Below are 112,587 nucleotides of genomic sequence, written 5' to 3' on the forward strand. Positions count from 1 at the left end.
AAATGGATCACGCGCCGGGCGGCGCAGTCGGAAAAACAGTCAGCGAGAAAGGGTGTCGCGCACCTTCATTAGCGTGACGCCAAGCAGGTTCGTGCCACGCCAGTTCGCCTTGTCGAGAATCAGCGGGTCCCGCTCACCTAGCCTAGCCCTACGCCCCAGACACGGTCGTAAGGACTGGCCTCGACAAGCTCGGTTGGCGCGGTCGCCAGAAGCAGCGAGCGCAATCCCGGATTCTGGGCAAACTTCTCCCGGCACCCGACATAGACAATCGCCTCGCGCTTGCCTTCCCACGTCGCAAGGTCGAAACCTTTCACGCCCCGTCCGATCGCCTTCTGATCTTTCGGATAACGCGCCGCGAGAATCTCCGCCGCCGAATTCTCATCACCAAACAGCTTGGCCTTTGAGAAGTCGGGTAAGGGAAAGCCATTGCTGGCTGCCCCTCCCCTAAGAACCGGACTTGAAAGTTTCCCTTCATCCGGCTCAAGCCTTTCTAAACCCCAGTCAAGGAGCCGGCTTACGAACTGCGATATCTCGGCTATGAACCTGCCTGTGACAATTGGGGTGCAGGAAAGCGAGATTGGAGATACTGCTGCTCCCGCCCCGCGATCTCCAACGAATATGATGAACGTGCCATCCACTCTGCTTGGTGATCTTTTCCCCGCAGTGAGCGCACTTGCCGCCTTGAGAAATCCAAAGCGACAGGAGCACCCTCCGACCGGTCAATGATCTCGCCATCCGAAGGTTAAGACGTTCTTCGAAGTAGCTTTCCCACCTTGGGTCATATGGATTCGTCTCGCCTTTGACAGCGACGTGCCGAACGATCGTTATTTTGCTCAAGTGTTGAAGCTTGAACAGTTTTACATCGCCCGACCCGGGTTCTCGCTCATCTGCCGCGAAAACCCAGTCCCGAGGACCGACACGGTGAAAATACCGGTTCTTGATCCACGGGAGACGTTTCCTTGGGTGCCTGCGTTTTGCCCACCGCCACAAACATTGCCAAATCAGGAAGTCCACTTTGTGAAATGTGTCTTTCGCGACTACGTGCCGGTGATAGTTGCCCCAGCCCTTGACGATTGGATTCAACAAACGGATCAGCGTTGACTGCTTAACCTGCTTGTTGTTTCTGACTACATCGCGAATCTTGTCCATCAGCGAACGCACGCTTTTATCCGACGGCCGGATCAGTAGCTTCCCGCCGTACTTCCGGATGTTCTGACCGAGAAAGTCGAAACCGTGGTCAATATGCGTGGTGAGGGTTTTTTCCTGTGAAAGCTCAAGCCCTCGTTCCCGGAGGAACGCTACGACTGCCGGGAGTACTTCGTGTTCCAGGAATTCTTTCGAACGCCCCGTGATCACAAAGTCATCCGCGTACCGGACAAGATTGACACACCCCCTAAGCTTGTTTTTCGAAACCCATGTAAATCGGTCTCGAAGCATGGCCTGTAGCCCATCCAATGCGAGATTGGCGAGTACGGGGGAGATGATTCCGCCCTGAGGGGTACCTTCCTCAGTGGGCGATAAGACACCATCGCTCACAAATCCCGCCTTCAGCCACTTCCGGAGTATCGCTCGATCCATATGAACGTTCGCGAGTAGCCAGTCATGACTGATTTCGTCGAAGCAGGCTCTAATGTCACCTTCCAACACCCACTGCGGAGAGGCCTTCTTTCCCAGCACACCGAAGCACCGCTCTATGGCGTCAGCCGCAGATCGATGTGTACGAAAACCGTAGGAATAACCATCGGCAATCGTTTCAGCCACCGGATCGAGAGATAGCAGGTGCAGCGCTTGCATCGCTCGGTCTCGGATTGTCGGAATACCCAGGGGTCTGAGCTTTCCGTTGCTTTTCGGAATATAGATTCTCCGCAGAGGTGACGGTCGGTAACCTTGTCGCCCCATCGAAAAAATGGCAGCAGACTTTGATTCCGGCGTAGACCAGGTTTCCCCGTCCACGCCCGGCGTGTTCTTACCTCGATTCTCAGTTACCCGCTTCACGGCTAGAGCTTTGCCATGAAACGAATGCGTTAGCAGCCATTGCAAGGCTTTCACCTTGCCCCAGCGGCCTTCGCTCGTTGCCTTCACGATTCGCGCTTGCAGCCTTCTCACTTCTCGATGACAGCGGGACCAATCAATCTGGCGCCACTCAACCGAGTTATGGGAAGGCGCACCTGCGTCTACCAACGATGCAGTCATCTGCTTTCCTTCCTTAAAAGGTTTCTCAATACATCTCGTGATGAAAGACCACGTGGAAGTGGGCTCCCTTTCGGGCCAGACAAAAACAGCTGCCTGTATCTCGGTCATTACAACCGAGCCTTCGCTTTTTCCACGATCCCATACCCGCAATCCATCGTTGCATCTTGCGATGCTCCTACCCTTGCGGGAGATATACGGGCTTACCGCGTTCCACGTAAGTAACACGACCGGGTTAGGGCCTGTCTTTTCGCCGGTGACTGTTGCGTCCGTGTGACCCGAATGATGAGCGGGTCAACCAGTCACGTACCGTTTTGGTTCAAGCCTGTCAGCACGTTTGGCTTGTTGCAATTAACGACGTTTATCGACAGTTCACATGTGTTACCCATACCGATCAGCCTAGCGACCGAACCCCAGTTGTGCTCGGAGTTCTCGGCTACCCTCGCGGGATCACCTAGCCCGAAGGCGATCTACATTGTCCTCAAGGCTTCTCACGGTGCCGTTACCAACACCGCGAGCTTGAGTAGGCTACTGCACACGGAAATGCAGGTTTCTTCGCTAAGCATCTAGCTGAAACAATTACTTACGCGACTTCGCGTCGCACCATCATGAACTGCTCGACCGAGGTAAAGTCCACGCCGTGATAGCTGAAGCGGCACGGATGCCAGTTACTCAGCGCGTCCTCAGCGCCAAAAAACAGCGTGAAGTTTGCGATCTTGCGCATTGTTGAATGCTCCTAGAAGACTGTGATGCAGCCGTCGCCTTCTCCCCAGTTGATCTGCAGCTTCGCAGGCTCGGGTTCGATCCACGACGTGCTCATGCACTGCTGGCATTGGACAACGATCCGCTGCGTTCGATCCGCGGTGAAGTCCTTGAACAGGTCACCACCACAACCACCGCAACGCATCTGCTGCAGACCCGTGAGGGCGCCCAGATCGTTCGACATAAAGTTGATACTCCATCAAGACAGGGAAATGATCCGCCGTCATGGCGGAAGAATTCGATGCGCAGGGATGCGCGGTCGAAAACGCTTGAGCAAGTGCCGCTTGCTGAAGGGTTCTCGTTACGCGAAGAAGAAAGAGGAACGACCAGCCCCGAAGGGGCCGGTCTAAGGTCAGACGTAGGTCACTGCCTGCATGATTTCGTCGTCAAACGCAGCGCGATCATCGAGCGCCGCCGTGAGGCGTTCGTTCATCTGATCGACGTCTGCCGGCCTTTCCGCCCAGCCGCGCCCGAATCTGACGTGCGCGAACTTGCGAAAATCCTGCTGACGATCCGGCTGGCTGAGTCCCAACCGGCTAAGCAGATCAGACATGCGGTGACGCTTGTCCGCAAGCGTCTCACCCTCTTCGGGCTCACCGCCGTCGGTAACTGAACCGCTCGCACCGACAGTTTCGCCATGCGTCTGCCCAACGGTCTCAGAGGCTGCATCTGTCATTACCTGCGACAGGACCTCGACATTGCCACCGGCTTCGATCAAAGCAACTGCCCGGCTCGCCGCTTCCAGCGCTGGCTGCGGCTCATCGCCCGCATCGAGCAATGCCCCGAGATCGATATCCGCATCGAGCACCGTCAGCATCTGCTTCTGACGCACCGCCTGCCCGTTGTCGTCAATCCGCGTGATGTCGAACTCCTTCTTCGACAGCCAGAAGCGCGTGCCGGTCAGCCGACCCCGCGCGAGCGAGACGGTCTGCATGGCGGAATACGCTTTCTGCAGGACGTAAATCGAATTCGTTGGAAGTTCGATCAGGCCACGCCCTTTCACGTCGGGAATCGCAAACACGAAGTTCGCGCTCAGGTTGCACTTGCGTTCCTGATACTGCGGACACACGTGCGGGTCGCAGATGCCATCGGGAATGTCGTCGTCCTGACGCTGGATGACAAGACGTCCACCGAAAGACCGCCGCACCCGCTTCGCACGCTCATCGCGCTCGACCGGTGCGTACGTCTTGCAATAGCGCTTGCCGTCACGGCCATACTCCGAGAAGTACTGCCGTCCCGTCGTCGTGTAGGCGGCCATCTGGTTAGGCACATTGCGCAGCCAGTCGTCGAAGGCGAACATCACCGGGAAGCGGTGAAGCTTGAGGCCGTCGCCACGATCCTCGCCGTAGAGCTTCAGAATTTCGTCAGCCGTGTCGGGATTTGAGAAGTCAGACCGTCTGCAGGTGAAATGCGCGACGTTTCTCGGAATCAGCGCATTGCGCAGATTCAGCTTCGTCTCGATCACCTTTCCGATCGTCTCGTACGAGTCGCCGGCGGCCACCATCTCGTTGTATATCCTGACCGCAGCCGGATTACCCTGGGCGTTGCGAGTGAGCACCTTGATACCGGGCCGGATCTTGCCAATGACCGGCGGGCGGATTGCGCGCTCTTCGACCAGACTGCGAGGCGCGTTGTCGAACATCTGGACGACTGCATTCATGAGGGTTTCCTTGAGAGAAAAAAGATGGCGTTCGTGCGTAGCGTGCCGGCCTGGGATTCAATCTCCCGGGCTGCGGCGCTACCGCGACGTTCGCTGACATGGTGGATAAAGACGGAGCGCTGGTCGTCGCTGTACATCGCGACTTGCGCAACTTCGCAGCGACTGCGCCAGGCGTCGGACGACGTGTCCGAAGCGGCACGCTCGTTGTCGATCTGGTGCTTGATAGCCTCGGCGATACGCTCGTTGAGGCGGTCGGGCAACAACATAAGCACCTCCAGTTGAGAAAGGCCCATCCGGGATGGATGGACGAAAAAAAAGCCCGCTCCGGTAAGGGAGCGAGCTTCGTGAAATCGAGGATAGTTGTGACCTACGCGCCACGTCCCTTCTGGGGACGTGGCGTGCAGGGAGCGGCACCGGCAAACCGGAGCGCTCTGTCAGAGGACGTAAAGTCGTCCTCGCGCAGCATGGTCACGCTGCGCAACAGCCCTTTTCGGAAATACATTCCGCCGCAGGAGTCACGGATCAGCCAACTTCGATCGTTCTACCCAGATCAGGCTCTGGAGAGAGAACACCCGAAAACCTGGGTTCGAACGATGTACCGGCGCAAATGAATGCAGGCCAGAGGTACGAGTATCACAGCTGAAATAGGGGAATCTGTAGCGGGCAGATTCAGCACAAGAAGATATCCACACCGGTAGCTATCCGGTCGGAGCATGCTCAGAGGCACGACTTGGAGAAAGAAGATGGACTCCGGGCTTGGAGTCAAGGTCGATGCGTCAGAGACGCGGGGAATGGATTGAAGTATCCGGGCAAATCACAGGTGCTGGCATCCGAAAGCTCGCGAAATTGATATAGCTTTTGCCCGCTTGACTGAGCGGTGTTCAGTGAGAATTTATGTGAGAGAGAACACATACACCGAGAACACGTTATGTCTGGCTTCGATACGGAACAGCCCGAGGCGGCTGACCCAGAACGGCTGATTTCCCCTGCCACTGCGACCGAACCGGTTCAGGGCGGATTGCGTCCCATCAAGCGCCTTACCAGCGATGACCGCCTTGCGCGGATCCATCCCGAGACGCTGGCAAAAACCGAGTTGCTGTACTACTCGGACTTTGCGCGAACCTTCGTCCGCTCCGACTACAACTTCTGTGCGGCGAAGATGACGGTTGCCCGCGGCGGCAAGCTCCTCGCGCTGGAAGCGGAATTTCATACGGCCGAAGCGTTTCTCCGCAAGGCGTTCGCCTGGGCGAACCGCCTGCACGGTCGCAGCGCTCCTTTCACGCCGGAGCGTGTGACGCTGGAAATCAAGCACCCGATGTCCGGACGCCTCGTGCGTCTGCTCACGATATACGACCAGCTTTTCCGTAAGACCATGGAAGCTCTCGTTGCCCGCTCGGTCATGGCTCACGACCGGCAGGCGGCGCTGGATGCTGCTGCGGCGCGCATCAAGCAGATTCCTCAAGTGTGCATGCCCGACAACGACCGGTACGCCCCCGAAGGCGTCCTGCTTCCCGACTCCAACGACACCCACTGAACCGCGCTGGCTTCGAGCCCGCTGATCGGCGTCGCCCTTGACATTGCGCGACCTCGGGCAGGCTGGATTCCAGACAACGACAAAAGGCATCTTCATGGACATTCGCGAGATCCAGCGACTACACGCGCAGTTCGCCCCGGATTCTATGGTCATCGACCTTCCCCGCCAGATCGCCGCATTGCCCGGCCCCGGCGACCTCTCCGCTCCGGAGCCGTCCCGCGCCTTCAGCGGGCGCCTTGCGGGCGTAGCTCCGACAGCGCGTCAGGCCACGATCGCCCTAGCTGTGGCGGCTATGGTTGCCATGGCCGGCATGGGCGCAGCGTCGCTGTACACGAACGTGAAGGCGCGTCATTACACGGTATCGACGGCGGAAACCGTCGCCAGCAAGAAAGGCGACGCTGTGATCGCGGCGGCAGCAAAACCGGAAGTCGCGGCTTACCGGGAGGTCGACGCGACACCCGCTCACCCTGTTAGCGCCGCGCCCGCACTGAGCGCGAGCGACTTTGCTTCTGCACGCTCGCTTGGCCTCACAGTGGACCAGTTCCGTGATTCGCTGAAAGCACCGGCGCGCAGCGCACAGGGCGCAACACCAGGCACCAGCCCCGCGCTGACAGGTGAAGCGCAGCTCGCAGCCGTTTCGCCAATCCACCGGGCTGGACCGAGCCGCGAAGCAGCCGCGCAACAACCGGCCATGCCGGTGCAGGTCGCGCCAGCCCAGCCCGTGTCCGTCACGAAGCGGGTCGCGCCCGTGCAGAGCGCACCGCAGCCCGCACCAGCAGCGCAGACACCGGTCACAGCCGCACAAGTGCCCGCGCCTGTTACACAGGCGGCGCAGCAGGCGCCGGCGGCCACCGCGCAGCAACCCGCCGAAGCGGGCAAACCGGCACACGCCGCTCGCCATCACATCTCGCGTCCTCGCGCGCAGCAGAACGCTGAGTCCAATTCAGACGCCAGGCCGTCAGCCGAAAGCCGCGCCGGGTCTGCCGAAGTGAAGATGTTCTAGGAAGCCCTGACATGAAAAGCGAACTTTCGATCACCCTCGTATCCGCCGGCTGCACGATCAGCGGCGACATGATCGTTGATCACGGCATCAGCTATTTCGGCCTGCTCGACGGCGGCCTCATCTCGACGCAAGGCCTGCTGCACGTCGGCGACGGCGGCCTTATCAAGGGCAACGTCCAGGGCGACCACGTGCGCATCGACGGTCGCGTCGACGGCAACGTCCATGCGCGCGGCACGCTCGAAATCAACGGACACGTCTCGGGCGACATCATGTACTGCGGCACGATCCGCCTCGGTCCGCGCGCCGCTCTCAACGGCACACTCAAGCGTGTGGCGCGCATGCTGACGGTCGAACCGGAAGCCAGCGAGAGCGCGAACCCAGTGCTTTCTGCCACATCCCCGGCTGCGGCCGCGCCAGAGCGCCCCGAATCAAACGTGACCGAATTCTCGCGCGCGAAGGCCTAAAACCGATAAACGCTTGCGCCGATGATTTCAGCAGCACAAGCGAATTCTTCATGTACCACGGTCAGGAGATGACCATCTCGCATGACGGACTTCTGCTGACGATCAAGGCAAAGGTCGTTTGATGCCTGCAGTCTGAACTGCCAGTACCGTCACCAGAATCGACATGTTCCAGGCTATCGGCATAAAGGTCAAAACCAATGAAGTTGCGCGATTTAATAAAGTGGGCTGCGGTAGCCGTTTCGATGGCTATGCCCCTAACGGTGGTAAGTATGGTTTCGGCCTATGTCGATAACGGCTCGGCCATGGTTAGAGCCTCGCTCATCGAAATTGATGTCGTGCGGCTCGCCCAGCTCGCTGGCGATATCCGCATCCTTCCACCAGCGGATGCATCGACTTTGCTGGCGAGACACGGCCTGAGTTCGTCCGAAGCTTTGCAGCAGAGGATAACGCTCGCGCAAACCACCTTCGCGCAGACTCACGCGGACCTCGCAAGCACAGCGCGCCGCGTTTGGCGCAACACAGCAATTGGTTTCTGCTGCGTAGCGATCAGCAGCTGGCTCGCAGTGACGCTGGCTATCGTGTTGCCACGCAAACGCGCGGGCGGTTCCGCCGCTGCGGCGTGACGCTCATTCAAAAACCAGCGTGAGTTACCACACCCGCGACTGGGAAGCCGCAGCACAGGAAGCCGCCTTCGACGGGCTCTGCTTCTGCATGCTCAGCGACGGCCGGTTTATCAACCGGCAGGCAATGCCGGATGAGACACCGCACCAGAGCCGCTTTGCCCTAGCCGCTGATTTTTTTGAACAGCACATTGCCCTGAACGCCCATGTGCCGCATCCCTCGCGGATATGACGGCCAAACGACTACACATCACATTGAAACGGAGAACCAATATGCAATTCGTACGCAAAACGTTGTTCGCGACGGCAGTCGCAGCAAGCCTCATCGCGAGCGCCCACGGGGCGACGACAGTCCAGACGCTGGACATTACCTGGTACAAGGACGGTCAGGTGATCGACACCGGACGACACATCATTAACGACGATACCGGTCCGGCACCGTACCTGCATCGCAGCGGGAAGGAAGTCGGATACGCGAGTTGCTCCGGCACCGCGGGCGCGATGCGCCTGAGCGCGGAAAAGAAGTTCGTCGGGCGCTCGCTGCTGATCGAACCTGTGTCAGTCAATTCCGGGAAGGTACGGCTGTCGGTCTCTGCAATCGACACCGTGCTCGACGGCATCCGTAAGGTTGGAACCGCGGACTGCACTTCCGAGGTGGTCGATGTCCACGGCTACACCGCATCGGATCTCCCGGTTGAACTCGCCGACGGCCAGACCGTTGAGGTGCCGATGAAGAACCCGCAATACCGGCTCGTGCTCAATCTTCACCGCGACGCTCTTTGAGCAACGGTTAGCAAACTGGAAGCGAAACGGGAGCCAAAGGCTCCCGTTTTCTTTTCGGCTGTATCGCCGCTTTTCCGACTTCTCCATCCCCGTAGCTGCCGCATCCTCGCACCCGGGACCGTTGACGCTCCGTGCGTTAAGCAACGTTTCAGCCTTGCTGTTCGGGCGACCCATGCAGGAAGACGGCTTGGGGTTTATACTTACCCCGTCTCCTCCATGTTCTCCATGCATGGATTCAAGCCCGCCAAAGCGCGGGCTTTTTTCTTTCCCGGGACGACGTCGTTGCGCCTGCAATGCCTGCCCCGCGCCGCTCGCACGCGAATGCGTGGGACTCAATGAGCCGAAAATGCCGACGAATTTATAAGTGTCGACCAGTATTCCTTGATCCGGCATCAGCCTTTTGGGGGCGCTATGGGAGCATTTCGCCTAGTTGTGGGCATGTGGATTGCCCCGGATCTCGCTGCCGCCAGGCGCGTACCGGGCGATTCGCCAGGTTTCGACCATGGCAACTTCGATGCGGCCGCAATCGGGCGGGCACTGGACGAATTCAATCCGTGCGGAGAACGGATTCGAATCCGGTTCGCTGACGACACTGTCGATCTGGCGACTGCCCGCGCAAGGATAGATGGAACGCTGCTGGGGCCTCCGGACTGCCGCGACTTCGCGCAAGCGGTCCTGACCGCAGGCGGCAGGTCCAGGGGGCCGGTTATCAAGGTACGGGAACAGTGGTCGACGCTTCCCTCCCGGAAAGTGCAACAAGCCACTGCAGCGCCGCCGAGTCTCTTGCTGTTCGCGCTTTACGGAACGTTCTACAGCACGATGATATGGCTGCAGCAATTCCAGATGAGACTGCGTATCAGGGCGGCCGAACCGATGAACTTCATGCTAGACGGCCCCGGCAAGGCAGACTTGCAGGGGATTCTGCCAAGGGAACTGTCAGATCTCTTCGAAGCCCACTTCGGCTTCGCCTATCGCCCAGACTGCCTGGTCGCGAGGCTGGCGCACTCGCGGCTGCCCGACTGGATGCAGTAATGGAGGACAGGCTCGACGGAGCGGAGCCAAAGGTGGTTCTCGCGCTAAGCCGGCTGCGCTGCGGTTTCGATCTGCGCTTCGGTGACAAACCGCGACGCGAAATTCTTCGACGTCCCTGAAATCATCAGCGTCTCGCGCGCGCGGGTCATCGCGACGTAGAACAGCCGCCGCTCTTCGGGTTCGGTTGATTTGGCGTCGGGGACGATGGTGTCTTCGGACCGCGCGATCCAGACGTGATCCCACTCAAGCCCCTTCGAACTGTGCATCGTCGTGAGGACCAGCGCGTCCGGTGCGGGCTCGTTGTTGTCCTGCCGCAGGAACAGCAACCGGTCGGCGAAGGTGCCGTTCAGTCGTGAGAGCACGTCATAGGTCGCCTGAATGGTGCGGATGCCGTTTTCCTTTTTCGTGTACTTGAGCAGCCACTCGTTCACGCCTGACAGCACCAACGAATAGAACTTCCGCTCGCAGAGCCCGCGCCACTCGGCAAGCCGCTTCATGAATTCGCGGTAGTTCGTCGCTACGTCTTCTGGCATGCCGAGTTCAACGAGCTCCGCCCGCGGCTTCTGGACGAGTTCCGCGCCCATGCTTGCGTGCAGCGCACGAAGATGGTCCGCATGCAGGCCCGAATGCGCCAGCACGGCGTCAAGCCCCGTCGCCTTCACGCCTTCGATGATCTCCAGCAGATTGCAGAGCAACGCCCCTTCAGGACGATTGAGGACCGATGCGCCTGACGCGCGGTGATACTTGACGCCATACGAGCGGCAGACGGCCTCGAGGGGGTCAAGGATACGGTTGGTGCGCGCGAGCACCGCGCAGGTTTTCCCATTGCGCAGTAGCGGCGCCAGCGCCTCGATGGCGGCTTCGGCTTCCACGTATTCGTCGGCATGGCGGGAAGCCTCGACCCGGCCGCCGATGCCTTTTTCCGCCCGCAGCACCTTCGGGATGCGGTCGGGATTGTTGCGAATCACCCTGTCAGCCGCCGCGAGAATCTCGGCGCGGCACCGATAGTTGCTCCCGAGCACGACCGGTCTGGCCTCAAATTCCTTGATGAATGATTCCATGCCCCGGTAGCCGAGTGCCTCGCGGAACGCGTAGATGCTCTGATCGTCGTCGCCCACGACCGTCACGACCGAACCGGCTTTCGCGTGAAGTTCAATCCACCGGTACTGCAACGGGTCGGTGTCCTGAAACTCGTCGACCAGCAGGTAGCTGAAGGGATACGGCAGGATTGTTCCGTTCTGCATGCCCTCGACCGCGAGCCGCAGCATGTCCTGAAAATCGATCTTGCCGTTGCGCGCCAGCGCTTCCTGATAGGCGCTGTACAACTGGCCGTCGGGCGCTGTTGACATCGCACCGGCCGAAATTCGTCTTGATCTTCTCGATCGTCGGGATGACGTCCTCGGCCTTTCCTTCAAGACCAAGGTCCTGCATGACGCGGATCAGCAGTCCCAATCTGTCGCCATCGCTCGCAATGTCGGGCGAGCGGCCGCTGGGACGCTGAAGCTGCTTGTACGCGAGTGAATGGAAAGTGCCTGCGATCAGGCGCTTTTTCACCGCCTTGCCTGCCACCGTCAGAATCCGTTCACGCAGCTCGACCGCTGCATCCTTCGAGAACGTCACCGCGCCAACGACCGCCGCCCCTTCCTGCAGGAGTAGCGCGGCCTTGGTGGCGATCGTCTTTGTCTTGCCCGCGCCGGGGCATGCAATCGCCACGCAGTTCTGGCGCAACTGGGCGACTTCCCGCTGCTGCGGATTGAGTTCGTCCAGCATGACGCCCCCTTACAGGCCGCGGACCGTGGTCATCAGGCGCAGGTGCGTCATGTAACCGCGAACGCCCAGGGGGTTCACCTTCTTCAGGAAGTGCACCGTTTCGTCATCGACGTCAGACTGGTCACGAATGCCGTTCCAGACCATGAAATCAAACTGATCCATCACCTTGTCGAACTTCATGATGGCCGACAGAACGCGCATCGAGAAACGCGAATACACTTCGACGGTCATGTCCAGCGCCGGCATCGGGATCGACGGCTCGAACACGAACTCGCCGCCCTCGCGAAGCTCGGCCTCCTTCTTCTCGCGAAAGCCCACGGCCACGCGCAACGACTCGTCCACGTATTCTTCGATCGACTTGATCTGCTTTTCAAAGAAGCTGTTGACCGCGTTCTTGTCACCCTCGCCGAATGTCGAGTCGCCGAAACGCTGCATGTTCACGCTCATGCGGTTAAGGTACGGCCACCATTGCTCAAACAGCGGCTTCAGGCGTGTGTGATTCAGGCGCACCTGCGCGGGCACTACTGCCGCGCCGGAAAGCTGACGCTCCATCAACTGTCGGCCTAGCTCACGGCGGCGCTTGATGATGGAGATCCGCTCAGTGGCCGGCAGATCGCGGAACAGCTTGCGGGTCTTTTCAACCTCGGCGCGCTTCATGTTCGCGTCGTCGGGCGAAATGACCCCTTCCTTCTGCAGACGGTCCGCGTCCGCTGCCATCTGCGTCAGCTCGCTCTCGATCTCGCGCTCACCCTCGTCGGCGCCGTCGTGTCCCGCGTCGCCGCCGGCGTGCGAGGCCGGAGTCAGTGCATTCAGATTGGCCGCAGCGTCAGCGGCAGTTGCAGCCGACGCCTGCGCATCTGCCGTCACAGCGTGTTCCAGTTCGGTATCTGCCACAGTGGTGGTGCTCATGCCCGTTTCTCCTTGGTGGACCTGTGTCGTTTCATCGTTGGTAATCGGGCACGCGCAACGCGTACCCACAGTGCAATTGTTGCGGCGTCACAGGCTGCAGAACGCCAGAAACACGCGTTATTTCGGAAGCCTTTAAAGACGGGCGGTCGCTTCTAGCCACAGAAAAACGACGAAAAGAGGCCACCGCCTGACAGCCGATCGGACAGTCAGGCAGCACAATTGGCGAAAAACGAGATTGATGAATCAGATCGGGAAGCGGGGGAAGCAGGCCGGAAGGGCCGTCCTGCTTTTCGAGCAGCTATCGCGCCGACTGGAACGACTCCGCCGCCTTCCAGAGCAGTGCACCAAGCAGTGCGGCAACCACAAGCCAGTAGCCAGCAAGAACCGGTACCGGCACGAGCAGCACGCCGAAGACCGTGCCCGTGACGATCAGCAGTCCGTGGCCTGCGAGGTGGAAAGAAAGCGGGCTAACGAACCCGGCCGCGGCTGCCTTGATCTTCCTGCGCGCGGTACCGTCGATGAACATACCAAGCGCGAAGCAAAGTGTGCCCACGATCCACATCTTCATTACCATCGCACGGAAAATCGCCCTGTACGCAAGCAGCCAGAAGTTTTCGGTCCACGTGTGGGCGAACGTTGACATGCCGCCGTCGTTAAGGCCGCCGACGTTGCCCGACGCCGCGAGTGTGCGGTGGAGGAGGCCGTTGTCTACGAACGACCGCCTGAACAGTTCGTTAGCCGAGCGCACTGCCACGTCGGCCCTGTCCTGCCCGACCGACGCGACAAGCGACTCGGTCTCGACGTCCGGCACTTCGAACAGCTTCCTGTCCGGTATCGCCGGCATCACCGCGATCGACAGGACGGGCACCAGCAGGAACCAGACTTTCAGGTGCGACCCGAACCGGCTAGCCATGGATCAACCTCACGACGGCAAGAAGCGGGATCGCGGTAATCGCCAGCAATCCACCCCAGAACAGATGCGGACGGTTCACGGCGATTGACGCAAGTGCATAGCAGCGGGCTCCCGCGCCCCAGGTGAATTCTTCCGGCGGCGTCGCGTCGGGCTCATCGAAAGCGCCGGCCGTGTCGAGCGCGCGCCGCGCCGTGTCGGAATCAACCCGCGACAACTTCGCTATTATCGTAACGGTGAGCGACATCGTATTCCTCAAAGTAGCGACGGAACGCCTCGCCTTGCAGCACGCGCGAGGCCAGTTGGAAAGCTGCGGTGCGCTCGGTAATGTGTTCCGGGCAGCGCTCGTCGACCATTTCCAGATCGCTGTTCTGATGCCGCTCCTCAAATGTCGGAATCGGCTCGAGCATCGGCGACCAGACGCTGACCTTGTCGCCCCGGCGAGCCACGTAGCGGCGCGCATAAAGCGATTTGGCCGGTTCAAACAGTCCCTGCATGAAAGCCACATGCTGATCGCCCGTACGCTTTGCCCGCTTGAACGAGGCGAGTGCAGACTCGATCATTTCTGCCGCGAGCGGCCCTTTGTCTCCAACGAAGCGCTCCCCCACGAAATCGGCAACCCGCGAGCACGCAAGCTCCAGATCCGGCGCGACGTTGAACACGGGAATCAGCTTGTGCGAGAGCTTGTGATCGCGAATGATGTTTTTGAAAACAGCGGACATATTGTGTAGTTCAGCCTTCGATAATAGGAATTCGGCCCTGGTAGACGGCACCGCCCGAGATGCGCATGAAATACTGCAGGTTCGGCAAACGATGAATGAGCGGCATCGGAATCAGTGGCACCTTCTCAAGCTGAAGCGTGCGTGACTGCGATCCACTGAATTCCATCGCATGAGACTCGGTCGTGGTGTTCGTGCTGTTCGAGATGTTCACCACCCGAATCGCTGTCTCCCCCACCTTGTCCGAGAACCACTTGGCGGTATCGCTATCTTCAAGTCTAAGGATGACCTGGTTGTTCAGGTTGCCCAAAACCTGCAGCATTTTGGCGGCGTTTCCGAGTTTGGCTTCCAGGTCGGCACGCGCCTGGAACGCGACAAACGCCTTGAACCCCGCGCCCCGCCCCTTGTTCAGGATCTGGATCACCTGTTCGTTGATCGCTTCGGCAATCTCGTCAATGATCAGAACGACATCAGGCTTCTCTGCGTAGAAGTTGTAGATTGAGCCGCAGACCGCCGCGACGTCGGAGAGAGCCATCGAGGCAATCGCTTTCTGGACGATGTTGTTCGACAGCGAGTCGAGGCCCATGTACAGCACGGCCTTCTGTTTGATGATCTTGTCGATGTCCCAGATCTCGCGCTCGTCGTCGAAGTCGTCGGCCTTCGGCGCGAGCATCAGCCCCGTCTCGCCGGTGGCAAGCATCTGCAGCAGCGGGAGCGCGGACGCGATGATTCGCATGTAGTGCTCGCGGTCGTGGGTGTGCGTCGCGATCAGCCCGTCGATGGTTTCGTGCCCGCGGTCGTGCGCAGCGAACCGGTCCATGTAGAGCTTGGCCATTCCGTCGACGAGCGAAACGTCGTTCTTTCGAACCGAGTCCTTGACCGTCTGCGCGACCGTCAACTCCTCCCAGTTCGGCAGTCCGTTTTCGAGGAAGAAGCGCCGCAGCGAGCGATCCAGCAGAGTGCCGATGCCAGACTGCGCGTATTTCAGGATCGAGCGCAGATTGGGCTTGTCACCCACGTACAGCTCCCCCTTCACGGCACGGTCGATGAAAAGGAACGCGAAGTCGCGGAACGGCCCCTCTTCCATCAACTGCGCGATGCGCGACGGGATTTCTGACGGCTGTGACCAGTTCTCAAGCGGATTGAGACGGATAGACTCGTGCGGCTTGGCCTGATTGAAGTACAGGAACTTGCGACCAGCGCGTGCGCACTCTTTCTCAACGCGCTTTTTCCAGTCGTCGTCGTTTTTAGGGTCGACGATGATCAGAACGTCTTTCGGGTTGTGGATGACCTGCGTTGAGATCACCTCATACGTGCGGGTCTTGCCCGCGCCGGTCGTGCCGCCAACGAGCGTGTGACCGCCCATCGCCTTATAGTGGAACGGCACGCGGACCTTCTTCGGCTCCATGCCGTGAATCCACGACGAGCCTTGCGGCATGCGATCACGGATGCTGTCGCGCGGCGCGAAAAGCCGCTCAATCCGCGCTTCGGTCTTCCGTCCGAGTTCCGTCTTGTTCAGCCACTTCGGCAACGACGGAATGTCCGTCACGGGCATACGAAGGATGTCATGCGCGATCTGTGTGTGCTTCTGGGTCCATTCGAAGCCCGTCCCCAGATACATCGAGTCCTCACGCTCGCGCATCTTGCGCTGCAACTCGAGCAGCTTGCCAATGTGAATCTTGCTAAGCCACTTCGTTGAGATCGCCATGCGAAAACTGAGCGCCCGCCACACCTGAACCGCACGAACAGCCATCATCGCAAGACACGCCAGCGCGAACGCCCATCCATAGGGCATGCCCGATACGAAAATGCCCACGATTGCGACCGGCCAGACGATCAGCGGCCGGAATTCGTAGATTGGCCGGAAATGGTTGATGTAGGTCATGCCGCGGGCCGCTCCATGATCAGGCGGCCAGCACGTTCAACGATGCAGATGTCGTTGCCGGCCGCGCGCAGAAGAAGCGTGCGCTTCCTCAGCTGCTCAACGAGGGTGTCACTCGTTATTCCGTAGCCGCCGATCAGACGCTTTTGCACGGCCAGCCCCTTTTCTTCCCACGTCACCTTGGCTCGTCCTGCTGCAACGTCGCCGGCGAGCGCGCGGAAGAACTCCCGCAGCATCGCGGAGCCCGGACCCAGAATTTCCGTTAGCTCCTCCTCCGTTGGTCCGGTACGCGCTTGCCGCGAGGCTGACGGGCTTCCCCCGGTAATCTGCGAGGGGTCAACCGCAGCCGCGGGTGTTACCGCATGTTCAACGGGTCCAGTCGCGGCCGCGCTGGCGGTCTGGGCTTCGCTGCGCTCCAACGCATCCAGCAACGACTGGGAAAGCTGCGGACCGCCCGGTACCGCGCCAGGCGCCATAACGGCGGGTGCTGGCGGTGGTGCTGGCGGTGGTGCTGGCGGTGGTGCTGTCGGCGGGGCGTCGGTCAAACTGGCTGACGTCGCCGCCGCCGCGGACGTTGCGACCGTTGCGCCCGCGTGATCCGGTGGCGCCGCAACAGGTGCGACCTGCGGCTGAAGTTCCAGCGCTACGTGCACTGCGGACGGCACATCAAACTTCACAGGGGCGAAGACCCCGCGCTGCGCCTTTCGCTCGAACTCGACCGAGACATCCATCGCCTGGCGCACCACCTTGTGCACCAATGCTTCGAAGCCCTGCGGACTCTTTTCCGGATTGATGGCACCGAAGAGATCGGCCAGCACGGCGTTATCAAGCCCCGACAGCAGTTCGGGCGTGATAACGGTCTGCGCGAACATTGCCGTACGCATGCGTTCGCCTTTCAGCGGAGCGGGTCGACGGTGGACGACGTAGTCGCCGTCGCCGATCCAGTTCCCGAAGGCGCCATGTGCCGCCGGGCTCCATGGCGTGCGGTCGGCAACACGCACAAACTCGAAGTGCCTGCATGGCTCGTCGAGCGACGAACAGGCTGCAGCAAGGAACACGGCGTAGATGTATTGCGGCGCCAGCCTGCGGCGTTTGTCCGACGTCATGTCGGCGGCGAACTTTTGCCCGCCCGCGAGGCGCATCGCGTAGAAGGTCGATTCGATGGTCGCGCGGAAAGCGCCACCCGGCTCCGCGTGCAGCTCTGGCGTAAGCGGCATGGACGAAAACCACGCGGCGCACCGGCGAAGGACCGAAAGCCATTTCCGCTCGAACTCGGCCTCCGTGCTCTCGTTGGCGCACTGCCGTACGAGCTCGATGCGCTTCGCGTGGGTATTCAGCAAGTCGTTCACCACAGCCGGGCGATGGGAGGCTGTCATGGGATAAAGCTCCGGGCGAGCTTGAGGGCTCCGGTACCCGTCGCGCCAGCGCCGCTACCAAACATACCAGCAAGCTTCGGAATTTCAAACGACAGCAGCAGAATGAAAACTGCAAGATCGAATGCGTACGCGCCGGTCGCCGTCGCGCCGCTGACATTCGTCGCCTTCTGGACCGCGGTCGCAATATTGGAGCCGAGCAGCTTGATCAGGACCGCGACCATGACAACGTACATGCCAGAATGGATCATCCAGTCAAGCCATTTCATGAAATAGTTTCGCGTATAGCTCGAAAATCCAAGCGCGATCGCGATCGGTCCCAGAACGATCCCCACTGCCGCCTGAATCTGGCCAACAGCGCTGTAGTAGGCAAAGACGATCGAGGCGATCAGTACGACGACGAACGCCAGGAAGAGTCCGATAGCATCGACCACGGTCCCAGTCAGATCCGTAAGGAGTTTGATGCTGACGAAGCGGGTCTTCACGGCATCGAACATCGTGCCCGCCAGGGTCGCCATCTGCGTCGGAATGCTGTTACTGGACCCGCCCGATATGTGCGTCGCAAGCTGCTCGAACCAGGTCCAGAAGCCCGCCGCTGACGTGGAATAGCCCAGGTACAGCGCGACGAAGATGCCCAGCACCGCCACCTCCTCGAACAGGTTGACCCACGCCGAAATCGGATGATGCGTTCCAGAAAAACGGACGCCTACGAGGACAAGCGAGATGACGCCCAGCCCCCACGCAAACTTGTTCGCTTCGTCCATCACGCTTGCGCTAGCCGTCACGGCAGCGGGAATGATGCCTCCAAGAAGGCCCTGAATCTGGCTGACAGCGTCGGTCGATCCTTTGCCAAAATCCCCGTTGGCGCTTGTCAGGGGCTTCGCGTCTGTCGACGACCCCGATGTAGCTGAAGAACCGGTCGTCATCGTCGATCCGTCCGGAAGGGTCATGTTGTCGTCTGCGAAGGCAGCGGGCGCGGCGAGTGCCATGACCAGCAGGCAGACATTCAAGATCAGGCCGCGCAGGCGCTCAAGAAAAGGTTTGCCCACGGTTCACTGCCCCAGCACTTTCGAAGAGCCGATCGTCGCATCGTAGGCCGCACGCTGTTGATCCAACTGTGCCTGCAGTGCCGCCTTGGCCGTGTTGTTCGCCTGGTCGCTCGACGCTGTTTGCGCCTTAGTCACACTATCTGCCTGCTGCTTGGAGGCCATCATCTGGAGCATGTCGCTGTTCTGGCTCGCGACGATATCCAGCAGGTGCGTCGTGAGTTGCGCTGTCGCTTCCGCAGTCGGCGACATGTTCAGCTGGTCCTGGATTTCCTGACGGCGCTTGGCAAGGGTGCTCACGTGCGAAATGACGTCGTTGCCCATCTGGAACATCTGCTTGGCCGTCTGGTCGTTGTTGCTGATGAGCGTGCTCTGATCAGAAAACCACTGCGCGGGCGTCTTGCCGGACTGCGTGATCAGCGCCTGCACCTTCGTCGCATACTCAGCGTTGGATTGCAGACCACCATACAGGGACTTCAGCGTGTCGGTGTACCTGGTCAGGCTGGTGATGTCATTGGTGATCGAGGTCGCCTGCGCGAGCATCGCGGAGGGGTTCAGGTTGGTCGCCTGCTTCAACTGGTTCAGCATCATCTGATACTGATAGACCAGGTTGGTGTCCTGGTACACCTCGCCCTTGACCGCGCCGATCGCAGTCATCGTGTTCTGGATCAGGTTGGTCGGATCGATGACGGCAAGCTGTGCGTGGGCCTGTGACATAAGACCGAGGGTCAGCGCGGCCGTCGCCGTCGCGGTGCGGAGCAGTGTTTTGATCATGGTGAGAATTTCCAGGAGTATGACTGACGTTATGCGTTTGCGAGGACGTCGCGCACATACGCGTCCTGCCAGTTGTCGACGCCCGACTTCACGTGCTTGTCGAGAATGGCCTGTGCGCGACCATCTGAGCGCAGATAGGCAAGCGATTCCTTCGGGAAGCTCGCCTGCAGCATGCGCGTCTGCGTCGACGTCACCCACAGGTAGTCGCGATTGGGCACCGCGTTCGAGATCATCCTGATCTGGTGCTCGGTCAGCCCGAAAATGTCCCGATACAGCGTCTGGTTGTTGATCGCGTCGCTGTTGGGCAGGTAGATGATGTTCGGGATGTTCTCCTTCATGATCTCGAAGTTGGCCACGCGCGCTAGCTGACCGAGCGACTGCGTCGCCATTAGCAACGCGGCGTTCAGCTTACGGATGGTCACCGCCCAGATTTCGAGCCGAGCATAGAACTTCGGGTAAGTGAAGAAGAACCCGGCCTCCTCGATTTCGATCACGGTGTAGCGCTTGCCGTCGAGAATCTGCGCGATCCGGTAGAACGCGTAATCCATGAACAGAGCCGCGGCCACCGGGAAGTTCTGGAACAGATCGCCCATCTCGATCGAGAGGTCGTCGGACAACGCGAAGCCGTCGTCGACATGGTCGAAGAACCTGCCGTTTTTCTGCCCTTCGGTCCAGACGGCCAGCCGCTCGCGGAGATCGTCTGGCAGCAGGGTAATCAGGCCAGTCAGCCGCCACTTCTCGCGCCCATAGGCTTTCGCAAGGGTACGGATGCGCTCGAAGATAATTGTTTCCTGCTGGGGCGTGCAGGTGTAATCCTCGCCCTCGATCACGAGCTTGACCCACTCGGCGACGTACGACCAGTGTTTCTCCTCACCGATCAGGGAGAGCGGATTGACTGACGTTGCCGCCTCGAAGCGGCCCGTCGCGTCGATGAACCGTCCGCCACCGAGCAGCGTCGGGATGCGCGTCGAGCGGTCCTTGTCGAACCGGATGCGGCGCGCGCCATGTCGCCCAGTCTGCGACATCAGGTAGTTCAGCAGCACGGATTTACCCGCGCCAATCGGGCCAACTACGAACAAATGAGCCTTGCCGCCCGGGTGATGCAGGTCAACGTTTTGCAACGTGCGATGACGAGTGGGCAGACACGTGAGCGGCCCCGTCTTTCGGCCGGACTGTTGTGTCAGCCACTCATTGATGGTTGAGCCCTCGCCTACGCTGCACAACGGGGCAATATCCGAGACGGCGGGCGTTTCAACGAATTGCAGGCGCTTCTGCTGGTCCCAGCGCCCTGGCAACGTCGAACTCCAGGCCGCGAAAAGGTTATCTTTCTCGGCAATGACGCCGAAGCCGGCATTGCCAATGACACCGACGACCTGGCGCGTCGCGTCTTCACATTCTTCGGGGGTGCTGCCGTAGACGATGATCGAGATATTTGCGAAACCGTACTGCTGGCCTTCTGCCTCCAGCTTGGCGAGCGCCTCGCTCGCCTCCTTCGCCAGTTGCTCACGGCCTTCGTCGTTTTTCTGCTCTTCCTTCGTGGCCCACTGCTTGATGATCGCGACCGGGTTGAAGGCGGCAGCCTTGTAGAAACCGCGGATCTTGCGGATGTACGCGCTCGCGCGCGAGGTGTCGAGGAAGCGGAACATCACACAAACGTCGAGTTCCGCATCGACCTGCGACAGCACATCGAGCGCCGCCTCCTGGAAACCCATCCATTCCTTCACACCGATGATTCGCGCATACACCTTGCCGTGAGCCGACTCAAACATCAGCTGCTCGGCGCCGATGGTGACCTGCGTTTCCGTCAGGTGTGTGTCCAGCATCGTGACCGGGTAGCGCATGCGACGCTTCGGCGTGCTCGGATTTGCACGCTGATGCAGGAACGAAAGGGCGTTCTGCAGTTGTAGCCGCTTCATTTTCAGGCGGGTCACACCGCCCGTGAAGCCGTCGATGACCGCTTCGAAGCGCTTGATCTCGTTTTGCAGCTTGGTGAGGTCAAACACAAAGGCGCTCCGGGCAAGCACCATGTCCTTGGCGGCCTCAAACATCGCGACGGCTACATTCTTGCCGCCAACGGTCATGTGGTAACCGATCTTGTCGAAAACACGCGAGAGGCCTGTTTCTGGCGTGAACGCGAGTGCGAGCGAATGCGAGTTGCGGAAGTACTTCCCGCTACCGATGTTCGCCTGGTTCACCGCATCGACTCTCGCATCCGCCTCGTTGCCGAACTCACCGTCGATGCCGCCCCGGATGCGCCGGTGCGATACCCGCCACCACGCGGTGACACGGTGGTCGAAATTGCGGCACGCGTGATCGAGGTTGTCGCGCGCGGCCGTGATGTCGCCCGGATTCGGAGTGTCTGCGTCGATGCCATCGAACTCGAACACGGTGACGAGCGAGCCGTCTTTGTCGAGCACTAGTTCGGGCGTGACGAGTGTCATCCACGGCGCAATCTCCTGCACCGCGCGCTTGGTGAACGGCATTTTCAGCATGAAAGGTCCTGATCGAAACCGTAGGGGCGTCTGAAGCGCGCACTGAACTTGCCGTGAGGCTCAGGCGCATACACGTCGGGGTAGCGGTTATAGATGAGCATCACCATTCGCCACCACGGATCTTTCGAGCTACGCCAGCGAAGGTAAAAGTGGACGGTGACGCCGAGCGCAAGGAACGATGGCGTCCAGCTCGTGTAGGTGAGCAATGCCGTCAGGGTGCCGTTCAGAATTGCCAGCATCCGGTCCGCCCCGCCCATCTGGCGGGGCAGCGAGAGCCCGCGGCTGACCTTGTGCTGGCGCATATCAGCAGGCGACGCTCATATGGAAGTGATCGCGCATGATCGGCACGGCGACCGATGCGATACCGAGCCCGATCAGCACCACCGAAAACGTCTTCGCGATATTGCTTTCCGAGTTCGCCACCGCAACGCCACCGAGCGTGATCAGCACGATGCCGATGCCGTACAGATAGGGGCCGCTGATCAGGTTGCTGATCGTGCAGATGATGTCCGTCAGGCCGGTGAGCGACGAGTAGTCGCCAGCGGCCATTGCTGCGGCGGACGCCACGCTCAGCAGCGCGCCGACGATGAGTGGCTTGCCCGGTCGCAGCTTCTTCGCGACCGTTACGGCTGTGCTGAAAAACTTTCCTTGCTTCATTTCCTGCTCCCGTTAAAAAACCCGTCGTAGGTCATAGTTGTTGTTGCGAAAGCCCCGGATTTCGAGGATTTCGGAGACATGGCGCATCTCGCCCGCGCGTTTGAAATGCACCACATAGTTGAAACAGTCGGCGATGTTTTTGCGCATGTCGTCCAGTTCCCAGCGGGAACCGGGCGGGATACCTAGCATCGCAAGGCTTTCGAGGCGGCTGAGTGCCGTGCGCCCGTTATTCGAGTGAAGGGAGGCAAGACCACCGTCGTGGCCAGTGTTGAGCGCCTGGAGCAGGTCGTAGCCTTCGCCACCACGGACTTCACCAACGATGATGCGGTCGGGACGAAAACGCAGGCACAGCGCAACGAGAAGTTGTGTCGTGACGTTCGTATCGGAGTTGGACAACAGGCGGACGCGGTTTGGAACCTGGACCTTCAGCTCCATCGTGTCCTCGATCGTAATCACCCGCTGATCTTCGGGGATCACGCCAACCAGCGCGTTGAGAAACGTCGTCTTGCCCGCCGAGGTGCCGCCGGCGACGAGAACGTTTTTACGCGACTGCACCAGCGCCTTGAGTGCGCGCATCAGCGCCTCGTCCTGGATGCCTTCCTCGAAGCTGATTGCTTCCGCCTCTTCGGGGCGCGCATTTGCCGCAGAGAACGCGCCCATGCTCACGTAGTCCTCGAGCGTCATCTTCGTCTCGCGGTGCTTGCGGATGCTCAGCGCGTGCCCGTCGATGGCGGTGGGGTTCATCACGGCCGCGATACGCAGATTCTTGTGGCCCGCGTTGATGATTCCCTTGTCGCTGCCGGCGTGCGCCGACTTGTCTACCGACGACGCCAGCGAATGGATTGCCCCTTCCAGATGCTCGGGCCGCAGATCCACGTTCACGCGCGACATCACACCCCGGTGCTCGATCCATACGTTGCGGTGATCATTGACCATAATTTCCGCGAGGTCGGGCGCATCGAGCAGTTCTTTGAGCGGGTTCAGCGCCTCGAAAAACATCGCGACGGCCTCCGCCTTCAGCGGTTGAAGCTTCAGTAACGGGTTGTCGTCAAGGTCGTGCATGCGCGGCTTTGTGGGCGGTCTAACATGCGACTATTGTTCGTCGCGCGCCTTCCGCCCGGGATGCAAAAGCGGGGCTAATTTGCGCGGCTTTCGCCTCACCAGAAAATGCGCCGCGACAAGCGGCGAAAGGACGAGCAAACGTTGGTCGCGCTTTATTGCCCATGGGCACGCTGCTCCCGAGGAAAGACCCCCAAAAACGTATAGCTTTCCGCCGCACCTTCCCGTTATCTGGTGTTTTGGGGAGCGCGTCGGACGAAAAAAAACCCGGCACAAGGCCGGGTTGGGTTAAGGGAAGCTTAGGAACCGTTCAGCAGATGACCTCGACGGTTTCGCCGAATGGCGCCCGCCGAGCCCGCGTGAGCGGCGTGGTCGACGCCCACAGAACCGGGTAATGCGGCGAGGTCGCCGGAAACGAACCATCCATGTCCGTCAGATAGACGAGAAATGCCGGGTTCAGACCATCGGCCGTCACGCGGTTAAACGGATCGGTGAATGCCGTTCCCCCTCCACCGCGCACAGGCTTGATCTCCGGCGAGTCGCCCCGCTCGAACAACTGCACCTGTGTGACCCGCGTATCGCAGTCCATCACGATCAACCGGGCGGGCTTGAGCGTGTGAAACACCGACAGGATCTCTGCATCGAACTGTGCCTGCGTCTCGTCAAACACCGAGCCGCTGGAGTCCCGCACGAAAACCGCGTCGCCAACTGCCGGCGTATGCAGCGAGGGCAGGTAGAACCCAAGATGCAGATACCGGCGGTTCGGCGTGGCGAAGCTGTAGTCGGTTGGCGATGACTGCTGCGCGAAGCGGTGAAGCACCGCGCGCCAGTCAACGACCGGCCGTACTGCCTCGCCTGCCATTGCCTGAAGGTCACCGGGCAGCTTGCCGCGCATCTGCGCAGCCTTGGCGGCCTGCACGACGGCGACTTTCCACTCGGCCTCCTTCACCGGCTTGTCCGCACCCTGATACTGACGGACTTCACCACACGACGAGCCTGGCCCTGTTACCGGATCGCCAGACCGGTCAGATGGCGACGGTGGCTGCGAGCCGCCACGTTTGCCGTCCGGCCCTTGGCCCGGCTTCGCGCCCGACTTGCTACCGTGCTTGTCACCCTGCCCCTTCCCTGCTGGCCCCGACGACTGGCCATCAGGTTGCGGCTTCGGTGACGGCTGCGGTTGTGACTGCGGATCAGGCTTCGGCTGCTTTTGCTTCGCCTCCTGGGTCAGCACGCCGTAGATCTCCTCGGCGGACTTCCCGGCGAAGCGCGCAGCGTTGAGCACGTCTTTTGGCAGGACGAAGCCGGACGCCAGCACGATCGGGTTGATCGCGTAGTCGCAGGCTCCATTCCATCGACGATCCTCACGTGGCCCGCGACGCCAGCAGTGACCGTTGGCCACGTGCATAACCTCATGCGCTAGCACGCCTCGCAGCTCAAGGTCAGTCAAGGAGTCGATGTAGTCGGGGTTGTAGCCAAACGACTCCCCGTCCACCCAGCACGTCTTCGCAGAGCGGTCTTCGACCATCCTGAGACGAAGCGCCAGCGCACCAAAAAATGGCTGCGACAGGACAAGCTCCGTCCGCTGTCTGGAAATGCGCGGATGGACCGCGCCATTGCTCTGTAACGTCACAGTGCGATTCATACAGCCTCCTTAGGCGACGAGCCGCAACTGGTTGCCCGTTTCGGCCCGCTCGATCTCCGTTTCCGGCGTGACGCCCATGAAAGCGGCCATGAGCCCTTCGATCTCCTGTGCCTTGCTGGCCACCTGGGAACGCAGGACGCGCGACTCTTTCAGGTCCGCACCCGTGTGAACGGCAAGATGCGTCCTTGCCTGCTCGAGGATGTGGGTAAGCTTCGGATCGTTGGCGAAGTTCAGCTTCGGCAGCAACGCGCACAGATCGCGCACGTTGTTGGCCACGTCGAGGCGCACGTTGCCGGTCGCATACAGGCGCGAAGCCATTTGCGATACCGCCTCGTACAGGCGCTGCACCAGATCCTCGTTCGCCGTGGTGATCGAGGCGAGCACATGCTGGTCGAGTTCGCTTTTCAGCGTCGTCAGCACGTTTTCCGGCAGATCCACGCCAAACTGGCTCGCGTCCGGGAACGGCAGCACCGCCATCTTCACGCCAAACTTCGTGTACAGTTCTGCGAGGGTCGGGTAATCCGCCTCGTTGAACAACCCATTGAGTTCCGCGCGCGCAAGTTCCTTGAGGTTCAGGTAGTCGGTGAGGAACACGGACACCGCCAGATCGAACTCGTCTTTCAACGAGCGCATCTTGTCGGCGAACTCCATGTACACCATCGTCGGCAGCAGGCGAACGCCAAGCTGGTCGTACTTCAGCGAGTGAACGTAGAAGTAGCCACGGATGCGGCTGGCGATCGTCAGCACTTCCTTGTAGCTTGGCGCATGCTCGGGCAACAGGCGCTTGTTGAATCTGCCGATGCCTTTCGCGTGGTGACGGTTCTCGACCTCTTCGGTGGCCTTGCCGTCGAATCGACGGGCAACCCACGTGGAGATCGTGACCGAGCACAGCATGACTTTCGACTGGATGTTAGAGATGTTCATGAGAAAACTCCGTAGAGAAATGGAATGGATGAGGCAAAGAAAAAGGCCCTGGGCGTCGGAAGACGCTTCAGGGCCAAGGGGTTGAACTGCGTGAGGAAAAAGTGGGTGGCTTAATCGCCTTTGATGATCTTGCCGATCTCACCGCCCTGCGCCCGGATAAAGGCGTAGGAGTTGGCGACATCGGGCGAGCGTTGCAGCGAATCGCGCACGAGCAGCGCGGCGAACTCGCGGTGCCCCGCTTCGATCAGCCGCTCGGTGTACGTCACCACGCGCTCGAAATTCGCCTCGGTCGCGCGGCCCGCAAGTGCGGCGGTCACGGCATAGAGCGCTGACGTCTTCTCAGGAATCGGCGCCGTGTCCGGCGTCGCCAGAATCGCGTCCGGATTGGGCAGTTCGCGAAAGATCTGCAGAAAGCTGACAAGCTCCGTTGCAGCGCCCTCGCCGACCGATCCCGCGTAAGAGATGTGTTCCAGATGCTTCGGCACCACGCCCATCGTCTTCGCAACGAACCCCCAGCTTCGGGGACTCGGCACGTTCTCGATGTCACGCGACGTCTTCTGCACCGACAGCAGGTCCTGACGGAAACGCAGGAACGCGATCAGCTCGGGCGGCACACCCGAGCGAGCGGCCCAGGCCGTCCAACCGTCGATCGTCGGCTCGAGTTCCACCACCGTGGCAAAGCGGGAAATGACAGGGTCAAGAATCCCTGTCACGCCGGCATTGTCGGTGCGGCGGTTCGTGGCCGCGAGAAACGTCACATGCGATGGCAGCACGTGCTCCCCGACGCGACGCGCCAGCAGCAGTTGCATCTTCGCTGCCTGAACCGCGGGCGAGGCCTGCCCCAGATCGTCAAGGAACCAGATGAGCGGCCGTCTAGCCGTCATCGCGCGCTCCAGATCCCCGAACGGCAGGAACTTTGCAGTCGTGCCGTCGGCGGAAGGAAACGGCAACCCTTTCGAGTCGGTCGGATCTTCAACGACGGGATGGCTGATGAGCAGGTCGTGATCGGTGTCGCGAGCCGTCTGTTCGACGATGTCGCTCTTGCCGATACCCGGTCGACCGGTGATGAGGACCGGCAGACGCTTCGGGACGTACAGCGAGAGCAGCTCGGTCAGTTGTGCGGGCGTAACTTTCATGATGGCTTTCCAGAAAAGAGAAAGCCCCGAAAGGACTACGCCCGTAGGGACGTGGTCCCTGTGGGGCGATAAAAGAATGCCGATGTGTCGGCAAGGTCGATGCGTCAATGACGCGGTAGATGACACCAAGTGTAGGGAGCGCTGCGCGCACGCAATGCCCGAATCGTCGCTTTTTCATATGGCCTTACGTTTTGCGGCCGCACGGGCTGGACGAAAAAAAACCCGGCGCGAGGCCGGGTTGTCGAGAAGGACTGGATGAAGATGATCAGGCGTGGTGAGCCACCTGCGTCCGTGCGAATACGGCCGGATGGACGCTGACGGCAGCACGCACCGCTTGATGCACCTCAATAACACGCTGGCGAGCCTGCGAAGATCCGGCCGCTTCCCACTCAGCCAGACAGGCCTCGTCGTATCCGGCCAGCGCAAAGATGCCGCGACGACGCGTAGCAGCGCGCACACCGAGCAGCTTGATGCCGAAGATCTCGCACACTGTCTGCTTCGCAACGCGATTACGCTCGTCGGGGCAGTCCATGATCTTCAGCAGGTAGTGCACGTCGCCGCTGTCGATCGCTTCCGAGATCTCGTTTCCGAGAGCGAAAGTCTCCCGCCCGTGCTCCAGCAGCGCGATCTGCATCTGGAGGTCGAACGTCCGTTGAGAGATCTGCCCGGCCGAACGATCCTTGCGCAGCCGTGCCACCGCTGTATCGCGCCGCTTGTCCGCCATGTTCTGCCGGTAAACATCGGCAAACTTCGACACTGGCGTCCCAAGCGGCTCGGGGGTCGAGTAGCGATCAGGCAGGTTATGCGCCTGCACCAGCCCGTGACGGAACAGGAGATCGTCGACCTGCTCGAACGTCGGAGAATTCGACGCGAGCCTCATCGCCATCGCGAGCAGCGCTGCATTGCCCGAACTGATTCCGCCCTGTTCGCGCTGCATCACACTCGTCAGCACACGAACCTTGTCCGGCGGCATCGCCCCGCGCAGCTCCCGCACGTCGACCAGCACCCTGCCCCAGCTCATATCCATCGCGAACCTGTCGGGCAACTGGCGATACTCTTCCAGCACCGCTTCGGGAACATCCCAGCCTTCCGCGAGTGCGTACGCGACGTGAACTTCGTGTCGCCCGTTCCGATGCCGCGTGCGACCGTACTCCGGCCCCGCATAGCGAAACGCGAACCGCCGCTCGCTTTCCGACTGCAGCAGTTCGAACAGGTCCAGACGGCCTCGTGCATCAGCTGCCGCCTCGATCTGGTCGGACGAAAAAATCAGGCGGGGGTTAGATGTCAGGTCGAACGCATCGTAGAGCAGCTTCCAGTGTGAGCGCCGGATCTGCCATGCAGCCTGCAGGACGCCGTTCGGTCGGAAATATGCGCCGTCGATCTCATCAATCAACGATAGGAAAACGTCTCGGGCAGTGCCCGGCCGACGCACTGTGAGCGCGCCGTTGTGGCGGATGACCTGAACGGGCTGGCCGCCGTGCTCCAGTACGATTTCAGACGATTCAAGCGCAAGCAGGGGAGTATCGGTTCTGAACACTGCGAGTACTTCGAGCAGCGTGCCGATAGAGAGAGAAAGACCTGCGAAGGAAAGTTGATACACGATTCCTCCAGAAAAGAAAAAGCGGGCAATCGTTCCCTTGTCGGGCCGAGTGCCCGCAGAGGGTTGAATTGATGGTTGCGCCTTGCGACGCGAGGAAACTGGGTTAAGCGACGTCGATCGCGTTGGCGATAAAGCGCGCCAGTTGCCACGCCTGGTCCGCGACGAACACCTTTGCACGCAGAAGCGGCATCACGGCATATCCGCGGCCGACGGCGTCCGGTATTTCCGTGCGCGTGATCCAGTCGACGTGGACAATCCAGCCTTCGGATCTGCCAATGTCAACGGAGACAGCCACGCGGTTCCAGACGCTGTCCGCGGGCCAGACCCGGTCCATGCGCGCACCGCTGGTCGCTTCGTTGGGATCATCCAGCATGTTGGCTGCGACAAGCCACTCCGGCTCAAGCTCCGTACTGCGCAACACCTTGCAGAGCATCGAACAGACCTCTTCAACAGTCTTGCCTTCAACGTCCAGACGGTCACCGCACGGCAACGCATCAGCGCGTGCGCCGGCGATCGCGGCCACGACGCTTCCGTTTCCGACCGCCGAGGCGACGGCAACGGGCTGCTGATACTCCACGGGTTTTACAAATGCATGGTTCATTTCTGGTCTCACAAAAAGAAAAACGCGCCCGAAGGCGCGTTCAATGGTCGAAAAAGACGAAAAAAAAGCCGCTCCCCCGAAGGGTGCAGCCCTATACCTGTAGTGCGGCGCTAGGCCACTTTCTCAGTCGCGTTTGCCCCACTCGCGTTCGCGATCGGCGCGTCGACCGTTCTCGGCCGTCCACATGAAGAACGCAGCGATCGAAACGCCGACCACCAGGGTGATGATACTTGCGGTCATTTCAATCTCCTTTCATATTTAAAAAGCCTGCGTACCACAATAGTACCCCAACAACGGCGAGACTTACCGCGCCTACCACTGTTGGCAAATCAAAGGCTGTCGAAGCATGCACGAATCCGACAAAACCGCCGATGGAGGCCGCCGACAACGTGTGCATGAATCTGGCATTTTGCTGCCGCTGGTCTTTCGTTGGCTTCAATACCTGCCGAAAACCTGATTGCTGTCCAGGTATGGCGATCTTCCGCGATCCACTCGAATCGACCGTGACCGCCAGCGTGAAACCGTTGTACTCGAGCACGAAAGACGGTGAACACTCGGTTTCGTCCATCACTTCCAACAGAGCATGAAGACGCGGAGGCAGATGTACCAGCCCCGTTTCCGGGTCAAGCATAACTCTCTCCGTAATCGTAGTGCCGCCCGTGTACTCGACTTTGACCTTCGCCAGTTTCATCGCCGCCCTCCGGACGAGGTGTCGATGCCACTTGCCAGCCGGAGGCCATCGAGGAACGACTGATAGCCACGCGTCGTCTCGATCTGCTCGAGCGGCACGTAGTTTTCGCCCCCACCCGTAAGGTCCGAGCGGCCGCGGCGCGTGCGGAAGCTGAGGGCTACAGCCTTTTGACAAGGCCGGTCCAGCACGTCGACAAACAGCGTCTCGGTGCGAAGCGAAACACGCCCCGGAGAATTGCAGCGCGACGGCTCGACGACAATTTCATGGGACCGAAGACGCAGGTCTTGCGCGACACGTCGAAGAACGCGCGAGGCCTGCTGCTGGAGAGCAGCGGTAGCGCCGGCGCCAGCGGATCGACGATCCGCGTAGAACAGCTTGGGAAATTTCATAACGAACCTCGAATAGACGAGGCGACTCCCTTGCGGGGAGTTGCCGCGCAAGGGAAGCGCGTCCAGTTCGGACGCGCACATAACTAATAGACCGCTGTCTAGCCGGCTAACCCAATTTGCTGAGGAAACGCGACCTGTATGCGTCAAGCTCCGGTCGAAGGCGCGCGAATCTCGCGTCGCCGTAGCCATCACTCAAACGCCCCACTTCCGCAAAGAACAGCGGCCGGGCACCGATCGGGTCAAAGTCAGGGTGCGCGACGATAGCCGCAAACTCCCGAACATCCCCAGCCTGCGCAGCAACTTCCACCGGACGCATTCCGTAGAAGTTCACTGCGTTAACCGCGTCGATCTCCGGCTTCCATCCCGAAGTGCGACCGTGCGTAACAAGCTCGTAGCCATTCATAACAACCTCCTGGATCGTCGAAGAAAAGTGGTTCGTGCTGACGGATGCGACCTTCAGTGCGTAATCCGGAAACCGGACCCGCTGGAAACGAGATAGACGTGTTCGCCGGGAGCGAACTGCTGATCGTCGACCTGCGTCACAACAACTGTCTGCCCGTTGGCGCGACGCAAAAAGACTTCAACGCCGCTGTGACGCGACATCGCAGCGCTGACGTGTTGGGAAATGAACCCGGCAGCAGCGCCCGACAGAGCGCCGGAGATGTAACGGCCGCGCCCGTTCCCGATGATCTGGGAGCCGAGGAAAGCGCTGGCCGCGGAACTCACAATCGAGGTCAGCCCTGACGAATCCGAACTGGACTCGATCGTGATCTGGCGGACGCGGACGATGGTCGCCTCCTCCATCTGGCCGATGTGCTGCACGTCGTAACGCTGGTACGTATTCGGCGAGCCGAAATCCGCACTCGCGCAAGCGGTCAGAAGTGAGAGAAGAACGACGCTGATAATGAGCTTGAACATGATTGCCTCAACGAGATGAAGGGCAACCATCCCGTCAGGGAGGTTGCCCCGACGGGGAAAGAAAACGTGGATCAGTTATGACGCAAGACGGGTGAGGTAATGCAGATCAACCCGACCATTGCTGACGAGCTCGCGCTCAGCGTCGAACGCGAAGTCGTAGTCAAACTTCACTGTTGCCGTCCCGTCGCTCGAGAGATAGAGAATGGAGCCACTGAACGTCCTGATAGGCAAAGTCGCGACAGCTTGCGCGAGAACACGCTGGTTTTCGCGAAAGCCCCACTTTTCCGAGACCCTGACAGGGCCTGCGGAAACTGCCAGAACTCGTGCGAGCGCTTCGGAAATGATGACTTGCTGTGTCATGGTGCGGCTCCTGAAAACAGGGAGCCGTTCCCATTAGGGAGGAGGCTCCCAGATGGGTACATGAAATAAGACGGGCGAGAGATCCGCCGTCAGCTACGGCTTGCAACGAACGATGGGAAAGCCCATCGCGAAAGGAAAAAGGCCGACGCGAACGTCAGCCTTTTCGATAGACCGTTCAGGTGAACGGCGTGGAGAGAAAAATGAACGGTCCTGGAGAGGATCGTGTCGAGGTCGATGCGCAGTAGCGCAGGGAATGAAGCCAGTCTATCGGCACAAGGCACGGGCCACGCCCGCAATGCTCCAGATTTCCACCCGTCTCTCGCTGGCCGCGTCACACAACGGGCGAAAAAAAGGCCAGCCCAAAGGCTGGCCTGAAGAGTTCGTCTTTCCGAGGGTGGTCGTTACGAACAAGAGAGAGACTTCATTGTATCGACGTGCCCGAGCGCCAATCCTCCGAAAAGACGCCTCATTCGGGGCCGATTCGCTTTCGCCGGAATCGGCACTGGCGACGCCTTGACTTTGCGCTGCAACTGCGAAGATGAACCACGATCACTTCCACTGCGCGCCATGTCCCTCCAGATCATCGACCTCTCGTCGCTCCGCGAACGCCTCACCAGCCCGGCCACGCGTGTCCAGCGAACCGTCGCCAGCACCGCAGAAGTGAACGCGCTTCGGCGCGCTTGTTGGCATCGACGTCGAACACACTTCAGCGGAGACGGTTCTTCTGCGCTACGACGCGCTGCTTGCCGAGAGCGCCGCTCGCGGCGCGACGCAAGGTGCGCGTGAGTTGCCGCTCCAGGCGGCTTTTGCTTTCTGACGACCGTGGGCGGTTATCGCCGCCCCACTCATTTTCCAACCAACCGAAAAGGGGTAATCCTCCATGCGCAACGACGCAACCACGTCACTCATCGCTCTCTGCATTCTGGGCGTCCTCGCATTTTTACTCTGGCTCTCGCGCAGTCTTGGCGCCAGTTTTTCGTCCGTATGCACTGCGGCCATGCCGATCCTCTTCTGCGCCGTCATAGCGCTTCTCGCGTGGCGCTTCCTCGACGATTTCGGCTTCCCACTGCTTGCGGGTTTTCTCGTGGTCAGTTGGCCCGCGGTCTGGCCGGTGCTCGATAGCATCGCGAGCGGGGGGCGTGACGCCGATACGTTCTTCCATCCAATGAGCGAACCGCTCGTCAGCAGTGACTGGCTGAAATGGGGAGTCGAGGCCCTGTTTGTTGGGCTACTCGCCCTGGCGATCTACCTGCGTCGTCGTCGACGTTACTGGTAAGAAAAAAAAGCGCCGCCCCTTTCGGGTGCGGCGCTTGTCGTCAGAGATTAGGCAAGTTCGAGAATCAGCTGGGCGAGATCCGTGCATGGCGTCGTATGGACCGCCTGCGTCGACGCTGCGTCTTCCGGTACGGTCCACGTCACCTGCTGGCTGCGCAGATTGCACAGTTTGTACATCGCGGAGCCGCGCGGCTCGACCGGGATTTCGCCAAACCGGGAACTGAACTGCGCAGGCGCCCGGCCCTGAACGTCTGCCAGGCCGAGATACACAGCAAGTTCATCAGCAACCCGCGCGCAATACTCTTCAATGCCTTCCGGCGACCGGGTGACGTTAATGACTGTGTCCCCCGGCAGCGGGTCGGCGTTCGTCAGTAGCTGCCGATAAGCCGGAATCGCACCCTTCGCGAAACCGGGCGCTTCCATCTCCAGCGGATACGCAACCTCGGTAATGAAGGTTCCGATCGCCGAATACTGCCAGCCAGCGTTGTCCCACGGTTGTCCGCCGAACGATACCAGCCGGTTCTCATCATCGATCTTGTAGCATCGAACCTTGGGCATGCGATCCAGCGCCGTTGGCCTGCGAGGCGGCAGATTCAGGTCCGCGTCCACGAGGACACCTGAGCAGTCATCCTCGCGTAGCACCCGCCACGCGCTGAGCGCGCCCCTTTCGCCGTAAATAGCTTCGAGAAGCGCAGCATCGCGGACAAGCGGGAGTTCCGCTTTTCCACTCACGACCTCCTCTACGCGGTCAGCAAACCCTGCGGCGACCAGACTGCTACGGACGTCATCAAGCGCCGCTTCGGGAAGCGCCGCCCGGAAGGACGTCGAGACATCCAGCCGGATCGCCAGGTCAGGAAGCCGGAACGGCTTGGCCAGCAAGGATCGCCACGTCGCAATGTAGTTTTCCGGTTTGATGTACCCGGAACGGCTTTGCAACATGCCGCCCTCGCACGACGAAGCGTGCCGGAACACCCTTCTCATCACGTCGGCATATCGCCCGAAGGCGATGGCTGACCACTGGTCAATGTGTGGATAACAGTTCTTCTCGTACGTCCGTTCAAACAGCGCGAACATCCATTCGCCATCGACCGTCTGAAATGCGCCGGCCTTCTTTCCGGTCAATACAGTTGCACCCATTTTGAAGCTCCGATATGTGATCGCGGAGCAGCCCCCACCGGGCTGCGCCCGCTGAGGGAAATAGGAAAAACGCCGCCCACAAGGGGCGGCATCAAACAGGTCTCGTTACGACCGGGGACGCGCAGGCATCTCGGCAGAGACAACCAGTGCTCGCACGCATGCAAAAATCCCGGCGTACATAACAAGCGTCAGCAGGCCCGCGAGCCAGCCCTTGCCGCCGAATCCGGCGAGCGCGCCGCAAAGAAAACAGACCTTTGTGGTGGCACCTGTAATCAGCCAGCCTGCCAGGCGCCGGCCGCGCGAAGCAATGGCATCGAGAAATGCATTCCGACGCCTTTCTGTCGCAACTGACGCCGCGAGCAGCAACGCAATGACCGCGGGCACTGCGAGCAGCCGTTCCCCGACTTGGGGACTGGCGAACTCACGGTGTTGCAGAATCGTCTGCGCGAGCGGTGCCAGCACCGGCACGGCAGAATGGTTTGCCGCAAACGAAACGGCCGCTCCCGCGACCGCAGACGCGGCGTAGCGGATGAACATTTTGCCGACCGAAGTCGACGGTTTGGGTTGGGTCATTGAGACCTCCGGTTGGATATGGGTAGGAGACGCCCGCCGAAGCGGGGACATCCTGGTATAGACACGCCACGCCCTCACTTTCGAGGAATGTGGCGTCAGGCAGCGACCTTGGCCCTTGCAGGCTTTCTGGTCTTTTTCACAGGTGGCTTTGGCGCGTCATAGCCAAAGCGCGCCCATGCCGCCGGATCAATGGGTATCGGGTTCGTTCTCCCCGTTGCGAGGTTCACAAACACGCCCGAGAAATTGAGGCCGCCGTTGCGAAACAGTGACCACAACAGATTGAACGCCTGCACCGAGATTGCCTGGTTGATGACGAGCGACTGCTTGCGCAGTGCGTCCGCCATCGAGCACGACGGCGTATCGTCGGCCTTGTCATTCTTCGGATTCAGCAGGTCGGGAAACAGGTCACCCACGTGAGGTAGCCTGTCATGCCGCGCCTTACCGAACTCCCCAAGAATCACCTGGCCACGATCCGTCTCGTTGCCGCAGTCGAGGTAATAGCGAACCTTGCCCCGCTTCGCAGCCTGCGCGATCGCATGACGCGCACGCCTCGAATCGACGCAGCCAATCACCATGTCCGCATACAGATTCAGCTTCGAATCGACGCGGCGCGGCTCGGCCGTCCAGTTCGTTCCCATCAGCAGGTTCAGGCGGTTCACCAGCAGCGTCGCCTTGTACTGGCCGACGTCGTTTGGATAGAAGCCCTGCCTGCCAACGTTGAACTCGCTGACCGTGTCATCGTCGTAGACCACACATTCGATCCCGCCCGGATGCCCGAGCTCGACCATCGCGTGATGCAGCCGTGCAAGTGAAGGAAGCAAGGCGCTGCCAGTCCCGCCAGCGCCCACGACCACCACCTTCCACGGCCCGCTCAGCATGTGCGCAGGTGTCGTATGGAGTAGCGTCATACGACCTCCCGGGCCAACGCAGCCTGCCAGCGCTCTGGTATAGCGCGCTGGACCTCAAACCGGCCCTTTGCGCACAACCGCAGCGCAACGGACGGCGTCTGATGGCAGTGGCCAAGCACAAGCGCCAGCTTCACATCGTGCTGATCGTCACGATCATCGGTCGATGAAAAGAACGCCTTGCCGTGGCCATGCGAATGGCAGTCAACCACCAGCCATTCGCCAGCTTCCAGTTGCGGACGCTCGTAATGGAGGTGATCCGGGCTGTGCGACAACGAAGGAAGCGGCACCAACCGGAACGCGCCAGTCGACGCGCTCCAGGTGATCCACGCCCCAACCTCGTTGGGCAAAGCCGCATGCGCCATCCGTGCGAACCCGGCAACCATCTCTCCGGGGACAGCACCGCAGCGGACTTCCGTCGCATTGGCCGCCTCGCCATACGGCACCGGCGTGCGCCAGCCATACGAGCCCAGCAGCCGGACAAGCCGTATCCAAGGCCGGTTGATTTCAAGGAACACGCCATTGGACGCGATGAGCAGCCGCTCGCCAGCCGCGGACATCGGGACAACCGGTTCGCGCGCCGGCACCATGACGGACGGGAACGAACCCTGAAGCACCTGATCGACCTGATTCATTGCTGACCTCCGATCTTTCCGGCGACGAGCTTGCCCGCCGTTGCGTCTTTCATCGGCACCAGCGCATCGAGTGGAAACGCCTCGAAGCTGCCGTCGAGCATGTCTTTCCAGAACGCGTAGAAGCCGTTCTTGTACTCGACACGCTTGCCGCCGTGGTTCGGGTGAGTGAAGGCCGAAGTAAAAAAGCCCTCTTCCCATCCAGCGATCGCCGCGACCTCAATGCGACGCGGGACGTTGGCCGAACCGATGCAAATCTTGCCCCTGTCCCACGTGTTGAAGTACGGAGGCTCAAAAAGCGGTGTGGATGGTTCGGGTCTGCTGTCGCCTTTCAGCGCGAAGACACTGAAGCCACTGATGCTGGCCTGAAAGACCAGTCCCGGATGAGGCACGATCGCACTGCGCTCACCCAGCTCCTCACACCTGAAAAACACGCGTCGGGGAGCCGGCGGGCACCACCACGTCACTGCCGCCGACGTCACCCCAAGCACAGTCGCGGGGAGAAAATCGGCTTTAGGCGCGGCATTGCGATCCAGCTGCATCAGCGCATCGATCAGGGCGTTCCGATCAAGCGGCCGACCGGCACCGATAATCGGGCGCCCGGTTTTGCGTTCCGCAGCGACAGGATGCACCGTTGCATAGTGCGAACCATTCTGAGCGGTATAAAGCAGCAGGGCTGACGACAACGCAACGTCGTGACCCGTCTGGCCAATCGAAACATGTTTCATTGGAAAACTCCTAGTTAGGGTCCACCACCAGCGCCAGAAGACGGTCCAGGTGGTGAAGCATGCGCAAGCCAAGGCTCCATTGGGCGTACTGCTCGCGGATGCCCTGTCGTGTGTTGGAAAAAGTGATGAAGCGGCTGTACTCGGTCGCTTCGCCCGCCTGGAATGCGTTCTCCATGTGGTCGTCAAGCAACTCACCTGTTCGCTCGTTGTGCGCGAGGAGCAGCGTGCAGCCCGAATAGATCGGTTGCGCGTCATAGCCATCAGAAAGGCACCCGGACTTGCCTGCCTTGCGTAACAGGTGCTTCAGGGCGAGCAGTTCCACGCACACCCTTGCCACCATTGCAGGAGACGCCTTGCGCAGCTCCCGCAACTCGTTATCCGAAAGCGTTGAAGACCGTGAACGGCGTCCTTCGACTTTTGCCGGAACGCGGATTTCGTCAGGACAGAGTAGCGGCCGAAGTACGGATGGCAGATAGCGATCGATTGCATCGCCGTCGCCATACATCTCCTGCAGCCACTCACGCACGTCCTCATCGGTCGCGCTTTCGTCGCCCTCCCAGTGCATGCAGGACGCCTCGCACACGAACCAGCCGGGCGTACGAATCAAGACTGTCTTGGCGGACACGCGATCTACCGTGTTGAAGATCGTGTGCAGCAGCAGTGGATGGGCGCGTCGGAGCGGCTCTACCAGAGCGCCGACCTCGTGCACCCATTCATCAGAGCACTTCACGCCGAGATGCAATGGCGTGCGGGGCTTGAACTCATCGTGGTCGTACTGATGCTGGATCGCATCATTGACTGCGTTGGTGTCACACAGATCCAGTCCGAACGACAAGAAGCGAAGCGGCGCCGGCAACTGCCGACGCGCCCACGCAAAGAAAGCCTGCTGGAACGCGTCCACCGGACTGACAGGCGCCTCTACGTCAGCCGCGAGAAGCGGCCCGTGCCTGAACTGCTCAAGCACGACCGCATCAACCGAGGTGTCCTCGCGCCATTTCAGCGATGCGCGCACAGGAACGTCTTCAGCGATATCCGGCAGCGTCAGAACACAATCGGCAGATCGATCTCGGGCAATGGCAGCGACTGGCGGTTGCCAGGACGCACCGGCGCCCGCATCGACCGGTCTATCAGTGAATGAAGGATCGAACAGCATTGGCGAACCTCGTCGTCATATAAAAAAACCGCCCCGGGCGGTTCCTGGTTGAACCCGTTGGCCGGGTCGGCGAGAGCCTTGAGAAGCGTCTGCTTACGCATACGAACCCTTGGCGCCTGCCGCACGGACAAACTCGTAGGTTGCGACATCGCCCGTGAATTCGGGGCCGTCGACGGACGCGGTCGTCAGCTCGGGATACTGCGCCGAGTAGAGATCGCGAACATCTTCGGGCGAGAACGCCGGGCCGGGGTCGGCAAAGGCAACGCCGTTATAGGAGAACTGGCGAACAAGAGCGGTGATCGAAATCGACATGACCGTGCCTCCTTAAAAGAGCGAAGCGAGATCGGTGCCGTTCGAAGCCGGAGCAGCAGGCGCCGAAGCGGCTGCCGCACCGCCGTTCTCTGCGGTACCGGCTTGGGCGGCCGACGAATCGGTGTCACCCTCATCGTCCGACTCGTCCGCTCCTGGTGACGCCTGGGCAGAGACTGGCGAACTTCTGCCGCCCTTGCCGGAGAGGGCCTTGGTCGCTTTCGTGACCTGGGCCTTCTGCGCTTCACCGAGGATTGCGGTGGTAGCCGCCACCTGTTCCGCCAGCGACGCATGAGCGCCGGTGTAGGTCGCGACGTGCTCCGCAAAGCCAGCATCGAGTTCGGCGGCCGTAGCCGTCATTACGAGCGGTTGACGCAGCGCCGTGTCTTTCGCCTCGCCTTCCGGCATGACGAACACGACCATTGCATCTCCCTTCATCTTGATGACCAGCTTCAGCGCGCCGCACGACTTCAACAGCGGTTCAATTTCAACGAACATAAAAACTCCTGAAAGAAAAAAGGACCGCCCGTCGGCAGTCCATAAGAGAAGAGAAGCGGACACAGAATGCCCGCTTCGGTCGATGCGCCGGAGGGCGCGTTAATACTTCAGAACCTTCGGAAACTTGCCGGTGTAGTCGAAGCCCTTGACGTTGAGCAGCGCCTCGATGACTTCCGCCTTCGATTTGGCAAACACCTTTTTGAACTCGTCGCCGAGCGCGGCACGGATGCCAAGCTCGTCAGCCACCACCATCATTTCCGACTTCGTGATCAGTTCCAGAAACTCCTTGCAGAGCTTCCAGTGCTGATTGAGGTCGAGTTGATGATGACGGCACAGACTCGTCAGATGGTGAACGTCCAGACCCTGGATCGCGGCGACCGTCACGCCGGTGACAGCAAGCGCGAGCTTGTCGTCATCGACCGCGGCCACGGATATTGCCGTTTTCGCAACATCCGACACGGCGATCTTTTCTTCGGTCAGTTTTTCCCAGATGCCCTTCATCGTCGAGTCATCGACACAGCGGGCCTGTCCGGCGAGGGCGATCGAGACAAGGTATCGCTGGGCCAGCGCGGCATTCGCGCCGACCTCGCGACGCAGGGCTTTACGCCACAACGCCACGCGATACGTCTTGATGCGGTCCGATTCGGCTACAACCGTCGCCGGCGGATTACTCGTCGTCGACGGTGCCGCGCCGGTGGCTTTGGCCGCAGCCTTTGCCGCACCTGTTCCGTCCGCTTTCGTCTCAGACTTCGGCTGCGCGGCAGCTTTCTCAGCCTGCAGGCGTTTCGCGACCATCTTCATGTTGCAGACGGTGTCGAAGCACTGGCCCTTGTAGACCTTGCCGACCGAATCCGGCAGACCGCTGACAGCGGCGCCGTAGTTCTGGCATGCGTGACACGCCTTCGCCTGTTCCTCGCCGACTCCTTTTGCCCCTTCAACAGCAAGCTGGATCCGGGTATGGTTGTCGCCCGCGCGCACAATGCGCACGACGGGAAAATCATCGCGAAGGCCCGTGGCCACCGCCTCAAGCTGTTTCTCCGTTTTCTCGTTGAAACAGGTTCGGTTCGTACAGTTGCCCGTGGCAATGGACTCGCCGAACATCTCGCCCTGAGTGGACGAGTTGTGAGGACAGTTGGCACAGTCGGCCTTGTCGAATATCGCGGCCGATAACGAACAGGCGACCTGCTCGATCGTTTTCTTCAACTCGGCGACGGGCTTGCCCTCCGAAATGATGAAGGGCAGCAGCTTGTCCTGCGTTTCTTTCGGAAGCGCGGCCAGCAGTTCTGCATGGCCCAGGAGGATCTGCCGCGTGTTGAGCGCTTCGAGAACGGAAGCGCTACAGTTCATCAGCGCGAGGCGCTTGTCGAGCGTGGCGCGCGACCATCCGAAGATGCGCGCGACCTCGTCCCGATCGCCCTTGCACAGCCCTACCTGCTCGGCTGCTGCAATGGCTTCCTCGGCAGGCGACATATCCGCACGCTGGATGTTCTCGATGATCGCAAGCTGTTTCGCCTCGACCTCATCGATTTCCTTCACGACGACGGGTATCTCGTAATCCTCGCCATGCGCCGTGAGGGCCGCCTTGTATCTTCGGCCACCAGCAACGAGAGCGAAGCCGCCATCGGCAAGCGTACGGACAATGACAGGCTGGATAACGCCCTTTTCGCGGATCGAAGCCGTCAACTCTTCCATTTCCGCCGGATCGAAGTACGTGCGGGGGTTGGTAGCGATGGTGATCTGTTTAAGGGCAAGAGTAGGTTGTTGTTGCATTGCGGGTCTCCAGAGAGGGAACCCAGCCCCGTCGGGAGTGAGTTCCCGAAGGGTTGAACAACAATGGGCCGGTCAAAACCGGCAAGTCGATGCGTCAAGGACGCGGGTGATAGCGCAAAGATACCGCCGCGCCTACGGCCATTCGACGCGCAAAGCTCGCGTAAACGCAGTGCCTTTCCGGTAAACGAAACAGGCCAGCGCATTTCGCGGACGAAAAAAAACCCGGCACGAAGCCGTAATGCCGTTCAGTTAAGGTCTCTCTTCAGGAATCGAACGGTGTAACGGAAAGGTCTGGATTTGACGGCCCGGGCGCAAGTGCGCCCGGGCCGTTTTTCGTTGGGAAGCTGCTTGAGCCGCTCGCGCAAGCGAGTCAGCAGCATGGGAAGTTTGCCGTACGAGCGCGTCACGGCCGCCCATGTCATTTCATACTGGATGATATGGAAGGCCCGAATAAAGCTCAGATCCTCAGGCGCGTGCCCAGCATCAAGCGCGGCTTTGGCTATTTCCAGACGGATCAGGTTGTAGGCGACCAGGGCGCCCCAAAGCTCCTGGTAGACCCCTTGCACAGTCTGACTGCGAAGCGTCAGCTCCATGCCCAGCATCGACTGCTTCAATTCATGGTAGCTGGTCTCGATCTGCCAGCGACGCTCGTAGCACGCCACGATGTCGGCCGCCTTGAAACGCCGTCGATCGGTCAGGGACGTCAGCAAGATCCGTTGCCTGCCGCGGACATCGACGGCAAGCACCGCGCGGGCCTCCCAGAATTCGGGTAGTTGCGGGCATTTCGTTCGTGCCTGCGGCGAAACGCGCATGCGCACGATCTGGTCCCCTTCGTGCCCCCTCACCACCTCCCAACGCGTATTGGACTTGGCCGGGATGATGAAATGCCGGTTCTCGCCACCCGAGACCAGGTTGCATAGCAACTGGGCCGACAGGAACCCCTTGTCGAACACGGTAATGGAGTTATCTGGCACGCGCGGGATAAGCTCACGCGCCCAGATCATCTCATTGATGTCGTAAGGACCGAAGCTGGCATCGCGCACCAGACGCGTCGCAATGGTGGTGAGCGTGACTGCGCGCAATTGAGGATAGCTGCCCACCCGGTCATGAGTGGCGGCTGAGGCGCCAAAGTGCTTGCGGTTGGCGGCACTGTCGGCGGTTTGCAGCGTGGTGCCATCCATCGCGAACAGCGCGAAGCCCTTGAAGAGATACTTCGCCTGATCCTGCGCGACCCAGTTCCTGGCCGATTCGTGAAACAGCCACGCCAGAGGAGCGGCGCCGGTGCGCTGCCGCGCCTGGGCGATGGCGCTTTTACTGACAAATGACGCTTGCGGTGTGGGTAAGGCAAGGTCCAGTTCGTCAACGACCTCACTGATCGACTGGTGCCGGTACAACGCCAGCGCAATCACCAGCCATACGACCTGCTGCGCGGGTAGCCGGCGCCGACGAATGCTCGCACTGGCACTGGCCTGTACCGCACATTCGATCCACTCGTACGGAAGATGCTGCCCCAGCCGGTCCCATTCGAACGGCCGCTGTGATTCGACCAATGGGCGTAGATCATCGACCAGCATGGCGATGAAAGTTAACACCCCTGCGTCACGTTTACAACCACTTTGCGCCACAAACAAAAAATGCCGTTCAGTCGCTTAACTGAACGGCATTAGGCACGAAGCCGGGTTTGATCAGGGTACGAGCGCGACGCCTTATCGGCGCCGCTCTCATCTCATTGCAGCGCAACCGCCTCCAGCTTCAGCGGTCGCGACAGCAGGGTCGTTACCGCGCCGGCCAGCGTCCATTCGCCGAACTGCTGCTCATGGCTTGCATGCACCAGGCGGTCCAGACACAACACCTGGACGCCGTCGGCTTCGACGGTGCCAAGAATGTTCGCCTGCAGCGCGCGGTTCGAGCCCTCGCGCTTGACCGTCAGGACACCGTCGCCCACCAGCACCGACACCTTTGATTCCTTCATGCAGCCTCCTTCAACAGTTTGCGCATGTCGCCGCTCTCGCGATCGGCGTTCAATGCGAGGTCATGAACAAAACGGTCCAGCAGCGAATCCATGTGCAGGAACGTTTCGTCTTCAAGCTCGGGCGTCGCCCAGTCCAGTCCTGCCTGTGTTGCATCACGCTTGTGCGCAACCATCTGGTCCTGGTACTCGTCGATGCTGCCGGGCAAGTGGAAATACAGCACCTTCAAGGTTCCCTTCCGATTCCAGCGCAGCGCGCGCCGCATCGCCTGATACTCGATGCGCCACGTCCACGACCGGTCGTAGAAAAGGATGTAGTCGGCATTCGGCAGGTTGTAGCCCGCACGCCCCGACGCCTTCGTAGCCAGAAGCCCAGTAGCCAGCCCCGTCAGGAACCGCCTGTCCTTGTCGGACACGCGGCGCTTGATCGGTATCTCGCCATGAAACGGCACCGACTGCACACCATGCGACTCGAGCTCGCGTGCGAGAAGATCAAGCACGCCCGGGTTCTCTGCGAACACGATCGCCTGCTTGCCCTCGGCCGCAATTTCCCGCATACGCGAGATCACCGCGCGCTGCTTGCTCGTCAGCCCGCCGACGAATTCGACGCCCTCCATCCCGTACTGCGGATAGTTGGCGGCAAAATGCACCGCACGAATACGCGCCAGGATCGTAATGAGGTTGCATGCCTTGCGGTCATCGCGTGATGAGCGATACCAGTCAGCAAACTCGTCGGCCGCTCTCAGGTAGGTGGCCAGATGCCCACGGTCCCAGTCCACGGTTTCGACCTCGAACTCCGGCGGCTCGATCTGGATGTACTTCGCGACTTCCGGCTCTGCCACCAGCCGCCGTTTGATATGCGGCCCAAGCATCGCGCGGTAGCCGTGCAGGTTCCCGATCTTTGGCACCTCGCGCTTTGCCCCTTCCTGCAGGCTCTCCGCGAACTGCCAGGTGACCCATTCCAGAACCACGAAGTCATCCCGGAACCGGTCAACACCACGCATTGCATACTCGACGGTGTTGATCCAGTTTTCCTCCAGATAACCGAGCCGGTAACCGTAAGGCTGAGCCGCGGTTCCATCACCACCAGAAAACGCGATCAGCCCGAAGGCATCGCGCGGATAATTCGGGATCGGCGAGCCGGTGAGCACATAACGACGTCGCGCCGAAAGCTGCCAGAGCGCGCGGCTCTGATCGCTCGTCGGATTGGCCAGCCGCTCGCCTTCGTCGGCTACCAGCAGACCAATGCGTCGTCGCAAGCGGTGTGCATAGGTCACCCGCCTCGACGCCTCCCTATCGACCGGCATACGCAACCGCTCATAGGAGATCAGGTTGATCCGTCGCAAATCGGTCAGGTCCGACGCGCTGCCGATGACTTTCACATCATCCGCAGCGACCGGCAGCATCGCGATTTCCTTCATCATCTCGTCAATCAGACGCGACTCAACGACGATGAGTCCATGCCTGACCTTCGATACGAGAATGAGCGCGATCGCGAGGCGCGACTTGCCGCAACCCTGCTCCCACGCAATCACGCAACCGGACGGCTTCATGAGCGTTTCGACAAGATCCTCCGTCTGAAACTCCCAGTTCAGCCAGCGATCGACGCCTAACGCCTTGACTCTGGCGTGAAGCGCCGCGGCCTGCTGTGGAAATCTCACGGTCAGCCCTTCGTGCACCACCTCCCAGCCTTCGGCAACGTTATCGACCGCAAACCGCGCGTTCAATTCATCGACCGACAGATGATAGGTAGCACCCTTCACGGCATAGCGGTATCGGCCATCGTCCTCGCGTGCGAAGCTGACAGACTCTCCCGCCATCACGAGGGGACTGGCCCAGCGCGTTAAATCGACCTTGTGGGTCTCCCGCGCCTTGCCGGTGACAACATCCGAAGATCCAGCGCCTGTGGTCCACGCGACATGCCTGAGCGGTGTCGCCTGACGGACGCTCCGTCTCGCCCGACGCTCCAGGTGCTCAAGGAAGCCGGGCGCGAACTGCGGCTCGCCACCGACGCTGCGGATGCGGTCGAGCAGCTTGCCAAGCGCCGCGCGCGGATCGTCCTGCATCAGGTACGTCTCGAGATCGAGCAGCCCCTGACCGGCATAACGGAAGCCGCGCGGCAGTCTGTGGCCGTCGCGCGAATAGATGCGCTCAACAAAGACGCTGTTGAGCACCATCGCCTCGTTGAAGCCGCAGGCGAAGCCCAGGCGGATTCGCCGGCCGTCATGCGAGATGACGACAGACTTGTTGCCCGTCACAGCCCGCGTGATGGCGGGGACGCTGTCATCGAGCTTCTGGAAGCGCAGTCGCGGTTCGCCAAAACTTCTATCCTCGTAGTGCAAACCGAGGTCTGGGCCCGGCAACGCGAGGTTTTCGATTTTCGTTTTCACGAGGTCCGATGGCCTGGATCGGTATCGGTCGAATACGACGACGGCAGTGCGTACATTCGCGCCCTCCGAACTGAACGCGTCGGGCGGCAGCTCGAAGAGGCCCGCAGCGCGACGTCGCGCCGAATCACCGAGCCCACCGGCCAACACGGCTTCCGCCGTAGTGATCGGGAGTAAGGCGACGACGATATTGGCCGCTTCCAACGCCTGATGCACCGCGTACTCGTGACTGAGCGCACTGGTGTTAGCACCGTATCTGCCCCAGGTGGTGCAGGAAAACGGCTTCAGGTGCGGCGACTCCAGGTGCACCGAGAACGGCGGGTTGATGATCGCAATGTCGAAGTTCGTCGGCTGGATGTCCTCCATGCCCGCGTGTCTGAATTCGCAGTCGAAACCCGCTTCTTCAAACACCTTCTGACACTGCGTTATGACGTCCGCATGCACGTCCACGCCATAAACCGCGTACCGCTCGGGGTCGGCATACTGAAACAGCCTGCCCGAACCCACTGAGTTGTCGAGCAGACGTATCCGGCGATCCGGCCGCCAGCCGCTGATGAAGCTCCACATGAACGCGGCGATCGCGTCCGGCGTGAAAAACTGTCCGAGGTGCTGACGACGCGCCGCGGCCAGTTCGCCCTGATGAGCGACCGGAACCGCTTGCGACCCGAGGCTCAGCAGCGAGCGCAAAGGCTCGTACCAGTCCGGCGCAAAAGAAAACAGATCTCTCTGCATGATTGTGTCCATAAAAAAAATGGCCCGCGTAAAAGCGGGCCAAAGAAAGAACGCCGAGGTACTGCGCGGCGGAAAGAGAACTACAGTTGATAAAAACTGCGCACCGCTCGCCGGCGTGCGGCGAACGGCTGCCCGCCCGTTACCTGCAGCGGAGCCTGCATCACGATGTGACGCAACGCCGCGGCGCGAAACATAGGTGAATAGCAATCACGCGCGCGCACGATGGCGATGAGATTTTCGAGAGGCAAGACGTACGTCCGGGCGACGTAGCGGGAGAACAGATAGATGCGTTGACGAGACATGATGACCCCCCGCGTTAGTAACGGTCACGGGAGGCAAGGTAGTCGGCGCCAAACTCGCTGATGAACAGCGGGAGCGCGTCTCCGACCTCATGCGAGAACTTGAACTGCCATTTCTCGTTGTACATCACGACATCCAGACCACGGAAACTGACCTTCTCGCGAGTGTCGAATTCGTAGTCGGGCAGTCGGGCATGCTTGAGGTCAAAGGATAGAACGTCGAAGCCAGCATGCGCCGCGAACGCACTCAGGCCACGCGTAAGACTGGCCACGTTCTGGCCCGACTGATAGGTCGGCTTGCGGGCGCTGGAGCGGTAACAGGTCTCGCTCCAGATGCGAGCTTCGAGCACAATCGCGCTGGACGTCCGCTTGATCTCGGAATTCGGGCGAATGTAGAACCCGTCGATGATCAGCTTTGCGGCCTGGATCAGGCCGATCCGTTTCCCGGCGTCGCCGCTGAACGTGCGTTCAAGATGAGCCCAGAACGCGTCGAAGTCAGGACACTTGCCGGCCTGCAGCGCGCCGGAAATGTCGATTGACGCGTTGTCGAGTTCCTTGCGGTCATCTATCTCCAGCCGTCCGCCCTCGGGCGAGAACCGTCGAACTGCTTCTCTGACGAGGACATGCGAGAGCCGATTGCAGAAGTCGCTGAGTTCACGTTCGGTCTTGTAATCGGACCGGGATTCCGCGGCGCGATAGCAGTATTCGCCGTCGCCTGGAAACAGCGCGGTCTCTGCTGCGCTTACTTCGAGATAGGCAGCCGCCGCTTTCGCCTGTGCGTCCTTGAACTGCTGAACAAGTGCTGTGTACATGGTGTTTCCCTCGATGAATTGGACGGGACACACCACGCCAGAGCGGGATGGTTCCCGTCTGGGTTGAATGAGCGACCGTGAAGCGGCCGTCAGATGGATTGCGCAGGTGCGCGGTCAGTCGATGCGCATATGCGCGGGTGATGTGTAAACAATACGGCGCGCGAAGCCGTCGGCAGGGCCGAATGACGGCGTTTTCACATCGCCTCTTGCGTGCGTGCCCCTCGGGTTATCAACATATTCTGGGGACAAGCATGTGGATAACGTGACTCTCCAAAAACTGCGGGCTCTTATTTTTCACGTCTGCGCGACGCGGCTCCGCCAGGCTGCTGCGATATCGAACATCGGCCAGATCTTTACCCATGGGCAGACTACTAACGAAGAATGACGCTGTTTTCCTGCTTCTTTCCAAGGGTCGCATTACATTGGTCTTTCGAATTACCAGTCGTTTCAACAGTCCGGTGCCGAAAGAACTGCGATTTGCGGTGTCTTTGCAAGCCGCGCGACAACGTAGTAGTCGGAAAATAAGTCCGTGCCCGCCCTTGATGGGTGAACTTTCTATCGACTCGCATGAAATTTAGTCAACGCGCCACGCTGTCCATCCTCATCATCGCCGTGCTCACGTCGACGGCGACGATCGGCCTCGCTGGATTCCAGTTGCAACCCCAGCGCGCAGCGGTGGGCGTCGTAATTGATACGGCAATCGTCTCTGAACTCACAGGCGTGTCGGATGCGATGCGGGATATGCCGCCCGCACTTCGTTCTGGTGTGCTCGCCCGTCACGACGTTGGCTCCGAACAGGCACTAGCCCAGTCACTTGCCGCACAGCGCGCGAACCTTGCTGCGGCGGAAAGAGAACGCGCCGAAGAGATTGCCGTGCGCGACAAGCGGGCAATCTGGCTCATTGGCCTGGCCGTGTTCAACACATTCGTCATGGCAGTCGGCGCGATCTCGCTTTTCGACGCGTACGGAACAAAGCGCGGGCACGCGCGACCGTGACCCGCATGCAACACGCGACAGACCAGCTACGCCCTGCCACGGGCTATTGCATCGAGACCCGCGCGTTGGCGCTGTCCAACGGCTATTTCCCCGGCCTCGTGCTCGAACGCACCTTCATCCAGGAGCACGTCGTTGATGGCGTGACTTTCCTCGAATTTCAGAACGCGACAGGCGTCCGCCACGTTATCGACGTCTCGACCATCGAGCGGATCATCCCGCTCGGGCGGATGGCCAGACACGGCGACGCTCTCCGTACCGCGGATGTCCAACCATGATCACGATCGTCTTTGAATTTGTCGATACAACGCGTGGACAAGGGGTCGGCGGCGCCACGGCGCTAGGACTCCCGGACTGCTGGATGGACGACTCATCGGCGATGGGTATGTCGAGCAGCGCGACTACATTGCACCCGGCATACTGCGACGCATCGTTGCCCGCTTTCCGACCCAGCACCACCTCGACCAGTTTGCCAGCAGCGTTCGTCAGGTGAGCAAGCTGCTTGGGACACACGCCTTTCGCGGCAACGTAGGCTACACGTGGCCGGGTTTTCTACAGAACTGACAGATGACAAACGTCCGATTCGACGGCCTGGTGACATCCCTCGAAGAGGTGCAGGACAATCCCGCACGCTTCGCGACACGACTCGAACGCGCGAAGCGGACGTCTGGCTACGCCGAGTGCCTTTGCCAGAGCGCGGGCGGGGGCAAGCCGCTTCGACTGGTCGTTCGCCGCTACGGCGCGCTCTTCCATCTCGCGCGCTGGCCAGACGAAGGTGTCTATCACAAGCGGGACGTCTGTTCGTTCTTCGCCGAACCCACCGCATTGAGTGGCGCTTCTGGCATCGAGCAGGAAGCTATCCGCACGACGCATGCGGGACTCGATGCGAGACTAGACGTGTCCCTGACGGTGCGCACTGTCGGTACTGTTAGAAGCGAAAGCTCACCGGACGATAATTCGCGCGCTGCGTCGCGCCGATCCGCACCGCTACTCGGTTTTTTGCAGCGCGTGTGGCAAGACGCTGGCCTGAACCATTGGTCAGGCGGAGCGCAGCGCAACTGGGGTACCTGCAGTGCACAGATCCTCGCAGTGCTCGGCGAAGGGAAGATGAACGGCAAGCCGGTTCAGGACGTCGTTCACGTCATGCGGCGCTACGAAGAAAGTGAACTGCCGACCATCAAGGCCGAGTTCGACGCCTTCCTGAGCCGGATCAGGACCACGCCGACAGAATCGCACCGCGGCGTCGTGATCGCGGAAATCAAGGCCATCGATCCTTCAAAGTATGGCTTCATCGTCCGCCTGCGTCAGACATTCGAGACGTTCTATGCATCGAAAGCGCTTGTTGAAAGCGCTGCACGTTCTTACCGGCACGCGTGGCCGATGATCGGCCAGCCGGAAGCCCGGGTCGTCGCCGTGCTCGTCGTTGAACGCACGAAGGACGGCAATCTGCGCGCGGTCGATCTCGCCCTGCAGCTTTGCAACCGCGCGTTCATACCGTGTGACTCGAGCTACGAGGTCGATATGGCGAACCGTCTTGTGGATGAGCGGCGGCGGTTCGAAAAGCCGCTACGGCGGGACGAGGGCGACGACATGCTGCCCGACTTCCGTCTGACAGACACAGCGCGGCCAACCGCAATCGAGATCTATGGCATGGAAGCTAACGACGCATACCGCGCCCGCAAGTTGCAGAAGCAGGCGATGTACGCTTCGCGCAGTGAGCCATGCGTCGAATGGGTTCCACCATCGCCGCTCGCCTCGGTCGTGCTACCGTCGCCGACTTGACTTGCTGCCGATGCATATAGGGTGAGGCAGACATAGCCCGAACAGGATCGACAAAATGGAATCCAACTCTTTCTTTCTTCAGCGCGCTCTGGCCCGCGGTGCTGACTGGCACGTCAGCTATCCGGCGCTCTGCATGGCAAGCTCGACCGATCCGGTCGACGAACGGCGCAAGCAGATCGTCGTCGCCGCTGCGGACGACACAACTGTGCGGATGGCCTTCTTCAGCTCTCTCGGCGCGATTCTCGACTTTCAGGCATCGTGGAACGAAATGGACGCCGCCGCGCGCGGCTGGCTGAAGTTCACGACGCGCTGGAATCGCTGGTGGCTTCCGGACGTGGCTGCGCTCACGAGCATCGAGCGGCACGCCAACGCTCCAACCGATGTGCGCTTTGCGGCCGGCAGCGATCGCGTTCCCCCTTCTGACACGGACGCGTTCCGTGGTTACCTTGACACGATCGAGCGGCACTACCGGCGCGACGAAGTGATCTCCCGGAATCTCTTTGCGCTTGACGCCGCCTCCGGCATACCCGACATACATTCCCCCGCCCTCGCCCCATAAACCCGTACCCTTACCGCCCGGAAGCGCATGAGCAGTGTCCTCCCGTTCGCGCGCCTGCGCGTCACCACAGACGATCGCACGCACCGCCCCGGCGAGTGCGCCCATCGCAATATCCGCCTCGACCCGCGCGGCGGAATCGTTACCTGCCGGGATTGCTCTGCCACGCTCACGCCCTTCTGGGCCCTCACGATGCTCGCTGACCAGTACGCCGTTGCACTCGCTCACATAGAGCGCCTGGAAACGAGGCTCGCGCGAGCGGACTCGCGCATCCTCGAACTGTCGGCCGAACTGGATTCCCGGCAGCCCACGAAAGACCCGTCCAATCCTTCCTCAACCTGACCTTGACTGAGCGCTGCTCCATGGTCGAATGGTGAACCATCTAACTGAAGGGCATCACCATGAAGCGAGACTTCCCTTGCGGGCACTCGGGCAAAGGTAAGTACTGCCATACCTGCGTCGCCATCACCAAAGCCAAGGAAGCCGAGGCGCTCGCGCGAAAGCATAAGCGCCTCGCTAAGCAAGAACTGGCCGCAGCCGACCCGGTCGACCTGTCCTGCGTGGCTCACCTGCCATCCCTTCAGAGAGAGGCTCGATCGATCCTCGCGAAAGTGCGGGACGGCACTCACCCGTGCGCGCTCAAGGGAAAACCGATCCGCTCGTCGAACCGGCAGCTCCTCTCGGTGCCCGTTGGATACGCCTACCGCCTGGTGTTCGACTGTGAGTCATTGCGCCCTCTACGCCTCCTCTCGCACGAAGCGTACAACCACGCAGCTGACGCCCTGAGCGGCTGACTTGCCGCAATTTGTGTTTATTCCTGTCGTTTTGCCCAGAAGCGCTGGTCGGCAGACATTACAATTCGACTATAAATACACTGTCCCCAGGAAGCGCCATGACTGATGAACTTTTCCCCTGCGCACACTGTGGCGGCAACTGGGCGTTCGGCTGGTCCCAACGAGTGATCGGGGGCCGCATCAGGCCTTCGACGGATTTCCTGCAGATCAATTCCAGCACCGCCCCCGTGATGAACGATATGGAGGCGCGGTCGCTGTCGGAGCCGCCGACCGAGAAGCTTTGCTGCATCCTGTGCGACGACTGCGGGATGCAGACGCCGTGGATACCCGTCGGCGACGACAGGCACGCCGCACTCGATGAGGCCGGAAAGATATGGAATCAGCGATTGAACCGCCCGGCCGCGGCCGAGGGCGAATTGCTCGATCTCGTACGCAAAGAGATCTCGCCGATCGACGCGCCGTACATCCTCGATTTACTTAGTCGCACAACGGAGGACTGGGAGAAGCGCGGCCCGATTTTCTCAATGCTCGCGCAGAAGATTGTCGACGGGAAAATCACTACGCGCGATTTCTGGCCGATCGACCCGGTGCTCGAGGATGCCGCCCGTTATCGCACGCTGCAGCAGATGGCGCGCTTCGTCTACATCGATGGTGTGGCGTCCGTTCAGTTCCCACGCATTCCGGCGACCAGTGGTGACGAGGATTGCTCCTTTGAGACCCGGGTCTCAGCCGCCGTTGACGACCTGCCGGATCGCAACCGCTGGTGACTTGACTTCGCAGGAGCGGCGCCATACTGGACTCAACTCTCGCCACATCGGTGAGCGAACAACCACCTGTCGGAGAAGACCATGTCCCCAGTCGAATACATTCGTGCCGCGTACCGCCATCGCGAAAAGCTCGTTCCGCAGCTGCTTACCGTGCTGGCACTCGGAGTGATTTTCACGTATCACGCACTGACCAGCCCGGTCCTTGAGTGGCTGCGTTAGCCAAAACATTCCAAAAAATTAACCATGGTTATTTTTTTACGAAAACGGACGTCACCAAGTGCCTGATTAGTCAGCGTTTTTTCCGACCCTCTCCGTTCCAAAAACGGATATTTGGATAGATTTTTGGAACAACGACCGGCTGCCGTTACCACATCAGCCGAGCATTCCCCGCTTTGTCGTGTCGGGCCATTTCGACAATGCGCGCCATAGCCGCCTTCTGCACCTCGCGATCTACCGGCTGCGTGGGTTGCTTCATCGGTGCCTAAACGGCGTAATCCGCTCATATCTTTGCTGCATGTGCCGGTAGCGGAGACCGTGGCTCATTAGCCTTGGACGGTGCGAGGCAGGCAACCGGACAAAGCGGCCCGCCATTCACTTCTCTAACAGCCTGTACAGCGCTTGACGCGAGATTCCCATCGCGGCTGCGGCGCGCGACTTCACCCCGCCTGCCGTAGCGACGGCCTCCAGTGCCATCTCTCTGGTCAGCGAACTCGTCTTCTTGACGGCCAACGCAGCATGCGTTGAGAGATAAGCGTTTGCCTTCGTTGCCCGACTGTGCCCCGCTGCCTCGACGACGCGCTGCATTGCCGCCTTATGCGCTTCGCGATCTACCCGTTCTGCAGGCGATTTGATTGGCGCTCCGACACCAGTAATCCGTTCGTACATTTGCTGCAGGAACTGGTGACGCAGGCCGTGACTGGTCACTCCGATCCCCGCCTGCGTGACGCCATGTTTTTTTAGCACGTGGTAGTAGTGTTCCCGCCACTGCTGCTTCGTGTATCCATGCGGGATCGTTGACCCGGTATATGGGTTCGAAAGCGTCGCGGCCTCCTCAAGCACGGCAAACTTGAGCTCAATCGGCACGACTCGCTCACGGCCGCCCTTTGTGCCGCGGGTGACGTCAAGCAAATCGTGGTTACGCACAGCCTCCAGCGGGCGTAGCAGGAAACTCTCTTCAACGCGCAGACCAAACGCCGCCTGCAGTTTCAGTTGCACCGCGACGTTCGGGTGAGTGACAGCGATCTCGTTGATCTTGGCTTCCGCGTCGATGCCATTTCCTTCCCACGACTTGTCCCGCTGCGCTACGTACGAGCGCACGAGATCGTGCTGCTCGCGGTCGACATAGTCGGCCAGCGTGCCGATGAGATTCGGCTTCTTAATCCATTCGCAGAGAGCCCGGAGATAGGTCAGCTTGTTCTCGATTGTCCCGCCAGTCTGTTTCGCATCGACCCAGAACTTGACGAGGAACTCGACATGTTTCTGCTTCAGTGCGTAAGGGGATTGCAACGCGAAGCCGTTCTGGCGCAACTCTTCGAATGACTTGCAGATCGCCGACGTCCGGCGCTCCTGCGTTTTGATCGAAAGCGGCTTCGCGCTGATTCTCGTCCGACTATGAACGCGATTCACGTTGCTCAGAAGCAGCTCTTCCAATACGTCCTTGAAATCGGCGCGCAACCAGTAGTCGCGCAACACCGCGCGCACGTTCAAAATCGCTGACACCCTGATGCCCCCATGTATGTAGCGCCGCGCAATCCGTTGCACAGCAACCTGTCCGGACGCCGCTGCGGCACCGGACACCGTGTTCAACATGACCGCTTGTCACGGTCATCGTCGGTAGCGCTGCGCGCGGGACGCCGGGAGCCTATCCCCTGCATCAACCTGACCGCGCTGCGCGTTGCGTTCCCCGCTGGGTACTGCCTTCCTGTCCTTTAGCGATTCCATTCGATCAGCCCCGCACGTGGAAGAGACGTGCATCGACTGTCCAGCTGCTGCCTGCTCCGAGACGCCGCGCTTACGCGCGATGCCTGCCTGCGATATCTGCTTTCCCTGCGATCACCGAACCGGATGTGCCTTTGCAGAGTCCATCGTCGTTGATCGGGTCCGCGGTCTCGCAGGTCGGGCCGCAGCGCTTTTCGCTCCGCGATCCCGACTACGCCGACTGCTCTGGCTGCCGTGCCGGCCTGTGACACGCTTCGCGTGCCCGTGTGCGCCTGTCTCTCGACTCGCACGACTTCGGCCAACTGCCCGGCAATACCTTTTGCGCGCTTCTTTGTCCGGCTGCGCCTGCCGTCGTCTTCCGTACAGGGATGTGTTCGCTGATAGGCGAGCACAAGCCCCCACCCCCAAGTCCGTTCAATCGGCCGCAGTGTGTCGGGCTTCATGTAACGGTCTCAGCTTCGTGTGCTGAAAGGGTGTGTCCATGCGTGTCTGAGTCGTCGTGCGCAGTGCCGGAATTGTCCGACTGTCCGCCTTACACGTCGCCTCATCGCGCAGATCAGGGCAAAACCGCCCGCAAACTCAATGGATATCGCGTGTCCGGGGTCCTCAGTGTGGACCATGGTGCACTTGATTTGATTCAGAAAAAGGCCGCGTCAGAATGCGGCCTGTGACAGGAAGGGTTTTCGCCAGGCAAAGCGATCCCTTCAATGGTGAAACTCGAGGTCGATGCGCTCGTCGCGCGGTGGGTAACGTGAGAATATCTCCGCGCGTTACTTGCCGGCGCAGTGAAAGCTACGTAAATGTAGTGGGCTTAAGTTGCCTTGACTTTGCAGAACGCGGGATAGACTGAAATCAGGCAGAACTGACACAAAAGTATCAGTTAAGTGGCACTTCCGGGCTTGCTCATCTTTTCGCCCCGGCTGTCTGACACTTAAGTGTTAGATAAGTGTCACTTTGCCATTGAGCCAAAACTAACCTCGCATGGAGTCACATTGAAAACTTCCGTCTTTGCCGTCGACGTCGGCTATGGCAATACCAAATACGCGTACCGCGCGGCAAGCGGCACGATCGCTTCCGCCATGTTCCCATCGCTTGCACCGCTCGCGGCTACTCGCGCTCTCTCCGCTTCCGGCGAGGCCGTGCTTACCTCCCGTAACGTTGCTACGATGATGATCGACGAAGTCGAGTATGAGGTTGGGCCGGATGTACCGTTGACCGCCGCCTATGGCAATACTGGCCGCGCGCTCTCCAACGATTTCGCTCTCTCGGATAACTACGCCGCGCTGCTTGCAGGTGCAATTCACTTTTCCGAAGTGACACACATAGAGAGGCTTGTTCTCGGGCTGCCTGTCCACACGATGCATAAGCTCGCGGAGAAGCTGAAGGAACGCTTCACTGGCAAGTGGGACTTCGGCGCCGGTCGCGTGACAGTCGACAAGGTCGTCGTCATTCCCCAGCCGCTCGGGTCACTCGTATCGGCGTCGGGCAACCGGCAGAAAGAGTTCGGCCGCGATAGCGCCCATCTGGTCGTTGACGTCGGATATTTCACAACCGACTGGGTCTATGCAAACGGCTTCACCATGGACGACAGGCGAAGCGGCGGCATGCCTGGAGGCGCCTCGCAGATCTACCAGCGTATTGCAGGCCTGCTCGCCCGCGATCAGGACGAAGAGGTCGAGGATCTGGAGCTCATCGACAAGGCTCTGCGGGAGCGGACGCCGTTCCGGTTTAATGGCAACGAGATCGACCTCGACCCGTATCTGGAAAAATCGCAGCCGTTGATCACTGGCGTCGTCAAGGAAATGCAGAACAATGTCGGACAGCTCACCAACGCGCGGTCGATCATCCTGTCAGGCGGCGGTGCGGCGCTTTATGCACCGGCGATCCGGCGTGCGTATCCGCGTGTAACGATGGAAATAATCGACGCCCCCTGCCTCGCCAACGTCAGGGGCTTTCTCGTCGTCGGCGAGGCAGGGCTTGCGCGTGAACGCACTCGCGAGCCTGCGAAAGCATGAGCGACAAGCTCCAGATGAAGGTGGTCATCGACGAGGTGACCACGCCGCTCCTGTACGCGAGACTCTCGGCGGCCAGTTCACCTCGCGAGCGGGCCGCGCTACTGCGATCAATCGCGGAAGCTGGGCTAAGAGACGCAGTCAACGCCGAATCCAGCCGTGCCGCGCGCGTCTCCCCCGGCGCTCCCGTGGTCGGTGGGCGGCAGTCCGAATCACATCCGGTTGCGCTCGGTGAACGGCAGTCGCGGACTGAAGAGTCACCACTCAATGTCGCTTCCACAGACAGTTTTGACCATGCACACGACACCGGCGCGCTGGCCGACGAGTTCGCATCGTTCTTCTGAGCGCAGGCGTCGCCACTTGACTTCTCCCTGCGGCTGCGAAGATAGGTCATCGGCTGCGTGACGGGCCTTACCAATGGAGTAGAAACAATGGACCTCTTGGACGTACTAACTAACGCGGACTGGACTCGGGCCGCGCGCTTCTGGCTCCTGGTGGCTGTGGGCGTTGCAGCCTTAGAGTCTTCCTCTCATCTGCGCGGTGCGGTGCTGTCGTGGCTTCGCAAGGACAGCGATCATGCTTAACAAATTCTGGAGTCTGGATCCCCTCGCGCGCCGTGCGATCGTTGCCGCCGCGCTTTTCGGCTTCATTGCCATCGACGTTTTATTGCCCAAATGCGATCTCACCGTTTCGATCTTTATGATTTGCGGCATCGCATTTCTGTGGGCGATTGGCATACTGCGCCCGTTCCTGTTCATGATGTTTCTGCTGTTGAAGATCGTCTTCCGAATCAAGACCTCTCCGTGGTGAACCAATTCATCGACTCAGGGCGAAAAAAAACCCGGCCAATGGCCTAATGCCGTTCAGTTAAGCGACTGAACGGCATTTTTTGTTTGTGGCGCAAAGTGGTTGTAAACGTGACGCAGGGGTGTTAACTTTCATCGCCATGCTGGTCGATGATCTACGCCCATTGGTCGAATCACAGCGGCCGTTCGAATGGGACCGGCTGGGGCAGCATCTTCCGTACGAGTGGATCGAATGTGCGGTACAGGCCAGTGCCAGTGCGAGCATTCGTCGGCGCCGGCTACCCGCGCAGCAGGTCGTATGGCTGGTGATTGCGCTGGCGTTGTACCGGCACCAGTCGATCAGTGAGGTCGTTGACGAACTGGACCTTGCCTTACCCACACCGCAAGCGTCATTTGTCAGTAAAAGCGCCATCGCCCAGGCGCGGCAGCGCACCGGCGCCGCTCCTCTGGCGTGGCTGTTTCACGAATCGGCCAGGAACTGGGTCGCGCAGGATCAGGCGAAGTATCTCTTCAAGGGCTTCGCGCTGTTCGCGATGGATGGCACCACGCTGCAAACCGCCGACAGTGCCGCCAACCGCAAGCACTTTGGCGCCTCAGCCGCCACTCATGACCGGGTGGGCAGCTATCCTCAATTGCGCGCAGTCACGCTCACCACCATTGCGACGCGTCTGGTGCGCGATGCCAGCTTCGGTCCTTACGACATCAATGAGATGATCTGGGCGCGTGAGCTTATCCCGCGCGTGCCAGATAACTCCATTACCGTGTTCGACAAGGGGTTCCTGTCGGCCCAGTTGCTATGCAACCTGGTCTCGGGTGGCGAGAACCGGCATTTCATCATCCCGGCCAAGTCCAATACGCGTTGGGAGGTGGTGAGGGGGCACGAAGGGGACCAGATCGTGCGCATGCGCGTTTCGCCGCAGGCACGAACGAAATGCCCGCAACTACCCGAATTCTGGGAGGCCCGCGCGGTGCTTGCCGTCGATGTCCGCGGCAGGCAACGGATCTTGCTGACGTCCCTGACCGATCGACGGCGTTTCAAGGCGGCCGACATCGTGGCGTGCTACGAGCGTCGCTGGCAGATCGAGACCAGCTACCATGAATTGAAGCAGTCGATGCTGGGCATGGAGCTGACGCTTCGCAGTCAGACTGTGCAAGGGGTCTACCAGGAGCTTTGGGGCGCCCTGGTCGCCTACAACCTGATCCGTCTGGAAATAGCCAAAGCCGCGCTTGATGCTGGGCACGCGCCTGAGGATCTGAGCTTTATTCGGGCCTTCCATATCATCCAGTATGAAATGACATGGGCGGCCGTGACGCGCTCGTACGGCAAACTTCCCATGCTGCTGACTCGCTTGCGCGAGCGGCTCAAGCAGCTTCCCAACGAAAAACGGCCCGGGCGCACTTGCGCCCGGGCCGTCAAATCCAGACCTTTCCGTTACACCGTTCGATTCCTGAAGAGAGACCTTAACTGAACGGCATTACGGCCAATGGCCGGGTTTGTCGTTATGGGGATGAGTCAATGCAATAAGGCGATACCGCGAGCTCGACCCTGATGGCGAACGCAATAAGTCCACGCGTCGTCCAACTCAACGCCGCGTTTCTCGGGCGTAACAATGCCGGTTTTACGCCGGTCGATCACATCGTAGGCCTGCGCTTCCGACTTGCCGACCCGTGCCGAACCGTTTTTAATGCCCGACGTAGCAACAATCTCAAACCGGCCAACAATCATCTTGAACATGCTTCTCTCCATGAGGAAGGCCCAGACGGATTGCGGCCCCGGCGGGGACGAATCCCCACCGGGCGGTTAGAACAACTACTGAGCGGACAAAGCCGCAGTCAATCAGATATGCAGCGCCTCGGGCTTCCCGCCGAGCCGCGCAGGGACGGCTAGACCGCGAGGCTTGTTACATGACGTCATCCATTCGTCCGCGAAGTCAGTGCCGCGAACCTTTGGGCGGTGAACAATCGCGGTGTAGCCGTCAGCACGAAGACGTTTTGCAAGCGCCAGCGCATCAGCCATCCCAGGCGACTTTCGCGTCTTCGGATCGACAGCATCAAAATCCGCGAAGATGTGCACTAGGCGGATTCCAAGGCCTTCAGGAACAACGAAGTCTGCAAGCAGCACGCGGTTAAGGCAGTACCACACCGGCACGCCGAAAAGCATATGCGCGCCGAGCACCGATTCGAGCCCCTCGCCTACACCGATCTCGCCGTTGACCGGCTCCATCAGCCGGACTGCGCCGCCGTTCAGTCTGTGCAACGTCACGTCATTCATCTTTGAAGGCAGAACTTCGCCATCGTTAGTGATGATCGTTGCCTTCGCGGGCTTCGACCGATCAAGGAAGGTCCGATGAAGAGTGCCGAGGCGTCCGTCGGGCAACGTGAATCTGGCGAGAACGCCAGGCCACTTACCGATCACCTTCTTTTCATGACGGTACTCGAGCATTGCCAGCCGGAGTGCCGGCGACGACGAAACCTCGAGGCCGGGCACACGCGCCCGCAGATACCTCGATATGAGATCGTCGCGCCCGTGCGCCACAGCGCTGTCCCACATCGACTCGAGCCTCTTTCGCGCCCACGCCGGATCGGCCTTACGACCGGGCGAAGGCGCTATGCCAGAGAATCTGGGTGTGTCACGCGCCGGCAGCGGAATGCCGCCGTCGAGTTCCAGCATCAGCTCGCGAAAGGTCATCCCGGCTGTTTTGCAGATAAGCTCGAAGCCGTCTCCGGCTCTCATGCTTCCCTCATTGCATTTGCGGCACACCCAGTCGCCGCGGCCGCGCTTGTTGTCATAAGTAAAGCGGTCGTTGCCGCCGCAGATGGGACAAGGCGCGCCTTTCCCGGTCAATGAGGTTGCGGGCACTCCGTACTTCTGGAGCAACGCTACCCACTGTTCCGGGGACAGCTTCAGGTCCTTAACATTCATATGTCACTCCAGTAGCGGTGTGGTTGAGGTCGATGCCTTTACAGGCGGTGAAACCGTTGCTCAGAAAAGCCGTCTGTCACGCGTGAGGCACGCGAAACGGCTTTTCTCAGCAAGGACGGCGCTGCCGGTTGGGATTACGGAAAGTGCGAGGAGGGAAAACTCACCCTTCGCGCCCTGCCGCCCCGTAAGGGACGGTCAAGGCAGCGAAAAGGTGAGCCGTTACAGGAACAAAGGTGAGGAGGTTCGGGATCACACGTGCTGAACGGCGATCAAGACTTCTTCTTGATAGACCACAGCCACTTGTCCCACAGGACTTGAGCGCCTGTCGGATCAAGAATAGGCTCCCCGCGCGTATTTACTGCGGGCACCTTCGTCTTGCCAAGTCGCCGGACTTCGACGCGATCTCCAATGCGGCAGTGCGTCTCCGCGATCGCGTCACGCAGGCCTTCGCCCTGCAACACGCGGGTCTGTCCACGGTGCTCCAGGGTCAGGCAGAACGACTCATAGGTCTTGCCGGGTCGCTTGCCATCCGGGAACTCGCGCTCACCCCACTCGGTTACGACGCCGTAATGCGAACGTTCCGTGCGATGCGTGCCTGGCGCTTTCGTTGGCGATGCCAACGCCGGTGCCGCATTCTCGATCACGACCGGTGCGGTAGCTGGCTTGACCTGCGCGCGTGCACGGGGACGCTCTGTGTCCGCGACCTCACGCTCCCGGGTAACTGGCGGAGCGGCTGCCATGATCGCCGCAGCGATCGCGTCCCTTAGCGGGCCGGGATGTTCGCTAACGACGGCCCAGTGAGGTTCGAGTGACGGGACCAGCTTCATGCCGACCGGCGTGTCACGCAATTCGTAATCGAAGGCCGGGCGAAACTGCACCACCACGTCGCCCTCATCGCGAAAAAGCCGGGCTTCACCAGCGATCACCAGCTGACGCTCGTTGCGCCCCCCTTGCCCTACTACTACTGGCGCGGGAGTTGCCGGCGGTGATACCGGCTCGCCAATGCCGAAGATGCCGCCCAGGACTTTGCTGAATGTCGTTGTTGTCATTTTCGGCTCTCCTACAGCAAGGAGCCGAAGCAGCTGCGACGAACGTCTTCCATGTCGCGCTTCAGCAGCGGGTTACTGACGATGACGTCCTGCAGGATCTCGGGGTCGACGCCGTTGATGAGGCAAACGTATCGGTACGGCAGAGCGCCGTCCCAGAACTCCATCACCCAGCCGAGCGTTGCCCGGTAGTCGTCGAGTTCAAGCTTTTTGCGGTTGCGAAGCCTGTCGCTCAGGAGCGTGCAGCAATCCATCAGCGACTCAGGCATGTTGTCGCCGCGACGACTGTCAGTGGCGAGGCCGACAAGCGCGTCGACCATTTTTTCGCGCACCGCTTCGCTCCAGAACTTCGGATCGGGAAGCGGCTCAGGCTTGAGAGGTGGACTGGCAAGGATTGGCAATTCCCCGCCAAACATATCGAGTTGCCATGCCGTGATTTCGGTTTCCATGGGTTATCTCCGGTGAACGGGAACCCATGCCCGCAACGGGTCGGTTCCCGTTGGGGTGAAGTTGCAAAGACGCCCCAGAGGGCGTCTTTGCGGTCAGTGGCGAGCCGACTATTCGTCGGTGCCGGTTTTAAGCGGAACAACGACAGGCGACTTGGCGTACTGTCGTTTGATAGGGGTTACAGATGCCGTCGGGACTGCTTCAGCCTGAGGCTGGGCAGTCGCCGGCGTTGCTGAACTTTTGTCGCTCGATTCTTTTTCGTCTTTCATCGTCTTGCGAATGGATGCTTTGACCCACTGGTAAGCAACGAAACCGACGAAAAGAGCGGCGAAAAACGAGTGCATCGCAAACCAAAGGCCGAAGCACGCAGCAAAGAACCACATTGGCGAACTCGTCGCCTTCATCAAGAACAGCTTCGGCATTTTTCCCTCCAGAAAAATTAACGCACTAGGGGATGTCCAGGCTGGAAGGCACTGGACCGTTTCGATGCTCATTCGAGCAGGGAAATCGGGCGCGCGGAGAGACGCTTTCCTCACGGCTCTGTTGAGTCGTGACAAAAGCAGCTATCGGCGGAAGTGAACAGATGGATAGAGGTCGGCCGCAGGTACAGAAAGGGCCAAAAACTCAGTTCGATGCGTCGAAGACGCGGGGATAGGAATCACTTTACGCATCGCCTCGCGACTCAGCGGGGGTAAAGCTCCAAAAAACATGTGCGCTTTCGCGTTGCACCGCGAATTCGACGTCTTTCGCTTCCTTGACTTCGCTGAGGACGTGTCAAGCTGGTCCCATCAACAACGCATTGGGGCAGCAATGTTTTTCGAGATCCTTCTGGGCGTCGCCGCATGGAAACTACTCACACGCAAGAAACGTCCGTCGATTGGCGACCTGTTCCGGCATAAGCCCAAGGACCGCAGCGCGGCGCTCGGCGAGGCAGGCGAAGCCAAAGCGCAGGCCAAGTTGCGCGACGGCCTGACAGCTCTCTGCGGCGCCGACTATTCTCTCTTCAACGGTCCGATCATCATCGAGCACGCGCCTGGCACCGACTTCCCCACCGCGGAGATTGATCACCTCGCCGTCACCCCGTTCGGCATTTTTGTGTTCGAGACGAAAAACTGGTCGGGCTATATCAGTCCCGCGTCGGTCCCCGGATTTCTGACGAGGACAGATAGCGACGGGAACGCCCAGGACCGTCGATCGCCGCTCGAACAGAACCGGACAAAGGTTGCGTTTTTCCGCAGCCGCCTTCCCTCACTGTGGCCCGTCGCCGGCGCAGGGCTGCTTGTCTCTGAGGATGCACACCTCAGCCCGGCGCTGCATTCGGACCTTCTTTCTCTCGGCGACCTTTCGCACTGGCTGCGCGCGAGACGCGACAGCTACGGCGGCATGCCACCCGTGGACGTGAGGAAGGCGACCGCCGCGTTGGCCCTTCTGGTCGATACATCAGCCGCCGCGATGGAGGCGCACCGAATCCGCGTAGCGCGGTAATTTTTACATGGTGCACAAGCAATAGTGTAAGTACTCCAACTTGTCACTAAATGTTTCAGAAATGGAACCGATAACTCTTCTTAAGGCTTTCTTACGAGCCACAGAATCGCGGCGCTTTGGCGAAAGACGGTATGAAATGAGCGCCTTTCGGGGGTTGAAGCTCGATCTAGAGCGTTACTCTCTCTTACAAATTTGACGGTTTAAACGGGGGTCATCGCATGGCTACGGATGAAAAGGAAAACGACGATCTGTTCGAGAACCTTGCTGGGGCATCTGAACGCAGCGCCGCAGAACCGCCCCCGCCCCTGACCCGCGCCCAGGAATTATTGCGCCTTGGCAAAGCGCTCCACGACATGATGGCGATCGCCATCAATCGTTACACCAAGAATTGTGGTGACACGACGGCCAGCCGACGCGAAGGGACGGCTGTCTTTTTCCGCTTTGCTCAGCGTTCGTTGGGGATATCGCAAGGATCTGCGCGCTATTACATCCGCTGCTATCAAAGGTTCGGCGACAACCCAGAAGCGATGAGCGTTTTCACCTTCTCGGAACTCAGGATTCTTTTGGCCAAACATGTCACCGCGGAGCATATCGCCGCTATGGTGCGCGCCAAATCCGGAAACGCAACGATGACGCGGGAAGCATTCAGGGGCGCTTGAAATCGCTATTGGAGCAGACCAGCGACGGCTCTTCGGCGTTCCGGCAACTGCCAAGAGGCGGCAACAGCGACAACCGTCCAAGCGCAAACCATTAAGTGACAGCGCGACATTTGCGCCGTCCAGTCTCACGAGCAATCTGCTCAATCTGACGACGACAACCAGGGTGGTCGTTCCTATTAACTTCTGGAGAGAAGAATGCAAAATGGCAAGACGTCCAGTCCCGATCGCCGGCCCAATGGGCGCGGGCTGGTGCCGGGGTTCGTAACCAAGGGCTCACTGCCTCCGACAGACGCTAACGCTGGGCAAATGGTGCCCTTCGACCCGCTGGACGAATTAGTTTTCAGCATGCAGGACCCGAAAGCTGCTACCCGCGACAAGATCGCGACTGCGGCACGTGACGTATTCGGCGGCGGCGCAGAGACCACCGAACTGGTGGCCAACCTCGTCGAACACATGATGGCCGTCTCCGAGTCGCGCGAGAAGGTCGTCTCAGAACTGATCATTCTGGGCGGACACCTCCAGCAAATGATGACGATGGCGATCAACCATCACACCGGCCTGGTAGGTGACACCCCAAAGAGCCAGAGACGAGGCGCGCAACTGTGCTTTGCTTTCTTCGAACGGGCCATGAAGCTGACGCGGGCTTCTGCTTACAACTACATGCGCTGCCATATGAAGTTCGCGGACAAAGCCGAAGCTGTGCAGATGTTCAGCTTTGGTGAGCTACGGATACTGGCCGCAGATGACGTAACCGATGAGCAGATCGAAGCTGTCGTTAAGCAGAAGCAGGCGACGCCAGATATGTCCCGCGAGGACGTCGCGAAGCTCGTAAAAGCGCTCCGGCTGAAAGAAGAAGAGATTGCGGATAAAGAAACTCACGTGGCCAACATCGAAGGTTTGCTCGCTGACAGCAAGCTGGCCCTCGATCAGAGCGCGCGGGAAAACGGCCATCTGAAGCACACGATTGCCGACCACGAACGGGCGATCCTCGAACAGGAGAAGAGCATAGCCACTCTCTCCGAGATGCTCGCCAAGAACTCAGCCGGATATCCGGCCCTTGAGAAGGCGTTGGCCGACAAGAACAAAGAGTACAAGGAGCTGGCTGACAAGTTTATGGCGCTGGAAAGCGCTCCCCCAAAGGTAGAGCGAGTCGAAGTTCCGGTTGAAACGCTGCCCCCATCGTACACGTCGCTCAAAGAAGCGCTGGACGGTCTCTCGAGCCAGTTGGACGAAAAATTGAGGGAAAAACAGTTGCTGGACGCGCGGAAGGCGGAACTCGAGGCCAGCCTGCGTGAAAGCCAGGCCGCGCTCGATGCTCGTATTGCGGTCAAAAACGCTGTAGCAGACCTCACCACGTCGTGGGCATCGATTGCAGCAAAGATGGCAACCGTGCAACTGGCGGTCCAGGCGTCGGCTGACCCAACCGAATTCAATTCGACACTTGAAGCGATCGCCGCGACGATGCGCAAGTACGTGTCGGAAATCGAGGCAGCTCTGCAGCGCACGCAAGGCTAAGACGCTGTTAACGGGGTTGAGCGGCTCATGCCGCTCGCATAGAGTACGAAAAGAAAAAATGCTTAAAGTTAGTCTCTACGGCCATAGTGAGCCGCAAAACCTTCTTCTCTCCGATTGGTTGACGGAGAAAGTGCAGCGCGGCAATTTCGCTCTGACGGACTTCATGCGCCGTTCGATCGGCGCGAACGGCCGGATGCAATCCGTGTTTTCGCTTTCGCTCGAAAACGTCGCGACATTCGATGAACACATCGGGGCAAAGGCCACCCTGATGAACATGCCGTTCCTCGCGCTCTCACCGGTCCTCGACGATCCGCGAGACTGGGAAAGCTTTGTCGACGGAGTAATGTACTCGCCCAAAGTAGAAAGCCTCATCGCGGCGATGCCCAAGCTAGACCAGGTCACCAGCCGTGACGTCTACCACTACAACCTGTCGTACGTGCAGCTGCTGAAAGACGTGCTGCACATGAGCATCGTCGCCGTGCCGCTGCTAGGCATCTCGACCGAAATGGCTGCTTACCTGAAGCAGGTGCCAATGGCACGGCTCGAAAAAGCGGTTGGCTCCATCAGCTTTCCGCTTTTCCAATGGCGATTCCACGATCAGAACTTCTGGCTCGAATACAGCGCTGGTTGGCTGACCGAGGAAACCGTTGCTCATTACATCATGGCCACCTCGCCAGTAAGGGCAGGATCGCTCCCGTACAAGCATTTGTGGACCGACCTTCGGCTTGAGCGAAGCCAGCGTGAAGATTTCGCCCGGCTGATGATGGCTCAAGGTTGCCGCTCAGCGACGGCGATCGACCTGTTTGGCCTTAACCAGAACAAGGCGCGCGCTTTGTACCGCGAGATCCACGGCATTAGTTCACCTTGCGGGTGTCGGGCGAGTTCCCTGACGTGGTTCATCGAGACAGCCGTTCATCGACTCCAGGCTTCGGTCTATGTCTGGCTCTACCGCAACGGCCTCGAAAACAAGGCGAACATTCCGCAGGCGCTGATAGCTGCAAATGACGTCATGGCGAAGATGTTCGGCAGGAACCTTGTGATTACCGCAGACCGCGCCAACTACCTGACGCGTTCGATGGCCATGGACTCTCGCCTCACGATGGCGCCGTGCCGGGCCTGTGGCACCGACTACGTCCTGTCCAACGGCGAAGGCAAGATCGAGCTCGCGAAGGACTTTAGCTGCCCCGGTTGCAATTACCTTCTCGCGCCAAAGAGTCAGGTGGGCAAGCGCAAGCAATCACAATAACGGAGGTCGGGCCATGCATCAGGATTTCGCTGTTCAAATCGGATTGGTGGTCTTTTCTCACGATGGCCGGGTCCAGTTCGGCTGGCGCGACATTGAGACTGGCGAGTTCCACGCCGAAGCCGACGGCCAATGCATCTCGGGCGTGATTGGCGCGGTGGAGTTCTGCTCGGACGTGATGCACTGATATGCAGGACTTCGCTTATCTCTTTGGCGACAGCGTCGCGGCCTGGCTCAGAGGCCGCGGCGACGCACGCTTCAATCAGTACGAGCGGCATTACAGAGCGGACCGGCAGGCGACGCCTGAGACGTTCGACCTCGAAAAATCCAACGAGCAGTATGCGAAGCAGTGCGCGCGATCGGGCGGTCGGATTCTGCGCGTGCTGGACAGCAAGGCATTCAAGCACCTTGTGTTCTTTCTCGCGCTGTCCTGGGGAGGCTCATTGATGCTCGCGACGGTTGGAAAACAGCAGCCAGCGGTCGCCGGCACTCTGCTCGCCGCGCTTTTTATTGCAATACGCATAAACCGGCGAAGGAACCGCTCCGGACGGCGGTAGCAAACGGTTGCGCCTACGCAACGACACTCTCGCCGCAATGGCTTACCGCTCTTTACAATGCCTGCGCACGCGAAATTTGCGGTAAGCATTCACGCTTTCCGACGGTTGCGGCCGACGCTGCCTTGACTTTGGATTGCGCTCGATAAGATGAAAGTAAGCAGATCGCGGGGGCGACTGCACTAACGACTAGGGCCAGAAAAATGACCATCAAAAGCACTCTTACACTGACTTCCGCCGCAGTTGCGGCTGCTATCCTCGTCGCTGCATGCGGTGGCGGCGGTGGTGGAAGTAGCTCGCCGGCTGCGGGCACACCCGCGAGCGCTCCGGGTTCGGCCAGCGCTCCGAGTTCGGCCAGCTCTCCGGTAACGGGCACTCAACCCACCCCGCAATACGCAGCGGACAGCGTCACGCTTGCGATGTTTAATCAGGTGAACGCCTACCGTCAGCAATGCGGTTTCCCGGCAGTACAGCAAAACACGGTTCTCGATCAAGCTGCGCAAGCGCATGCGATGTGGGAAGGATTGAACAACACGGTGGCCGACAACGAAACGGCTGGTCAGCAAGGCTTTACCGGCGTGAGCTACCTTGATCGTGCCGTGCATTTCGGATTTCCGTCTACCGGCGTCGTGGGCGCAGGCGTGAGCGCGGCCTACTACACCACGTCGAATCTTTCCGAGGCGGAATACGGCCAGACGTTGGTGAACGAATGGATTTCGACCGTGTATCACTCGCAGGCCATCTTGACGCCGGTTAAGACGATTGGCATCGGTGAGTATGAGACCGCGTTCAACGGTTCGCCGGAAGTGTGGGGCTCGATGAGCCTGCTGAACACTGAAATGCAGCAACTCACCACGAGCGGACCCATTACGTTCCCGTGCCAAGGCACGACCGGCGTTCCGTACAAGGCTGTTTCGGAATCCCCGACGCCGCCCAATACTTCGGGTCCGTGGGGCACGCCGGTTATTGTCATGGGCAACGCGACCGATACGCTTTTACTGACTTCGGGCACGATGACGGACCCGTCCGGCAATATCATCAACCTGCAATTGATCGATTCGGCCAACGATCCGAACAAGCTGACGCAGCCGTATGCAGCGGTCGCTTATCCGGCAACGCCTTTGGCTCCGAACACCACGTACACGGTGAACGTGTCGGGCACGGTGAACGGCACTGCTTTCACGAGGCCGTTCACGTTCACCACCGGGAATATCGTCGGCTAACGCCATCGCAAAGGGCTCACGCGGCCCTTGATCGAAAACCGCCAGCATCACACTGGCGGTTTTTTATTTCCGAAGATCGTTTTTGACACGCTCCAAAAAAGAAGGGGTGCAACCCGCAAAGGCTGCACCCCTTTTCTCCTACAGCCTATCTAGGTCAGGTTTAATTTGGCCCGCCACAAGCCGCAGGCCCCGGCGACGTTGTATTTCCCGTGAGTTGTCCCATCGCGCTTCCGTCCGTTGGACTGACAGGACAGTACAGAATGTATGTGTTGCCAGACGTGCCGCAAGTGTCGGTCCAGACGGGCCCCGTGGCACCATACTGTTGCTGGTAGTAGGTGCCATGACCATACGAGCCATCGAAATTTGTATAGTATCCGGTGAAGGGGCCCTGTCTGCCATAACCATTCGTTAACGTATATCCCTGCGCCTGCGCTTCACTTGCACACGTTACCGTAGGCGCGGGCGGTGCGTTACAGGTGTATATCCATCCACTCCCGTTCCACGTTGGGCCGCTCAGAAGTCCGTACTGACAAGTACCCTGCGTCGGTGGCGGCGGTTGGCATGAGAGACCGCCCCACGAACTACCGTTCCACGCCGGACCAGACAACACCGCCCAACCGGCAGGGCAACTCGGCGGTGCCTGGTAATTGCATTGCGGCGACGAGTAATGAGAACCTTGCCAGCGCGCTCCTGCAATCGTCGTCCATCCTGGCCCAGTAGAACACGCGGGAGGCGATTGCGCCGCAGTCGCGATCTTGGTGCCGCAAGATGAGTCCTGAAAGCCGTACGCGCAGTGCGTACGTTGCGCCTGTGCCCATGCGTGACTACCGATGCAGAGACCCATACACAGGATTAGTAACTTCAAAAACTCTTTCATCGCGATGAATCTCCAAATTTTCGAAACTTATTAGAAAAAGCGCCTCTCCGGGCGCTTTTTTACTGCCGACGCTGCAACCTCAGTTACCGGAATACCCTTGGCAAAAGGACCGAACCAAGATTAGAAAAAGCGCCTCTCCGGGCGCTTTTTTCTATTGCCGACGCTGCAACCTCAGTTACCGGAATACCCTTGGCAGAAGGACCACACCATCGTCCGATCGGCCATGTACTGATTGCCAGTTGCATTGTCGAAGAAGCACGCATACTCGTACTGAGTGCCCCCGCTAGGTCCACCGCCCGCATAGTAAGGACCGTTGACGTAGCACATCGCGACCTGCGTGTAGCTGCCAATCTTCGTCAACGTCGCAGTCAAACCGGCAGGGACACTGTATCCAGCCGCGGCAGCGTTAGCTTTGCAGTGGGCCTTGGGATCGGAAGAAACCGGAGGCGGAGGCGCGTTGCAGCTATAAATCCACGTACTGCCATTCCACGTTGGACCGCTCAGAAATCCGTACTGACAAGTACCCTGCGTCGGTGGCGGCGGTTGGCATGACAGACCGACCCACGATGAGCCAGTCCATGACGGGCCAGACATTTCCTGCCATCCGCTCGGACACTGCGGAGGCGCTTGGTAATTACACTGCGGCGACGAGAAGTGCGAGCCCTGCCAAAGCGCCGCCGCACCAGTCGTCCAACCTGGGCCAGTAGAGCACTGCGGAGGCGTCTGCGCCGAAGTCGAGATTGTTGGCCCGCAAGATGAGTCCTGAAAACCATACGAGCAATGCTCGCGCTGTGCCCATGCGTGAGTTCCAGCAAGGAGACCCACACAGAGGATCAAAAAATTAAATATTTTTCTCACCGTTCAACCGATATTTAGTACGAGCAGTAGGTTTCAACTTCCCCCGTACCGATAGCGCCTCCATCCACATTTGACGTACCTGAACCCGAACCGTTTGTGATCGAAATCGTCCACGGTCCCGAACCAGGGCCAGCGAAATTCACCGCCGCAGTCGTATCGACCCGGAAAGTCTGCGGCACCAATCGCATTTGCGGATAGCCCCCGGCGAAGCATGACGGGGACGGCACCACCGAACCATTCCAAACCTGATAAAAGTTATAGGTTTGCGTAGGACCGCCGACCGGCATCCAGATCGGACCCGCGCCGTCATTCAAGTTCTGGCAGGAAAGCGCCTGCCCGCGCCCGTCGCTATTCGATGCTTGCGCACCCAATGGACTACAGGACGCACGCGGCGCACCTATGGCCCCGGCCTGGATCGTACGCGCAACTGTGAGCGTTCCGCCGACCGTGGTATTTCCCGTAGTGTTAAGCGTGGTGGCCGTCGCCGTGCCGAGACTCGATGAGCCAGAAACGGTTAAACCGCCTGTGCTGATCGTGCCCGTGGCGTCCAGATTCTGGACGTTGTGCAGCGATACACCGTTCACGTTCTGATCGCCGCTCCAGGTCAGGCTACCGTCGCGCCGGATGTAGACCGAGTTCCCGTCCGTCGCAGGTCCGTTGGTCGCCATGATCGACGCAGCTTTCGATCCGAGCGGGTTGCTTGCCGTGAATGACCCGTTGATGCCCGTGATCTGCGCTGGGCTCTGTGCGTTCGAATAGCCAAACTGGCTCGTGCCCGCCAGCTTCGAACCGGCCAGGGCGATCTGCGCAGCACCAGCGACGTCCGGCTTCCCGCCCTTGAGCAGTTGCGTGGTCGGATACATCGTGAAGGCGACGTGGCAGTTCCCCGCTGTCTGCGTGCAGCCTGATGGCACCATGGTCATCGTTGTGACGTACGCACCACCCCAAGACGGCCCGTTTTTGTGTGCCTGTTTGAGACTGCCCGCCGCTACGAGCTGAGCGATCGTCGGAGGCGTGATGGTCGCGTTATTACCTGACGCGGTGTACTGCGTCAGGATCGTCCCAAAGTTGTCAGTGATGTACCCCTGAAACGCGGTCACCAACGTCGCTTCATTCTGGCCTTCCAGCGCCAGCATCGTCGCGCGCTGATGCTCAATGTCCAGCTTGATGCCCTGCACTGTCAGGATTGCTGAGCCCAAAAGGACGAACATCATTTCGAGCAGGCTGCCCATGGTCCTATCGTCCCGTTACGTGCGCGACGTGTAAAGCTGAAGCGTCGCGTACGCCCCCGCAGAGGCGCACGCAGTGCCCGCCGTTGTGCTGCTGAAAGTTGTGGTCGGCCCCGAGAGCGTCGTGCTGTTCGCACCGACCTGCGAGAACGTGTTGGTCAACGCGGCAACGCTCATTGCACATACGGCGGCAGGCACCTGATAGCTAAGAATAAGAGAGTCGTTCGCGGTGCTGAGTGTTCCGACACTGACAGTGACGGCCTGATTGAAGATCCCTTTCAGCGACGACTTGTCGCTAGCCAGACGCGTTCCGGCCGAGTCGAACGCCCTGTTCGTCGCCAACGTAGTTAGGGTCTCAGCAGAAAAGTCAGCATCGTTCTGCGTCGCATTGAGGATGCCGGTGCGAAACATCTGCGCTTCGCTGGTGAACTCAGAGGACTTGATCAGCGTGTAGACATAGGTGCTGCCTTTAATGACCGCTATGGCCAGCAGCGCAGCGCCCGCCATGTATGCCCCCGCCTCGATCAGCGACAGTTCACCTGACTGCTTTTTTCGTCGGCCCATCCGAAGAAGACTCAAACGACGGACAGCGTTGGTGTTTTTTTGTTGCATCAGATTTCTCCCGAAGATCACGCCTTATCAGCGTGCCTAGATATGACTGCTGGTTGAGCGCTTACTGCGCGCCTGCTACCGGAATGCCACCACTCATGTTTACCGCTCCCGTGACGACGTACGAGCCCACTCCGATCGTCAGGAAAACGACTACAGCAAATCCAAGAAGCACGTAGTGAGTCATTCGCGCATTGCGCTTCACCGCTTCGACGACTCTGCCAAGCGAATCGCGTCCGAGCGATTTGATCGCCGCTTCAAACTGATCCCGACCGGCGGCATCGGTGATCGTGTCTACGATCATTTCCGAGAAGATGCCCGTGTCAAGGGCACGCATTGGCTGATCGGGTCGCTGCGTGAGGCGCTTGTTCATCGTCGTCAGATGCCACCGCATCCATGGATCGGCCGTATGGGCGACTCGGTTGATCGCCGCGCGCAACGTCAGGTTTGAATCGAACAGGCCAGCGAGCGACACAATCAACAGCGCTGCGCGCATGTCGCGCCGGTTGCGCCACATCAATGGGAAGCCGTCGAACCGGATGCGCAGCGGCCCGACCCAGCGCTTCAGGCTGTAGAAGTAGGCTGCTATGGTTCCGACGACGACCGACGTGGATAACCACCAGTAGTCGTAGGCGAATGTGTCGATGTGGTACAGCAGCCGCCCGGCATCAGGCCACTGCTCGAGCGGCTTGATCTCCACGACCTGCGGATAGATCATGCCGCCGAACATCATGCAAAAGCCGTACAGGTAGACAAGCAGAAACGTCGGGTAAGCAACCTGTAGCGCGGTCTGTGACGACAGAGTGCGCTTGGCGAACGCCGCCATCTCGGCAAGCTCGAATCCCCGCACCACTGCGTCCTTCTGCGTCGACTCGTCAGCAATATCGAAGAGCGTGTACTCGTCACCAGGTATGAACGGCTTGATTGCGGCCGAGAATGAGTCGCCCTTCACCAGCCGCTCCCGCACCTTCGCAAAGACTTTCCACACGATGCGGTTGCGCTTCCGGTTGCGGTTTTCATACGTCTCGAGCCGCTCGCGCAGCGTTTCGACGTCGCGCAGGCCCTTCTTCTCGATATCGAGGCGCGTTTCCTTGTAGAACGTCTCGCGCACGCTCTGGAAGCGCCAGCGCGCGAAACGCATCTGTGTCGCTTCGGGGAGCAGCGCTATCAACGAACTAAACATGACCCGTCAGCCTCTTAAAGTTTTTCGTCCGCGCCTGGAAACACGCGGTATTGCCCGAACGACTGCATCGAACGGTTGATAAATTGTGGGTCTATTTCGCCACGGGAAGCCTTGAAAAGAGCGTGTTCATATACCGTCTTTCCGGTCATGTCCTCGTTATCGAAGGCGGTCTTGCGCTCCCGACGCCATACCTCGCGTGCTCCCGCCCAGTCGCGAACCGCAATTCGCTGACGGAATTCATCGGTCGGCCTATACAGTTCTGCAACCAGCGTGGGCCGCTTTGTTCCGCCGGCCACTTTGCCGTCACGCGAAAAGAGACCGTCGAGGCGGCAATGCTGGCAACCGGCATGGTTGCGGCAAGCCATTCGCGACGTGTCGAGTCCGAACTTCGAGCGCAGCAGTTCGAGATCGGCTTCCTGCATCACATCTTCAGCAGGGAGCTTGCAGTGCGGGCATAGCGTAGGTATGAGCTTCTGGTTGCCGACGGCATTAACGAACCCTTCGGCGGCCAGCTCATCTATGGGCAGCATGAGACGGCCGCCGGCCATCCGCATGAACGCAGAAATGATGTCGCCCGCGTGCAGCGAGAAGCGCACAGGATGTCCGGTGAGCGCAAGCTCCGACACAAGCCCCATCACCACGCGGTCGCGCACTTCTGAAATCGTCACATCGTCCGGGTCCATCCGCATGAGGGTGCGGATCACTTCCGCGTATTTGCGGTTCGCCTCGTCGTCGGTTTCGTCCGGGCGGCGAATAATCGAGATTTCCGAAAGCCACGGCAACGGGTATTCGGACGGCTCGCTAACGGCGAACTGCTTCTTTAGCTCGCGGTCGGGCAACATGTACGACAGTGCGCGGAGCAACGTTGTCTTTCCCGAACCCGTCTCGCCCGTCAGAACAGTAATGCCGCCGCTCACATAGTTGAGCGTGTCGATCAGGGCCAACTGGCTCGGCGCGAGGCCCATCTGCTCGGGCATCAACACCGAGTAATTCTTGAAGTTCCCATCGAGCAAACGCAGGGCGACGTCGTAGCCGCCCACTGTCGGCGCGGACTGCCAGCGCAGATTGATGGTGTCGCGCCCCGCCACCAGCGGGATCATTGCGGACTGCGTCGCGCTGGGCTGAAACGAGTTGCCCGAGTTAGTGTTCTTCTGAACCAGGTCGGAATACGCGGCAGACAGCGCGCGGCGGACGATGGTTTTTGGCAGACGCCGATAGGTATACACATCGCCGTTTACCCGGAAGCGAACTTCCACTTCTCCGCGAAAGTCCCGTGGCTCAAACGCGATGTCGCTTGCGCCGTACGCGTGCGCGGCTTCGATGATGTCCCGGAAATTGCCAATGGCACGCGACGCCTCGCGTTCCACGGTCCCGGTTACTTCGCGCCGTTTCCCTTCGTAAATTGCCGCGATCACTTCCTCTGTCGCGATCATTTCTTCCTGCACGAGCAGATCGCGTGCGGCAAGGTCTTTGACGAACGTTGTGAACTGCGCACGCTCACTGAACCGCGCGGTCGCCGCAACGATAGCGATACCGGGCTGGATCTCGACTGCCACGAATTCCTTTCGTGCGGCGGTCGACAGCTTCAGGATTGCATCGCCGTCCGTGCCAGTGACGATCCGTTTGAAGTCGGGCAGCGCATCGGCCGACACCAGAACCGGCCTCCCGTTTAATGCGTTGGTCGGTTCTTCATTGTCATCCTCTTCGTCGTCGGCGTTGTGCTCAACGGGCGCTGTAGCGCCGTGCGCTCCCGGCGTAGGATAGGGCGGGTCCGATGACACGGGCACGGACACGACTGCCGGTAGGGACTCGTTCCGAGGCGTTGCGCCAGTGGCGAATTGCTGTTCCGGGTGTGGTTGCGATCGAGGCTGCACAGAGGCCACCGGCTCGGCACCGAAGGCGGCGACGCTCGCTGTCTCAGTGGCTGAAGAATGACCGGCGGCGGTCTGACTCGGCGATCCCCGTTGCGCGGCTATCAGCTCGTCCAGCTCACGCAGCGCCTTCTCGCCTTCTACATATCCGTCGCCCAGGCGGCCGGCTACGTCTGCGCCTGATTCAGCGACCACTTCCCCCGAAGGGGCATGGACATTTACGCCTACGTGCTCGGGCTGTTGCACGCAAGGCGCGTAGACTGCCGCGGGCGGGCGGGCCGGCGCTGCGACCGGCTTGTCTGATTCTACGTACGACTCGACGTCCTCTACATCTTCGCCGGAAAGCCGGCGGCCAAGAAACGAGACTGTCGGATTGATCGCGCGCGTCGGCTCCCTGAAGGTCGGCTCCTGCCCGGGTTGGCCAGCTGACTGCGGCGCCGCCTGCCCTGCCTCAACGAATGCCGATGGCCTGACACCGCGGAACCGTTTCAGAAAGCCGCCGCTCGCTTGAGCGTCGTCCGTCTCAACGCCTGAAAAAATACCCATGCTTACCGTCCTCCGCCAAATGCGCCAATGTTCGTTGCCATCGGAAGAGGTCCGCCGAGATCAGTGATCGCCTGGATGGCGGGCCCATCTCCCGTCGAACCGGCGCCGGCGGGCTGCGAGATGACCTCCGACCACGTACGCTTTCCTTCTGCTACGGTTACGCGATACCCATCGACGTGCGTCACGACCCAACCGTTGAGCAGCTTCTCTCCCCGGCCGGCTGCATAGACGCCGCCTCGGTACTCGTAAAGCACGTGCGGCCCAGCGTAATCGCTGTAGGCTCCAACGAATGAAACGGGTATGACCTTTCGCGCCGGGGTATCAGAACGCCTGGGCGATTTCGCAACGATGGTTGGTGTCGCGACCGGGGCCGCAGGGGCAGTCAATAAAGGCGCGCTCAATGCGACACCGCCCGCAGGCGGCTGTGCGCCGTCCGCTTTGCGCATCGAATTGACCAGGTTCTGTCGCGCAAGCCCGTCGATGTCATCGAGCGTTAGGTGCTTCTCGTCAGCGTGCGCGAGTCCAGCGATACAGACCACAAGAGCCGATGCTGCCGCGAACCGGCCGGAGTTACTGGAGAACATAGTATTTACCTTTCGCGGTGAAATGAACGCCGCTTCCGTCGTCCTTAAGCTCGAGTTCAAGTGCGTCGAGAGCCATGTTGGCCGGCAGCTTTTCTAGCAGCGGGCTCTGCCACATATATCCGTCGATCGACCAGTCGCCAGCCTGAAGGATCGGTCCGTTGATCTCTCCGGCGTTCGGCTGGCGGGCGAGCAGACGCTGGGGCGGGCGCAGCGTGACCACGTAGCCGTGACTCATCAACTGGTCGGGCTTCGTCGACAGCCGTTGCGGGTCCGTCTGAAGCTGCTTGATAAGCGCCTGCGCGGTCGGCCACTGCTTCTGTTCAGTAAGCGCGAGCTTCTGGACATGCGGCACGGCCGGCCCCTTTGCCTGCAACAGCAAACCGTTGGGATCGAACACCACTGGACGCATCTCTGCCGGTGCCCGCGCATCGAATTCCTTGTAGGTGCCGCCCTCGCGTTTGTAGGTGATCGAGCAGAAACCGGTCACGCCACATGACGCCTTAAGGAACTGCCAACCAGCGACGTTCGTTTCCTGCTTGCCGAACATGTCTATCAGCGCGGGCGCAAGTGAGGAAGCAAGCGGTACTGCGCCATTGAAGGTCCGCGCAACGGCGGCCTGATAGTCCTGCATGTAGGTCGGCGGCGGTGCAGGCGGTGGCGGCGGCGGATTGATATAGGTGAGCGCTTCGCTCCCCAGATAGATCACGGTGGCGCCAATGACAGCGAGCGGTATGATCGTCGGCACCTTGACGGGCACCTGCCTGATCAGACCAACGCTTTTGCCTCGCAGCAGCTCGGCTGGTGTGAACGGCTCGTCCAGGCCCGTGAGGTCGGTGCCGTGGCCGATTGTGAGCAGGGGGACACGGTCCTTTGCGCACTCGTCCTCGACCGTATCGCGGCTGGCATCAAGCGCATTGAGTGCTACCGTCTGGTCTATGCGCACCGCGCCGCGGACAACGAAAATGACATGCACACGCTGCCCGTCCTGAACCAGAACGAGCACTGCGGGTTTCGAGCGCACGCGATCAAGACCCGCGACCCGTGCGGCCGCCGAATAGAGTTTCAGCCCCTTCCGTTCGGATGGCTCCGGTGCGCAGAAGCCGGCGACAGTCTCTTCCTTGCCCTTGATCTCAACGTAGTGCGTCGCGTCGAGCTCGTTAGCGTAACGGCGGCGCTCGCCCGCGGCGCCCCTGGTCGCATAGGCGCGCCAGTCAAGCCCGAAGACAAGACGTGCCTTCTTTTCGTTGGGAATCGATTCGAAGTGCATGCGCTGCTCACATCGACGGGACGACGGAGGCCGTCAGCATGATCACCTGGAATGTCTTGGCCTTGTTCCATGCGCCGCTGAAGCTGAGAATCCCGCTGTTACTGGTACCGTCGTAGTTGTTGGTGACGGCGCCATACATGACCACCGTCTGCCCGTCGGACAACGCGATCGTCTGGTCATCCTTACTGCCCACGATGTCCGGCAACTGGATCTGCTGTGACGATGCGCCGGAACCCGTACCGATGGTGGTGAATGGGCCATTGAGCTTGGAGTTATCGCTCCAGTACGAAAGGATGATCTGGTTATGGTCGTTGACCGATGGCAGGACGTTCACGAAGTCGCCCACCGTTACCGATCCAGGCGTCAGTCCAGGCGCCCCAGCACTACCACTGATTGAGCCTGTTGCAGGCGTCGTTGCCGCCAGATAGCCCTTCGTTTCGAACGAACCGATCGACATGGGCAGACCATTGAGCGTCATCTTTGTCTGCGTGTTGTCAGCGATGGTCTTGCCAAAGGTGTTTAGCGCGTTGAGTACCGCGTTGGTGCCATTGAGCGGCGCGCCCGGGTTGAGAATCGAAAGGCCGACGGAACCAGCGGCAGTCGCTAGCGACGTCGGTGAGGTAATGCTGATCGCGTATTTCGATAGGCCGTCGGAGATCCTGTTGAAGACGATGTCCGCGTTTGCGCCGGCCTGCGACCCGTCGTTAAGTGCAATCTGCAAAGTGCGCACCGGGACCATGACCTGACGCGTCGAAATGGCGTTCTCGTGTTTTAGCACCTCGCTCATGCGATCGACGGCTTCTTTCGTGTCGCGCACCATGACGAGGCGGCTTTGGGGATTGACCGTGATCTTGCCTAGGGGTGTCTGGAGGCTTTGGAGCTCCTTCGTGATCATGTCGATCTGATTGAAGGTGCCGTCGCGCCCAGTCGATGTCACCGCGGCAAAAGAGCCAGTGTTAGCGCTCGTCGTCCCCGTTCCTGTTGACTGGGTACCCGTTGAGGTGTCTGTGCCCTTCGACATCGAGGACTTGATACTGACTGCGCCCGGAACGGCAGCAATCTGGAACGTCCGGGTTACGAAGCGCGATATGTTGATCGTTGCTCCATCGAAGTCCCAGGCGAGGCCGAGGTCTTCAGTCACGCTATGCAGATACTGTCCAATCCGTGCATTGCCCGGTTGCCGGTAGACTGGCTCAAGGTTTGCCGCCCCGGCCATTGAGGTCGTCTGCGTCACCGTCCTGCCTGAATTTCCCGACGGCGCATCGATGAGAGCTTCGCGCGGAATAAAAACATCCGGGCTTATATGGACGGGATAGCCCGACGCATCCGAGATGTACGTACCGATCTTTGTGATTGGCAGATTCGCCGGAAGCGTGATTGTCTTGTCGCGGAATACGGCAGGCAGCGTCGCTTCATACGCAACGGGCACAAGGCGATCGCCGAGAAACGCGGTCGAAACGTGCTCGACTAGCGGCATCGAATCGCCCATGCCGGCCATCGCGCGCGTCGCGTCGTGTGTAGCTGCGTCATAGGCCCGGTTGACGTCCGATTGGGACACAACGCAACCCGTCAGCATGGTTGCTGCAAGGAGTGATACAGCGGCCTGGAAGCGGTTTGCTCGCATGGTTTAGTCCTGACAATTTGCCGCGCGGGCGACCACGCGAATAACGTTGTTGCTGTGCTCGCAGATGCGAGTCGGGGTGCGCATGTGGTTGGTCGCGCGCATGACTTGCGTCAGCAATGAATCGAAGTCGCCGCTGAACGTCGCATTGAATTCGAGCGGCAGGTCATCGTCGATTTTCCAGGCCAGTTGCCAGCCCTGCTGCTGCAGCCAGCGGTCGAGCGCGTTCCGCAGATTGATGTCCTGCGGGGTGATCGTGAGCGTCAGGGCGCTGGAACCGGCTGCAGCCTGTGCACCCGGCAGGACAACCGGCGTGACGGCAGTTGAGCTGAGCGTTGGCGCCGCAGCCTGGAACGGCGCAAGTACCGGCGGCGGCGATGCGTGAGACGTCGCAGGCGCACTCGGTGCAGGGTTGGCCATCGCGAGCGAAGCCGTTGGGCCAGGGGCGGCCGGGCTGGCTGCGTTGGCCGCCAGCATCTGCCAGCCATCCCCCGCAGGCGGCGAGAGGTGCGACTGCGAGAACGAAGCGGTCGTGAATCCCGTTATCGTGAGCAAGGCAAAGACCCTCGCAAGGAGCGAGACGCGACGACGGGTGGGCATGATGATCATTGGCTTCATGAGATTCAGTGGGCCGCGCGCACGACGCGCCGATAAATGTGGTTCGCGTACACCAGTTGCCTGTTGGTTGAGACGGCGTTGTACGCGCCCACCGCCTTCCACGTCGGACCAAACTGTTTGATGTTCGACGCGAGGATCCATGTGCCGACGTATCCGTTGACGCACGGGTTGAACAGCGACTCCCGAGTGACGCCGTAGCGCCTGAGCTTCGGAAGCCATGACGAATTGATCTGCATCAGGCCAATGTCTTCCGAACCGTCCGTGTTCCGGTTCACCGCATTGGCGCGCATGCCTGACTCCTGCTGCGCGATCGCGCGCACGAGTACCACGTTGACGTGATGGAACTGCGCGGCTTCATCGAGGCAATCTGCGAGCGCCGGCCGCACGCACAGTAGTGCCCCCGCAAACGCGGCGACGGTTCGGACGCTCACGATTTCGCCCGGTCGAAAAAGCGGACGTCATGCTTGCGCGTCACATTCACCACGTTGCCATCGGCATTGACGATGAACTGGTCCGCGGTACCATTGAACTTGTAATAGCGGCCCTGCTGCTCGCCTGAGCCCATGTGCGCGACATCCGAGACCTTGACGTTGCCGACCGTGTCGGCAAATTTGAAGTACGTCGATCCTTCCTTGTCGAACACGGCTTCGAGGCCCGCGGTGTTCTTCGCGTCAAATCCGTAGACGAGGCCTGCAACGCGCGCCACTTCGACGCTGTCGGAGCCGTTGGACACAACAAACCGATCCGCCCGGTTAATCGTCACGACATTGCTTGAGTCGTCCCATTTTGGCTTGAGGGAGTGCCCCTCCATGTCCCGAAAGACGAGCTCTTTTGCAGGCCTTTGTGAGAAGCGGATCTGAATGTGCGTGTCGTCGCCGTCCCGGATCGCTACCGCGCCGAACTTGGCCGCGAGACCACCGCCCTGCGGCTGCGCTTTGTCGCCCGCGCTGACTACTACCCCCGATGCGGGCGATAGGCTTGCAGAGGCTGTTTGAGTTGCAGGCTCCGCAGGCGCGGCGTTTGCCACATAGTTCACTCCCGCCGATTTGGCGGGTGCCCGACGCAACGTCACGTGGTGCGCAGTGAAATCGACGTCAGCATAGAGATTCACTGCCCCTAGCAGGCGGTCCAGGGACTGCATCCAGTTCTCGCCATCTCGCGTTGCGAAGCTCTGCGCGTTCGTCAGGTCGACGTCTTTTTGCGCTGAGCCGCTCCAACCTTGCGGGACCAGCGACTTGACCATCTGCGCAAGTGGCAACGTTGCACTCATCGGACGGGTCGCCTCCAGACTGGGTCGCGGACCAATCAGTGCGAGGCGGTTCGAGAAACCCGCAAAACCGGCAGGCATGTCCCCACTGCGATTGCTGGCCTCGGAGATGAAGGTGTTCGCTTTTTTCCATCGGGCTGTGGCGCTCGAACCATCCACCGAATAGGAAATGACTTCCGGCGTGCCTGACACAACGATGTATGGGCCCTCAGCGTGACCGCCGTCTACTTTCAGATTCTGGCCGGCTCTCGGCTGGAGATACGTGTCCGTACCGTCGTTGAAAATAAGCGCGGGCCGCTCGGTCATGTTTCCGTTGACCTGATAGTCAAAGTCGAGAGGATCGGTGCTCGCAGCCGACGCCGACAGTGACAGCACTGACAGCGCGATAAGGGTTAGCGTTTGCTTCATAGACCGCGGTCGATTTGGGAAAGATGCTGGATGAAGCGCGCGAGGTACTCGCGGCCTGGCTGTGGGTTGGCGCTGTGGTAGTACGCCACGGCTTTCACCGCCGAATGCGTCTTGCGATAGTTCTCGTTGAGGATGTCTTCGGCCACGTGGATGTTCGTTGCCGGAGACAGTGCGTCCCACGGCGACGCGAAGCGCTGCCGGTGATAGCACCAGTTCACCTGCATCAGGCCTACGTCAAAATCGCAGCGCCCATCTGCGATGAGAAAGCGGATAGCCTTGTAGGCGTCGTCGCGCGTCCGGAAAAAGAACCCACGCCCCGCAACGTTCAGTGTCCACGGCCACGCGCGGCCGTTGTACGCCGATTCGTTGAGCGCAACGCCCGCAAGAATCTTTGCGTCCACGCTCGTGTGCATCACCTCGAACGGAGCCTGTGCGGATGCGCACGCCCAGCCGCCACGGCGCTCCGTCAAAGCCGCCTGTGCGTCGTCATCCAGCACGGCCGGTTGCAGCCAGCCGTTACTGACCAGCAGGGCCTGCAGGCTCTCCGGCGTTCCATCAACGAGCACGGACGCGAAGCCGCCCGCGCCCGTTGCGACGCTTTGTCCTTTCAGCGGTTGCGCCCAGGTGAGGAACCGTTGAAGGCCGCATGCGTACACGGGCTTGCCGGGAATTTCGAGTACAGACCGCTCACCGTTCTCTTCAACGACGAACCGCGTGGGACTTATGACGGTGTCGATCACTGCCGCTCCCGCCGAGGAACAAGCTGCAGTCAGCAGTAGCCCAGCGATACCGCGTCTAGTCATGGTATGGCTCCATGACGATGTCCTGCGTCACCTGTACGAGGAACTTCTCCCCAGGGGGCACGGTGATCGTTGGCGGGATGTTCTGGTTACGCTGAAGTACCGCTTGGGCAGTAGTGGCGGCTACCTGCCCGGCAGTGCTTCCATAGGTCGTCACGCCGATCGGGCTGGAGGTTGTCGATGTAGTCGCGGTATTGTCAAAAGTCTTCAGCAGCACCGCGGTGATGAATCCCGCGCCGAAGATTGCGAGGAAATGGTTGTTCACGTCACCGGAAAAGCCTGCATACCCGTTCTGGTCTGCGCCCTGCATGCCGTTCATCGGCACGCTTTTGCCGTTGGGCAGCCGCAGACTGGTGGAGGCCACGAGCAGACGCTCCTGTCCAACCTTGATGTCGGCGCTGTAGGCGCCGTTGATGAATGAGCCCTTGGGAATCATCAGGCAGTCGCCGCGCAGGCTGTCGTACACATCTTCGTCAACCATGAGCGCGACGCGGCCGGGCTTGTCCGAGTTCAACCCCTCAACGGTCTTGACGTGGATGTTGTGCGGAGGCGTCAGCGTGCAACCGCCTGCCTGGCCATTGAAGGTGGTCCGCTCGATGCCGCCCTGCCCTGCTGTTTCCTTCAGGAATGCCCTGTCGCGGTCCTCAGGCGCCTGCCCCTGTTTAGCGAGCGCCAGTGCCATTGCATCGATCGGGTTTTGCACACCGGATGTCGCCGCCGCTCGCGCCGCGCGAAAATCGTCCAGTGACGGTACGCCCGCCGGCACCGCCGACGCCTGCTGGCTTGCATTGCGGGAGGCGCCGGACTGCTTGAAGACCGACGACGTATAGATGGCATCCAGCTTGTTGCTGGCCGCGAGCGCACGCGTATCGGTGCCGTCAGCTCCAACCTCGCGCTGGAAGTCATTGCCCGTCAGCATGGGCTTCACGGTCGGATGCTGTGCAGCCGATGCTTCCGACGCGGCGCGAGCGGCTGCCTCGGCGGCGGCCGCTTCCTGCTGCTGCCTGATCATCCTGTCGATATCGGAGCTACCGGCTGCGGGCGCCTCTGTGCTGCTCTTCAGGGCCGACGCCTTCTTCAGGCGGGCCTCTTCCTGCGCCTGGTTGCTTGCCTTCAGCTCGTAGTAAAAACCGAGCACACCGATCACGAGGGCGGCCAGCAGGCCAATGCTCATGATCGCATTGCGGGGCGTCTTGCCTTTGACGAGTGCAGCCTGTTCTGCGTTAGGCGTGGCCTGTTCGGTTTTCTTCGCCACGGTCAGAACACTCCGAAGATCCGCCGGCGACCGCGTGTCACCGTTACCTCGTCCTTGCCCGACACAAGAACGATCTCGTCGGCCAGCCGCTGGAACACGAGGAAGTCGCCGCGGCGGATGAAGTTGCCGACGACGCGATCGCCGTGATCCTTGTACATGGGCACCGGCCATGTCTGCGCCTTGGCGGGCATGCGCATCCAGATCGAGTGGCCGTCGTCGAATACGACCTCCGGCTTGAATTCCGCATTACCGTCGACGGTGTAATCCCAGTTGAGCTTGTCGGGCGACACCGTAATCGAGCCCGAATCGCCGCCGCGTTCTGTCGCGGTCGCACCCGGGCCAGCCCCTCCGGCTTCGTCGCGCACATTTACGCGTGCCATCGGCGCGCGAGGATACTGAAAGCGCACGGTCTGGTAAAAGAAGCCACCGGCGGGCGAAGCGATCAGCGTGAAGTCGTACTCCCGGCGGTTCGTCGTCAGGTGCAGCGTGTTCACCAGGTCTGCCTTGTGCGGCTTGATGAAGACGTGGTTCATCTTGTCGTCGTCAATCTCCCACTGGACACTGTCGCCCATAGCAGGGTCGGCAATCAGCTTCTCGCCGGGTTCCAGCTCGATGGTCGTCAGTTTCAGCGGTGCAGTGAGCACACGAAAGATCTGGTCGCGGCTGTACGGAAACACGCCGATCCTTGCGTCACCAGGCATCGTGAGCGGGTCAGCGCCACCATTGAACGGATTGACGGGACTCATCGGGTCTCCCGCAATCATCGCTGCGTTGAACGAGTTGGCGTCAGCAGGTTTTTTGGCATTCGCCGCCGTCATTTGCAATGCCGTCGCCGCAAGCAGAACGAGAACGCCGAGCGTCGGACGGTGATATCGGGAGGTCATCCTAGTCAAGCTCCACCGGTCAACTCAAGGCGGAAGAACGGAATGTAAATGCCGAAAGGATTTGCGGTGAGTGCCGCGTCGGCGGTTGGCGCCACGATCTGGTAGCGAAGCGTCAGCGCATAGGACTTCAGGTCGGGCTTGCCGGTCGCGCCCGCCTGCGAGGTCGTCGTTGTGAACTCAACGAGAACAGTCTGATCTTCAAGCAGCGCGATGTTGCGCACGTTCACTTCGCGGATCAGCTTGGGATTTGCGGTGATCTGCTGGAAAGGGGCGTCGTCGCGCAGCCAGCTTTTGAACTGGTCGGTTGCAGCCCCGATCATCTGGGCCTTTACTGAGTTGATGTTCGACGACATGCGCGACGTCTGCAGGCTGTCGGTCAGCACCGGTTCGATCGTGAACCAGCGCACCGCCATCTCGCGCATGCTCGTGCGCAGCGCCTGGGAGTCCGGCTTGTAGGCGACGAGTTCCGTCACGACCGGGTGACCGCTCACGTCGGCCGAGACACCCACCACGCGGGTAACCGAAGGCGGCGGCTGCCGTGTCCAGAGGGCACCGGCTGCGACCGCAGCACAGGCGAAGGCAATGAGCATCCAGCGGTTGCTCTCAACCTTCAGCCGCGTGCTCGTCTCGAAAATGACTTTCGATGGATCTTCCTCGGCATACATGCCGGGGGCCGTGGATAGCGCGGCCTGCCGCTTGTTCCTGAAAATGCGCATGGCAACCCTTGATGAATGGGTACCATTGAAACAATTTCTAACAAGGGTTTTGAGGCAAAAGGCGCAGAGATTTGAGCGCCTTTATGGGCAGGCCGGTTGGCGGTTAGCCTTGCTGGCTGTTGAAAACTTTAACCATGGTTACGGGTCTCAGGCGGAAAGAGATACTAAATCGGTGCGCTTTCGGCGTTCCGTTGAGCGTGCTGCGGTGTATCGTTAAGCTCTGTTCCGAATTTTTTTACAAATTTACATTCCTGGAACCAGATAGCTTGCTTTTTTCGGGTTTAAAAACAGTCGGTTGCGCGGGCGACACGAGCAAAAAAATTAACCAAGGTTAAAAAGCCGCGAGCTGGGGCGAATAACGCGCGGTGCAACGGCGCAGTAGCGGTTGCAGACGCGGAAACGATTGGCCGCGTTCTAAAGCAACCGTAGGGGTGCACCTTTCGGTTTGGGTGAAAACCTTCGACGGTGGCTTGCAGGATGTGCTTCTCCCAAGCGATTTTATTGAGAAGTTTCAATGACGGAAAAAGTCGTCGACGATGCATTGAGGCTAGCAGCGATTTATAAGGCCGGCGTGGGAACGCAATGGAACACATATCGTCAGGCAGCAGCCAAGCTGTCCAGATTGTTCGAGACAAACCTGGCGCCACCGAGGATTGCCGAGGCTCTGGCCGTCTCGCGTTTGCCTAGGGTGCTTACAGGACTGTTCGACAAAGCCGGCTTGAGCAGTGGTCACGCGCGCGCGCTCCTAAGACTGGCAAGTCAGCGTGGAGAAAGCGTGCTCGCCGCAAGCGCCGCAGAGATTGACACAACTGGAATGGACGCAAGGGATATTTTGCGTGCCTTGCGATCGGGCGGCGAAGTAAGCTCACGAGCGGCCCCTCCGGGATTGAACGCGCCGCTCCCCATTGCAGCGTATTACCTAAAAGGCAAATTCCCGAGCAAAGGCGTCGCGGCGGCACATATGGGCATACCGCAATCCCGGCTTAGCGAGGCAATCACCATTGACAAGACGTTGCCAGCTGAGGTGAAAATGCTTTTTCCGGGTGACAATCTGACTTTCGCGGCCGGCAAAGAAATAGTGAGGCTGATAGCGCTGCGGGGGGCGAATAATGTTCGCGCGCTCGCAGCCGAGGCGGGCCGCTCGCCGCGTAGGCCGTCACCCCAACTGATGCTGAACCGCCTTGCGGGTATCGATATCCCCGGCGTCGACGTGAGGGTTAGGAAAGCGCCAGGAAAGAATGCAAAGCGCCGCCTAATCGTTGAATTGCAGCTTCAAGAGTCGGACGCTAACAGCGTAGAGGCGCTCGAGTTCATGATTGAAATGCTGAAGACCAGGTTTGGCATTGAGTGAAGGCTAACCGGTCGTCAGCGCGCGGGCCGAGTTGCGTCCCGAAGCTTGCTGAAGACGAACTGCCCGAAATACCAGGAAAGGTCGGAATGGCCGAGGATGTTTGCCTCCGACAGTGTTGCGGTGTCGAGCTTCAACCGCCGCAACATCAGCTTACCTGCCTGCGACGCGATGTACTGGCGTACAAGGTCCTTGCGCGTCTTCTCATCGGCGGCTTCGAAGTGGTCACGCCCCTGCCGAACCTCCTCATTCCGCCGTGCCCTCGCCTCTTCATCGCGAGTAGCCATGCTGTGCTCGACCGCCTTGGTGGTTTCAGACTTCGGCTTCTCAGCTTTAGCGGCCGTGGCAAACTTGGCCTGTATGGCCACCATCTTGCGCTCGGCGTCGGACACCCGCCAGTTATTGCTTAGCGCCTGCATTAGATAGCCGGCCGGGCTCTTCTTGATTTTCCCAAGGTTCAATTTAAACCGTGTGTACTCGACCGCCTGCTGAATGCGGTCGTCGGTCCATTCCATTCGATGCTGTGCGATTATGTCAAACTGGTCGTCGGAAAGGCCGAATTCGGTCCGAAGCGACAAAAGTAGGTCGTGCGATTCAGGTTGCCGGGTCAGCAGCACCGCGACCGTATCCTTGCGCTTTATCCTGAACCTGAGCTTGTTGATTTTCCTCGACCCTTCCGCGTCGGCGCGAGTCTCGTAGGAAAGGTCTAAGTCGGAAAGCTCGTTGATTTGCTTAACCGCGGGGTCGAGGTACTTCGGGCGAAAGTGCTTGAACTCGGATGCGGTCGAACCAAGCTTGCCGGGCCACCTGCGCATCTCCTCTAGCTCTACCCACTCAGTTACACCCGCAGTGACATATGGCTGGGCATAATCGTAGAGCACGCGTGCGAATGTCTGAGTGAACGAGGCCGTGATACAGAGGTTGAGCCAGTGGTGCTTATCGGGCCCGGTGATATGGCGCAGCATCAGGGACGGGATGACGAACTGGATACGTCCTTTGCCAATTTTAACCCGGCCCATGAGCTGCTCGGAGACCCACTGGTCGTCCTCGCTCGGGGCTCTTTCAGGCGGTGTATCCGTCACCTCGATGAGTACACGTTGCGCCTCCTTGATAACTGTCTGCAAATGGCGGACATTGCGGCTGTCGTAGCGCATGAGCCACTTGAAGTAGTTCAGGTCGACATCATAGATGTCCTGCGGCGTTTGCTCTTGGGCAGCGACGAAATAGGCGGCGTCGATGAACCGACGTGACGCGAGACCAAGTCCGTTGATTGCGACGAAAACATTATTTCGTTGGAAACCAATCTCTCGGGTGCTCTCGCTGATTGGCAGGCCCGACATCTCCTCGAATAGCTCAAGCGACATTTGCTGCGTTGTAGTCTGTCGTCCGCTATCCTCGGTCATTGCCTACGCTCCCCCTAGTATTGGCCGGCACTCTATCACTCGTGGTAACCAAGTCAACACAATAAACGTTACCGTCAAAAGGGCGTGTTTTAAGGCATACACAAAGAACTCTACCTAGGTGCACAGTAAACATTACGTTTGCCGCACAAAAACCTATACCTGTTTGCACAATAAACAATCCCTCACGCACATAGAACGCCACTTTGGCGCGCTAAGTGCTTGAAAGCAATGAGGCTGCGAATAGCTGTAGGTGGGTGTGTGGGTTCTTTTTTTTAAAGTAAACAAACCAACAACTGCACGCAGCCTCAAAACACGGCCCCAAGACCTAGCAAACGCCCGTGCAAATGCCCTGTTGACGGGCGGTTTGCGCCGGTGGTCACACGTCCAGGAACGGCTTTCGGCGTCCTTCTGGTGCTTGCAGGACAGTAACGTTTTATGTGCAAGCGGCGGGACCGCGGTAACGGTTTTTGTGCATGCGTGGACGCCTGCGAACGCGACGCCCAAGGTAACGGTTTTTGTGCAGGGTTGATCGCTAAGTGTCGGGATCATCTATCCGATCAAGGTAACGGTTTTTGTGCTGAATCCGCCGCGAGCTGGCCGCGCGGGGTTAGAGGTTTTTGTGCGCCGAGCATTACGGCCATGATTCTGATGGGACCAAGCTGTAACGTCGACGGTACACCACGTCAGTTGCCCTGACGGCTTTGTGCGCGGGCGGAGGTACCGTTTTTTGTGCAGGTACCTGAGGGTCCACGACAAAGGGTGACGGTTTTGGTGCGTCGAGGGCGCTCGCTTTGCCACACGAGGAACATTCGCTCGGCTTTCTGGCTCGGCACGGAGGGTGTTCACGTGACTCGGGTCAGCCGGTAACGGTTTTTGTGCAATGTTACGGGATGGCCCCGTGGAACGATGCGCCGGATGCTTCAGACCGTTGGACTTTGCACAAAAACCGTTACCTTTTGTGCTGCTGACCTTCCGCCGCGGCTTAGGCCGGGGATTACATCGCGAGCCGGCAAGCTTGGTTGTCGACCACAGGCTCATGCCAGCACAAAAACGGTTACCTTTGTGGAAACACGTTTTAAATGGCCATGGTGAGCCCCGCATTTGGGTTGAGCCCAACACACGACCGTACTGCACCAGCGCCGTAGAAGCCGTGCGCAGCGGTCTTTTTTCGAATGCCAACTGCATTTAGTGTGTTTTTATACGCTTACCCTGTATTATACGCTCCAACTCAATTCTGCTAAAAAGCGTCTATGGCAAACACTATCGAATTTCCGACGATTGACCGTCGAGTCGACTTGCACGGGGTGATGCAATTTGCGAAAGACTCATCGGAACTGGCGGAAGAGCTTCGAACACTGATGCTGGCCCCTCGGCCGCGCAAGGCGGCTCCCACCTTCACATCGGCGCAAGTCGCGGAATTATGCGGTATCGATCGTATCAAGCTGAATAACCTGTTGTCCACGAGGGAAGGACTGCCGCAGGGCGTCGCGCCGGGATCGGGCCGGAGCAGAGTATTTACTCTCGAAGAAGCGCGAATTTGGGTTCAGCAGGTTTCCGATATCTATCAAACGCCCTTGCATACGGGGGCACGAGACGGTGACGGGAAGGTAGTTTTGGTGGCCAACTTTAAAGGAGGCTCAACCAAGACGACCACAACGATGTGCCTTGCGCAGAGTCTCACACTTCGCGGCAGAAAGGTCCTTCTTATCGACCTTGACCCGCAAGCGTCCCTCACCGAACTGTGCGGCATGTATGCGGAGAAGGAGGTAACTGAGGACGATACGGTGCTTCCATTTATCTACGACCCTCAAATGGAAGGCGGGCTGATGAATCTTGTGAGGCCGACCTATTGGGACGGCTTGGATGTAATTCCTGCGCACCCGACGCTATTTTCCGCAGAGTTTCATATTCCCGGCACCGTCATCAAGAATCCGTCGTTCAAGTTCTGGGCACTCCTGCGCGAGGGTGTAGAGTCCCTTCGCAAGCATTACGACTACATCCTGATGGATACGGCGCCGTCACTCTCCTATCTGACTATCAACGCATTGATGGCAGCGGATGCAATCGTGATGCCTCTTGTACCAGAAAGCCTGGACTTCACCAGTGCAGTCGCGTTCTGGGGCCTCTTCTCGGATTTGGCTAACACCATCATCGAACGCGGCGACAAGAAAACTTACGACTTCATCTCAGTCTTGCTTTCCAAGGTGGACAACGGAAAGACCTCTTCTGCGCCCGTTGTGCGTTCGTGGGTGCGCAGCATGTACAAGGATTGGCTCAGTGCCCTCGAGGTACCGGCAAGTTCTGCGATGAGTAACGGCGCGCTCGCTATGCAGACTGTGTTTGATATCAGCAAGGGAGACCTTGCGGACAAGACAGTTTCACGAGTCCGCCAACCGCTCATTGACTATGTGCAGTGGCTTGACGACCACTATGTCGAACAGTGGAGGGCCGGAAAGTGAGTTCGTTTCGCGACAAGATGTTGGCCAAAACCGGGAAGCTCGGAGCTACGGCAGAGCGACCCGCCTCGGAAAGCAAGCAGTCTGACCAGCCGGCGGCGGACACTCCACCCGAGCCGCGTCGAAGCAGCGCCTTCAAGACAGGGCCTGGCATGCTGGGTGCACTCGCCGACGCGCAACTGCGCATCCAGGAACTTGAAACTGCCAGCGACAAACTGATGTTACCCGTCAGTGCGATTCAGCCGAACCCCTGGCAACCAAGAAAGGTCTTCAGCGAAGAGGCGCTCGCTTCGCTCGCGGAGAGCGTTCGTGAAATTGGCCTCATTGAGCCGGTCGTTGTCCGCCGGGCAGAAAATGGGTATCAGCTCATAGCGGGTGAGCGGCGCCTGCGTGTGCACGTCATGCTTGCGTTGCAGGAAATCAAGGCGTCGGTGATTGAGTGCAGTGATCAGGATATGGCAGTGCTGGCACTTGCCGAAAATCTCGGTCGCGAAGACCTCGCTGACTACGAAATCGGGCAGTCGCTCCGGCGTGCCGAGACCGAGTTTCCCAACCGGACGCGGATGGCCGAGTCCTTGGGATTGTCCCGCCGTGGGCTCTACCAGTTCCTTGCGTTCGAGAGTTTGCCTGATTTCATCAAGGAGGACCTCGATCTGAAGCCGCGTCTTCTCGGAAGCAATGCTGCGGAGGAACTCGTTTCTGTTCTGAAAAAGCACGGGTCTCGCGCGTTAGCCGCAGCTCAGGAACTGTGGCCGGCGGTCATAGCCGGCACGCTTGACCAAGGGAAATTTCCCGCAGCCGTCGTTGCAATGGCTGCTCGGGGCTCCACGCGAGAAACAGCTAGTGAGCGCAGCATCGACAAATTTTTCGCTGGGAAGAAGCACGCGGGAAGTATTACCAAGGATGTGACCAACTTCACTATCAAAATCAAGGCAGATGTTTTGTCGGACGCGCAGGAGACTCAGCTTCGACAGGTCATCGCCGAGCTGTTTAATGTCAGCCCGGACTGACGGTGCCTACTGACGTAAATGAGCCCGCGCACGCGGGCTTTTTTTCGAAGCAGAGTGTGAGTGGTACGCGCACGTTCCCGCCGACCATCCTAGGCCTTCGAGTGTACGTACTACTCACACCCTTGCCCTACTCGGCAGCCGCCGGGGTAAAGTGTGCGTACTACTCACACCCCGCCTGTCAGATCAGACGGGGGAGACTGACGTCAGGGACCAACGGAAGCCTTGTTTCCTGAGGCTTGAGGCCAGGAAAAGCGTGCGTACTACTCACACATTTCGTGGTCTGCTCGCTGTCCTCGCGGATTTTTAAAATGTGGACATCATGCCTTTGTTGAAAATGCCCTTGCGGTTGGCGCGGCAGTTCGTAGACGCCGTCCGGACTGACGGTCGAGCCGTGCAGGTCCGTGCCGATGGCCCGAGCCATCCGGTTGAGTCTGGGCAAGGGGTCGCGCAACATAGCCGATCCGTTTCGGTTCCCCGGCGCGTAGGAATGGCGCGATGATGGCGCAGTGCCGGGCGCAGAAGGGTCACGCTTTAGACGCTGTCCCGTTGCGCCGTGAGACATTCAGAAAATCACATCGAGATCGAACTTGACTGAGCCCCTTTGCGGGTTACCGTAGGTTAAGCAGTTTTCGGCTCCTCTACTCCCAACTCCCCCTCCAAAGTTGTTGAGTTTGACCACTGCGCGGTTGAGGCTCAATTTGGGCACTTATGTGCCCATAGGGATGCGCCCGAGCCGCCCAAGGCAATTAAGGGCCGTCCCATTCGATTGCTCTGGTCTCCGTGGTACGCCATTGCCGCTCGGATTGTCACCAGTGGACGTTGAGCGTCTCAAATGGCCAATGCCGCAACTCGCCGGTCGTTCAAGCTGCCGCATCATTCCTCTTTTGGGCACTTATCAGGCCCCAAAAGTGGCGCTCGGGATGGTGCTTAGTCGGCCGATAGTATGCATGCGTGTGATCGTTGATTTTCTGGATAGGGCCGGCTTTTGCGCGTCTTTCCCAAAATTCGAGGTGCGGTGTATCAGTGATACTGCTGTCTTAACCTGAGTGCATGATGTTTCGAACAACTATCGCGGCTAAGGCTGCAGTGGACGATCCGCTCCGTCTTGCGGAAATCTACCGGGCAGGCTCGGCCGACATTGGAATACCCTGCGAGAGGGGTCGAGGCAACTCGGCGCCTTCAATCTGAAGGCGAGCGCTGCCCGGCTTCAACAAGCGGTGAAGATCTCGGCGTTTCCGGGCGAAATTCTTGATCTCTTCAAGCACGCGGGTATTGTCAATCGGACGGCGCGGGAATTGATCCGTGCCAGCAATGAGCAAGGGCTCGAACAGCTTAAGATCCGGGCGGCGGCCATCGATCCGGCCGGGAAGTCACGGACGCAACTATGCGCGCTTTTGTGTGGCGACGAGGTCGCTGGCTCTTCGTACCGGGCACATTCGAAGGAGCGACCCTTGGTGCTCGATCAACGGTATCGGGATGGACTACCTTCCGGGCTGTGGTCATCGACACGCGAAGCGGCTCAAATCCTAGGAGTGGACCAGGCGCGACTGGTCAAAGCTTCCAAGATCGCTAGTTTGCCGGAAGAAGTTAGGTTGCTCTTCCCGGGCCAAGCGCTGATTTTTGCTCTGGGTTGGCAACTGATTCAATTGACAAAGCTACGTGGAAGCGAGGCTATTCGACAGGTGGCAATCGCGGCGCGCGCGACCATTCCTCCACTCTCGCAACAGGAGTTAATGAACAGGTTTGTAGGGCTCGAAGGCAATGCCGTCGACGTAAAGGTAACGCCCGCAACGGCAGGAAAACTTCTTCTGGAGTTTTACTGCGACGCGGACGACCCAGCGAACGAAACCCGCCTGTCGATGATGGCCATGTGGCTGCGGGACGTAAAGCCCAGCGCCCGGTGAGACCGCCATCGAAAACCGATATAGTGAATTTGACAGGAAGCGCGCCCGTCGAAACGCCGTGCCGTTGGTGCGTGATTTCGTCTACCAATGGATAAAGGGTTCCCGTAACGCCCGGGCTTGGATCATACTGCCGCCCGCCGCAGGAACATTTCGGCTTCCCGGTACTGACGACCCGGTCCCGCAATTGCATAAATGGAGGTGATATCGAGCGAGGCGTGGCCCGCAAAATTCCGCGCGCTTTCCGTTGGCGAGCGCGTGTGACACGAACGTGTGTCGAAGCCAGTGAGGGTTGACGCGCGGAACGCACGCCACGCTCGGCTGCTTCCCGCCGCACCGTGCCGACGTCCCGGTTGTCAGGCAGAGGGGGATAAGCGGAGTGCCGACAGGGCCGGCGAGGGGATCGCGCGGAAAATCACGCACTTGCAGATAATCGCCCAATGCCTCAAGCACGGGCGGCACCAGCGGAATGAAGCGCTCCTTCGCGCCTTTCCCCCACCACACGCAGCAGATGGATCGAGCCAAGCTCGGCGCCGGCGTAGCGCACGCTGTTATCCTCGGTGAAGGCGCTACGCAGTTCGGCGCAGCGCGGGCCGGTGCTGTACGTGAGGGCGAAGACAAAGCGCATGCGGGCGACGGCGGCGGAGTCGGGCAGGGCGCCGAGTACGCGCATCGCAAATGCCCTCGCCTCCTTCGTGAGGCTGCGCTCCACCTGGGATGCGCGGTTTCACGGCGACCCGCCGCGCATTCCCGGCCTCGTCGGTCTCGCCGCCGAGGGAAACCCGAATTTTCGCGAGCGCGTTGTGGTCGAGGTACTGCGCAGCGACGAGATCGCTCCGAAGCGCACCGCTGTGTTCCTGAGCAGGTTGCGGTTCGCCCCGCTCGAGCCGTCCAGATCCGCCGGGACCAGAAAATACTCCAGCGGCACAATACCCGTCTCCGGATCTCGTGTCAGGGGCGGCACCGTCAGGCCGCGTCTGGACGGGTGCGCCAGCGCATCCGCTCCGATCTGGAGGCCGTCGACATCGCGGTAGTGTTCCAGCCACGCCGTGATGCGGCGTGCACCCGTTTCGCCCAGCCGCGGCACGTCCCGGTACCAGCGATTGCCACGGGCGTTGATGGTCCACCCGACCAGTTTGCCGATCATGGTGATGCCGACGTCCGACAGGCGCAGCGCCACGGCGGTGTCAAACCAGCCGAGCACGTGATGCTTCGGCTTCGGATCCTCGACCACGAGGCGCGCGAGCGCGTCGCGCGCTGCCATCTGCCGGACCCTCAGGCGCGCATTGCGCTGCGGCCGGCGCAGCGTCGCGGCGCCAGCCGCACCGCCCGCGGCCTGGCCCACACGGTGCGCGGTGAACAGCTCGAGCAGATCCTTTTCCGTATGGAAGCCGTCCGGGTCGTGCCAGGCGGCGAAATCCTCCAGCGACGGCGCGGCGGCGGCCGCCGTTTCCGGCGACGCTGACGTGGCCAGCGCCGCCGGAAGGCTCGCGAGCGGTCGCGCGGTCGCAAAAACTTGCCGCTTGCGCGCGCCGGCGACGAAGGCGGTCACCAGCCAGTTGCGGGTGGCCGCGGCTTTCCGGCTGTCGCGGCCGAACCCGAGTTACTGGTCGGCCAGTTCCGCCAGATCCAGGCCTTCGAGATAGCCGCGAAAGAACGCGAGGTGCTGCAGACCGATGCGCCGGGCGTCGGCTTGGTCGCGCTGCGCGCGGCGCTGCCGGGCTTTGCCAGTCGAGGCCGCTTTCGGGCGCCGGCGCGTCATTCCAGGGCCTGGTACGGCGGCCGCCTCGCGGAATTCGACGTCTTCAATCTCCCCGGTGATCTTCATCCGCCTGGCCTGTTCTAAAGTTACGGAACCTGTCGTGTCGCTACATCGCGCACACGCCGATAATGTCGCGTCAAGTGCAGCCGTCGAGTGAAGCAATGGCGATAGTCCCGTCGGAAACGCAACTCCCTGTGTGCCCGGCCTCCGCGGCTAACCGGTTCCAGATTCACTTCCGACCTCAAGGAAGTGAAAGTTGGAATGTTCGGACAACTGAATTAAATATTGAAAAACTTTGGTGTTGGCCGATTCGCGGCTATGCGCCGAGTCTTGGATTCACGCGCTGGCGACGGCCTGCTACTCGCGGAGGAGGCAGACAACCGTGAAACATCCGGCGTTGAACGGGGCTCGCCCGGAAGCCCACGTGTGGCAAGGGCCTTCGCCAATCTGAAAGGGAATGTTTCACGAAAATGCGCGGGCTCCGTGGCGAGACCCGTTTCCTAAGCCCATTTTTCGTCTGCAGCAGACTACTGACCGAACTCAACACGCTAGTTTGTATTGATTAGAACGTAAAATGTATCAATCGGTACGAGACCCGTTAGACGCGTTACTGCCTTTGGCAGCCGTCATCCATGTGGGTAATGAAAGGGCGACGACCGCGCGACGGACCGGTCTGGCGTCCCTTCCGTGGACCGATCTCGTACGAAAGCCGCCATAAAGCGCTCCTCACAGTGAGAAAGTGCTTCCGCGATCTCGTGTCATATCGATACCTGATCGCAAACCCTTTTGGAAATGTGAGAGTAGCCTCTGTCGAAAAGATGGCAGGAAATGAATATACTGAATTGGACGAATCGGGCGGGGCTTAAAAATCGCCGACCGATCGGGGGCGGCTTCGATTAAGTCGACACTGTGCACCCGTGCACGTGCCCATCGAATACCCGCCGGTCGCGCCTGTTCCTCTGTGTCAAATTCGCCGAGTACACCGGACGCTGCAACAATCTTGTCGTCTTTCGTGATGGTGCCTCGCGCCGCGGGCGGATTCCACACTTCAACGTACCGGGCGCCGGCAAACGTGGGAAAAGCGATTGCCAGAAGGAAGACGCCGTACCTGATTACCGTGGTCATCCTTTCTCCGATTCAAAGACATCGGCCGCGGAGTGCGTGCTCGCCCACGCAGGTCCACGGGAAACCGTTCCGATGTCGCGCAATTTTCTCACGGCAGGATTACACGGCTGTGCGCTCGTGCGCCGCTGTCATGAGTTAGAAGTTCGTTACTTCAGCCGTTCGTGCGGTCCGGGATAACGAAATGCTGCCTGAATAGGCGCTCGGACTCACATGACCCTTCCTCGGTTGAGACCACCGACTTCGTCTTGTTGACCGGGTCGCAGATGAGGCCCTTTTCGTAAAGGCGATTCAGCACGTCCCAGTCGAAGCCCTTCCAGGCGCGGTACTGATCGTGCAGCGTCAGGTAGAGAAGTGCCAGGGCGACTTCGTCGATTGCGTCGGTATCGATATTCATGACATTCATCCCGCGGCCATCTGAACCCGCACACAAAGCCGCTCGAGACTAGCCAGGATCTCGTCGGCCAACCTGCTCCAGATGAACGGTTGGGAGTGGGCGTTGTAGACGTCAAGGTAGTGCCGGATTGCATCGTCGAGCTGGCGCGTCGAACGATGCGTGCCGCGGCGAAGGTACCTTTCGGTAAGCGTAGCGAACCAGCGTTCGACCTGGTTGAGCCACCGCACTAACCGCGTCGACATGCGTGTTTCCATTGTCCTGTGTGCACCGGGGCGTGGCGCGTCAAGCAGTCCGTCCACCCGGTCGGCGACAAATCGCGCGCGCCGTTTAGAGACAGTTTGCTGGGTAAGTTGCAGTTTCGCCGCGACCGTCTTGTTGTCCATCCCTTCAGCACAGGCCAGCACGACGCGCGCTCGCAACCCCAGCGCCTGTGCTGTCTTGCGTCGCATCGCCGGCGCCTTCAGTTGCTCGAATTCCGATTTGCTCAGCACGAGTTCCCGTTTGGACCGTCCTCTTCCGCTCATCACCCCTCCACGTATCCGTGCCACACATGGCACTTTATTGCGCGGCGAAAATAATTCAATGAGTTTGTAACTCACCCTCTCGCGGAGAGAAGACGGAAGGCGAGGGGCTCGCGACGCCAGAATCGCCGATCGCGGAGAAGACCTCGTCAGAATAGTCGCACTGTCACACATACATTTTCAGACGACATGAGTTCAAAGCGAGGTGGGGCAGGTGTTTCACGAAAACACCTCACGAAAGCGATGCTATTGCCGATGGGAGCAATCGTTGACCTCCCATCTTGCGCTTGTTGCCTGCCGCGACGGTCATGGCAACAGGCATCTGTTTAATGAGCTGATGCGAACCGTGTACCTCGCATGGTGTCTCCAGCAGGACGGTTATGGAAACGAACCGGTCCGACGCTTCAAGACTGCGGAACATGCCGTGGAGGCCGCCCCTGGAACTGGCCCATGCAGCAAACGAGTGGGTGCTCGCTGAAGACGCTGTTCCCGTTTTTGAGAGCCTGCTGGCTTTGCACGATGCGCAACTCGCCATCGTACCCCTGCACAAAATAATCAGCGCAGAACGCCGCCTCATGTGGCGCGACAATCTGGATGAGAGACCTCATCTTGTTTGACGCGCGGCAGCCTCAGGCAATTCCTCGCCGGCACTGCCAGTTCGCCTGTTCCAGACGCAGATCCGGAGCAACTTCCATAGCAACCTTTGTCGGGACAGCGCGAAAAGACTGTAGGTATAAAGTCAGGATACCTGATCGTTGATGGCCGTCTTCATCTCGGAGTGCGGCGAGCATGTTTTCTACGTTTGTCGCGATCGATGAGGCGCTCGATGCACTTTTGCCGCGTAAGCGTAGGTACTCCGGACGCGTTCCGCGCTCAAAACAGCGTCCGACCATACGTTCGAGGAGCAGGGCACAAAGTTTGACCTGGCACCCGGACGGATCCGGCAGATCGAAAGCAGGGCGGTGTGAAAACGGATGCTCCCGGGTCGGGTCGACAAGCTAAGGCAATTTCTCGACCATTGAGCTACGGCCCACCGTCGTTCAGGAACAGGGCGATTCTTCGCGCGCCGGGGTCAGGCTGCTACCCCGATGCGTTTCATGCGTCATTGCAGAATCTGTCGTAGCACGCTACCGCCGACTCACAAGAGGACTGCCTGCTGCAAAAGCTGCAGCGCCTTCAGTTCGTCCAGTCGACCCGTGCGCGCCTTACCTGCCAGCGTCTTGATCAACGCTTCCGCGATCGGCGCGATACCTTGAAGATTCTCAAGGCTGGTCACGGAAGCAGGGAGCGGGATGGGGGATTGCGGCGGGGTTTCAGCGGCTGGAAGCGACTCAAGGCTTGCCAGTGTGGCTGCCGGCGCCTCGCCATCACTTTCTTCTGCTGAGCGCCCCACAAGCACCCCCGGAGCGTCGCTGTCATGATCCTGCTGGCTGACGGCTACCGGTTGTTTCTCTGCTGCGATCTCGGGCGAAACGGGTGAGGCGCTTTCCGGCTCGATCCGGACGCCCGCTCGTGCGCGCCCCGTGCGCGCCTTCGCATCGGCATGCTTCGCTGGCACGCCATCCTTCGTCGCGGCCGCGTGCGGCTCGTTCTGTTTAACGGAAGCACGGCCGCGCGAAGCGGGCGTGAGCAAACGCGACACCGACTCCGGAATGTCGGCTTCGGCGCGCGGCGTATCCAGCCAGCCAGTTGGCAAACCAAGTTGCTCCGTGAAACGGTTTGCTTCGACACCGTCCATGCGTTTCTTGCCATATAGCCGATGGGCCATGTTGGATCCGCTCATCGCCATGACTACACCCAGTCTTGCTTTCGATCCGTTGCGACCCGTGAGAACGTGGAGGTTGGCGCGCCGGATGTTCTCAACCGCGGCGCTGTCGTCCAGCGCCAGCGCCTGCTGTTGCGTTATTCCGGGAGACGTCCTGGTTTTCGGGGGTGAGCCTTTTTGCGGCGCACGAGGGGAGGGCTGTCCGGCCATCTGGTTTCGACCATTCCTGACGGCCTTGGGCGAGCCGCCCGTTGCTTTCTTCGGCATTTGCGCTTCCTCGGACAAACTGGTTTCAGGATAGGGTTGCTGGTCGCCGCTCAGGGCGAAATCCGGTTCGGGTGTCTCCGACACCGATTCCGGTTCGTCGTCGGTTTGAATGAAGTCGAGCGGTGATTTCAGGCGCGCGATGGTTTCGGCCGCGAGCGCAGGATTGGGCTGGTCAAAAAAGCCGTGAGGCAACCCAAGCGTGGTTTCCATGTGAAAGGCGGTCTCGGGCGTGAACCTTTCGCCCTTCGTCAGTTCGGCCACCCGCGCCATGTTCGATCCCAGTCCCAGCGCGATATTCTCTGCGCCCACCGTATCGACCAGAAACTGGAACGACCGTGTCTTGAAAATGGAGGCCGTCTGGGCGGGGTCCCGGGCAGGTGCATTGACGTATGGTTGTCTCGGCCGGGTGGGCGGAGATTTTTTTGGGTGACGAGGCTGGCGCTGGCCGCTGTCCCGAGATCCCGCATATCGTCCGCGGGGTTGACTCATAAAGTAGGGGCTCCTGCGATGATTGGCGTGCTGGCTTTCGAATTATAAATGAGGCGATGCTGGCATTTGGCGCGTCAACGACGATCCGCCGGCAAAACATACGCTGGAGCCGGGCCGCAACGCGGCACTGCGCTCACGTCCGCATCTTCCAGTCTCAGTCTGATTGCGCCCGACCTGTTAGGCATCGCATCGTCTCCCTTGTGCCGATCACGGAACACCTCCAAATGTCCGGCAGGCGATGGAAGATTGATTCGTCGGCTCTCTCACATTCAGCGCAAAAGCGCCCGCCGGCGGTTGGTCCGTCCGCGGTCTGGGGACGGGTCACTTGCACAGTAAGCCGCGCAAAAGCCCAGCTGGTTTTTTCAGGCCTGAATGGTTCGAATTGCCAGGCATTATTTGCGCTCATACCATCGGTGACGTATTTGCCTGCCGACATCCGAAGCGCCAGGGAGGCTCACACGCGCCTCGCTGAATCGTATCGCTGGTATCGATCCGGAAAGCCTGCTCGCCGATTGACGCCGAGATCCCGTCACCTTTCATTTCGCGCAGACCTGCGTTCAAACCATGCGCGCCCTCGCATCAGGAGGAGTCTCTTCTCCGTAACGTCGTCGTATCCATTGACGGGACAGTCTGTCGAGTGCCGGATGTCGGCAATCCCTGACGCAAGTCCCAAGGAGAGAGGCCGTCGATAGTGACACTGCCTGTGTCATCACGAAGGCGCCCGGTGGAGCGTGAGGTTCTGACTACGTATGGATCTGAACGCTTCAGTCCGGGCGCCGACAGACGCGGCACCAGTTTGCCTGCCGGCGCATAGGTGCGGCCAACTCAACGCGTTGTCACCTCTTAACCTCGTCCTCCGGCTCGTCTCGCAGGCGGTGGGGCTGCTTCACCGCAGCGCTGCCAGACGGCGTTGGCAACGCATGTCATCTCCACCGCGTCGATAACTTTGTATAGCCTTCGTGCGGTCCGGCATACCGCTCCTGCCTTCTGCACCCCACGCGCCCTCCCAGAACAGCCCGAGATTGTGAGCTGAGGCCTTATGCCCCAGTTTGATGGCCTGCTCGTAAAGCGAGAGCGCGTGGCTCACGTCGGCCTGCATGCCCCGCCCGAGTCGGGCGCTATCGGCCAGCGCGGCGGCGGCCATGCCGCGAAGATGAGCGTCCGCGGTCTCATCCTTCATCACATCTTCGAAAATCACATTACCCTTCTCAAGGTCCGCCTCGCCTCCCGTTGGTGTGACGAGAGAAATGGCCATTGCCATTCGCCAGGCCGGATGCCGGTTCGTGCCGATGCGCTCCAGCAGCCAGCGGCCCAGGTCCGGCGCGCGACTGAGCGTGCTGGTGAGAAGCGCATTTGCGATGGCGGCGATCGACTCGGCTGACAGGAAGCCAGTCCTGTTTGCTGCAATGACGTGACGGGAAAACTTCTCGACGTCGAGGGTGGGGTCGGCGCGGCGCAACTGATGCCATTCGCGCTCGATTGTTCCTACCCAGCTTTGCATTTGCATGGTGAGCGATCCTTTGGTGAAGAATGCACCTGATTCTAGCTCACCTTTTGTGGATTGCAACTTTCAGAGTTCGTGCGTCCCGTCGCATGCGTTCGCCGGATGGAGGGCTGCCACCGTCGCCACGTCCCGGTGAGATGATGATTTTGAGTAAAGCTTCGATCTTTTTGCTGTGATCCAGCGCGGTGCTTGGTCGTGCACGGAGTCACGAAGCGTTTGCAGGCATTGGCGCCTCTGCAACATCAAGGCGGTAGCGCAGACCGCAGTGGATGATCAGGCGTAGATAGCGGCGGTATTCATAACGCGACTTGTGGCAAGATCCGAACCGGATGGCAGATACGGGTTCGCGAGCTCACAGGCAGAAATGTTCGCCGGCCTGCTTCGCACGACGTTGGAGAGGAGGAGAGTGTTCCACGATGGCTGATGCATTTGAACTCGTTGCCCTGGCGTTGCCCGGCGACGTCGCCCCCGAGTCACTGCCCGCCACCGCCCGCCAGTTCGTCGCGGATTGCTGGCCCGGTATGAGCCGCAGCCAGTTAATCGCCCGCGCCCGGCGCCTTTCACTGCGGCCGTCGCTGCGCGCCTGTTGCCCGGGTGCGCCGGGAGACATTGGACACTTTGCACTCACGCTTACGGCGGGCATGCAGACCGTGTCCCTGATCGCGCATTTACGCCGTGTCGCACAGCGGCGCGGGTCGGCGCGCAGTCGCAAGCCGGCTAACGCTTCGCGACCGCCCGCGCGTGATCCGCGTCAGGCATCGCTGTTCTGAACGGGGCGTCAAACCGGACGACCCGCATCGAATTGAGTGTCACGCAGCTGCGTGACACCATGAGCGCGGTTGGGGCTATGGCGCAATGACCTATCACCGAATTCTGCACCATGCCGCGGTACGTTCGGGCGTCTGCCGACGACGAGGCACCTCGACGATCCAGACTGAGGACGCCGTCCGCAACCTGTCAAAAGACAATTGATTGCCGGGGTTCGCCGTTCGTTGAGAGGATCGCCTTGGCTCCATACTGCCCCATGAGAATGCCCCCCGTTGCAAGCTTCGTCCTGTCTTCACGAATAGAGCGAAATAATCGGCGCGCCGGCCGAAAGGCGTTTGCAATAAACATGTGGCGACGCCCTTGCGGTAAGGTTGAATTCCGCGCGGGAGAAGACCGATTCATCAATGGTGCATCTCAGCCCGCGATAGAGCGTGGTCCTGGGTCACGTCGGCGACACTGGTGAGACCGTGATGAACGGCCATCCCGTTTGAGAGAGTGAGTACAACGACGTACCCGAACCTGTGCGGCAACCTCGAATCCAAAGGACGAAAGTCATGGCAATGCGCACAAGAACAACGCTGGAGATAGCCTGTCCGAACGCGGCGGGCATCGACATTGGTTCGGCAAGCCATTATGTGGCGGTGCCTGCTGATCGTGACGACGAACCTGTGCGCGAGTTCAAGAGTTTCACTTGTGAGCTGGAGAAGCTGGCCACTTGGCTGACAGCCTGCGGCATCGACACTGTGGCAATGGAGTCGACCGGAGTCTACTGGATACCCGTGTACGAGTTGCTGGAATCACGGGGTTTCACGGTCCATCTGGTCAATGCCCGGCACGTAAAGAATGTGTCGGGCCGCAAGAGCGATGTGCTTGACTGCCAGTGGTTGCAACAACTGATGAGCTACGGGTTGCTGTCGGGAGCGTTTCGGCCGACAGACGAAATCTGCGCCTTGCGGGCTGTTTCACGGCAACGGGATATGCTGTTGCGCTATCAGGCGCGACACGTCCAGCATATACAAAAAGCCTTATCGCAAATGAACGTTCAACTCGCCAACGTGATCTCCGACATCATGGGCGAAACGGGACAGAAGATTGTGCGCGCCATCATCTCCGGCGAGCGGGACGCCGTGACCCTGGCCAGAATGAAACACGCCCGCATCCGCGCCAGTGAAGAGGACATCGTCAAGTCATTGCAGGGCAACTGGCGCGACGAGCACCTGTTCACACTGAAGCAGGCCATGTCATTGTATGACGCATACAGTACGCAACTGATGGTGTGTGACCAGCAGCTTGAGGCCATGCTGGCCGCGCTGCAAAAGCATGCTGGAAGCCTGGATAAGCCTCAGCGTCGTTCGCGCGGCAAGAATGCTCCACGGTTCGACTTACGCACGTACCTGATTGGCCTGTGCGGTGTTGATCTGACGCGCATTAACGGCATCGACACGGCAACCGCACTGAAGGTGATTTCCGAAACAGGCACGGACCTCTCGCGCTTCAGAAGCGCCAAGCAGTTTGCAGCATGGCTCGGCCTGTGTCCTGGAACGAAGATCTCCGGGGGCAAGGTGCTGTCCAGCGCGAGCAAACGTACTACTAACCGTGCGGCACACGCTTTACGTCTGGCAGCCGCAGCACTGCGTACCAGCCAGTCTGCACTGGGCGCCTACTACCGGCGCATGTGCGCCAGACTGGACCGACCCAAGGCCATCACGGCGACCGCGCATAAGCTGGCGCGTCTGATCTATGCGATGCTGACGAAAGGCGGCGAATTTATCGATCAGGGGCAAGACTACTACGAGGAGCGTTACCGTCAACGCGTCATGCATCATCTTGCCCGTCGGGCCGAAAAACTGGGTTTCAAACTTACCCCTGTTTCGGAGGCTGCATAAAACCACTCGCAAAATCAAGACCTTGCGATGTGTTTATTGAGAGGCTGTTTTGCCCGTCAGATTGCGTAACGGCCGGTTTCAGAATAGGCGTATTCTTTCACACGTCACGAAAGAACAGGCGTGATCGGGGTAGCGAGGAGAAAAGCGCGGCCCCGCGGCTTCGATATGGCCGCGGGGAACGCGTCGACTGTTCGCTCAGCCACGAAACTCGACAACCGGCGGTGCGTGCTGGCGCGCCTCATTGCGAACCGGAAACCGGTATTGCCGTCTTTCTCGCCACCCATTGAGGGATTCCGCGACAGGACCAAACGGTTGGCCGGCGGCGTCGAACGAAAGTTCTCCGTTTCCTGGCGAAGCTGTGACACATTTCCTACGGGCTACCCTAAAGCGGCCGCAATGCTCCGGAACCTGACGGACGCGCTACGCGCGCAACTCGGCATTGCGGACATTGGGCGACAGGGAGCGATGCGTCGGCTGCAGCTCGGATTGCCGCCAGTCGCAAACGGATGTTGGACAACAATACTGCTCACATCAATGGGTGAGTTTTACCGACCCACTTCGGCCCCCTCGACCTGACGTGACTTTACCGGCGGCTTCCGAGGGCACAGCGGTCGCTCGCGCTTAGCGTTGGTCTTGGGGGGCCGCAGTGGGCGTTCGGTTGGTCACTGGTTTACAGGTTGCCAAAGTGTGTGTTTCGCGGCATCTTGACGCGAGAACCGAATGTCGTGGTGCACACGCCCGCCAGGCTGGAAGAGCGTATATTGCTCTGCGAAGGCCGCCATCTGCGAAAGATTCATCGTGTAGCGCGACGCCGCAAAGGGCCCGCACTGTTAAAACCGCTGTTTGAACCTCTGACCACCGATCCGTCCGGTCGCGGCCCGTGCACGCCGGTTACCTATGCCGAAAGGGGAACGAATAAATGACCACACCCACGGTGAAAGCAACAGTATTCGCAGTTGCCGACGAGCCATATTGTGTTTGGGAACACCCGTTTGATACACATAATTTGGATTTTCTTAGGGGAGCCGACGCGGAATACTTCGGCGCCGTCGGTCGCATGGCTGGTACGGAATTCCAAAAGACCAAGGAGGATGAGCATCGCGGCGCCACCGTCGCGCGGTTAGCACTTCATCAAGGAGTTGAGACGCTCTTTTCGCTATTGGCTGCGATGCTGCAGGCCCCGAAAAGCGTCTATGCTTGGCTTGTGTCACGGATCGGCGTAATCGAGCCGGTGATGATCGGCATAATGAGGCCACCAGAAGTGGCCCCGAAACGCGATTTCGAAGGGACTCAAGAATGCGGTTTTTTGCCGGATTTTGCAACGGTGTTTTCGCTGTTTTCAGGCATTGGTTTGGGCTTGCGGAAGCTGTCGCCTTCGATCACCACGCGATAGGCGCCGTGGCGTAGCCGGTCAAGCGTGGCGGCGCCGAGGATACGGTTGTCGGGGAACGCGTCGCCCCATTCGCTGAAGTCGAGATTTGAAGTCAAGACTGACGCCGCGCGCTCGTACCTGGCGGCAATCAGATCGTGGAAGTCTTCGTCGTGGGGCGGATGCAGGGGTTTGAGCGCGAAGTCATCGACGATCAGCAGCGGCACACGCACGAACTGCTGGAACTTGCGTTCGTACAGGCCGGTAGCGCGCGCGGCGTGCAACTTCTTGAGCAGGTCAGTCTGCGTGATGAACAGCACGTCGCGCCCCTGGCGGGCCGCGCAGTGGCCCAGGGCCTGAGCCAGATGCGACTTGCCGACGCCCGTTTGGCCGACCATCAGAATGCAGACCTTCTCGTCGATGTAGCGGCCCGTGGCCAGATCGTGAATGTGCGCCCGATTGAGCTTGGGCAGCAGGTCAAAGTTGAAGCTCTCGAGCGTCTTGCCCAGCGCGAAGCCGGCGCGGGCGAGCCGCGCGCCGAGTTTCTTCTGGTCGCGCCGCGCAACCTCGTCGTGCAACAGCATGGCGAGGAATTCGGTGTAGGCAAGCTGCCCGTCGATGGCCTGCCGGTTGCGCTGCTCGAGCGAGTCGAGGATGCCCGAGAGGCGCAATTGCTTGAGGATGGAATTCAGTTCTGGACTCGGATTCATGATGTTCAATGCAGCAGGATAGATTGGAGGTCGCGGCCGAAGCGGCCGCCGTTCAGATAGGTGTCGGCGGGTGCCGGCGTTTGCGCCGGGGCCGCCGCAGGCTGGCTGTCCAGCCCCTTGTCGAGAATGGTCTTGATGGTGCGGTACTTCGGGCTGGCGAACGTGAGCGCGCGTTCGCAGGCGGCATTCAGTCGTGCATCGCCGTACTTCTCGCGCATACGCACGATGCCCTGCGCGCCGCGCAGGTTCACGAGCACCGTATCGTTGAACAGCGCGAGAATCACCGCGTGGCAGGCTGGCCCGATCTCCTTTGCCCGGGCCAGACACCACTGCGGGTCGTGCTCAAGCCAGGCCTGTGCTTCAGGTGGCTGGTGGTCCCGTACCGTTGAGCGATCGCCGGGCTTGCGCTTGCGCACGTGTGTTGCGACGAGTTCATGCCGGTGGAACACCTGCACCACTGTGTCGGTCGCCTTCAGCCACAATTGCTTGCCCACCAGCGTGAACGGCACGGAATACAACACCTTCCTGTAGACGACGTGTCCATCCGTATGCACCTTGACCTCGCTCCACACGGCGAGCACCGGCGGCACATCGGGCAGCGGCGTGAGCAGCGGGCGCTCGATCGTAAATCGCGTCAATGGCTGTTCACGTGTCGTGCCGTGATCGCGCACACCGGCCTGCTGCATCACCCAGTCGCGCAACTGCCGGTTGGCATCGGCGAGATCGCGGAACTCGCGCAGCGGCACGAAGGATCGTTTGACGTATTTGACGCCCGATTCAACGATTCCCTTTTTTTGCGGGTCGCGTGGCGGACATGCGTCGATCCGGAAACCGTATGCTTCGGCAGCCGAAGCATACGAGCGCTGCACCTCGGGATCGTACGTGCAGGCCTTGATGATCGCGCACTTCGCGTTGTCGATGATGACGCGGCCTGGACAGCCACCGAACCATTCGAACGCACGCCGGTGGCAGGCCAGCCATGTCTCGACCGTCTGGTCCAGTACGATCTCGGCGTACTGATGCCGCGACCAGCACAGGGTCATGACGAAGAACCACGTCTTGAGCGGGATGCCGGACTCGTGCGTGAGCGCTGGCCCCGAGCCGAAGTCCACCTGCACGGCGTCAGCTGGCGCCCACTCAAGGATCGTCGTTGCGGTGACGCCGCGCTCGGCCTTCAAGTGCAGCAGGAAGCGGCGCACTGCCGAATAGCTGCCGGTGTAACCGTGGTTGCGTTGCAGCGCACTGAAGATCGTAGTGCCTTGTACGTCGGCGTCGAACCAGCCGCGCAACAGATCGCGAAACGGCTCGAGTGTGGAGATGCGGCTACGCGGCACCTTCGGGTCACGGCCGAAGATGCCCGCGAGCTCGGCATCGTCTGGCAAGGGCCTGCCTGGGTCGAGCCAGCCGTGGGTGAGCGCGACCTGCCGTACGGTCTTCAGCTTGCTGCGCCCCATCAGGCGCGCGCCGGCAATGTCGCGGTCGGAATCGCCCTGACGCATACGCGCCAGAACCTGTCGATACTCAAACACTTCGAACCTCCTGTTACTCATCGGCCCTCCGGGCAAAGAATCCGAAGGTACCGGGTTACGGAAATTCGAAATGCGTTTCGGGCTGCAGCCCGACATAACAACGAGCCGGTCCAGTGGCCCGATTACGCCGATCCTGAGGTGGCTCCTATACGCCGATCATCGAGTGGCTCCAATACGCCGATCCTGCACTGGCTCGATTACGGCGATCATCTGGTGGCTCGATTACGCCGATCCCGAAATGGCCTCATTACGCCGATCCGTGACAGCTTGCAAAATGCAGCAATCCGACTCTCCGAGATATCGTTGGCTCGATATCCAAGGGATCTTTCGCAGGACCAATGCAGCTGAGAGGGCCGGCCCCTACTTGGGAGTTGCTCGCGGTGTATATCCTTGATGATGCGGGAGGCGACCCCGAAGTTCGGGCGACCGTAGCCAAGAGCTTCGGGGATCTATGGACACGGCTCGCGCATGACTTTGTCGACCCAAACACGGCGCAAGAATACAACAGCCTAAAGCATGGGTTCAGAGTCGCGCCGGGAGGTTTCACGATGGAGATTTCAGGGCCGTCCACGACCGGCAATGCGGATGCGCCGCAGAAGATCGCTCTCGGCGGCAGCGCCCACGGGGTCAGCTACTTCCATCTAGAGAAGATTGGTGGGGAAAACGGTACTAACCGCAGCATCGCCGGACGACTATACCGCAGGAATTGGAGCGCTCCGCAGACCATCCTCCTGCTTGAACTGCTCAGTTACTCATTGAGAAATGTAATTTCAAGGCTGCAGCAGATCAACGACGTGCCGACCGATGCCGTCAGGTACTGCTTTCCCACCGAAGAGCAGTTCGCTGCTCCTTGGACACATTCGGTCGGGCTTGTCGGTATGGATATGAATCGGACGATGCCCAAGGAACTCGTGCGCGCGACCACGAAGCAAGAGTTAAACGACTTGCTGAAGGATCGACGCTCGCAGTCCGACGCACAGGCGCAATAAGCACTCGGTGGCACGGCGGTTGTCCATTTGCAGCCGCTCACTGAGTACGGCCAGTACCGCGCTCATCGCTGAATTTCAGGTGTCACACGCTGTAACGGGTGATCATGAGCCGGCCACAATGGTTTAATAGCATGCGCTGCCATGATGTGCCCCAGACGAGGAAGACTATGGACAAGGAAACGATCCTGCGAGCAGCCGGTATTGACGGGGACTTGCTTCGCGAGCTACAGGTCGGCGAGAAGCCACTATTCGTGCGCTTTGACTTTTCCCTGCCGGTCGCGCAGAGACTTTCGGACCTGACGGGTATCAAGATTGATCTCGAGGCCGTCGAGAAAATCTGCGACCGCCTGATCGCAGAAAAAGACCAGCGCGTGTTTCGCCCGGAGGCTGGCCCAGGCATATCGATGGACGCGATCTTTTTCTCGGATGCGCTGTTTGCCGCAGCCGTTGTGCGCTTCCTGCGCACCCATCAGTCAGGGGCACGCTGCGGGATACCTGCGGCATGGGTACGCGATCTTCCTCCCGAGCTTAGGGCCATCCAAGAGCACATCAAGGCCTATCGCGACAGGTTCATCGCTCACGCGGTCGCGCCACTTGAAGACAATCAGGTCTTCGTCAGCGTGCAGGTCGACGGTGAGACACCGGGAACCGTGACTGAAGTTAACATTGATCACGGTCGTTTGATGAGCGGCGGTGGGCTTGAGGCGTTTGCCCTGATGCGACTGGCGAAGGCTCTGCGGGTAAAGGTTGAATCAGAAATTGAGATCGAGGTAGCGCAGGTGCTGGCGGCAGCGCGCGCGATGCCAGTCGAGGACATCATCAAGCGCGGTAGTGAGCAGGTGCCTGTTCCATCCACCCGGGTAGTAAGCAAGGGACGGAAAAAATTCATGGACAAGAAATGAATGACAAAAGGCTTGGTGGAGGCCAAAGCTCATGGCGGGTCCGGCAGGGTCTTTGCGTGACACTTCGAATCTGCCCACCAAGCGCATCCTTTACATAACTGGACCCCTTGCCGCGATGAGCGACGATTTCGATTACAAGGCGTACTTGCAGCCTATCTGGGCCGACCTGAGGCCGGCCAACGAGCGCTTCCCGGCGTTCAGGCCTTTAATCGCTCACTATTACTCCATAACCACGCTTGAAGCAGTGGTCAAAAATGAGCAATTCTGGTTCTCAAATCCCCTCTACATGAACGACTTTGAGGAGCTGGTGTTTGGGTTGGTGAATAGCCGGAACAGGTTCCGGGATAACGCCTCCATCAGGAATGCCTTCAAGACTTCCGAGCGATACAACAAGTTCCGCGAGCAGGTTTTGTGGATATTCGATCAGTTCGACAAAGGCCTGATGTTCGACATCTATATTGCCTGTTTTTCGGCGCACGACGCAGCCGACAATGACGGTCTGCTGTCAATGTGGCGGGGATACGGAGCCAATGGCAGCGGCGCTGCGATCGTGTTTAACACGGCAGCGCTAACCGAGATTCCGCACTCTCCGCTGCGTGTCGATCCCGTTACCTATGGGACCAGCGACGAACGGCTTGCGTGGATAGACCTGATTCTGGAGAAGTTTGCCGAACTGGCGAGTGCCCGCGAGATCCCCGAAGACGCAGTGTTCACGTGCGCGTCCGAGCTATTTGAGCGACTTCTTACGTTTTCTGTCTTCACAAAGCACCGCGGTTTTCGGGAGGAAAACGAATGGCGGCTGGTGTACTCCCGGCACTATGATCCCAACCAGATTCTGACAGGCATGTTGGGCTACTTTATCAACGGTGGGACGGTTGAGCCCAAGCTAAAATTCAAGATCGCACCACTGGACGGTGCAGCTGCTGGCGGCGTCACGCTGGAACAGCTTGTAGCGAAGATTATCCTTGGCCCGAACGGCGCGTCTGTCCGCTCAACCATGGCTGTCCGGCGAATGCTGGAAACCCTTGGCAAGCCGTTACTCGCGGAGCGCGTCGTGACATCGTCCACGCCGTACCGGGCGAAGTAAAATCGCGTTCGCGCTGATGTGATTAGCGCAGGCGGATCGACGGAAAAATGTCGCGTTTTTGGCACGTCAATGGACATAATGCTCGGTCTTTTCGCCCCCCCGCGGGGCACGTGCGGAAGTTTTTCCAAAGGTGGCAAGCCGTTATATCGTGCTACACGTCAGCAGACTAACCTGTTGGCGTCAACAGGCATCATCGAGCCGTATTGGAATGGATGACCGGTGTGTCACCACTGCCGTGCGCGCCTTTACACGATAGGGGCATTTCTCGCCATCATTTTGCGACCACCAACGAGCGCAATGGCCGGACGCCTCATCTTGGTCGAAGGCATTGAGGACGTCGCCTACATTCGCGCGTGGATGACCTTGACCGACAGGATGCAGGACTTCCGGAAGGCGGGCTGTCACATCGTCCCGGTCGATAATAAGAGCCATCTGCTTCGGCCAGCAATCATTGCACGACAGTTACAGATTCCGGTTTTCCTGCTCTTCGATGGTAATGCCCCGCCGGTGAGCGCGCGATTCTTCGATTCAAGACCGTTGAGAAAAACCTGAATCCACGCGTGTACTGGCCCAGCGCATGCCCGCGTTGCCATCTCAAGGAGCGCTGTTCGCCCAGCGACTATCGCCGCATCCGACGATGGGAGCACGAACATGTACTGGAAATTATGCGGGTCGAACAGAGCCCTTCCCGGAAATCTGCGAAGAATCTTTTTTTTGGTTCTTCGATGATCTCTTGCCAGTCGTTCCGATCGTTCGTCGATCCACCCGGCTATTGGACGAGGGAAGCAGGACCCGGGCGTCGTGACGTGACGCGTCTTCGCTCTCGTCACGAGATATCCTGAATATCCAGTTCGAGTTCTTTCGTGGCGCGCCGGATCCGAAAGGCGAAATTCGCCTTCACGGCTGCATCAGACATGCCCGGGACGCTGTAACCAAAGTAGCGCTCCAGTATGCGACGCATTTCCGCGACAGATGCCGTATCGAAATTCGGTATGTATCCCGTGGCCGTCGGATTCTTGCGATGGCATTCGAAGTACGCACGCACGAAAGAGCGCACCGGCGTCCGCGGCCTGATCCTGAAGCGGTTTAGCATGTTCGCAACCGTGTGGTCGAGCTTGCGTAACTGCTCCAGGCTGGACTCGTCAATCTGCGAGAAATAGAAGACCCAGCCCTTGCGGGTCTTCTCGAAAATGCAACCGGTAATGCGCAGATTGATTCGCCACAGCAGAGAGTTTTTCGCAAAATCCAGCAGCTTGCGACGCTCCGCCTTCGAGTGATGCTTGCGTCGGATCTCCTCGCAGCGATACTTGTATCTCGTGAAAATGTCCGCGAGCGATCGCTCCAGTCGCTGGACGGATTGCTCTTTGACACGCGCCTTGCCCTCGCGAAAAAGGTAGCCGAGGAAAGCAAACTCATTCGTCACAAGACCGAAAGTCGATTTGGCGCCCTCGGTTCCTACCGGATGAACCGACAATCCGAAATCGCTTTCCAGCGTGCTTCGCAGCTCCTCGAAAAGTGGCGCAGGAGGCTCTGACGTCAGGAGAAACACGTCATCGACATAACGGAAATACGCTACGTTTGCTTTAGACGCCACGACGGTGTCGAACGGGTGCAGGAAGATTTCAGCCAGCAGGTTCGAAATGGCTAGGCCTTGGGGAACACCCACGGCAGCCGTGGCCTTCGACTTGTCGGCAACGGATACCGTTGGCGTTTGAATCGCGCGATCGAGAAGCGCCACCGCCTTGTGGCTTTTCAGTCTGGTCGCGACCTGCGCCCGAAGGATCGCATGGGAGATCGACGGATAGAAGTCGCGCACGTCGAGCTTGATGAACGAGCTGTATTTGCCTGTGGCAATTTCTTCCTTGAGTCGATGAACCACGACCTGAGGAATCTGCAGGTTCAGTTGGTCCTGGAAGCGTGCGCGCAGGAAGTCGCACAGGGCGCGCAGTGTGATCCGGTCGCGAAACGTTGCGATTGAAATGACCCGTGGCGACCGCCCGGCGCCCTTGGAGACAAGTTTTTCCCTGTACTGTGAGAAGCGGTAGGTGGAGTTGGCCGACTTTCTGCGGATCAGCGCAATCTCGCTGCGGAGCACTTTCTCGAATGTCGGACGGTTGATCCGGTCGATGCCAATGGCGCTCGATTTCGCGATGTGCTCGTCGTAGATCCTGCGCAGATTTGCGCTAGCGAAAATTTCCCGGTACGTCGAACCGGCCGGCGCACTCATTTCCGGTACAGGTAACAGAGAAGAAAGAAAACGGGAGGGATGACATAGCTACCGATCCAGACGGCCCAACGACGGCCGAAATAGCACAGAACGTTTGCCGTCTCGAGTACTGAAAGAGGGCGGCTGCTTCGGGGGATGCTCCATCGGGCGACCGCGTCGTCGATCTCGGAGTGGTTTTCACCGTCAGCCATGATGCGCGCGTATTCCTGCTGGACCTCGGCGTAAGTGTGTTGGGCTTGCTCTACCGAATTCGCCCAGTCCACATTGGCCAGGTTGTCGAGAAGCAACTGCAGCTTCACATACACGTTCTTGAACGCCTCCGCCCGACCTTTGAAATTCCGGGAGTTGACCGCGGGCGCCAGGCCGAACAACAGCACGGACACCACCAGCAGCGTCACATTGGCTGCGTCGTCAGAGATGCCGCCCGCATGAAACTTGAGCAGATAGATCGACAGCACAACGATATAGGCCGTAAAAAGCTGGAGCATCAGCTGCGAGTGAAAATCGTTTTGCAGCAGACGCTTTTCGGCCTGAATTCTTGCTTTTCTCGTGAACCAGATGCGGTTGGTGAGTGCTTCGCGGGACTTCTGGAACGCAGGGGGGAAATTCAGGTTGGCGCCGGATGTCATTATTAGTTTGGTGAGGGTATGCGAATAGTTCAGAAAGGATTAACTCCCCGAAGGGACTGGCCGAAGCCCGCATGCCGCGATTTAATAGGTTCACCCCGGTGGGGTCCTGAGCCGGAGCCCAGCGCATACCC

The 112,587-nt window shown here is 59.9% G+C and carries 116 protein-coding genes and 2 pseudogenes; 41 read left to right on the forward strand and 77 right to left on the reverse strand.

The window, feature by feature from the left end; genetic code table 11:
- Window positions 1-137: 137 nt before the first annotated feature.
- The 6 genes from OKW43_RS32665 to OKW43_RS32690 all read right to left on the reverse strand — a co-directional run bounded on the left by OKW43_RS32665 (window position 138) and on the right by OKW43_RS32690 (window position 4,875).
- Window positions 138-620 (reverse strand): NADAR family protein, encoded by a 483-nt coding sequence (locus OKW43_RS32665; protein WP_429452555.1) that lies wholly within the window; start codon window positions 618-620, stop codon window positions 138-140.
- The gene (gene ltrA / locus OKW43_RS32670) at window positions 502-2,193 is read right to left on the reverse strand and encodes a group II intron reverse transcriptase/maturase (RefSeq protein WP_429452294.1); all 1,692 of its coding nucleotides are present in this window, start codon (window positions 2,191-2,193) and stop codon (window positions 502-504) included. The genes OKW43_RS32665 and ltrA overlap by 119 nt, the downstream gene beginning before the upstream one ends.
- A 580-nt stretch (window positions 2,194-2,773) precedes the next feature.
- A complete protein-coding gene (locus OKW43_RS32675; protein WP_429452296.1) occupies window positions 2,774-2,914 on the reverse strand; it encodes a hypothetical protein in 141 nt (46 codons plus the stop codon).
- Window positions 2,915-2,926: 12 nt separating this feature from the next.
- A complete protein-coding gene (locus tag OKW43_RS32680; RefSeq protein ID WP_429452298.1) occupies window positions 2,927-3,136 on the reverse strand; it encodes a hypothetical protein in 210 nt (69 codons plus the stop codon).
- A gap of 168 nt (window positions 3,137-3,304) precedes the next feature.
- Window positions 3,305-4,612, reverse strand: a complete 1,308-nt coding sequence (locus OKW43_RS32685) for a hypothetical protein (RefSeq protein WP_429452300.1) — start codon at window positions 4,610-4,612, stop codon at window positions 3,305-3,307.
- On the reverse strand, window positions 4,609-4,875 hold the full coding sequence (locus OKW43_RS32690) for a DUF7696 family protein (protein WP_429452557.1): 267 nt from the start codon (window positions 4,873-4,875) through the stop codon (window positions 4,609-4,611). Before OKW43_RS32690 ends, OKW43_RS32685 begins: the two co-directional genes overlap by 4 nt.
- 665 nt (window positions 4,876-5,540) lie before the next feature.
- Between OKW43_RS32690 and OKW43_RS32695 the strand changes: the two genes are divergently transcribed.
- The 7 genes from OKW43_RS32695 (at window position 5,541) to OKW43_RS32725 (ending at window position 10,048) form a co-directional block, all read left to right on the forward strand.
- Window positions 5,541-6,146, forward strand: a complete 606-nt coding sequence (locus OKW43_RS32695; RefSeq protein WP_429452302.1) for a DUF1845 domain-containing protein — start codon at window positions 5,541-5,543, stop codon at window positions 6,144-6,146.
- 37 nt (window positions 6,147-6,183) lie between these two features.
- Window positions 6,184-7,149, forward strand: a complete 966-nt coding sequence (locus tag OKW43_RS32700) for a hypothetical protein (RefSeq protein ID WP_429452304.1) — start codon at window positions 6,184-6,186, stop codon at window positions 7,147-7,149.
- 11 nt (window positions 7,150-7,160) lie between these two features.
- Window positions 7,161-7,613, forward strand: a complete 453-nt coding sequence (locus OKW43_RS32705; protein WP_429452306.1) for a bactofilin family protein — start codon at window positions 7,161-7,163, stop codon at window positions 7,611-7,613.
- Between the two features lie 197 nt (window positions 7,614-7,810).
- Window positions 7,811-8,236, forward strand: a complete 426-nt coding sequence (locus OKW43_RS32710; RefSeq protein ID WP_429452308.1) for a hypothetical protein — start codon at window positions 7,811-7,813, stop codon at window positions 8,234-8,236.
- A 19-nt stretch (window positions 8,237-8,255) separates the two neighbouring features.
- A complete protein-coding gene (locus OKW43_RS32715; RefSeq protein ID WP_429452310.1) occupies window positions 8,256-8,465 on the forward strand; it encodes a hypothetical protein in 210 nt (69 codons plus the stop codon).
- Between the two features lie 41 nt (window positions 8,466-8,506).
- Complete coding sequence (locus tag OKW43_RS32720) at window positions 8,507-9,016, forward strand: hypothetical protein (RefSeq protein ID WP_429452312.1); 510 nt, start codon at window positions 8,507-8,509, stop codon at window positions 9,014-9,016.
- Between the two features lie 438 nt (window positions 9,017-9,454).
- Window positions 9,455-10,048 (forward strand): hypothetical protein, encoded by a 594-nt coding sequence (locus OKW43_RS32725; RefSeq protein WP_429452314.1) that lies wholly within the window; start codon window positions 9,455-9,457, stop codon window positions 10,046-10,048.
- 44 nt (window positions 10,049-10,092) lie between these two features.
- Here OKW43_RS32725 and OKW43_RS32730 read toward each other — a convergent pair.
- The 23 genes and pseudogenes from OKW43_RS32730 to OKW43_RS32840 all read right to left on the reverse strand — a co-directional run bounded on the left by OKW43_RS32730 (window position 10,093) and on the right by OKW43_RS32840 (window position 31,900).
- Window positions 10,093-11,818, reverse strand: a pseudogene (locus OKW43_RS32730) (ATP-dependent helicase).
- Between the two features lie 9 nt (window positions 11,819-11,827).
- Window positions 11,828-12,727 (reverse strand): ATPase, encoded by a 900-nt coding sequence (locus tag OKW43_RS32735; protein WP_429452316.1) that lies wholly within the window; start codon window positions 12,725-12,727, stop codon window positions 11,828-11,830.
- Between the two features lie 298 nt (window positions 12,728-13,025).
- A complete protein-coding gene (locus tag OKW43_RS32740) occupies window positions 13,026-13,640 on the reverse strand; it encodes a DUF4400 domain-containing protein (protein WP_429452318.1) in 615 nt (204 codons plus the stop codon).
- The gene (locus tag OKW43_RS32745; protein ID WP_429452320.1) at window positions 13,633-13,854 is read right to left on the reverse strand and encodes a hypothetical protein; all 222 of its coding nucleotides are present in this window, start codon (window positions 13,852-13,854) and stop codon (window positions 13,633-13,635) included. Before OKW43_RS32745 ends, OKW43_RS32740 begins: the two co-directional genes overlap by 8 nt.
- Entirely contained in the window at window positions 13,841-14,359 is a 519-nt protein-coding gene (locus OKW43_RS32750) for a hypothetical protein (RefSeq protein ID WP_088176857.1), read from the reverse strand. Before OKW43_RS32750 ends, OKW43_RS32745 begins: the two co-directional genes overlap by 14 nt.
- Window positions 14,360-14,369: 10 nt before the next feature.
- On the reverse strand, window positions 14,370-16,241 hold the full coding sequence (traD, locus tag OKW43_RS32755; protein ID WP_429452322.1) for a conjugative transfer system coupling protein TraD: 1,872 nt from the start codon (window positions 16,239-16,241) through the stop codon (window positions 14,370-14,372).
- Window positions 16,238-17,614: a TraI domain-containing protein gene (locus OKW43_RS32760; RefSeq protein WP_429452324.1), complete on the reverse strand. Its 1,377-nt coding sequence runs from the start codon at window positions 17,612-17,614 to the stop codon at window positions 16,238-16,240. The genes traD and OKW43_RS32760 overlap by 4 nt, the downstream gene beginning before the upstream one ends.
- The gene (locus tag OKW43_RS32765; protein ID WP_429452326.1) at window positions 17,611-18,660 is read right to left on the reverse strand and encodes a type IV secretion system protein; all 1,050 of its coding nucleotides are present in this window, start codon (window positions 18,658-18,660) and stop codon (window positions 17,611-17,613) included. The genes OKW43_RS32760 and OKW43_RS32765 overlap by 4 nt, the downstream gene beginning before the upstream one ends.
- Window positions 18,661-18,663: 3 nt before the next feature.
- Window positions 18,664-19,431, reverse strand: a complete 768-nt coding sequence (locus OKW43_RS32770) for a type VI secretion protein (protein ID WP_429452328.1) — start codon at window positions 19,429-19,431, stop codon at window positions 18,664-18,666.
- 29 nt (window positions 19,432-19,460) lie between these two features.
- Window positions 19,461-21,923: a VirB4 family type IV secretion system protein gene (locus OKW43_RS32775; protein ID WP_429452330.1), complete on the reverse strand. Its 2,463-nt coding sequence runs from the start codon at window positions 21,921-21,923 to the stop codon at window positions 19,461-19,463.
- On the reverse strand, window positions 21,917-22,225 hold the full coding sequence (locus OKW43_RS32780) for a hypothetical protein (protein WP_429452332.1): 309 nt from the start codon (window positions 22,223-22,225) through the stop codon (window positions 21,917-21,919). Before OKW43_RS32780 ends, OKW43_RS32775 begins: the two co-directional genes overlap by 7 nt.
- Window position 22,226: 1 nt before the next feature.
- Complete coding sequence (locus tag OKW43_RS32785) at window positions 22,227-22,580, reverse strand: conjugal transfer protein TrbC (RefSeq protein ID WP_429452334.1); 354 nt, start codon at window positions 22,578-22,580, stop codon at window positions 22,227-22,229.
- 12 nt (window positions 22,581-22,592) lie between these two features.
- On the reverse strand, window positions 22,593-23,642 hold the full coding sequence (locus OKW43_RS32790; RefSeq protein WP_429452336.1) for a CpaF family protein: 1,050 nt from the start codon (window positions 23,640-23,642) through the stop codon (window positions 22,593-22,595).
- Window positions 23,643-23,949: 307 nt separating this feature from the next.
- Window positions 23,950-25,281: a vWA domain-containing protein gene (locus tag OKW43_RS32795; RefSeq protein WP_429452338.1), complete on the reverse strand. Its 1,332-nt coding sequence runs from the start codon at window positions 25,279-25,281 to the stop codon at window positions 23,950-23,952.
- Between the two features lie 9 nt (window positions 25,282-25,290).
- Window positions 25,291-26,205, reverse strand: coding sequence for a hypothetical protein (locus tag OKW43_RS32800; protein WP_429452340.1), 915 nt, complete (start codon window positions 26,203-26,205; stop codon window positions 25,291-25,293).
- A gap of 110 nt (window positions 26,206-26,315) precedes the next feature.
- Complete coding sequence (locus OKW43_RS32805; RefSeq protein ID WP_429452342.1) at window positions 26,316-27,341, reverse strand: ATP-binding protein; 1,026 nt, start codon at window positions 27,339-27,341, stop codon at window positions 26,316-26,318.
- Between the two features lie 265 nt (window positions 27,342-27,606).
- On the reverse strand, window positions 27,607-28,941 hold the full coding sequence (locus OKW43_RS32810; protein ID WP_429452344.1) for a hypothetical protein: 1,335 nt from the start codon (window positions 28,939-28,941) through the stop codon (window positions 27,607-27,609).
- Window positions 28,942-29,044: 103 nt separating this feature from the next.
- Window positions 29,045-29,542, reverse strand: a complete 498-nt coding sequence (locus tag OKW43_RS32815) for a hypothetical protein (RefSeq protein WP_429452345.1) — start codon at window positions 29,540-29,542, stop codon at window positions 29,045-29,047.
- 241 nt (window positions 29,543-29,783) lie between these two features.
- Window positions 29,784-30,233 (reverse strand): hypothetical protein, encoded by a 450-nt coding sequence (locus tag OKW43_RS32820; RefSeq protein ID WP_429452347.1) that lies wholly within the window; start codon window positions 30,231-30,233, stop codon window positions 29,784-29,786.
- Window positions 30,230-30,622: a hypothetical protein gene (locus OKW43_RS32825; protein WP_429452349.1), complete on the reverse strand. Its 393-nt coding sequence runs from the start codon at window positions 30,620-30,622 to the stop codon at window positions 30,230-30,232. Before OKW43_RS32825 ends, OKW43_RS32820 begins: the two co-directional genes overlap by 4 nt.
- Window positions 30,623-30,728: 106 nt before the next feature.
- Window positions 30,729-31,025, reverse strand: coding sequence for a hypothetical protein (locus OKW43_RS32830; RefSeq protein WP_429452351.1), 297 nt, complete (start codon window positions 31,023-31,025; stop codon window positions 30,729-30,731).
- Between the two features lie 53 nt (window positions 31,026-31,078).
- Complete coding sequence (locus tag OKW43_RS32835; protein WP_429452353.1) at window positions 31,079-31,540, reverse strand: hypothetical protein; 462 nt, start codon at window positions 31,538-31,540, stop codon at window positions 31,079-31,081.
- A 75-nt stretch (window positions 31,541-31,615) separates the two neighbouring features.
- A complete protein-coding gene (locus OKW43_RS32840) occupies window positions 31,616-31,900 on the reverse strand; it encodes a hypothetical protein (protein ID WP_429452355.1) in 285 nt (94 codons plus the stop codon).
- Window positions 31,901-32,780: 880 nt separating this feature from the next.
- Between OKW43_RS32840 and OKW43_RS32845 the strand changes: the two genes are divergently transcribed.
- Window positions 32,781-33,176, forward strand: coding sequence for a hypothetical protein (locus OKW43_RS32845; protein ID WP_429452357.1), 396 nt, complete (start codon window positions 32,781-32,783; stop codon window positions 33,174-33,176).
- A 47-nt stretch (window positions 33,177-33,223) separates the two neighbouring features.
- Here OKW43_RS32845 and OKW43_RS32850 read toward each other — a convergent pair whose 3' ends face one another.
- From OKW43_RS32850 to OKW43_RS32915, 14 genes are all read right to left on the reverse strand, one after another.
- Complete coding sequence (locus OKW43_RS32850) at window positions 33,224-34,312, reverse strand: hypothetical protein (protein ID WP_429452359.1); 1,089 nt, start codon at window positions 34,310-34,312, stop codon at window positions 33,224-33,226.
- 105 nt (window positions 34,313-34,417) lie between these two features.
- The gene (locus OKW43_RS32855) at window positions 34,418-34,849 is read right to left on the reverse strand and encodes a hypothetical protein (protein WP_429452361.1); all 432 of its coding nucleotides are present in this window, start codon (window positions 34,847-34,849) and stop codon (window positions 34,418-34,420) included.
- A gap of 131 nt (window positions 34,850-34,980) precedes the next feature.
- A complete protein-coding gene (locus OKW43_RS32860; protein WP_429452363.1) occupies window positions 34,981-35,793 on the reverse strand; it encodes a PRTRC system ThiF family protein in 813 nt (270 codons plus the stop codon).
- Window positions 35,790-36,425: a PRTRC system protein A gene (locus tag OKW43_RS32865; protein ID WP_429452365.1), complete on the reverse strand. Its 636-nt coding sequence runs from the start codon at window positions 36,423-36,425 to the stop codon at window positions 35,790-35,792. Before OKW43_RS32865 ends, OKW43_RS32860 begins: the two co-directional genes overlap by 4 nt.
- Entirely contained in the window at window positions 36,422-37,150 is a 729-nt protein-coding gene (locus tag OKW43_RS32870) for a PRTRC system protein B (RefSeq protein WP_429452367.1), read from the reverse strand. Before OKW43_RS32870 ends, OKW43_RS32865 begins: the two co-directional genes overlap by 4 nt.
- Window positions 37,151-37,160: 10 nt before the next feature.
- The gene (locus tag OKW43_RS32875; RefSeq protein ID WP_429452369.1) at window positions 37,161-38,303 is read right to left on the reverse strand and encodes a PRTRC system protein F; all 1,143 of its coding nucleotides are present in this window, start codon (window positions 38,301-38,303) and stop codon (window positions 37,161-37,163) included.
- Between the two features lie 93 nt (window positions 38,304-38,396).
- Entirely contained in the window at window positions 38,397-38,615 is a 219-nt protein-coding gene (locus OKW43_RS32880) for a PRTRC system protein C (protein WP_429452371.1), read from the reverse strand.
- A gap of 12 nt (window positions 38,616-38,627) precedes the next feature.
- Window positions 38,628-39,110, reverse strand: a complete 483-nt coding sequence (locus OKW43_RS32885; RefSeq protein WP_429452373.1) for a PRTRC system protein E — start codon at window positions 39,108-39,110, stop codon at window positions 38,628-38,630.
- Between the two features lie 99 nt (window positions 39,111-39,209).
- The gene (locus OKW43_RS32890; RefSeq protein WP_429452374.1) at window positions 39,210-40,880 is read right to left on the reverse strand and encodes a PRTRC system ParB family protein; all 1,671 of its coding nucleotides are present in this window, start codon (window positions 40,878-40,880) and stop codon (window positions 39,210-39,212) included.
- 245 nt (window positions 40,881-41,125) lie between these two features.
- Window positions 41,126-42,454: an IS4 family transposase gene (locus OKW43_RS32895; RefSeq protein WP_429447332.1), complete on the reverse strand. Its 1,329-nt coding sequence runs from the start codon at window positions 42,452-42,454 to the stop codon at window positions 41,126-41,128.
- A 152-nt stretch (window positions 42,455-42,606) separates the two neighbouring features.
- Window positions 42,607-42,852 carry a hypothetical protein gene (locus tag OKW43_RS32900; RefSeq protein ID WP_429452375.1) on the reverse strand — a complete coding sequence of 82 codons (246 nt, stop codon included), beginning with the start codon at window positions 42,850-42,852 and terminating at the stop codon, window positions 42,607-42,609.
- Complete coding sequence (locus tag OKW43_RS32905) at window positions 42,849-45,968, reverse strand: SNF2-related protein (RefSeq protein WP_429452376.1); 3,120 nt, start codon at window positions 45,966-45,968, stop codon at window positions 42,849-42,851. Before OKW43_RS32905 ends, OKW43_RS32900 begins: the two co-directional genes overlap by 4 nt.
- A gap of 80 nt (window positions 45,969-46,048) precedes the next feature.
- Window positions 46,049-46,270, reverse strand: coding sequence for a hypothetical protein (locus OKW43_RS32910; protein ID WP_429452378.1), 222 nt, complete (start codon window positions 46,268-46,270; stop codon window positions 46,049-46,051).
- Window positions 46,271-46,284: 14 nt separating this feature from the next.
- Window positions 46,285-47,079 carry a hypothetical protein gene (locus OKW43_RS32915; RefSeq protein ID WP_429452380.1) on the reverse strand — a complete coding sequence of 265 codons (795 nt, stop codon included), beginning with the start codon at window positions 47,077-47,079 and terminating at the stop codon, window positions 46,285-46,287.
- A 546-nt stretch (window positions 47,080-47,625) separates the two neighbouring features.
- On the opposite strand from OKW43_RS32915, the gene OKW43_RS32920 reads away from it, so the two are divergent.
- The 8 genes from OKW43_RS32920 (at window position 47,626) to OKW43_RS32955 (ending at window position 52,190) form a co-directional block, all read left to right on the forward strand.
- Window positions 47,626-48,075 carry a hypothetical protein gene (locus tag OKW43_RS32920; RefSeq protein WP_429452382.1) on the forward strand — a complete coding sequence of 150 codons (450 nt, stop codon included), beginning with the start codon at window positions 47,626-47,628 and terminating at the stop codon, window positions 48,073-48,075.
- A gap of 5 nt (window positions 48,076-48,080) precedes the next feature.
- A complete protein-coding gene (locus tag OKW43_RS32925; RefSeq protein ID WP_429452384.1) occupies window positions 48,081-48,350 on the forward strand; it encodes a hypothetical protein in 270 nt (89 codons plus the stop codon).
- A gap of 289 nt (window positions 48,351-48,639) precedes the next feature.
- Window positions 48,640-49,854: a DUF1173 family protein gene (locus tag OKW43_RS32930; RefSeq protein ID WP_429452386.1), complete on the forward strand. Its 1,215-nt coding sequence runs from the start codon at window positions 48,640-48,642 to the stop codon at window positions 49,852-49,854.
- Between the two features lie 55 nt (window positions 49,855-49,909).
- A complete protein-coding gene (locus tag OKW43_RS32935; protein ID WP_429452388.1) occupies window positions 49,910-50,413 on the forward strand; it encodes a hypothetical protein in 504 nt (167 codons plus the stop codon).
- 27 nt (window positions 50,414-50,440) lie between these two features.
- Entirely contained in the window at window positions 50,441-50,752 is a 312-nt protein-coding gene (locus OKW43_RS32940; RefSeq protein ID WP_429452390.1) for a hypothetical protein, read from the forward strand.
- Between the two features lie 59 nt (window positions 50,753-50,811).
- Complete coding sequence (locus tag OKW43_RS32945) at window positions 50,812-51,204, forward strand: DUF7682 family zinc-binding protein (RefSeq protein ID WP_134466868.1); 393 nt, start codon at window positions 50,812-50,814, stop codon at window positions 51,202-51,204.
- Window positions 51,205-51,302: 98 nt separating this feature from the next.
- Entirely contained in the window at window positions 51,303-51,971 is a 669-nt protein-coding gene (locus tag OKW43_RS32950; protein ID WP_114200372.1) for a Lar family restriction alleviation protein, read from the forward strand.
- An 81-nt stretch (window positions 51,972-52,052) separates the two neighbouring features.
- Window positions 52,053-52,190, forward strand: a complete 138-nt coding sequence (locus OKW43_RS32955) for a hypothetical protein (protein ID WP_154670924.1) — start codon at window positions 52,053-52,055, stop codon at window positions 52,188-52,190.
- Between the two features lie 372 nt (window positions 52,191-52,562).
- Here OKW43_RS32955 and OKW43_RS32960 read toward each other — a convergent pair whose 3' ends face one another.
- Window positions 52,563-53,690: an integrase domain-containing protein gene (locus OKW43_RS32960; RefSeq protein WP_429452559.1), complete on the reverse strand. Its 1,128-nt coding sequence runs from the start codon at window positions 53,688-53,690 to the stop codon at window positions 52,563-52,565.
- A 1,211-nt stretch (window positions 53,691-54,901) separates the two neighbouring features.
- On the opposite strand from OKW43_RS32960, the gene OKW43_RS32965 reads away from it, so the two are divergent.
- From OKW43_RS32965 to OKW43_RS32980, 4 genes are all read left to right on the forward strand, one after another.
- The gene (locus OKW43_RS32965) at window positions 54,902-55,924 is read left to right on the forward strand and encodes a PRTRC system protein D (protein ID WP_429452393.1); all 1,023 of its coding nucleotides are present in this window, start codon (window positions 54,902-54,904) and stop codon (window positions 55,922-55,924) included.
- Window positions 55,921-56,265 carry a hypothetical protein gene (locus tag OKW43_RS32970; RefSeq protein ID WP_429452395.1) on the forward strand — a complete coding sequence of 115 codons (345 nt, stop codon included), beginning with the start codon at window positions 55,921-55,923 and terminating at the stop codon, window positions 56,263-56,265. The genes OKW43_RS32965 and OKW43_RS32970 overlap by 4 nt, the downstream gene beginning before the upstream one ends.
- A 232-nt stretch (window positions 56,266-56,497) precedes the next feature.
- On the forward strand, window positions 56,498-56,731 hold the full coding sequence (locus tag OKW43_RS32975) for a hypothetical protein (RefSeq protein ID WP_102636056.1): 234 nt from the start codon (window positions 56,498-56,500) through the stop codon (window positions 56,729-56,731).
- A gap of 136 nt (window positions 56,732-56,867) precedes the next feature.
- On the forward strand, window positions 56,868-58,196 hold the full coding sequence (locus OKW43_RS32980) for an IS4 family transposase (protein ID WP_429447332.1): 1,329 nt from the start codon (window positions 56,868-56,870) through the stop codon (window positions 58,194-58,196).
- Window positions 58,197-58,240: 44 nt separating this feature from the next.
- On the opposite strand, the gene OKW43_RS32985 is transcribed toward OKW43_RS32980, so the two are convergent.
- From OKW43_RS32985 to OKW43_RS33005, 5 genes are all read right to left on the reverse strand, one after another.
- Window positions 58,241-58,462, reverse strand: a complete 222-nt coding sequence (locus tag OKW43_RS32985; protein WP_134466873.1) for a hypothetical protein — start codon at window positions 58,460-58,462, stop codon at window positions 58,241-58,243.
- 102 nt (window positions 58,463-58,564) lie between these two features.
- Window positions 58,565-59,650, reverse strand: coding sequence for a primase-helicase zinc-binding domain-containing protein (locus OKW43_RS32990; protein ID WP_429452398.1), 1,086 nt, complete (start codon window positions 59,648-59,650; stop codon window positions 58,565-58,567).
- 269 nt (window positions 59,651-59,919) lie between these two features.
- Complete coding sequence (locus OKW43_RS32995) at window positions 59,920-60,699, reverse strand: hypothetical protein (RefSeq protein ID WP_429452400.1); 780 nt, start codon at window positions 60,697-60,699, stop codon at window positions 59,920-59,922.
- An 11-nt stretch (window positions 60,700-60,710) separates the two neighbouring features.
- The gene (locus OKW43_RS33000) at window positions 60,711-61,145 is read right to left on the reverse strand and encodes a hypothetical protein (RefSeq protein WP_131317212.1); all 435 of its coding nucleotides are present in this window, start codon (window positions 61,143-61,145) and stop codon (window positions 60,711-60,713) included.
- Between the two features lie 108 nt (window positions 61,146-61,253).
- A complete protein-coding gene (locus OKW43_RS33005) occupies window positions 61,254-61,565 on the reverse strand; it encodes a hypothetical protein (RefSeq protein WP_429452402.1) in 312 nt (103 codons plus the stop codon).
- A 388-nt stretch (window positions 61,566-61,953) separates the two neighbouring features.
- Between OKW43_RS33005 and OKW43_RS33010 the strand changes: the two genes are divergently transcribed.
- From OKW43_RS33010 to OKW43_RS33040, 7 genes are all read left to right on the forward strand, one after another.
- Complete coding sequence (locus OKW43_RS33010; RefSeq protein WP_429452404.1) at window positions 61,954-62,628, forward strand: nuclease-related domain-containing protein; 675 nt, start codon at window positions 61,954-61,956, stop codon at window positions 62,626-62,628.
- Window positions 62,629-62,846: 218 nt separating this feature from the next.
- Window positions 62,847-63,287, forward strand: coding sequence for a hypothetical protein (locus OKW43_RS33015; protein ID WP_429452406.1), 441 nt, complete (start codon window positions 62,847-62,849; stop codon window positions 63,285-63,287).
- A gap of 195 nt (window positions 63,288-63,482) precedes the next feature.
- Entirely contained in the window at window positions 63,483-64,802 is a 1,320-nt protein-coding gene (locus OKW43_RS33020) for a hypothetical protein (protein ID WP_429452408.1), read from the forward strand.
- Window positions 64,803-64,860: 58 nt separating this feature from the next.
- Complete coding sequence (locus OKW43_RS33025) at window positions 64,861-66,048, forward strand: FlhC family transcriptional regulator (protein ID WP_429452409.1); 1,188 nt, start codon at window positions 64,861-64,863, stop codon at window positions 66,046-66,048.
- Between the two features lie 13 nt (window positions 66,049-66,061).
- Entirely contained in the window at window positions 66,062-66,232 is a 171-nt protein-coding gene (locus OKW43_RS33030; RefSeq protein WP_167455805.1) for a hypothetical protein, read from the forward strand.
- A 1-nt stretch (window position 66,233) separates the two neighbouring features.
- Entirely contained in the window at window positions 66,234-66,602 is a 369-nt protein-coding gene (locus OKW43_RS33035; RefSeq protein ID WP_429452411.1) for a hypothetical protein, read from the forward strand.
- 416 nt (window positions 66,603-67,018) lie between these two features.
- Window positions 67,019-67,822 (forward strand): CAP domain-containing protein, encoded by an 804-nt coding sequence (locus tag OKW43_RS33040; RefSeq protein WP_429452413.1) that lies wholly within the window; start codon window positions 67,019-67,021, stop codon window positions 67,820-67,822.
- Between the two features lie 1,749 nt (window positions 67,823-69,571).
- On the opposite strand, the gene OKW43_RS33045 is transcribed toward OKW43_RS33040, so the two are convergent.
- The 14 genes from OKW43_RS33045 to OKW43_RS33110 all read right to left on the reverse strand — a co-directional run bounded on the left by OKW43_RS33045 (window position 69,572) and on the right by OKW43_RS33110 (window position 84,415).
- Window positions 69,572-70,789 carry a hypothetical protein gene (locus OKW43_RS33045; protein ID WP_429452415.1) on the reverse strand — a complete coding sequence of 406 codons (1,218 nt, stop codon included), beginning with the start codon at window positions 70,787-70,789 and terminating at the stop codon, window positions 69,572-69,574.
- 15 nt (window positions 70,790-70,804) lie between these two features.
- A complete protein-coding gene (locus OKW43_RS33050) occupies window positions 70,805-71,398 on the reverse strand; it encodes a hypothetical protein (RefSeq protein ID WP_429452417.1) in 594 nt (197 codons plus the stop codon).
- A 61-nt stretch (window positions 71,399-71,459) separates the two neighbouring features.
- Window positions 71,460-72,578 carry a type II secretion system protein gene (locus OKW43_RS33055; protein ID WP_429452419.1) on the reverse strand — a complete coding sequence of 373 codons (1,119 nt, stop codon included), beginning with the start codon at window positions 72,576-72,578 and terminating at the stop codon, window positions 71,460-71,462.
- 14 nt (window positions 72,579-72,592) lie between these two features.
- Entirely contained in the window at window positions 72,593-74,995 is a 2,403-nt protein-coding gene (locus OKW43_RS33060) for an ATPase, T2SS/T4P/T4SS family (protein WP_429452421.1), read from the reverse strand.
- 2 nt (window positions 74,996-74,997) lie between these two features.
- Entirely contained in the window at window positions 74,998-75,579 is a 582-nt protein-coding gene (locus OKW43_RS33065; RefSeq protein ID WP_429452423.1) for a hypothetical protein, read from the reverse strand.
- Window positions 75,566-76,846 carry a hypothetical protein gene (locus OKW43_RS33070; RefSeq protein WP_429452425.1) on the reverse strand — a complete coding sequence of 427 codons (1,281 nt, stop codon included), beginning with the start codon at window positions 76,844-76,846 and terminating at the stop codon, window positions 75,566-75,568. Before OKW43_RS33070 ends, OKW43_RS33065 begins: the two co-directional genes overlap by 14 nt.
- Window positions 76,847-76,853: 7 nt before the next feature.
- A complete protein-coding gene (locus OKW43_RS33075) occupies window positions 76,854-78,470 on the reverse strand; it encodes a type II secretory pathway protein (RefSeq protein ID WP_429452427.1) in 1,617 nt (538 codons plus the stop codon).
- Window positions 78,471-78,473: 3 nt separating this feature from the next.
- Window positions 78,474-79,085 (reverse strand): toxin co-regulated pilus biosynthesis Q family protein, encoded by a 612-nt coding sequence (locus OKW43_RS33080; protein WP_429452429.1) that lies wholly within the window; start codon window positions 79,083-79,085, stop codon window positions 78,474-78,476.
- Window positions 79,086-79,090: 5 nt separating this feature from the next.
- Window positions 79,091-79,519 (reverse strand): lytic transglycosylase domain-containing protein, encoded by a 429-nt coding sequence (locus OKW43_RS33085; protein ID WP_429452561.1) that lies wholly within the window; start codon window positions 79,517-79,519, stop codon window positions 79,091-79,093.
- Window positions 79,513-80,760: a TrbG/VirB9 family P-type conjugative transfer protein gene (locus OKW43_RS33090; RefSeq protein ID WP_429452431.1), complete on the reverse strand. Its 1,248-nt coding sequence runs from the start codon at window positions 80,758-80,760 to the stop codon at window positions 79,513-79,515. Before OKW43_RS33090 ends, OKW43_RS33085 begins: the two co-directional genes overlap by 7 nt.
- Window positions 80,757-81,563: a transglycosylase SLT domain-containing protein gene (locus OKW43_RS33095; protein WP_429452433.1), complete on the reverse strand. Its 807-nt coding sequence runs from the start codon at window positions 81,561-81,563 to the stop codon at window positions 80,757-80,759. Before OKW43_RS33095 ends, OKW43_RS33090 begins: the two co-directional genes overlap by 4 nt.
- Complete coding sequence (locus OKW43_RS33100; protein WP_429452435.1) at window positions 81,556-82,815, reverse strand: TrbI/VirB10 family protein; 1,260 nt, start codon at window positions 82,813-82,815, stop codon at window positions 81,556-81,558. Before OKW43_RS33100 ends, OKW43_RS33095 begins: the two co-directional genes overlap by 8 nt.
- Window positions 82,816-82,817: 2 nt before the next feature.
- On the reverse strand, window positions 82,818-83,699 hold the full coding sequence (locus OKW43_RS33105) for a TrbG/VirB9 family P-type conjugative transfer protein (RefSeq protein WP_429452437.1): 882 nt from the start codon (window positions 83,697-83,699) through the stop codon (window positions 82,818-82,820).
- Window positions 83,700-83,704: 5 nt separating this feature from the next.
- A complete protein-coding gene (locus OKW43_RS33110) occupies window positions 83,705-84,415 on the reverse strand; it encodes a type IV secretion system protein (RefSeq protein ID WP_429452439.1) in 711 nt (236 codons plus the stop codon).
- On the opposite strand from OKW43_RS33110, the gene OKW43_RS33115 reads away from it, so the two are divergent.
- Window positions 84,414-84,632 carry a hypothetical protein gene (locus OKW43_RS33115; protein ID WP_429452441.1) on the forward strand — a complete coding sequence of 73 codons (219 nt, stop codon included), beginning with the start codon at window positions 84,414-84,416 and terminating at the stop codon, window positions 84,630-84,632. The genes OKW43_RS33110 and OKW43_RS33115 overlap by 2 nt on opposite strands.
- 297 nt (window positions 84,633-84,929) lie before the next feature.
- On the forward strand, window positions 84,930-85,766 hold the full coding sequence (locus tag OKW43_RS33120) for a hypothetical protein (RefSeq protein ID WP_429452443.1): 837 nt from the start codon (window positions 84,930-84,932) through the stop codon (window positions 85,764-85,766).
- Window positions 85,767-85,780: 14 nt separating this feature from the next.
- Here the strand turns inward: OKW43_RS33120 and OKW43_RS33125 are convergent, their stop codons facing one another.
- On the reverse strand, window positions 85,781-87,166 hold the full coding sequence (locus OKW43_RS33125) for a replication initiation protein (protein WP_429452445.1): 1,386 nt from the start codon (window positions 87,164-87,166) through the stop codon (window positions 85,781-85,783).
- 1,250 nt (window positions 87,167-88,416) lie between these two features.
- Here OKW43_RS33125 and OKW43_RS33130 point away from each other — a divergent pair.
- Together OKW43_RS33130 and OKW43_RS33135 are read left to right on the forward strand one after the other, a co-directional pair.
- A complete protein-coding gene (locus tag OKW43_RS33130) occupies window positions 88,417-89,625 on the forward strand; it encodes an AAA family ATPase (RefSeq protein WP_429452447.1) in 1,209 nt (402 codons plus the stop codon).
- Entirely contained in the window at window positions 89,622-90,632 is a 1,011-nt protein-coding gene (locus tag OKW43_RS33135; RefSeq protein WP_429452449.1) for a ParB/RepB/Spo0J family partition protein, read from the forward strand. Before OKW43_RS33130 ends, OKW43_RS33135 begins: the two co-directional genes overlap by 4 nt.
- Window positions 90,633-90,810: 178 nt before the next feature.
- Here the strand turns inward: OKW43_RS33135 and OKW43_RS33140 are convergent, their stop codons facing one another.
- A complete protein-coding gene (locus tag OKW43_RS33140) occupies window positions 90,811-91,086 on the reverse strand; it encodes a hypothetical protein (protein WP_429452451.1) in 276 nt (91 codons plus the stop codon).
- A gap of 763 nt (window positions 91,087-91,849) precedes the next feature.
- Here OKW43_RS33140 and OKW43_RS33145 point away from each other — a divergent pair.
- The gene (locus tag OKW43_RS33145; protein WP_429452453.1) at window positions 91,850-92,536 is read left to right on the forward strand and encodes a hypothetical protein; all 687 of its coding nucleotides are present in this window, start codon (window positions 91,850-91,852) and stop codon (window positions 92,534-92,536) included.
- 442 nt (window positions 92,537-92,978) lie between these two features.
- Here OKW43_RS33145 and OKW43_RS33150 read toward each other — a convergent pair whose 3' ends face one another.
- The 6 genes from OKW43_RS33150 to OKW43_RS33175 all read right to left on the reverse strand — a co-directional run bounded on the left by OKW43_RS33150 (window position 92,979) and on the right by OKW43_RS33175 (window position 96,338).
- On the reverse strand, window positions 92,979-93,206 hold the full coding sequence (locus tag OKW43_RS33150; protein ID WP_429452455.1) for a hypothetical protein: 228 nt from the start codon (window positions 93,204-93,206) through the stop codon (window positions 92,979-92,981).
- 54 nt (window positions 93,207-93,260) lie between these two features.
- Complete coding sequence (locus OKW43_RS33155; protein WP_429452457.1) at window positions 93,261-94,085, reverse strand: phage integrase family protein; 825 nt, start codon at window positions 94,083-94,085, stop codon at window positions 93,261-93,263.
- A gap of 51 nt (window positions 94,086-94,136) precedes the next feature.
- Window positions 94,137-94,361 carry a hypothetical protein gene (locus OKW43_RS33160; protein WP_429452459.1) on the reverse strand — a complete coding sequence of 75 codons (225 nt, stop codon included), beginning with the start codon at window positions 94,359-94,361 and terminating at the stop codon, window positions 94,137-94,139.
- A 660-nt stretch (window positions 94,362-95,021) separates the two neighbouring features.
- The gene (locus OKW43_RS33165) at window positions 95,022-95,420 is read right to left on the reverse strand and encodes a hypothetical protein (RefSeq protein WP_429452461.1); all 399 of its coding nucleotides are present in this window, start codon (window positions 95,418-95,420) and stop codon (window positions 95,022-95,024) included.
- Between the two features lie 151 nt (window positions 95,421-95,571).
- Window positions 95,572-95,814 (reverse strand): DUF6429 family protein, encoded by a 243-nt coding sequence (locus tag OKW43_RS33170; RefSeq protein ID WP_429452462.1) that lies wholly within the window; start codon window positions 95,812-95,814, stop codon window positions 95,572-95,574.
- A gap of 5 nt (window positions 95,815-95,819) precedes the next feature.
- Window positions 95,820-96,338 (reverse strand): helix-turn-helix domain-containing protein, encoded by a 519-nt coding sequence (locus OKW43_RS33175; protein WP_429452464.1) that lies wholly within the window; start codon window positions 96,336-96,338, stop codon window positions 95,820-95,822.
- Between the two features lie 377 nt (window positions 96,339-96,715).
- Between OKW43_RS33175 and OKW43_RS33180 the strand changes: the two genes are divergently transcribed.
- A complete protein-coding gene (locus OKW43_RS33180) occupies window positions 96,716-96,952 on the forward strand; it encodes a hypothetical protein (RefSeq protein WP_429452466.1) in 237 nt (78 codons plus the stop codon).
- A gap of 521 nt (window positions 96,953-97,473) precedes the next feature.
- Here OKW43_RS33180 and OKW43_RS33185 read toward each other — a convergent pair.
- Entirely contained in the window at window positions 97,474-98,856 is a 1,383-nt protein-coding gene (locus tag OKW43_RS33185; RefSeq protein ID WP_429452468.1) for a hypothetical protein, read from the reverse strand.
- Window positions 98,857-99,742: 886 nt separating this feature from the next.
- Window positions 99,743-100,423, reverse strand: a complete 681-nt coding sequence (locus OKW43_RS33190) for a sel1 repeat family protein (protein ID WP_429452470.1) — start codon at window positions 100,421-100,423, stop codon at window positions 99,743-99,745.
- A 353-nt stretch (window positions 100,424-100,776) separates the two neighbouring features.
- Between OKW43_RS33190 and OKW43_RS33195 the strand changes: the two genes are divergently transcribed.
- From OKW43_RS33195 to OKW43_RS33205, 3 genes are all read left to right on the forward strand, one after another.
- On the forward strand, window positions 100,777-101,130 hold the full coding sequence (locus tag OKW43_RS33195; RefSeq protein ID WP_429452472.1) for a hypothetical protein: 354 nt from the start codon (window positions 100,777-100,779) through the stop codon (window positions 101,128-101,130).
- Between the two features lie 552 nt (window positions 101,131-101,682).
- On the forward strand, window positions 101,683-103,014 hold the full coding sequence (locus OKW43_RS33200) for an IS110 family transposase (protein WP_429452474.1): 1,332 nt from the start codon (window positions 101,683-101,685) through the stop codon (window positions 103,012-103,014).
- A 919-nt stretch (window positions 103,015-103,933) separates the two neighbouring features.
- Window positions 103,934-104,407: a hypothetical protein gene (locus OKW43_RS33205; RefSeq protein WP_429452476.1), complete on the forward strand. Its 474-nt coding sequence runs from the start codon at window positions 103,934-103,936 to the stop codon at window positions 104,405-104,407.
- On the opposite strand, the gene istB is transcribed toward OKW43_RS33205, so the two are convergent.
- Window positions 104,305-105,093: an IS21-like element helper ATPase IstB gene (gene istB, locus OKW43_RS33210; RefSeq protein WP_429452563.1), complete on the reverse strand. Its 789-nt coding sequence runs from the start codon at window positions 105,091-105,093 to the stop codon at window positions 104,305-104,307. The two genes, OKW43_RS33205 and istB, sit on opposite strands and share 103 nt — an antisense overlap.
- 5 nt (window positions 105,094-105,098) lie before the next feature.
- Complete coding sequence (gene istA / locus OKW43_RS33215) at window positions 105,099-106,622, reverse strand: IS21 family transposase (protein WP_312893031.1); 1,524 nt, start codon at window positions 106,620-106,622, stop codon at window positions 105,099-105,101.
- Window positions 106,623-107,002: 380 nt separating this feature from the next.
- Here istA and OKW43_RS33220 point away from each other — a divergent pair, with 380 nt between their 5' ends.
- The 5 genes and pseudogenes from OKW43_RS33220 to OKW43_RS33240 form a co-directional block, all read left to right on the forward strand.
- On the forward strand, window positions 107,003-107,611 hold the full coding sequence (locus tag OKW43_RS33220; protein ID WP_429452478.1) for a hypothetical protein: 609 nt from the start codon (window positions 107,003-107,005) through the stop codon (window positions 107,609-107,611).
- Window positions 107,612-107,778: 167 nt separating this feature from the next.
- Entirely contained in the window at window positions 107,779-108,513 is a 735-nt protein-coding gene (locus OKW43_RS33225) for a hypothetical protein (RefSeq protein WP_429452480.1), read from the forward strand.
- Between the two features lie 115 nt (window positions 108,514-108,628).
- Window positions 108,629-109,600, forward strand: coding sequence for a DUF2971 domain-containing protein (locus OKW43_RS33230; protein ID WP_429452482.1), 972 nt, complete (start codon window positions 108,629-108,631; stop codon window positions 109,598-109,600).
- A 297-nt stretch (window positions 109,601-109,897) separates the two neighbouring features.
- Entirely contained in the window at window positions 109,898-110,152 is a 255-nt protein-coding gene (locus OKW43_RS33235) for a TOPRIM nucleotidyl transferase/hydrolase domain-containing protein (RefSeq protein WP_429452484.1), read from the forward strand.
- Window positions 110,098-110,322: pseudogene (locus OKW43_RS33240) on the forward strand (IS5/IS1182 family transposase); the annotation flags it as partial. The gene OKW43_RS33235 and the pseudogene OKW43_RS33240, both read left to right, overlap by 55 nt.
- Window positions 110,323-110,426: 104 nt before the next feature.
- On the opposite strand, the gene OKW43_RS33245 reads toward OKW43_RS33240, so the two are convergent.
- Window positions 110,427-111,827 (reverse strand): reverse transcriptase domain-containing protein, encoded by a 1,401-nt coding sequence (locus OKW43_RS33245; RefSeq protein WP_429452486.1) that lies wholly within the window; start codon window positions 111,825-111,827, stop codon window positions 110,427-110,429.
- Window positions 111,824-112,456: an SLATT domain-containing protein gene (locus OKW43_RS33250; protein WP_429452488.1), complete on the reverse strand. Its 633-nt coding sequence runs from the start codon at window positions 112,454-112,456 to the stop codon at window positions 111,824-111,826. The genes OKW43_RS33245 and OKW43_RS33250 overlap by 4 nt, the downstream gene beginning before the upstream one ends.
- Window positions 112,457-112,587 lie beyond the last annotated feature (131 nt).

The organism is Paraburkholderia sp. WC7.3g (assembly GCF_050436345.1).
GTDB classification, from domain to species: domain Bacteria; phylum Pseudomonadota; class Gammaproteobacteria; order Burkholderiales; family Burkholderiaceae; genus Paraburkholderia; species Paraburkholderia podalyriae.

Bases quoted from the DNA above. Each gene is read 5' to 3' on its own strand.
- ltrA (WP_429452294.1), bottom strand. From the start codon at position 2,193: ATGACTGCATCGTTGGTAGACGCAGGTGCGCCTTCCCATAACTCGGTT.
- OKW43_RS32675 (WP_429452296.1), bottom strand. From the start codon at position 2,914: ATGCGCAAGATCGCAAACTTCACGCTGTTTTTTGGCGCTGAGGACGCG.
- OKW43_RS32680 (WP_429452298.1), bottom strand. From the start codon at position 3,136: ATGTCGAACGATCTGGGCGCCCTCACGGGTCTGCAGCAGATGCGTTGC.
- OKW43_RS32685 (WP_429452300.1), bottom strand. From the start codon at position 4,612: ATGAATGCAGTCGTCCAGATGTTCGACAACGCGCCTCGCAGTCTGGTC.
- OKW43_RS32695 (WP_429452302.1), top strand. From the start codon at position 5,541: ATGTCTGGCTTCGATACGGAACAGCCCGAGGCGGCTGACCCAGAACGG.
- OKW43_RS32705 (WP_429452306.1), top strand. From the start codon at position 7,161: ATGAAAAGCGAACTTTCGATCACCCTCGTATCCGCCGGCTGCACGATC.
- OKW43_RS32710 (WP_429452308.1), top strand. From the start codon at position 7,811: ATGAAGTTGCGCGATTTAATAAAGTGGGCTGCGGTAGCCGTTTCGATG.
- OKW43_RS32720 (WP_429452312.1), top strand. From the start codon at position 8,507: ATGCAATTCGTACGCAAAACGTTGTTCGCGACGGCAGTCGCAGCAAGC.
- OKW43_RS32725 (WP_429452314.1), top strand. From the start codon at position 9,455: ATGTGGATTGCCCCGGATCTCGCTGCCGCCAGGCGCGTACCGGGCGAT.
- OKW43_RS32735 (WP_429452316.1), bottom strand. From the start codon at position 12,727: ATGAGCACCACCACTGTGGCAGATACCGAACTGGAACACGCTGTGACG.
- OKW43_RS32740 (WP_429452318.1), bottom strand. From the start codon at position 13,640: ATGGCTAGCCGGTTCGGGTCGCACCTGAAAGTCTGGTTCCTGCTGGTG.
- OKW43_RS32750 (WP_088176857.1), bottom strand. From the start codon at position 14,359: ATGTCCGCTGTTTTCAAAAACATCATTCGCGATCACAAGCTCTCGCAC.
- traD (WP_429452322.1), bottom strand. From the start codon at position 16,241: ATGACCTACATCAACCATTTCCGGCCAATCTACGAATTCCGGCCGCTG.
- OKW43_RS32760 (WP_429452324.1), bottom strand. From the start codon at position 17,614: ATGACAGCCTCCCATCGCCCGGCTGTGGTGAACGACTTGCTGAATACC.
- OKW43_RS32770 (WP_429452328.1), bottom strand. From the start codon at position 19,431: ATGATCAAAACACTGCTCCGCACCGCGACGGCGACGGCCGCGCTGACC.
- OKW43_RS32775 (WP_429452330.1), bottom strand. From the start codon at position 21,923: ATGCTGAAAATGCCGTTCACCAAGCGCGCGGTGCAGGAGATTGCGCCG.
- OKW43_RS32780 (WP_429452332.1), bottom strand. From the start codon at position 22,225: ATGCGCCAGCACAAGGTCAGCCGCGGGCTCTCGCTGCCCCGCCAGATG.
- OKW43_RS32785 (WP_429452334.1), bottom strand. From the start codon at position 22,580: ATGAAGCAAGGAAAGTTTTTCAGCACAGCCGTAACGGTCGCGAAGAAG.
- OKW43_RS32790 (WP_429452336.1), bottom strand. From the start codon at position 23,642: ATGCACGACCTTGACGACAACCCGTTACTGAAGCTTCAACCGCTGAAG.
- OKW43_RS32795 (WP_429452338.1), bottom strand. From the start codon at position 25,281: ATGAATCGCACTGTGACGTTACAGAGCAATGGCGCGGTCCATCCGCGC.
- OKW43_RS32800 (WP_429452340.1), bottom strand. From the start codon at position 26,205: ATGAACATCTCTAACATCCAGTCGAAAGTCATGCTGTGCTCGGTCACG.
- OKW43_RS32805 (WP_429452342.1), bottom strand. From the start codon at position 27,341: ATGAAAGTTACGCCCGCACAACTGACCGAGCTGCTCTCGCTGTACGTC.
- OKW43_RS32815 (WP_429452345.1), bottom strand. From the start codon at position 29,542: ATGAACCATGCATTTGTAAAACCCGTGGAGTATCAGCAGCCCGTTGCC.
- OKW43_RS32820 (WP_429452347.1), bottom strand. From the start codon at position 30,233: ATGAAACTGGCGAAGGTCAAAGTCGAGTACACGGGCGGCACTACGATT.
- OKW43_RS32825 (WP_429452349.1), bottom strand. From the start codon at position 30,622: ATGAAATTTCCCAAGCTGTTCTACGCGGATCGTCGATCCGCTGGCGCC.
- OKW43_RS32830 (WP_429452351.1), bottom strand. From the start codon at position 31,025: ATGAATGGCTACGAGCTTGTTACGCACGGTCGCACTTCGGGATGGAAG.
- OKW43_RS32835 (WP_429452353.1), bottom strand. From the start codon at position 31,540: ATGTTCAAGCTCATTATCAGCGTCGTTCTTCTCTCACTTCTGACCGCT.
- OKW43_RS32840 (WP_429452355.1), bottom strand. From the start codon at position 31,900: ATGACACAGCAAGTCATCATTTCCGAAGCGCTCGCACGAGTTCTGGCA.
- OKW43_RS32845 (WP_429452357.1), top strand. From the start codon at position 32,781: ATGCGCAACGACGCAACCACGTCACTCATCGCTCTCTGCATTCTGGGC.
- OKW43_RS32850 (WP_429452359.1), bottom strand. From the start codon at position 34,312: ATGGGTGCAACTGTATTGACCGGAAAGAAGGCCGGCGCATTTCAGACG.
- OKW43_RS32855 (WP_429452361.1), bottom strand. From the start codon at position 34,849: ATGTTCATCCGCTACGCCGCGTCTGCGGTCGCGGGAGCGGCCGTTTCG.
- OKW43_RS32860 (WP_429452363.1), bottom strand. From the start codon at position 35,793: ATGACGCTACTCCATACGACACCTGCGCACATGCTGAGCGGGCCGTGG.
- OKW43_RS32865 (WP_429452365.1), bottom strand. From the start codon at position 36,425: ATGAATCAGGTCGATCAGGTGCTTCAGGGTTCGTTCCCGTCCGTCATG.
- OKW43_RS32870 (WP_429452367.1), bottom strand. From the start codon at position 37,150: ATGAAACATGTTTCGATTGGCCAGACGGGTCACGACGTTGCGTTGTCG.
- OKW43_RS32875 (WP_429452369.1), bottom strand. From the start codon at position 38,303: ATGCTGTTCGATCCTTCATTCACTGATAGACCGGTCGATGCGGGCGCC.
- OKW43_RS32880 (WP_429452371.1), bottom strand. From the start codon at position 38,615: ATGTCGATTTCGATCACCGCTCTTGTTCGCCAGTTCTCCTATAACGGC.
- OKW43_RS32885 (WP_429452373.1), bottom strand. From the start codon at position 39,110: ATGTTCGTTGAAATTGAACCGCTGTTGAAGTCGTGCGGCGCGCTGAAG.
- OKW43_RS32890 (WP_429452374.1), bottom strand. From the start codon at position 40,880: ATGCAACAACAACCTACTCTTGCCCTTAAACAGATCACCATCGCTACC.
- OKW43_RS32895 (WP_429447332.1), bottom strand. From the start codon at position 42,454: ATGCTGGTCGATGATCTACGCCCATTGGTCGAATCACAGCGGCCGTTC.
- OKW43_RS32900 (WP_429452375.1), bottom strand. From the start codon at position 42,852: ATGAAGGAATCAAAGGTGTCGGTGCTGGTGGGCGACGGTGTCCTGACG.
- OKW43_RS32905 (WP_429452376.1), bottom strand. From the start codon at position 45,968: ATGCAGAGAGATCTGTTTTCTTTTGCGCCGGACTGGTACGAGCCTTTG.
- OKW43_RS32910 (WP_429452378.1), bottom strand. From the start codon at position 46,270: ATGTCTCGTCAACGCATCTATCTGTTCTCCCGCTACGTCGCCCGGACG.
- OKW43_RS32915 (WP_429452380.1), bottom strand. From the start codon at position 47,079: ATGTACACAGCACTTGTTCAGCAGTTCAAGGACGCACAGGCGAAAGCG.
- OKW43_RS32925 (WP_429452384.1), top strand. From the start codon at position 48,081: ATGCAACACGCGACAGACCAGCTACGCCCTGCCACGGGCTATTGCATC.
- OKW43_RS32930 (WP_429452386.1), top strand. From the start codon at position 48,640: ATGACAAACGTCCGATTCGACGGCCTGGTGACATCCCTCGAAGAGGTG.
- OKW43_RS32935 (WP_429452388.1), top strand. From the start codon at position 49,910: ATGGAATCCAACTCTTTCTTTCTTCAGCGCGCTCTGGCCCGCGGTGCT.
- OKW43_RS32940 (WP_429452390.1), top strand. From the start codon at position 50,441: ATGAGCAGTGTCCTCCCGTTCGCGCGCCTGCGCGTCACCACAGACGAT.
- OKW43_RS32945 (WP_134466868.1), top strand. From the start codon at position 50,812: ATGAAGCGAGACTTCCCTTGCGGGCACTCGGGCAAAGGTAAGTACTGC.
- OKW43_RS32950 (WP_114200372.1), top strand. From the start codon at position 51,303: ATGACTGATGAACTTTTCCCCTGCGCACACTGTGGCGGCAACTGGGCG.
- OKW43_RS32955 (WP_154670924.1), top strand. From the start codon at position 52,053: ATGTCCCCAGTCGAATACATTCGTGCCGCGTACCGCCATCGCGAAAAG.
- OKW43_RS32970 (WP_429452395.1), top strand. From the start codon at position 55,921: ATGAGCGACAAGCTCCAGATGAAGGTGGTCATCGACGAGGTGACCACG.
- OKW43_RS32975 (WP_102636056.1), top strand. From the start codon at position 56,498: ATGCTTAACAAATTCTGGAGTCTGGATCCCCTCGCGCGCCGTGCGATC.
- OKW43_RS32980 (WP_429447332.1), top strand. From the start codon at position 56,868: ATGCTGGTCGATGATCTACGCCCATTGGTCGAATCACAGCGGCCGTTC.
- OKW43_RS32985 (WP_134466873.1), bottom strand. From the start codon at position 58,462: ATGTTCAAGATGATTGTTGGCCGGTTTGAGATTGTTGCTACGTCGGGC.
- OKW43_RS32990 (WP_429452398.1), bottom strand. From the start codon at position 59,650: ATGAATGTTAAGGACCTGAAGCTGTCCCCGGAACAGTGGGTAGCGTTG.
- OKW43_RS32995 (WP_429452400.1), bottom strand. From the start codon at position 60,699: ATGACAACAACGACATTCAGCAAAGTCCTGGGCGGCATCTTCGGCATT.
- OKW43_RS33000 (WP_131317212.1), bottom strand. From the start codon at position 61,145: ATGGAAACCGAAATCACGGCATGGCAACTCGATATGTTTGGCGGGGAA.
- OKW43_RS33005 (WP_429452402.1), bottom strand. From the start codon at position 61,565: ATGCCGAAGCTGTTCTTGATGAAGGCGACGAGTTCGCCAATGTGGTTC.
- OKW43_RS33010 (WP_429452404.1), top strand. From the start codon at position 61,954: ATGTTTTTCGAGATCCTTCTGGGCGTCGCCGCATGGAAACTACTCACA.
- OKW43_RS33015 (WP_429452406.1), top strand. From the start codon at position 62,847: ATGGCTACGGATGAAAAGGAAAACGACGATCTGTTCGAGAACCTTGCT.
- OKW43_RS33020 (WP_429452408.1), top strand. From the start codon at position 63,483: ATGCAAAATGGCAAGACGTCCAGTCCCGATCGCCGGCCCAATGGGCGC.
- OKW43_RS33025 (WP_429452409.1), top strand. From the start codon at position 64,861: ATGCTTAAAGTTAGTCTCTACGGCCATAGTGAGCCGCAAAACCTTCTT.
- OKW43_RS33030 (WP_167455805.1), top strand. From the start codon at position 66,062: ATGCATCAGGATTTCGCTGTTCAAATCGGATTGGTGGTCTTTTCTCAC.
- OKW43_RS33035 (WP_429452411.1), top strand. From the start codon at position 66,234: ATGCAGGACTTCGCTTATCTCTTTGGCGACAGCGTCGCGGCCTGGCTC.
- OKW43_RS33040 (WP_429452413.1), top strand. From the start codon at position 67,019: ATGTTTAATCAGGTGAACGCCTACCGTCAGCAATGCGGTTTCCCGGCA.
- OKW43_RS33045 (WP_429452415.1), bottom strand. From the start codon at position 70,789: ATGGGCAGCCTGCTCGAAATGATGTTCGTCCTTTTGGGCTCAGCAATC.
- OKW43_RS33050 (WP_429452417.1), bottom strand. From the start codon at position 71,398: ATGCAACAAAAAAACACCAACGCTGTCCGTCGTTTGAGTCTTCTTCGG.
- OKW43_RS33055 (WP_429452419.1), bottom strand. From the start codon at position 72,578: ATGTTTAGTTCGTTGATAGCGCTGCTCCCCGAAGCGACACAGATGCGT.
- OKW43_RS33060 (WP_429452421.1), bottom strand. From the start codon at position 74,995: ATGGGTATTTTTTCAGGCGTTGAGACGGACGACGCTCAAGCGAGCGGC.
- OKW43_RS33065 (WP_429452423.1), bottom strand. From the start codon at position 75,579: ATGTTCTCCAGTAACTCCGGCCGGTTCGCGGCAGCATCGGCTCTTGTG.
- OKW43_RS33070 (WP_429452425.1), bottom strand. From the start codon at position 76,846: ATGCACTTCGAATCGATTCCCAACGAAAAGAAGGCACGTCTTGTCTTC.
- OKW43_RS33075 (WP_429452427.1), bottom strand. From the start codon at position 78,470: ATGCGAGCAAACCGCTTCCAGGCCGCTGTATCACTCCTTGCAGCAACC.
- OKW43_RS33080 (WP_429452429.1), bottom strand. From the start codon at position 79,085: ATGAAGCCAATGATCATCATGCCCACCCGTCGTCGCGTCTCGCTCCTT.
- OKW43_RS33090 (WP_429452431.1), bottom strand. From the start codon at position 80,760: ATGAAGCAAACGCTAACCCTTATCGCGCTGTCAGTGCTGTCACTGTCG.
- OKW43_RS33095 (WP_429452433.1), bottom strand. From the start codon at position 81,563: ATGACTAGACGCGGTATCGCTGGGCTACTGCTGACTGCAGCTTGTTCC.
- OKW43_RS33105 (WP_429452437.1), bottom strand. From the start codon at position 83,699: ATGACCTCCCGATATCACCGTCCGACGCTCGGCGTTCTCGTTCTGCTT.
- OKW43_RS33115 (WP_429452441.1), top strand. From the start codon at position 84,414: ATGGCAACCCTTGATGAATGGGTACCATTGAAACAATTTCTAACAAGG.
- OKW43_RS33110 (WP_429452439.1), bottom strand. From the start codon at position 84,415: ATGCGCATTTTCAGGAACAAGCGGCAGGCCGCGCTATCCACGGCCCCC.
- OKW43_RS33120 (WP_429452443.1), top strand. From the start codon at position 84,930: ATGACGGAAAAAGTCGTCGACGATGCATTGAGGCTAGCAGCGATTTAT.
- OKW43_RS33125 (WP_429452445.1), bottom strand. From the start codon at position 87,166: ATGACCGAGGATAGCGGACGACAGACTACAACGCAGCAAATGTCGCTT.
- OKW43_RS33130 (WP_429452447.1), top strand. From the start codon at position 88,417: ATGGCAAACACTATCGAATTTCCGACGATTGACCGTCGAGTCGACTTG.
- OKW43_RS33140 (WP_429452451.1), bottom strand. From the start codon at position 91,086: ATGTTGCGCGACCCCTTGCCCAGACTCAACCGGATGGCTCGGGCCATC.
- OKW43_RS33150 (WP_429452455.1), bottom strand. From the start codon at position 93,206: ATGCGCGTACTCGGCGCCCTGCCCGACTCCGCCGCCGTCGCCCGCATG.
- OKW43_RS33160 (WP_429452459.1), bottom strand. From the start codon at position 94,361: ATGAAGATCACCGGGGAGATTGAAGACGTCGAATTCCGCGAGGCGGCC.
- OKW43_RS33165 (WP_429452461.1), bottom strand. From the start codon at position 95,420: ATGACCACGGTAATCAGGTACGGCGTCTTCCTTCTGGCAATCGCTTTT.
- OKW43_RS33170 (WP_429452462.1), bottom strand. From the start codon at position 95,814: ATGAATATCGATACCGACGCAATCGACGAAGTCGCCCTGGCACTTCTC.
- OKW43_RS33175 (WP_429452464.1), bottom strand. From the start codon at position 96,338: ATGAGCGGAAGAGGACGGTCCAAACGGGAACTCGTGCTGAGCAAATCG.
- OKW43_RS33180 (WP_429452466.1), top strand. From the start codon at position 96,716: ATGGAAACGAACCGGTCCGACGCTTCAAGACTGCGGAACATGCCGTGG.
- OKW43_RS33185 (WP_429452468.1), bottom strand. From the start codon at position 98,856: ATGAGTCAACCCCGCGGACGATATGCGGGATCTCGGGACAGCGGCCAG.
- OKW43_RS33195 (WP_429452472.1), top strand. From the start codon at position 100,777: ATGGCTGATGCATTTGAACTCGTTGCCCTGGCGTTGCCCGGCGACGTC.
- OKW43_RS33200 (WP_429452474.1), top strand. From the start codon at position 101,683: ATGGCAATGCGCACAAGAACAACGCTGGAGATAGCCTGTCCGAACGCG.
- OKW43_RS33205 (WP_429452476.1), top strand. From the start codon at position 103,934: ATGACCACACCCACGGTGAAAGCAACAGTATTCGCAGTTGCCGACGAG.
- istB (WP_429452563.1), bottom strand. From the start codon at position 105,093: ATGAATCCGAGTCCAGAACTGAATTCCATCCTCAAGCAATTGCGCCTC.
- OKW43_RS33225 (WP_429452480.1), top strand. From the start codon at position 107,779: ATGGACAAGGAAACGATCCTGCGAGCAGCCGGTATTGACGGGGACTTG.
- OKW43_RS33230 (WP_429452482.1), top strand. From the start codon at position 108,629: ATGAGCGACGATTTCGATTACAAGGCGTACTTGCAGCCTATCTGGGCC.
- OKW43_RS33235 (WP_429452484.1), top strand. From the start codon at position 109,898: ATGGCCGGACGCCTCATCTTGGTCGAAGGCATTGAGGACGTCGCCTAC.
- OKW43_RS33245 (WP_429452486.1), bottom strand. From the start codon at position 111,827: ATGAGTGCGCCGGCCGGTTCGACGTACCGGGAAATTTTCGCTAGCGCA.
- OKW43_RS33250 (WP_429452488.1), bottom strand. From the start codon at position 112,456: ATGACATCCGGCGCCAACCTGAATTTCCCCCCTGCGTTCCAGAAGTCC.